The sequence below is a fragment of the Paenibacillus sp. MAH-35 genome, from assembly GCF_058135425.1.
The window spans coordinates 115,343-230,685 of record NZ_JBYUPU010000008.1; the positions used below are offsets into that span (position 1 = coordinate 115,343).

At 56.3% G+C, this 115,343-nt stretch carries 86 protein-coding genes (2 of these 86 running past the window's edge); 19 read left to right on the top strand and 67 right to left on the bottom strand.

The window, feature by feature from the left end; all coding sequences use genetic code 11:
- From AC3Y2E_RS11105 to AC3Y2E_RS11165, 13 genes are all read right to left on the bottom strand, one after another.
- Positions 1 to 1,037: the 5' portion of an ABC transporter ATP-binding protein gene (locus AC3Y2E_RS11105; protein WP_379210329.1), read on the bottom strand. It extends 742 nt beyond the left edge of the window; the window shows 1,037 of its 1,779 coding nt (coding positions 1-1,037); its start codon is at positions 1,035 to 1,037; its stop codon lies beyond the left edge, outside the window.
- Between the two features lie 89 nt (positions 1,038 to 1,126).
- Complete coding sequence (locus AC3Y2E_RS11110) at positions 1,127 to 2,899, bottom strand: ABC transporter ATP-binding protein (protein ID WP_379210114.1); 1,773 nt, start codon at positions 2,897 to 2,899, stop codon at positions 1,127 to 1,129.
- 901 nt (positions 2,900 to 3,800) lie between these two features.
- Positions 3,801 to 4,859 carry a hypothetical protein gene (locus AC3Y2E_RS11115; protein ID WP_379210116.1) on the bottom strand — a complete coding sequence of 353 codons (1,059 nt, stop codon included), beginning with the start codon at positions 4,857 to 4,859 and terminating at the stop codon, positions 3,801 to 3,803.
- A 280-nt stretch (positions 4,860 to 5,139) separates the two neighbouring features.
- On the bottom strand, positions 5,140 to 8,808 hold the full coding sequence (locus AC3Y2E_RS11120) for a dynamin family protein (RefSeq protein WP_379210118.1): 3,669 nt from the start codon (positions 8,806 to 8,808) through the stop codon (positions 5,140 to 5,142).
- Between the two features lie 89 nt (positions 8,809 to 8,897).
- On the bottom strand, positions 8,898 to 9,170 hold the full coding sequence (locus AC3Y2E_RS11125; RefSeq protein ID WP_190925005.1) for an NAD/NADP transhydrogenase alpha subunit: 273 nt from the start codon (positions 9,168 to 9,170) through the stop codon (positions 8,898 to 8,900).
- A gap of 39 nt (positions 9,171 to 9,209) precedes the next feature.
- Complete coding sequence (nth, locus tag AC3Y2E_RS11130) at positions 9,210 to 9,875, bottom strand: endonuclease III (RefSeq protein ID WP_379210120.1); 666 nt, start codon at positions 9,873 to 9,875, stop codon at positions 9,210 to 9,212.
- 117 nt (positions 9,876 to 9,992) lie between these two features.
- Positions 9,993 to 12,755: an S-layer homology domain-containing protein gene (locus AC3Y2E_RS11135; protein ID WP_379210122.1), complete on the bottom strand. Its 2,763-nt coding sequence runs from the start codon at positions 12,753 to 12,755 to the stop codon at positions 9,993 to 9,995.
- 52 nt (positions 12,756 to 12,807) lie between these two features.
- Positions 12,808 to 13,338: a GerMN domain-containing protein gene (locus tag AC3Y2E_RS11140; protein WP_379210124.1), complete on the bottom strand. Its 531-nt coding sequence runs from the start codon at positions 13,336 to 13,338 to the stop codon at positions 12,808 to 12,810.
- A gap of 193 nt (positions 13,339 to 13,531) precedes the next feature.
- Positions 13,532 to 15,397 carry an N-acetylmuramoyl-L-alanine amidase family protein gene (locus AC3Y2E_RS11145; RefSeq protein WP_379210126.1) on the bottom strand — a complete coding sequence of 622 codons (1,866 nt, stop codon included), beginning with the start codon at positions 15,395 to 15,397 and terminating at the stop codon, positions 13,532 to 13,534.
- Positions 15,398 to 15,837: 440 nt separating this feature from the next.
- Positions 15,838 to 16,431 (bottom strand): 3-isopropylmalate dehydratase small subunit, encoded by a 594-nt coding sequence (gene leuD, locus AC3Y2E_RS11150; RefSeq protein WP_379210129.1) that lies wholly within the window; start codon positions 16,429 to 16,431, stop codon positions 15,838 to 15,840.
- 34 nt (positions 16,432 to 16,465) lie between these two features.
- Positions 16,466 to 17,887: a 3-isopropylmalate dehydratase large subunit gene (gene leuC, locus AC3Y2E_RS11155; RefSeq protein ID WP_379210131.1), complete on the bottom strand. Its 1,422-nt coding sequence runs from the start codon at positions 17,885 to 17,887 to the stop codon at positions 16,466 to 16,468.
- 825 nt (positions 17,888 to 18,712) lie between these two features.
- The gene (locus AC3Y2E_RS11160; RefSeq protein ID WP_379210133.1) at positions 18,713 to 21,910 is read right to left on the bottom strand and encodes a DUF4838 domain-containing protein; all 3,198 of its coding nucleotides are present in this window, start codon (positions 21,908 to 21,910) and stop codon (positions 18,713 to 18,715) included.
- Between the two features lie 25 nt (positions 21,911 to 21,935).
- Positions 21,936 to 23,282, bottom strand: coding sequence for an ABC transporter substrate-binding protein (locus AC3Y2E_RS11165; RefSeq protein ID WP_379210135.1), 1,347 nt, complete (start codon positions 23,280 to 23,282; stop codon positions 21,936 to 21,938).
- 377 nt (positions 23,283 to 23,659) lie between these two features.
- Between AC3Y2E_RS11165 and AC3Y2E_RS11170 the strand changes: the two genes are divergently transcribed.
- Entirely contained in the window at positions 23,660 to 26,584 is a 2,925-nt protein-coding gene (locus AC3Y2E_RS11170) for a TIM-barrel domain-containing protein (protein WP_379210137.1), read from the top strand.
- A gap of 108 nt (positions 26,585 to 26,692) precedes the next feature.
- On the opposite strand, the gene AC3Y2E_RS11175 is transcribed toward AC3Y2E_RS11170, so the two are convergent.
- Complete coding sequence (locus AC3Y2E_RS11175; protein ID WP_379210140.1) at positions 26,693 to 30,502, bottom strand: heparinase II/III domain-containing protein; 3,810 nt, start codon at positions 30,500 to 30,502, stop codon at positions 26,693 to 26,695.
- A 92-nt stretch (positions 30,503 to 30,594) separates the two neighbouring features.
- On the bottom strand, positions 30,595 to 31,947 hold the full coding sequence (locus AC3Y2E_RS11180) for an ABC transporter substrate-binding protein (protein WP_332071004.1): 1,353 nt from the start codon (positions 31,945 to 31,947) through the stop codon (positions 30,595 to 30,597).
- A gap of 324 nt (positions 31,948 to 32,271) precedes the next feature.
- On the opposite strand from AC3Y2E_RS11180, the gene AC3Y2E_RS11185 reads away from it, so the two are divergent.
- Together AC3Y2E_RS11185 and AC3Y2E_RS11190 are read left to right on the top strand one after the other, a co-directional pair.
- Positions 32,272 to 33,867: an FAD-dependent oxidoreductase gene (locus AC3Y2E_RS11185; RefSeq protein ID WP_379210143.1), complete on the top strand. Its 1,596-nt coding sequence runs from the start codon at positions 32,272 to 32,274 to the stop codon at positions 33,865 to 33,867.
- A 155-nt stretch (positions 33,868 to 34,022) separates the two neighbouring features.
- Positions 34,023 to 36,935 (top strand): TIM-barrel domain-containing protein, encoded by a 2,913-nt coding sequence (locus tag AC3Y2E_RS11190; protein WP_379210145.1) that lies wholly within the window; start codon positions 34,023 to 34,025, stop codon positions 36,933 to 36,935.
- Here the strand turns inward: AC3Y2E_RS11190 and AC3Y2E_RS11195 are convergent.
- The 3 genes from AC3Y2E_RS11195 to AC3Y2E_RS11205 are packed head-to-tail and all read right to left on the bottom strand — an operon-like array spanning position 36,910 to position 42,723.
- Positions 36,910 to 40,683: a heparinase II/III domain-containing protein gene (locus AC3Y2E_RS11195; protein WP_379210147.1), complete on the bottom strand. Its 3,774-nt coding sequence runs from the start codon at positions 40,681 to 40,683 to the stop codon at positions 36,910 to 36,912. The genes AC3Y2E_RS11190 and AC3Y2E_RS11195 overlap by 26 nt on opposite strands.
- A gap of 19 nt (positions 40,684 to 40,702) precedes the next feature.
- Complete coding sequence (locus AC3Y2E_RS11200; protein ID WP_379210149.1) at positions 40,703 to 41,719, bottom strand: Gfo/Idh/MocA family protein; 1,017 nt, start codon at positions 41,717 to 41,719, stop codon at positions 40,703 to 40,705.
- Positions 41,716 to 42,723 (bottom strand): Gfo/Idh/MocA family protein, encoded by a 1,008-nt coding sequence (locus tag AC3Y2E_RS11205; protein ID WP_379210152.1) that lies wholly within the window; start codon positions 42,721 to 42,723, stop codon positions 41,716 to 41,718. Before AC3Y2E_RS11205 ends, AC3Y2E_RS11200 begins: the two co-directional genes overlap by 4 nt.
- Positions 42,724 to 42,993: 270 nt before the next feature.
- On the opposite strand from AC3Y2E_RS11205, the gene AC3Y2E_RS11210 reads away from it, so the two are divergent.
- Complete coding sequence (locus tag AC3Y2E_RS11210) at positions 42,994 to 43,962, top strand: LysR family transcriptional regulator (RefSeq protein ID WP_379210154.1); 969 nt, start codon at positions 42,994 to 42,996, stop codon at positions 43,960 to 43,962.
- Complete coding sequence (locus AC3Y2E_RS11215) at positions 43,959 to 44,738, top strand: MBL fold metallo-hydrolase (protein ID WP_379210157.1); 780 nt, start codon at positions 43,959 to 43,961, stop codon at positions 44,736 to 44,738. The genes AC3Y2E_RS11210 and AC3Y2E_RS11215 overlap by 4 nt, the downstream gene beginning before the upstream one ends.
- 62 nt (positions 44,739 to 44,800) lie before the next feature.
- On the opposite strand, the gene AC3Y2E_RS11220 is transcribed toward AC3Y2E_RS11215, so the two are convergent.
- The 5 genes from AC3Y2E_RS11220 to AC3Y2E_RS11240 form a co-directional block, all read right to left on the bottom strand.
- The gene (locus AC3Y2E_RS11220) at positions 44,801 to 45,232 is read right to left on the bottom strand and encodes a methylglyoxal synthase (protein WP_190925040.1); all 432 of its coding nucleotides are present in this window, start codon (positions 45,230 to 45,232) and stop codon (positions 44,801 to 44,803) included.
- A 701-nt stretch (positions 45,233 to 45,933) separates the two neighbouring features.
- A complete protein-coding gene (locus AC3Y2E_RS11225; RefSeq protein WP_379210160.1) occupies positions 45,934 to 46,692 on the bottom strand; it encodes an amidohydrolase family protein in 759 nt (252 codons plus the stop codon).
- 37 nt (positions 46,693 to 46,729) lie between these two features.
- Positions 46,730 to 47,479: an amidohydrolase family protein gene (locus tag AC3Y2E_RS11230; protein WP_379210162.1), complete on the bottom strand. Its 750-nt coding sequence runs from the start codon at positions 47,477 to 47,479 to the stop codon at positions 46,730 to 46,732.
- A 65-nt stretch (positions 47,480 to 47,544) separates the two neighbouring features.
- Complete coding sequence (locus tag AC3Y2E_RS11235) at positions 47,545 to 48,774, bottom strand: aspartate aminotransferase family protein (RefSeq protein ID WP_379210164.1); 1,230 nt, start codon at positions 48,772 to 48,774, stop codon at positions 47,545 to 47,547.
- Positions 48,775 to 49,010: 236 nt separating this feature from the next.
- Positions 49,011 to 49,808, bottom strand: a complete 798-nt coding sequence (locus tag AC3Y2E_RS11240) for a carbon-nitrogen family hydrolase (protein ID WP_379210166.1) — start codon at positions 49,806 to 49,808, stop codon at positions 49,011 to 49,013.
- Positions 49,809 to 49,978: 170 nt separating this feature from the next.
- On the opposite strand from AC3Y2E_RS11240, the gene AC3Y2E_RS11245 reads away from it, so the two are divergent.
- Positions 49,979 to 51,181 carry a pyridoxal phosphate-dependent aminotransferase gene (locus AC3Y2E_RS11245; RefSeq protein ID WP_379210168.1) on the top strand — a complete coding sequence of 401 codons (1,203 nt, stop codon included), beginning with the start codon at positions 49,979 to 49,981 and terminating at the stop codon, positions 51,179 to 51,181.
- Positions 51,182 to 51,274: 93 nt separating this feature from the next.
- Here the strand turns inward: AC3Y2E_RS11245 and AC3Y2E_RS11250 are convergent, their stop codons facing one another.
- Positions 51,275 to 53,161 carry a ligand-binding sensor domain-containing protein gene (locus AC3Y2E_RS11250; protein ID WP_379210171.1) on the bottom strand — a complete coding sequence of 629 codons (1,887 nt, stop codon included), beginning with the start codon at positions 53,159 to 53,161 and terminating at the stop codon, positions 51,275 to 51,277.
- Between the two features lie 577 nt (positions 53,162 to 53,738).
- Between AC3Y2E_RS11250 and proB the strand changes: the two genes are divergently transcribed.
- The 7 genes from proB to AC3Y2E_RS11285 all read left to right on the top strand — a co-directional run bounded on the left by proB (position 53,739) and on the right by AC3Y2E_RS11285 (position 61,472).
- Positions 53,739 to 54,845: a glutamate 5-kinase gene (gene proB, locus AC3Y2E_RS11255; protein ID WP_379210173.1), complete on the top strand. Its 1,107-nt coding sequence runs from the start codon at positions 53,739 to 53,741 to the stop codon at positions 54,843 to 54,845.
- Between the two features lie 8 nt (positions 54,846 to 54,853).
- On the top strand, positions 54,854 to 56,587 hold the full coding sequence (locus AC3Y2E_RS11260; RefSeq protein ID WP_379210175.1) for a proline--tRNA ligase: 1,734 nt from the start codon (positions 54,854 to 54,856) through the stop codon (positions 56,585 to 56,587).
- A gap of 84 nt (positions 56,588 to 56,671) precedes the next feature.
- The gene (locus tag AC3Y2E_RS11265; RefSeq protein ID WP_379210177.1) at positions 56,672 to 57,919 is read left to right on the top strand and encodes a glutamate-5-semialdehyde dehydrogenase; all 1,248 of its coding nucleotides are present in this window, start codon (positions 56,672 to 56,674) and stop codon (positions 57,917 to 57,919) included.
- A gap of 85 nt (positions 57,920 to 58,004) precedes the next feature.
- The gene (gene proC / locus AC3Y2E_RS11270; RefSeq protein ID WP_379210179.1) at positions 58,005 to 58,877 is read left to right on the top strand and encodes a pyrroline-5-carboxylate reductase; all 873 of its coding nucleotides are present in this window, start codon (positions 58,005 to 58,007) and stop codon (positions 58,875 to 58,877) included.
- A gap of 3 nt (positions 58,878 to 58,880) precedes the next feature.
- Positions 58,881 to 60,164, top strand: a complete 1,284-nt coding sequence (locus AC3Y2E_RS11275; protein ID WP_379210181.1) for a 2,3-diketo-5-methylthiopentyl-1-phosphate enolase — start codon at positions 58,881 to 58,883, stop codon at positions 60,162 to 60,164.
- Entirely contained in the window at positions 60,161 to 60,826 is a 666-nt protein-coding gene (locus AC3Y2E_RS11280; RefSeq protein ID WP_379210184.1) for a 2-hydroxy-3-keto-5-methylthiopentenyl-1-phosphate phosphatase, read from the top strand. The genes AC3Y2E_RS11275 and AC3Y2E_RS11280 overlap by 4 nt, the downstream gene beginning before the upstream one ends.
- 1 nt (position 60,827) lies before the next feature.
- Positions 60,828 to 61,472, top strand: a complete 645-nt coding sequence (locus AC3Y2E_RS11285; protein ID WP_379210186.1) for a methylthioribulose 1-phosphate dehydratase — start codon at positions 60,828 to 60,830, stop codon at positions 61,470 to 61,472.
- A gap of 89 nt (positions 61,473 to 61,561) precedes the next feature.
- Here AC3Y2E_RS11285 and AC3Y2E_RS11290 read toward each other — a convergent pair whose 3' ends face one another.
- From AC3Y2E_RS11290 to AC3Y2E_RS11315, 6 genes are all read right to left on the bottom strand, one after another.
- Positions 61,562 to 62,248 (bottom strand): DnaD domain-containing protein, encoded by a 687-nt coding sequence (locus AC3Y2E_RS11290; RefSeq protein ID WP_379210188.1) that lies wholly within the window; start codon positions 62,246 to 62,248, stop codon positions 61,562 to 61,564.
- A 19-nt stretch (positions 62,249 to 62,267) separates the two neighbouring features.
- A complete protein-coding gene (asnS, locus tag AC3Y2E_RS11295; protein ID WP_379210190.1) occupies positions 62,268 to 63,560 on the bottom strand; it encodes an asparagine--tRNA ligase in 1,293 nt (430 codons plus the stop codon).
- A 39-nt stretch (positions 63,561 to 63,599) separates the two neighbouring features.
- Complete coding sequence (locus AC3Y2E_RS11300) at positions 63,600 to 64,817, bottom strand: acetate/propionate family kinase (RefSeq protein WP_379210192.1); 1,218 nt, start codon at positions 64,815 to 64,817, stop codon at positions 63,600 to 63,602.
- Positions 64,814 to 65,686 (bottom strand): 3-hydroxyacyl-CoA dehydrogenase family protein, encoded by an 873-nt coding sequence (locus tag AC3Y2E_RS11305; protein ID WP_190925070.1) that lies wholly within the window; start codon positions 65,684 to 65,686, stop codon positions 64,814 to 64,816. Before AC3Y2E_RS11305 ends, AC3Y2E_RS11300 begins: the two co-directional genes overlap by 4 nt.
- Before the next feature lie 325 nt (positions 65,687 to 66,011).
- On the bottom strand, positions 66,012 to 67,520 hold the full coding sequence (locus AC3Y2E_RS11310; RefSeq protein ID WP_379210195.1) for an AAA family ATPase: 1,509 nt from the start codon (positions 67,518 to 67,520) through the stop codon (positions 66,012 to 66,014).
- On the bottom strand, positions 67,513 to 68,046 hold the full coding sequence (locus AC3Y2E_RS11315) for a hypothetical protein (protein WP_379210197.1): 534 nt from the start codon (positions 68,044 to 68,046) through the stop codon (positions 67,513 to 67,515). Before AC3Y2E_RS11315 ends, AC3Y2E_RS11310 begins: the two co-directional genes overlap by 8 nt.
- Positions 68,047 to 68,187: 141 nt before the next feature.
- On the opposite strand from AC3Y2E_RS11315, the gene AC3Y2E_RS11320 reads away from it, so the two are divergent.
- Complete coding sequence (locus AC3Y2E_RS11320) at positions 68,188 to 68,490, top strand: cytochrome-c oxidase (protein ID WP_379210199.1); 303 nt, start codon at positions 68,188 to 68,190, stop codon at positions 68,488 to 68,490.
- A 60-nt stretch (positions 68,491 to 68,550) separates the two neighbouring features.
- On the opposite strand, the gene AC3Y2E_RS11325 is transcribed toward AC3Y2E_RS11320, so the two are convergent.
- Positions 68,551 to 69,036, bottom strand: a complete 486-nt coding sequence (locus AC3Y2E_RS11325; protein ID WP_379210201.1) for a cell wall elongation regulator TseB-like domain-containing protein — start codon at positions 69,034 to 69,036, stop codon at positions 68,551 to 68,553.
- A gap of 39 nt (positions 69,037 to 69,075) precedes the next feature.
- A complete protein-coding gene (locus AC3Y2E_RS11330) occupies positions 69,076 to 70,374 on the bottom strand; it encodes an amidohydrolase (protein ID WP_379210331.1) in 1,299 nt (432 codons plus the stop codon).
- A 243-nt stretch (positions 70,375 to 70,617) separates the two neighbouring features.
- Between AC3Y2E_RS11330 and AC3Y2E_RS11335 the strand changes: the two genes are divergently transcribed.
- Both AC3Y2E_RS11335 and AC3Y2E_RS11340 read left to right on the top strand, forming a co-directional pair.
- The gene (locus tag AC3Y2E_RS11335) at positions 70,618 to 71,238 is read left to right on the top strand and encodes a DUF47 domain-containing protein (protein ID WP_379210203.1); all 621 of its coding nucleotides are present in this window, start codon (positions 70,618 to 70,620) and stop codon (positions 71,236 to 71,238) included.
- Positions 71,239 to 71,259: 21 nt separating this feature from the next.
- Positions 71,260 to 72,258, top strand: coding sequence for an inorganic phosphate transporter (locus AC3Y2E_RS11340; protein ID WP_379210205.1), 999 nt, complete (start codon positions 71,260 to 71,262; stop codon positions 72,256 to 72,258).
- 272 nt (positions 72,259 to 72,530) lie between these two features.
- On the opposite strand, the gene AC3Y2E_RS11345 is transcribed toward AC3Y2E_RS11340, so the two are convergent.
- From AC3Y2E_RS11345 to AC3Y2E_RS11420, 16 genes are all read right to left on the bottom strand, one after another.
- Complete coding sequence (locus AC3Y2E_RS11345) at positions 72,531 to 73,817, bottom strand: FtsW/RodA/SpoVE family cell cycle protein (protein ID WP_379210207.1); 1,287 nt, start codon at positions 73,815 to 73,817, stop codon at positions 72,531 to 72,533.
- 2 nt (positions 73,818 to 73,819) lie between these two features.
- Positions 73,820 to 74,182: a PadR family transcriptional regulator gene (locus AC3Y2E_RS11350; RefSeq protein WP_379210209.1), complete on the bottom strand. Its 363-nt coding sequence runs from the start codon at positions 74,180 to 74,182 to the stop codon at positions 73,820 to 73,822.
- A gap of 737 nt (positions 74,183 to 74,919) precedes the next feature.
- On the bottom strand, positions 74,920 to 75,540 hold the full coding sequence (locus tag AC3Y2E_RS11355; RefSeq protein WP_379210212.1) for a redox-sensing transcriptional repressor Rex: 621 nt from the start codon (positions 75,538 to 75,540) through the stop codon (positions 74,920 to 74,922).
- Positions 75,537 to 78,395: an ATP-dependent DNA helicase DinG gene (gene dinG, locus AC3Y2E_RS11360; protein WP_379210214.1), complete on the bottom strand. Its 2,859-nt coding sequence runs from the start codon at positions 78,393 to 78,395 to the stop codon at positions 75,537 to 75,539. The genes AC3Y2E_RS11355 and dinG overlap by 4 nt, the downstream gene beginning before the upstream one ends.
- A gap of 94 nt (positions 78,396 to 78,489) precedes the next feature.
- Positions 78,490 to 79,140, bottom strand: coding sequence for a tetratricopeptide repeat protein (locus AC3Y2E_RS11365; protein WP_379210216.1), 651 nt, complete (start codon positions 79,138 to 79,140; stop codon positions 78,490 to 78,492).
- A 153-nt stretch (positions 79,141 to 79,293) separates the two neighbouring features.
- The gene (gene panD, locus AC3Y2E_RS11370; RefSeq protein WP_379210218.1) at positions 79,294 to 79,677 is read right to left on the bottom strand and encodes an aspartate 1-decarboxylase; all 384 of its coding nucleotides are present in this window, start codon (positions 79,675 to 79,677) and stop codon (positions 79,294 to 79,296) included.
- A gap of 14 nt (positions 79,678 to 79,691) precedes the next feature.
- Positions 79,692 to 80,570 (bottom strand): pantoate--beta-alanine ligase, encoded by an 879-nt coding sequence (panC, locus tag AC3Y2E_RS11375; protein WP_379210220.1) that lies wholly within the window; start codon positions 80,568 to 80,570, stop codon positions 79,692 to 79,694.
- Between the two features lie 30 nt (positions 80,571 to 80,600).
- Entirely contained in the window at positions 80,601 to 81,464 is an 864-nt protein-coding gene (gene panB, locus AC3Y2E_RS11380) for a 3-methyl-2-oxobutanoate hydroxymethyltransferase (protein ID WP_379210222.1), read from the bottom strand.
- A gap of 267 nt (positions 81,465 to 81,731) precedes the next feature.
- The gene (locus AC3Y2E_RS11385) at positions 81,732 to 82,694 is read right to left on the bottom strand and encodes a biotin--[acetyl-CoA-carboxylase] ligase (protein ID WP_379210224.1); all 963 of its coding nucleotides are present in this window, start codon (positions 82,692 to 82,694) and stop codon (positions 81,732 to 81,734) included.
- On the bottom strand, positions 82,694 to 83,974 hold the full coding sequence (locus AC3Y2E_RS11390; protein WP_379210226.1) for a CCA tRNA nucleotidyltransferase: 1,281 nt from the start codon (positions 83,972 to 83,974) through the stop codon (positions 82,694 to 82,696). Before AC3Y2E_RS11390 ends, AC3Y2E_RS11385 begins: the two co-directional genes overlap by 1 nt.
- 30 nt (positions 83,975 to 84,004) lie before the next feature.
- On the bottom strand, positions 84,005 to 85,177 hold the full coding sequence (bshA, locus tag AC3Y2E_RS11395) for an N-acetyl-alpha-D-glucosaminyl L-malate synthase BshA (protein ID WP_379210228.1): 1,173 nt from the start codon (positions 85,175 to 85,177) through the stop codon (positions 84,005 to 84,007).
- 55 nt (positions 85,178 to 85,232) lie between these two features.
- Entirely contained in the window at positions 85,233 to 85,931 is a 699-nt protein-coding gene (gene bshB1 / locus AC3Y2E_RS11400; protein WP_379210230.1) for a bacillithiol biosynthesis deacetylase BshB1, read from the bottom strand.
- Positions 85,932 to 86,348, bottom strand: a complete 417-nt coding sequence (mgsA, locus tag AC3Y2E_RS11405) for a methylglyoxal synthase (protein WP_190925111.1) — start codon at positions 86,346 to 86,348, stop codon at positions 85,932 to 85,934.
- An 87-nt stretch (positions 86,349 to 86,435) separates the two neighbouring features.
- Positions 86,436 to 87,239: a 4-hydroxy-tetrahydrodipicolinate reductase gene (gene dapB / locus AC3Y2E_RS11410; protein ID WP_379210233.1), complete on the bottom strand. Its 804-nt coding sequence runs from the start codon at positions 87,237 to 87,239 to the stop codon at positions 86,436 to 86,438.
- Between the two features lie 2 nt (positions 87,240 to 87,241).
- A complete protein-coding gene (locus AC3Y2E_RS11415; protein ID WP_379210235.1) occupies positions 87,242 to 87,775 on the bottom strand; it encodes a tetratricopeptide repeat protein in 534 nt (177 codons plus the stop codon).
- Positions 87,776 to 87,918: 143 nt separating this feature from the next.
- Positions 87,919 to 88,257, bottom strand: a complete 339-nt coding sequence (locus AC3Y2E_RS11420; RefSeq protein ID WP_190925117.1) for a nucleotide pyrophosphohydrolase — start codon at positions 88,255 to 88,257, stop codon at positions 87,919 to 87,921.
- 278 nt (positions 88,258 to 88,535) lie between these two features.
- On the opposite strand from AC3Y2E_RS11420, the gene AC3Y2E_RS11425 reads away from it, so the two are divergent.
- Complete coding sequence (locus AC3Y2E_RS11425; protein ID WP_379210238.1) at positions 88,536 to 89,402, top strand: YitT family protein; 867 nt, start codon at positions 88,536 to 88,538, stop codon at positions 89,400 to 89,402.
- Positions 89,403 to 89,472: 70 nt separating this feature from the next.
- Here AC3Y2E_RS11425 and AC3Y2E_RS11430 read toward each other — a convergent pair whose 3' ends face one another.
- The 19 genes from AC3Y2E_RS11430 to AC3Y2E_RS11520 all read right to left on the bottom strand — a co-directional run bounded on the left by AC3Y2E_RS11430 (position 89,473) and on the right by AC3Y2E_RS11520 (position 112,250).
- Positions 89,473 to 90,306, bottom strand: a complete 834-nt coding sequence (locus AC3Y2E_RS11430) for a sporulation protein YpjB (protein ID WP_379210240.1) — start codon at positions 90,304 to 90,306, stop codon at positions 89,473 to 89,475.
- Between the two features lie 19 nt (positions 90,307 to 90,325).
- Positions 90,326 to 90,964, bottom strand: a complete 639-nt coding sequence (locus tag AC3Y2E_RS11435; RefSeq protein WP_379210242.1) for a DUF1405 domain-containing protein — start codon at positions 90,962 to 90,964, stop codon at positions 90,326 to 90,328.
- A 141-nt stretch (positions 90,965 to 91,105) separates the two neighbouring features.
- Positions 91,106 to 91,996: a c-type cytochrome gene (locus AC3Y2E_RS11440; RefSeq protein ID WP_190925125.1), complete on the bottom strand. Its 891-nt coding sequence runs from the start codon at positions 91,994 to 91,996 to the stop codon at positions 91,106 to 91,108.
- Between the two features lie 19 nt (positions 91,997 to 92,015).
- The gene (gene qcrB, locus AC3Y2E_RS11445) at positions 92,016 to 92,687 is read right to left on the bottom strand and encodes a menaquinol-cytochrome c reductase cytochrome b subunit (RefSeq protein ID WP_190925127.1); all 672 of its coding nucleotides are present in this window, start codon (positions 92,685 to 92,687) and stop codon (positions 92,016 to 92,018) included.
- A gap of 17 nt (positions 92,688 to 92,704) precedes the next feature.
- Positions 92,705 to 93,247: a Rieske (2Fe-2S) protein gene (locus AC3Y2E_RS11450; protein WP_190925129.1), complete on the bottom strand. Its 543-nt coding sequence runs from the start codon at positions 93,245 to 93,247 to the stop codon at positions 92,705 to 92,707.
- A 214-nt stretch (positions 93,248 to 93,461) separates the two neighbouring features.
- Entirely contained in the window at positions 93,462 to 93,950 is a 489-nt protein-coding gene (locus AC3Y2E_RS11455; protein ID WP_379210246.1) for a DUF2487 family protein, read from the bottom strand.
- A 325-nt stretch (positions 93,951 to 94,275) separates the two neighbouring features.
- On the bottom strand, positions 94,276 to 94,452 hold the full coding sequence (locus tag AC3Y2E_RS11460; RefSeq protein ID WP_379210333.1) for an IDEAL domain-containing protein: 177 nt from the start codon (positions 94,450 to 94,452) through the stop codon (positions 94,276 to 94,278).
- 75 nt (positions 94,453 to 94,527) lie between these two features.
- Positions 94,528 to 95,037: a gamma carbonic anhydrase family protein gene (locus AC3Y2E_RS11465; protein ID WP_379210335.1), complete on the bottom strand. Its 510-nt coding sequence runs from the start codon at positions 95,035 to 95,037 to the stop codon at positions 94,528 to 94,530.
- 47 nt (positions 95,038 to 95,084) lie between these two features.
- On the bottom strand, positions 95,085 to 96,215 hold the full coding sequence (locus AC3Y2E_RS11470) for a hypothetical protein (protein ID WP_379210248.1): 1,131 nt from the start codon (positions 96,213 to 96,215) through the stop codon (positions 95,085 to 95,087).
- A 288-nt stretch (positions 96,216 to 96,503) separates the two neighbouring features.
- Positions 96,504 to 97,079: a histidine phosphatase family protein gene (locus AC3Y2E_RS11475; protein WP_379210250.1), complete on the bottom strand. Its 576-nt coding sequence runs from the start codon at positions 97,077 to 97,079 to the stop codon at positions 96,504 to 96,506.
- Between the two features lie 66 nt (positions 97,080 to 97,145).
- Complete coding sequence (locus AC3Y2E_RS11480) at positions 97,146 to 97,751, bottom strand: anti-sigma factor family protein (RefSeq protein WP_190925138.1); 606 nt, start codon at positions 97,749 to 97,751, stop codon at positions 97,146 to 97,148.
- Positions 97,748 to 98,338: an RNA polymerase sigma factor gene (locus AC3Y2E_RS11485; protein WP_190925140.1), complete on the bottom strand. Its 591-nt coding sequence runs from the start codon at positions 98,336 to 98,338 to the stop codon at positions 97,748 to 97,750. Before AC3Y2E_RS11485 ends, AC3Y2E_RS11480 begins: the two co-directional genes overlap by 4 nt.
- A 509-nt stretch (positions 98,339 to 98,847) precedes the next feature.
- Positions 98,848 to 99,939 carry a prephenate dehydrogenase gene (locus AC3Y2E_RS11490; protein WP_379210253.1) on the bottom strand — a complete coding sequence of 364 codons (1,092 nt, stop codon included), beginning with the start codon at positions 99,937 to 99,939 and terminating at the stop codon, positions 98,848 to 98,850.
- A 25-nt stretch (positions 99,940 to 99,964) separates the two neighbouring features.
- The gene (gene hisC / locus AC3Y2E_RS11495) at positions 99,965 to 101,065 is read right to left on the bottom strand and encodes a histidinol-phosphate transaminase (RefSeq protein WP_379210255.1); all 1,101 of its coding nucleotides are present in this window, start codon (positions 101,063 to 101,065) and stop codon (positions 99,965 to 99,967) included.
- Positions 101,066 to 101,232: 167 nt separating this feature from the next.
- Entirely contained in the window at positions 101,233 to 102,621 is a 1,389-nt protein-coding gene (locus AC3Y2E_RS11500) for an extracellular solute-binding protein (protein ID WP_379210257.1), read from the bottom strand.
- Between the two features lie 105 nt (positions 102,622 to 102,726).
- Positions 102,727 to 104,913 carry a putative phage tail protein gene (locus AC3Y2E_RS11505; protein WP_379210259.1) on the bottom strand — a complete coding sequence of 729 codons (2,187 nt, stop codon included), beginning with the start codon at positions 104,911 to 104,913 and terminating at the stop codon, positions 102,727 to 102,729.
- A 200-nt stretch (positions 104,914 to 105,113) separates the two neighbouring features.
- Positions 105,114 to 107,471 (bottom strand): S-layer homology domain-containing protein, encoded by a 2,358-nt coding sequence (locus AC3Y2E_RS11510; RefSeq protein ID WP_379210261.1) that lies wholly within the window; start codon positions 107,469 to 107,471, stop codon positions 105,114 to 105,116.
- 19 nt (positions 107,472 to 107,490) lie between these two features.
- The gene (locus AC3Y2E_RS11515; protein ID WP_379210263.1) at positions 107,491 to 109,893 is read right to left on the bottom strand and encodes a putative phage tail protein; all 2,403 of its coding nucleotides are present in this window, start codon (positions 109,891 to 109,893) and stop codon (positions 107,491 to 107,493) included.
- A gap of 32 nt (positions 109,894 to 109,925) precedes the next feature.
- A complete protein-coding gene (locus AC3Y2E_RS11520; RefSeq protein WP_379210265.1) occupies positions 109,926 to 112,250 on the bottom strand; it encodes a putative phage tail protein in 2,325 nt (774 codons plus the stop codon).
- Between the two features lie 499 nt (positions 112,251 to 112,749).
- Between AC3Y2E_RS11520 and AC3Y2E_RS11525 the strand changes: the two genes are divergently transcribed.
- Together AC3Y2E_RS11525 and AC3Y2E_RS11530 are read left to right on the top strand one after the other, a co-directional pair.
- Positions 112,750 to 113,919, top strand: coding sequence for a trans-sulfuration enzyme family protein (locus tag AC3Y2E_RS11525; RefSeq protein WP_379210267.1), 1,170 nt, complete (start codon positions 112,750 to 112,752; stop codon positions 113,917 to 113,919).
- 133 nt (positions 113,920 to 114,052) lie between these two features.
- A protein-coding gene (locus tag AC3Y2E_RS11530) for a cache domain-containing sensor histidine kinase (RefSeq protein WP_379210269.1) crosses the window boundary here: on the top strand, positions 114,053 to 115,343 show its 5' portion. It continues 620 nt past the right edge of the window; only the first 1,291 of its 1,911 coding nucleotides appear in the window; its start codon is at positions 114,053 to 114,055; its stop codon lies off the right edge, out of view.

A 115,343-nucleotide genomic window follows, 5' to 3' on the forward strand; every position in this document is an offset into this window, starting at 1 on the left:
TTGATCGGCGGCAACGTCTTCGGCTCGGCTTTCTCCGCCACATTCGGCTTTTCGTCCAAAAACTCGAATATCCGTTCCGACGAAGCCATCGCCACCAGCATCTGGTTGTACATCTGCCCAAGACGGTTGATCGGCTCCCAGAAGTTGCCGATATAGCTGGCAAAGGCGACCAGCATCCCGATCGTAAGCTCCTTGGATTCGATCAAATAACTGCCGTACCAGAACAAGATACACGTACCGATGGCTGCGGTCAGCTCGATAATCGGTCCGAACGCCTGGTTGAGCATCGACGCCCGGTCCCACGATTTTTTGTTGATCGTATTCATGTCATCGAAATATTTAATGTTTTCCTTTTCTTGCGTAAAAGCTTGAGTGACGCGGATGCCCTGTATCGATTCGGCCAAATGCGAGTTAATCCGGGACTGCTTCATGCGGACGTCCTGCCAGGCTCTTCGAATCCGTTTACGAAGCGATGTCGATACGATGAACATCAGCGGTACCGTTATAATAATCGCGATTCCGAGCTTCGGACTAAGCGTCAGCAGGATGATGACGATACCGACGAGCTGCACGCAGTCGATCATCAGGTTGACGACGCCGTTCGTAAACAAGTCCTGCAGCGAGTTCACGTCATTCGTAATCCGGACCAGCACCGACCCGGCCGGACGTTTGTCAAAAAAGCGGAACGACAGCTGCTGAATGTGGCTGAATAATGCATACCGCAAATCGAACAGCACTTTCTGGCCGATCACGTTAATATACCGGATCCGATATACGTTGACGAGCCATTGCACCACATACAGGGCAAGCATCGTCGATGCATAGATGAGCAGCAGGTTGCCGTCACCGTTAAAGATCGCCTTGTCGATCGCAAGACTGATCAAGTAAGGGATGGCGAGCTTGGACAGCGTACCGAGTATCATCGTAACGAGTATAATCGGCAGCAATTCCCGGGAATACGGCTTCAAATATTCCCCCATCCGCTTCAGCTGACTCCAGTCGAACGCCTTCTCCATCTTGTCGTCGTCCTGGTAGATGAAACGCTCCTGCGAATTCGAATTTCGGCCCGCCGTTTTAGGCGTAGTATCGGATTTTGGGTTAGTATCGGAATATTCCTTGGACTGGCTCAATTGGCCACCCTCCGTTCTTCCTTGTGCGAGGTAAAATCCGGATGATCCGAATATTGGATTTTGTAAGTTTCAAAATACGCTCCGGCCTGCTTCAGAAGCGACTCGTGCGTTCCGCGCTGGACGATACGTCCTTCGTCGAGTACGAGTATTTCATCAGCATGCTTCAGAGAAGAGATCCGGTGCGCGATAATAAAAGTCGTACGGCCCTTCATCAGTTCCTGGAAACCGGCTTGGATTTCGTGTTCCGTCTCCATATCGACCGCGCTCGTCGCATCGTCCAGTATTAAAATTTTCGGGTCTTTGATTAACGCTCTGGCGATGGCGATCCGCTGTTTCTGACCGCCGGACAGCCCCATACCGCGTTCGCCGACCACCGTATCGTAACCGAGCGGCAGCTCCATTATGAAATCATGCGCTTTCGCCAGCTTCGCGGCGCGGACGATCTCTTCGTCAGATACATCCTTGCGGCCGTATGCGATATTGTTGCGAATCGTCGAGGAGAACAGGAACGTCTCCTGGAAGACAAGCGCGATCTGCTGACGCAGCGTCTCGATCTTAATGTCGCGAATGTCCTTGCCGTCGAGCAGGATACGGCCTTCTTTAATATTGTAAGCCCGCAGCATCAGCTGGATTACCGTCGACTTGCCCGATCCGGTTCCCCCGAGCAATCCGATTACGGAGCCTGCGGGCGCATCCAGATCGAACTTCGTAAGCGCCGGCTGCTTGTCGGGGTACGCGAAGGTCACCTCGTCGAAGCAGATCGAGCCGGATACTTGCTCCGGTCGGAGCGCGACTGCATTATCCTTGTCTTTTACATGTACATATTGATTCAATATTTCCAATACGCGTTCGCCGGAAGCCTTTGATTGCGTGTAGTTGTTAATATGGAAGCCGATATCTCTCATCGGTGCGATAATGTACCAGATAAAGCTGAAAAATGCGACCAGTTCGCCGATCGACATCGAACCGTTGATGACGAACATACCGCCCGTGACGAGTAGGATAGCGACGCATACAGAGGACAACAGTTCCATCATCGGGAAATAGTTCGCCCACGTTTGCGACAAATGAATGTTGCTTCCTTTATACTCCTCGTTGCGGACTGTGAATTTATCCACCTCGTAAGGCTCGCGCGCAAACGATTTGACCGTTCGCATGCCGTTGATATTCTCCTGTACCGCCGTCGTCAAGTTGCTGTTGGCAAGCCGGATCGCCCGGAACCCCGGATGAATTTTGCGCTCCAGACGAAGTGCGGTGAAGACGAGAAACGGCATCGTCACAAAGGTAACCAACGTCAGTTTCCAGTCCATCAGGAGCATCGTAATGGTGCCGAACGTAAACATGATGAACACGTTCAAAATTTGCGCAAATCCGAATCCGATAAACTGGCGGATCGCTTCCAAGTCGGCCGTCAGCCTAGACATCAGATCGCCCGTCTTGGCTCTGTCGTAATATTGAAACGACAAGTATTGCAGCTTCTCGTACAAGGCGTTGCGCATGTTAAAAGCGACGCGGTTGCCGAGTCTTCCTCCGGAGAAGCCGTGCAGGAAAGCGAAGGTCGCTTTGACCGCCACTACGGCGACAACGGTAAGCGCCAGATAGGGCACCCACTGATATTGCTCCTGCCTAATGACATCGTCAATCAGAAATCGGAGCAAATGAGGGTAAACGAGCCCGAGTGCAGTGGAACACATCAAACAGACAATCGATGCGAACAGCAAGTAACGATCTTTCCAGTAAAATTGCTTCAATTGCTTTAATACGTTCATGGTCGCCCTCCCAGCCGGCCGCTTTCCAATTTCTTAATGAATCTTATCACCATCCCTCCTATCGAGCAATCGGGCGAATCGGGTAAAACGATCAATATCACCCTAAAACCCACAAAAAGAGACGAAAACGGGAAGGAATCCATGCGATTCTTCCGAATCATCGCTTTATGAACCTATGGATGCGCTTTCTTGAAAGTTGTGAAGATTGGGTGAAAATGTCGGGGAATTCTGGCGAGAGATACCGGTCAAAGCTTCCGGAATATGGGATTTTGTCCATTGGAATAAGGCCCCGGCCGTTGCTCCGGGCTGTCTGATAAGCGGACAGGCTCCCCCCATTTCCGTGAAACAAGAGCGTTGAGCTTGGCAATCCATGTACGCTTGTGGTAGCTATTCTGAATAAGAGCGATTTGCAGCTTCTATTTTCGGCATATTACCGAATCCGAGGCGAATAGAAGCGGTTTACACCGCATATTTTAACCAATTGGCCCGGTAAGCCTACTTTTCGCGGATAATAGAAGCTTCCAACCGCTCTTATTTTCTTGCCCATGCGGTTTTCAGACTAAATAGAGGTTACAAACCGCTCTTAGTTGGTTCTTGTTCTTGGTCTTCCTGCCCGACTCCCGAAACGTCCCCGAAACGGCGGAATCCGGTCTTCGCGCCGGTTGCTGGCTGTCCAGATATACGGGGAGCCGCGAGCACAGGCAAGACCGAGCTTATACGAGGAGCGTCCGTCCTGCTCCAAAATAAACGTTTTGCTGCGTGCAGCTGCATCCGTTCAGCTTGGCCAACCCGAACTGACTCGAACCGCTCAAGCAAGAAAGGGAGGGATCGTAGCGGGTTCGTCAAGTTAAGCACAAGCATCCACTTTCGCGAATAAACAAAAAACCGGAACCAGGTCCGGTCAAATCATCTCATAATGGAACGTGCCGATTTTCCAGCGGCCATCCTCGTACTCCAGCTCGCAGATCAGTCTCGCATCGCTTACTCCGGTCACGATCCAGTCGGCTGTCAGCAAGTAGCTCCCGTCTTCTTGCTCCGCCAGCTTCATGCTGCCGACTTTTTGAATAATTACGGGTGGAATCAGTCCCGAAGAACCGCCTACGATTAAATAGCCGCCGTCGACGGCCGGTACGTGCGAATCCGCCAACTGCTCCGTCGCAGTGTCTGTAAACGCCTCCGCCAGCCAGCTTTTGACTCGTTCGCGCTGCGCCTCGCTGATCCGTTTGCCGTTATAAGCCAGCCCATAAAACGACCGGTGGACGCCCTCGATCCACTCGTATACCGGTTCGGGACTGCCGAGCGCCTTCTGCGGTGTTATCGTCAAGACCGGGAACGGCTTCATCTCTTTATCAAAGTCGGGGTTATTCTCTTCCGGGCTGCTCGGTGCAATCACATTCAGCGCTTTCACTTCGGTCAAGCTCGCCTTGTCCGAGGTTCCTTCGAGAATATCGGCATAAACGGCCAAGTAATCCGATATGACGATCGAACCGGTTCCCGTCGAGCCGGCCGAACCGAACTTCGCCTTGTCCGTTTCATTGGCAAATTTCAAAACGAAATGATTCGGCACCTCGTGAAACCGTATAGGCTTCGGCAGACTGGTCGCCGACTTGTTGTCCACATAAAAGATAACGTCTCCCGGGTTATATGGCTGTGTTTCCAGATCCATCACTTCAAACCGTCCGCTAATCTCCTTGGTGCCTTGAAACGTAACGGCGACCGACTGCAGTCCATACGTGCCGGACCGGATCTCCTGTGCGGTCATCCCCGCCACCCGGTCGCCTGGGCGAATCGAGGCCGGATCAAACATCTGAGAATCGCCGGATGGGGTCTGGATAGCGGGCTCCGACGAAGGGGCCGCCGAAGACTCCGGGTTACTCGAATCGTATAGCGACAATCCGGCCAGAAGCAATGCGGCTCCTGTCAGTACCATCGTATATCGGATGGAAGTGCGTCGTTTCATACCTAAGCTCCCCTTCCCTTCATACTCATATAGACGCCATATTCCGGCAATTGTTGCGGCTTCGCGGACGAATCCGACATGAATTCCATCATTTGGTTCTAACGGCCTACATCGCGCGAATTTACATCCGGTAGAAAATGGAACGGGGAGCCATCCTTCGTAAGAACCAGCTTTTCTTGGGGGCAGAATACGTTCTGTTTCGCTGAACACATAGCCGTTCCCGCCTCTACACAAAAGAGACGCTTCGCATATAGCGATAGCGTCCCTCAAATGGCAAATCTTATGCATTCATAAGCGACTGCAGCTTCTCCCGGGTCGATGCCAGACGAGCCAGATCGACCTTCATCTCGAGCGCAGCCACCATTCCTTCCGCATGCTCGTTCAGCAGCAGGTAGAGCCGCTCCTGAACCGCGCCGACCCGCTCCCTGTATGCTGCGGCGTACTCGGACTCGAAGAGCGCTCCGTGACGTTCCGCATAATCCGCGACCGGCTGGGTCAACGTTTTCTCGAGCGCCTCTTTCAGCTGGCTTTTGCCGGGCCCCTCGAAAAAGTGTTTGCCGTTTTTGTAAAAACCCGCAAGCCACTTGTCATCTGCAGAAGCTTCCATCGCTTCCTCTACGTTCGGCGTCCGGAAAGGCAGCGCCTCGTAGCTGCCTCCTTCGAATCCGTCCAGAAGCGAGCTGATCTGGCTTATCTTGTCGGCCTGTCTTTTCTGCGCCAGACGGTTCAGCTGGTTCTCGATCCGCAGCGTAGTCGCGTACAGCTCCTGAGACAAATCGTAAGAGATCAGCCGCAGCAAATCCATCCATGCCGCGCGCATCGAGCTGCGGATCGCCCCGGCATCCTCGCGCAGCGACGCCGGGTTGAACGCGTACTGGAACAGCTCGCCGTAACGGTACGTAAGACGCTGCTTGACGTAATACAGCAGCTCCTGAATCTCTTTGCCAATCTCGCGCTCCTCCGCAGCCGTATCCGAGTCTTGCAGAAGCACAGCCGCTTGCTTCCAGGATTCCCGGACGATCTCCAGCTTGCGCTTCCGCTGTTCCTCGCCCTCGCGTGCCCCGGCTATCCATTGTCCGAGCAGCGAAGCCGAACGCTCCAGCTCCTGTCCGGCCGACCGGACGGCGATGCCCGCCAGCTCGCCGACCGCGAACCGGACGAAGTCCCGCTCGAACCGGACGATTCCGCTATTCGCGGCAAGCGCCGCATCACGCTGCAACTTGCCGTCCAGCGCCATGAGACTGGACACCGGATAGATGCGCGGATTGCGAATCCCGTAACGAAGCAGATTGTCGGCCACGTGGCCGACGACGCCGTTCAGCTCTTGTTCGCTGGCTGCCAGGTCCGCCGCGTTAACGAGGAAAAACATTTTATCGAGCTCGAAGCTGTCCTTCACCCGGCCCAACTGCAGCAGAAACTCCCGGTCCGCCTGCGAGAAGGCATGGTTGTAATACGTTACGAATAAGACCGCATCGGCGTTTTTAATATAATTAAAAGCTACGCCCGTGTGCCTTGCATTGATCGAATCCGCTCCCGGCGTATCGACCAAAATCATCCCTTGATCGGTCAGCGGACAGCTGTAGTACAGCTCGATATATTCGACGAAGCAAGATTTGCTCTCCTCCGCCACGTACGCGCGGAACATCTCCAGATCGACCCGAAGCTGTGTCCCGATGATATCCTTGGCTTCGCTCCACCCTTTGCCGACCGCTTTGAGGAACGTGTAATGCGGCTTACCGCTAGGTCCTACACGATCCGGAGACAACCGGTCGATCTGCGACAAAGCCGAATCCATGTCGGCCGCCTGGACACCCAGGACGTTCAGGGAATACAAAACGTCTTCGCGGATCGCATCGGCTGACTTCATCTGCACCTTTACGGCACCGTGAGGCCAAGCATCCGTTGGCGGCATAATTTTGTTGATGGCGGCCGTCGTCGGATTCGGCGATACCGGCAATACCGATTCTCCCATCAGCGCGTTGGCAAAAGACGACTTGCCTGCGCTGAACGCACCGAACAGCGCAATCGTAAAGTTGCTCTGCGAGAGCCGTTCCGACTTTTCCTTCATCGACCGGACGATCGATTGCATCGAAGGAATCGGCTCGAGAAGCACGCACGCCTCATTCAGCTTCGAAGCCGTATGCGCCATCGTCGCCCGGAAACTGCCGTCGCCGCTCCCGTCAGCCTTATAACCTTGCTCCGTCTCCTTGCCAAGCGCTACGGACCACCGCTCGCCCGACGAAGACGCAGAGCCGTGTGCTCCTTCAGCCTGTGCCGTTCCCTGCCCCGTCCCATCCGTCGCATACGACTGCGGGTCCGGCAGCTTACCGGCAAGATCGGGCCCCCGCTCCGGAAAACGGGCCAGCAGCGATTCCGCGTGCAGCCGCTCTTCGGTTTCCAGCGCCTGCAGCTGGCGGTAAGCGGTCAGACGTTCTGCCAGCTGCTCTTTCTCCTGTGTCAGCTCGAATACTTCGCGATCGGCCCGGCTCGATAAAACCCGGACGATGTCATCGATCAGCTCGAAGCCGGCACGGCGGAATATCGTTTTGGCCTCGGCAGCGATCTGCCTCGAATAGTTCAGCGTATATTCGTTCGAAGCGATGGCGCCCGCCTGAACCTGCCCGCTCAGCCACTCTTCGCCTATGGAACGGACCGTGCGGCTTAATGCTTCATCGACGGCCTCGGGACCTATTCCATACGGCTCGCCGGCTTGAATAAGCAGCTGGCGTAAATGCCAGACGATATTCGCCTCTACCTTCTCCACGAAGTCCGAGCTGAACGCGCTCAACCGGCTCTCGATCTCTTTGGCGGTCGTAGACGCGCGTGCAAATAACCCGGCTTTGAATCCGGGCTTCCGGCTTTGCAAATAATGATGAGCCAAATCGCGTGTAGTCGCAGGCGTAATATTGGCGTTTTCGAGCAGATGAGCGGTTTCTTTCCTTAGCTCGTTCTGCAGCTTCTCCCCGGCGTTCTTCCGTTCCTCTATCCGAGCCGCCAACGATTCGTAACGCTCCGGGAGACCTTCGCCCCCCTCCCGCTCGACCTGCTCGCGAAGCGCCGTCTTCGCCGCCTCGTTGTGCTCCGACAACCATACTCCATGCTCGCCGATCAGATGGACGACCGACTTCGCCAGGCTGTTGTCCCGCAGCATATCGGCGATGCCGCTCAAGTCACCGATCAGCCGGGCCAGCTTCACCCATTCGTTGTTCGGATGATCCGGCTGCTTCACCGAAGTAAACAAGATGCCGTCCGGCTCGATATGCCAGCTCTCGAAAGCATGGGCCACACTGTCCCGGTATTCCGTGAAAGGAAGCTCGCGCTCGCGGTGCTTGTCGATCATATTTACGATCAGGTAAAGCGGCTTGCCCCATTCCTTCAGCCTTTTCGTAAAGGCGAAGTTAATCTCCGACTGGACGTGGTTATAGTCCATCACATAAAAGACGACGTCCGCCATATGCAGCGCCGATTCGGTCGCCATCATATGAGCGCTGTCCGTCGAATCGATGCCCGGCGTGTCCAGCAGGGCGGCCCGCTCTCCGAGGAACGGAATCGGGTAACGAATCTGAACCGATTCGATTTCCTCGCCGTTTTTGCAATATTCGTCCAACCGGTCCAGCTCGATCTCGGCAAATTCGCCGCTGTCCCCGCCTTTGACGGCATGTTTGACGATCGCTCCGGCGGGTCCGTTCTGAATCGTCACGACGTTGGCGCTGGTCGGGATCGGACTCGAAGGCAGGAGCTGATGCCCGCATAATTTATTAATCAAGCTTGACTTCCCTGCGGAAAAGTGACCGCAAAACGCGATATTCAGCGCCTGATCCGCCGCTTTGCCGGCAAGCTGCTCCAGTTTCTCCGCATGATTGCGATCCCCGGCCTCGGCCATCGCTCTGCCGATCGCCCGAATGGACTTCTCTGCGTTGGTCATCCCCCGGATGTCTACTGCACTCATAAACCTATCTCCCCACAGCTGCTATAAATGTCGGACCCGTCCGTCAAAAATAACGGTCCGAAAAAGAAAAAACCGAATTTCTCCGGTTTCTAGTGTACCACATTTTCGGTTTCGGGTATAAATATTTCAAACACTTCGCCATGCTGCAAAATCGTGATGTCCTTGTCTCTTACTTTCATGACGACGACATCGGGTTTGATCCGCATCCGGTCGATATAATGGTCGGGCACATCGCCGGACTCACTGATCATGACGCCTTCTACTTCTTTTTCCTCATTCTCGGCAAGAGGAGTGCTGATGACTTTCTCATAGATGTCGGAAAACACTTCAAAGTCGTTTGTATACACCGCTATGCATTTCATGCTGGTTCCCACCTTCGATTATTTAGCTGGTAAAATCATCTACTTTATAGATTTCCTCTTTACGACCGTTTTTAAACGTAATTTGCCTTCGCCGCACTTGTCAAGCAGCGGGCATACGCCGCACCCCGGGTTTTGGGCTTTGCAATGATACCTACCGAAAAAAATAAGCCGGTGATGCGTCTGCGTCCATTCTTCGCGAGGCACTTTCTTCATCAGCTTCTGCTCCACCTGAAGCACCGTATCGTCCAGTTCCGCCAACCCAAGCCGCTTCGAGACCCGTTCCACATGAGTATCGACTGCAATGGCCGGTACGTCGAACGCGTTCGACATCACCACATTGGCCGTCTTCCGTCCGACACCGGGCAACTCTACGAGCTGCTCGTGCTTGCGGGGTATCTCGCCGTCGTATTTTTCCAGCAGCAGCCTGCATAAGCTTTGAATGTTTTTGGCTTTGTTCCGGAATAGTCCGATCCGGCGAATATCCTGCTCCAGCTCCTCCAGCGGAACGGCTATGTAGTCTTCCGGCTTGTTGTATTTGCGAAATAAATCGGCCGTCACCTTGTTAACCGTCTCGTCCGTGCACTGGGCGGAAAGCAGAACTGCAATCGTTAATTCGAACGGATTGGAATGGTGCAGCTCGCAATGGGCGTCCGGATACATCCCGGCGATCGTGTCGAGAATATGCCGCACTCTTTTGCCCGTCATGATTGTCGCCACCTTGTCCGATAGTCGGTTTCGTCCATTTTACACGCAAAAACGCCGCCAGCGCAAGCTTTTGCCTGCTGCCGACGACGCTAACCGTATCCAATCGTGAACGCTTCGTTACGGCTTTGCGATTTCTACAACTTTGTCGTTCACGAAATAAACCGTTACCCGGTCTCCCGGATTAAGCGCAGTCGGTTGAATGATCTGCGTGCCCTGGGAGATATAAGCTTTTTCGTGAAGCAAATATTTGACCTTGTCGTTCAAATTGCGGCGTTCGAACGTCATCTCGCGGGTCGAGGCGTCATAGGAATAAATGCCTCTCTGCTCGCCAGTAATGATCCGGATCGTCGTGGCGCCCGCCGTATCCTTCACAATCTCCACCCGGTCATCCGCTTTGAGAGCGGCCAGCGTGTACGTATTGGCGCCGTGTTTGACGACAGCGCTCGTACCCGCCTCCACGACACGGGAGATGCCGGTGTAATCCGTGACGGTGACTTTACCGGAAGCGGCGTCGACGGCCGTTACTTTACCGCGGACCGTATCGAGAGCTTGAACGTTCTCCAGCGTCCTGCCGATAAACGTAACCTGCAGCGGCTCGTCCACCGCGATACCGGCCACGCCTACCGCCAGCCCGTTCCGATGGACCGGAATACCGAACATCGAATACGAGGAAGTATTGCCCGCGCTGTCCCGGATCGTAATCCGCGAGCCGTCGGCTTCCTTGGAGACGGTATGGACGATAAGGCTTTCCCGTACGGATAACCCTACTACAGTTTCCTGAGTCGCATCGAAAAACCCGCGGACAAAGTCGCCTTGTCTGAGATCCGACAGCTTCGCGTTCGGCAAGCTGTATTTATCCACACCGGCATAACTCATCGTTTTGTACGTTTGGATGGCTCCGCTGGCCGTCTTGACCGTAATATCCCCGCTAGTAGAGCTTACAGAGGTGATGGTGCCTTCCATTCTTGTTGCGACTTGAACGGACAAGAGCGTACCTTCGGAAGCGACGATATTGACTCGTTTGCCCTTGACGAAGTTTGACTGGAAGCTGGCGAGCGGAATCTCGTTATTATCGAACAAAAGTCGGGTTTTGTCCGTCAGCTTGTAGATCATCGGTTTGCCGAGCTCGTCGATAACGGTCAAAAACTTCGTGTCGGCATCATAGCCGTGTACCGTTGCCAGCGTAAAGTTTTGAATGCTCCGGCTTTGCACTGCAATTTTGTCGATTTTGTTTTGATTGATTTCCAGCTTCAGATCGTCGCCGGGCATCAGGTCGCGGACGGAACCGAACTGACTGCCTTCCATCAGTACGATGACGCGGTCGGATACTTTGTAGGAAGCGAGTTCGTCGCCCGTCTTTTGGATCGTCACAATCGTCTTGTCGTCGCTTACTGTGACGAGTCTGCCCTGATCGCGCTTCTCCACGAGCTGCTGAACGACCTCTACGGAAATGACCACACTGTTCTTGATCTGAACGCGTACGATGTCACCCTCGAACAAATTCGCCGGATCGAAATATTTGTCCCCTTGAACGAAAGCCGAGCGGTCGGAAATTTCGTAAGTCTCGATTAAACCCGTATCCTTGTCGGTAACCGTTACGGTCAGCGCAGCCGGATCGAAGGATTGGAACGAGCCGTTAAACGTTTTGTTGAGCGGAACCTGCTTTACGATAATTTGCGATATTTTGGCGTCCTCGATCAATGCGTGCTTTTTCAGCTCAAGGACGGAGTTCTCCAGAAGCGAGCCAAGGCTGATTCCGGCCCCGTTCAGATCGCGGATCGTCACATTGGAAGCGAGGTCGTATGTATAATATTTGCCGTCGACTTCAAGCGAGGCGGTCAAATCGTTAATATTCACGCTAACCAGCTTGCCGGTAATGCTGGACATCGGGATCTCGTCGTTCGTCACCTCGACGAAATAGGCGGTACCCTGATTTTGCAAAATGTACACTTCGTTGTACAGCTTCACGTCAGAGGAGGTCAGCTTGGCCGTATCGTCCTTGAACGTATAAAACGATGCGTTCGAATGAAGCTGAACGTCTCTTTTTTGCCCGTTTTTCTCCAGAATCGTCAACCGGTTGCCGGAGATGGACGTAATCGTGCCGACCATCACTTTATCGGACGGATTCACCAAATATTTCTCGGCTCTACTCAGGAAGGTCGCCATCTGCGCCCTCGTTACGCTGCCTTCGGGACGGAACGTATTGTCTTCGAACCCGTTGACGATGCCGAGTGAGATCGCTTCGTTTATGTAGCCGAGCGTCGACGAGGAGATGCTGGTATTGTCCGCGAATCCGGTAGGCAGGTTCGATTTGTTGAGCGCTTCCTGCTTTTTGCCGACAGCGCGGATAACAATTTTGGCTACCCATTCGCGGGAAGCGTCCTGATTGCCCCACTTCATCCCCCCGGCCACTTCTTCCTGAAGATCGATCAGCCCTTTATTGATTGCGTATGCGACATAAGGGCGCGCATCGGTACGGACATCCTCGAACGGCAGCGCGATCGTCGTTTTGTTGTCGAGCGCTTCCTTCTCGAAGCCCATCATCCGGATCGCCATAATGATCGCGTCCTGCTGATTGACCGAATTTTCCGGATTGAACTTGCCCTGGTCGTCCCCCTGAACGATGCCGATTAAGGCCAGCTTGGATACGTGCTTGATCGCCCAATGGCTGGACGGCACGTCCGGGAAGCCCAATCGTATGTTGGAGTTGGCATTCGAACCGGTATTCGAATTGGTATTCGAATTGCTGCTTGACTGCGATGTCCCGGTATTCGTCTTATTGTCGTTAATCTCCGCATAAGCGGGAGCAGCCAACACCATCGTAGATACGATGGAGTATACGACCGCCTGCTTCAAAGTTTTCTTCATCTTGCGCTTCATACCGCTTCTCCCTCCGCTAATTCCCATGCTTGTCCCGTGTGTTCCCTATGCGTTAGTTCCGTTTAATCGGATGCGGGAGGCTGACGTGACCCATCATACTTTCCGTCTTTTTCCCGTCCACCAATATTTCGATCGTTTTGACTTCCGTAAATTGAAACATGGAATTCCGGATCGATTCGACCAGCAAATCTTCCCCCGGAGCGCCGAGCCTTCCGTCGCTTGCGATGGACAGATCGATCGTCAGATTTCCGCTGTCCAGCTTGGCCGAACGGTAAGTAATTCCTTTGCTCAGCGGGAACAGCTTCGCATCCGGCGACGTCTTCAGCGCATCCAGAGCCGCCTTGTACTTATCGGAGTCAGCCGTATACGTGATGTTCGCTTCCCGCTCGAACAGCTTGTCGAGATTGTCGTCCGTGTAAAACGTTTTGACTTTTAATTGCTTGGCAGCCGGAGTCTCGACTGGGGTTCCGCCGCCCTGGGTTTCGTTTGTCGGATTGTTTGGCTTCGTGTTGGCGCAGCCGGTCACGGCAATCGATAGGGTTAAACCGAGAAGTATGTGCTTGTAACCGAATCTTCGCTTCATCGAATCACTCCCAAGAACTTTGCCGGAGGCAAAGTTTTCTTCGTAAGCATTACCGAACTTTGCTGCAAGCAAAGTTTTCTTCGTAAGCACTACCGTACTTTGCCGGAGGCAAAGTTTTCTTCGTAAGCATTACCGAACTTTGCTGCAAGCAAAGTTTTCTTCGTACGTATTACCGGCAATTCGCCGTGTCCGATTATTTGACGGATTGGGTCGCCTTCAAATCGGATTGGGCGGATTTGTCAGCTGTCTGCGTTTGCGCTTTGGACGTATCGGATTTGGTGGAATCGGACTTGGACGCATCGGACTTGGATGTATCCGATGTCGTTGTACTCTGCTTAGACGTATCCGCCTTCGCTCCGTCCGATTTGGCAGTATCCGCCTTGTCCGTACCCGGCGCCGCCGCCTTAACCGGATTCGACTTGTCCGTCTCGCCGGTCCCTGACGCCGTATTCGCGCTATTGGACTCGACCGCCTTCTTGACGCCCGTTACGCCGCCGATCTGGAGCTGCTCCTTGATTCCGGCCACGATCGCTTCGGCCACTTTATCTTGAAACTGCTGACTGTACATTTGGGCTTCGTCATTCTCATTGGATAAATACCCGATCTCGAGCAATACAGCCGGCATCGTCGTCTCGCGGATCACTTTGAAATCCGACTTGCGGACGCTGCGATCGGGAAGCCCTGCCGCTGCGATCACGTGACGGTGCATAATATTGGCAAACGCCAGACTGTCCGGACGGGAATAATACGTCTCCGTTCCACTGATCGAAGACTTGAAGGAATTGCCGTGAATCGAGACGAACAGATCGACTTTCTCGCTATTGGCCAAATCGACGCGCTCCTGAAGCGTCGGGTATGTATCGTCCTTACGCGTCATAATCGTCTTGATGGACGGCACTTTTTGCAGCAGCTTGTACACTTTATTCGCTACCGCTAGTGTAAAATCCTTTTCGCTTCGCGAATTTATCGAGCCGGCGCCCGGGTCTGACCCGCCGTGACCGGCGTCAATTACGACGCTGAACTGCTTGTCCGTAAAGGAAATCGACCATTGCTTGGTCGTTTTATTTTCCGTTAAATGGTAATCGGAATTTTGCTTCATATCGAATACGATACGTACCGTTGACGGATTGTCGGAAAATTGGGCATAGCGAACTTTGTCAATTTTCGGATGCTGAATCGGCACTTCCACCACTTGACCCGGGCCGGCCGGCTTCACAAATGAACCGAGTCCCGTATTCGGCAAATCGATCACGATCCGGAACGGATCTCTCAGTGTAAACGATGCCGGCTTCACGGCCGCGCTCGTTTGAATAACTATCTCGTCCTTTACCGCTTCCAGCTTCGTCAGAACGGCAAGGACGCTCTCTTCGGCAGAGCTGCCGCCTTCCGGCTTTTTGGTATCCGAAGGCTTTTCTGAGCCGCCGCTTCCTGACGTACCAGTCGACGGTTTACCGTCTCCGGAGCTTCCGGACGTACCGTTACCGTTGCCGCTGCCATTCCCGTTGCCAGACGGCTCCTGCGGCTTGCCGCCTTCTCCGGGTTTGCCGGACGTATCTCCGCCGCTATTCGGATCGTTGGAACCTTCGGGGGCTTGTCCGTCCTTACCGGTCTCGGTCGACTCCTGCGCCAGCTTAAACAACATAACCGACTGGGTCACCTGATCCCAGCCGACCATTAGGCCTAGCTGTTCGGCAATAAACCGGATCGGTACCAGTGTATTCCCATCTACGATCATCGGGGCTTCTTCGAGCTCTTCGCTCTTCCCGTTCACCTTGACGACCTTGTCGTCAATTTTCATTTCGATCACTTTCTCGCCTTGCTCTACCTTTACCTTGCGTTCCTGATCGTTCCAATCGACCTTGGCCCCAAGCTCCTGCGAGACGATTCTGACGGGAACCACCGTAACTCCGGCGCCAATGATCTTGGGCGGCACCTCCGGTTCCAGCTTCTTCGAGTTCAGGTACAATTGGATCGGGTTGTCCGCGGCGTTAGCCTGGACGGGAATCATAAACATTAGGGCGACCAACAAAACCGGCAGCAACACTTTTACGTACTTCATCGTTCACCTCTGCGTTCATTCGGTATCGTAGCCGTTCCGGCCCATCCGCGGCAGATCGCGTCCTTCCTCTATCAAACGGGAAATTCGGACAGCAATCTGCATAGATTTGCCATGTTAGACATACGTATAGACGCCGCAAAACTAGCAAAAGTTGCGATAAAAATACAAAAAAGATGATTCAGCGGACAAAAAAGTTGCGAAACAGCCAAAAAGAGAGGCAACGCTCCGATTTTTGCCGATCTTCGCCGAATTTCGCTTTCATTTCCAGCTGCGGAGGCTGTCTATTACACTAAGTTAATAAGTTGGAAGATTCACCAGTTTCATAGAAACAGTCTGTCAAAAACAAGAAGCCCGCCGGTTCCTGGTAAGGTCCGTACGGGCAGGCTGAATGCCGGATTCAGTTAGTTAGACTAGAAATTTGCTTAAAGCATGACGGCCGATTAGTTCGCGGCGCGCTTCGCCTCGTAAGCGGAGATCAGGTCTTCATGCTGCAAAGTCAGGCCGATATCGTCCAGACCGAGCAGAAGGAATTGACGACGGTGTTCGTCCAGATCGAACGCGATGCTGAGACCTTGTCCGTCCGTAATCGTCTTGTTCTCCAGATCGACGTTCAGCTTGTAGCCGACGTTGGCAGCCGTACGCTGGAACAGATCTTCCACCTGTTCTTCGCTCAGCTTGATCGGCAAAATGCCGTTTTTGAAGCAGTTGTTATAGAAAATATCGGCGAACGACGGAGCGATTACGACTTTGAAGCCGTAGTCCATGATCGCCCATGGAGCATGCTCCCGGGACGATCCGCAGCCGAAGTTGGCGCGGGAGATCAACACCGACGAACCGGCATAACGCTCCTTGTTCAGATCGAAGTTCGGATTCACATTGCCTTGCTCGTCGAAGCGCCATTCGAAGAACAGAAACTGGCCGAAGCCGGTCCGCTCGATCCGCTTCAAAAATTGTTTAGGAATAATTGCGTCCGTATCGACATTAACCCGGTCCACAGGACCTACGAGACCGGTATGCTGTTTAAATGCTTCCATCGGTTACCCTCTCCTTATCGGTTGTCGCCTTGGATCAAACGCCCGCTTCGACTTTGAATTTCCAGTCGCGGACGTCGACGAAACGTCCTTCAATCGCTGCTGCCGCGGCCATCGCCGGCGACACCAGGTGCGTACGTCCGCCGCGGCCTTGGCGGCCTTCGAAGTTCCGGTTGGACGTCGACGCGCAGCGCTCGCCCGGGCTCAGTACGTCCGGATTCATCGCCAGACACATGCTGCAGCCCGCATCGCGCCATTCGAAGCCTGCATCGGAGAAAATTTTGTCCAGACCTTCCTTCTCCGCTTGCAGCTTCACGCGTCCGGACCCCGGTACGACAATCGCATTAACGTGCGAAGCAACCTTGTAGCCTTTGGCGACTTCGGCAGCCGCGCGCAAATCCTCGATCCGGCCGTTCGTGCAGGAACCGATAAAGACGCGGTCCACTTTCAGCTCGGTCATCGGAGTGCCCGGAGTCAGCCCCATATATTCGATCGCTTTTTCAGCGGCTTTGCGATCATTTTCAGTCGTCATGTCTTTCGGGTCCGGGACAAGCGCCGTAACGTCCGTGCCCATACCCGGGCTCGTTCCCCAAGTAACTTGCGGGATCAGCGACTCGGCGTCGAACTCGACAACCGTATCGAACTCAGCGCCTTCATCCGTTACGAGCTTCTTCCACTCTTCCACGGCTGCATCGTACGCTTCGCCTTGCGGCACATAGTCGCGGCCGCGCAAGTAATCGAACGTCGTCTGGTCCGGAGCGATCATCCCTGCTCTCGCACCCGCCTCGATGGACATGTTGCAGACGGTCATCCGCTCTTCCATCGTCAAGCCGCGAATCGCTTCGCCCGTATACTCGATAACGTATCCCGTAGCGAAATCGGTGCCGTATTTGGCGATGATGCCGAGAATAAGGTCTTTCGCGGTAATGCCCGGCTTCAGCTTGCCGACAACGCGAACTTCCATCGTCTTAGGCTTCGACTGCTGCAAGCATTGGGTAGCGAGCACGTGCTCGACTTCGCTCGTTCCGATCCCGAACGCAAGCGCGCCGAAAGCGCCGTGCGTCGAAGTATGGCTGTCGCCGCAAACGATCGTTTTGCCCGGATGAGTCAGACCGACTTCAGGACCCATGACGTGGACGACGCCTTGGTCGACGTGATTCAGGTCGAACAGCATAACGCCGAAATCCGCGCAGTTTTTGGACAGCGTGTCGATCTGCTGCTTGGAGATCGGATCTTTGATATTGAACCGGTCTTTTGTAGGTACGTTATGGTCCATCGTGGCGAATGTCAGGTCCGGACGGCGTACTTTGCGGTTCGCCAGGCGAAGCCCTTCAAACGCTTGAGGCGACGTAACTTCGTGCACCAGGTGAAGGTCGATGTAGATGATACTCGGTTTTCCTTGTTCCTGATAAATAACGTGATTGTCCCAAATTTTCTCGAACAATGTTCTCTTTGCCATAGGATTCACCTCTCCGATCTTTGTTACGATCATACCACGTCGTCCTTCATTGCTCCAAGATATAATTTCTATAGACCCGATAGGCGAAGACTATAACGATGCAACGGCACTTGCGTTGGGACACGGTTTATAAAAAGACGTCCAGAACATGCATCCGGACGCTCGTTTGACGTGCAAGCTCATATGTTGTGCATAAGAGGAACGATTGTCTTGGCTCCAATCGCGCGTTGATGAAATGTATGGAGACCCTCTCGCCTCCAGATTGGGCCCGAAACATCTCTCTAGCGAGAAGGTTGTTGGGGTTGGGGTTGGGGTTGGGGTTGGGGTTGGGGTTGGGGTTGGGGTTGGGGTTGGGGTTGGGGTTGGGGGTTCACCTTCCCCCTCGCCTTTTCCAAAACGGATGCACGCGGGTTCTAAACCATTATAAGGGTCTTTGACACCCCCTATTTTGGGCTTTTTCCATAAAACGAAACGAACTAGGGCGGTCAGCACCCCTTATTTCAGTTAACTCGTGACGGATGCACCCTTTTTGCCGATTTTAGCAGCTTCAAACCGCTCTTATTTCCTCCATTCGTGCAGGTTCGCACAAAATAGAGGCTGCAAACCGCCCCTATCCGTTTCCTTCCCCGGCCTTAAAGCGGGCAGAACATCCAAACGACCGCCATGAAGAACGGCTCGCGACATTCGCTGACTCGGCAAGGAAGATGGCCCTTTCTCCGCTTTACCACAGTGGAGAACTTGAACTTTCCGGTGTGATCTTTCAAAAAAAAGCCCGCCTGCAGTCTCACATGGAAAACTGCGGGCGGGCACTCGCACCAATAAGAGCTATGGTTTGGCCATGCTGTAAAATTCGACGTCGTCGATGTACACTTCGACAGGCTCGATACTGGATACAAGGACGATCAATCGTGCTTGCCGGACCTGCTTACCGCTGAGGATCTGCGGAATTTCTCCGTCCAGACGCGCCTCCAGCCATTGAGATTCCGCATCCGCAAGAGAAGTGACCGGGGAGCGCACCGTGCTGAAGTTGATCCATTCTCCCTGGTCGTCAAGCAGATCGAAGCCCCATTGGATGCTACCGGCCGTGTTCCCGCCCTGCGGAATATGGTAACGGAAGCTCATGCTTGCCAGCCCGGGCTCTACGGCGATTACCTGGCTGGGGCCGCCCCATCCTTTCCCGTACACCTCCATGCTGACTGTACCGGTAAAGGCCGTCCCTTCCGCCCGCCGAACGGAACGGGTCGATGTGGAACGCGACAGCAGCTCCCATGGCGGAGCCGCCTCGTCGCCGTCCTCGAAGGATGGATTCTGCACCGCCGACGGAAGGGACAATGCCTGCAGCATCAGCGCGGCGTACTGTCTGCCCTCGGGCGAAGGATGCGTCGCGGCCAGCTCTGACGCCCGAAGCCGCACCGGCCCGCCGGTATTCTCCTGCTCCCTCATGTAATCGACCAGTGTCCAAAACTCCGGCGCATTCCAACCGGACCAGATGAGCTGATTGAACTTTCTCGCATCCATCTGCTGCAGAAGGGCCGGATTCGACTTGAAATCGTCCAGGAGCGCGAACCGCTTCCCGGCCATCTCGATCCGCTCCCCGAACAGCTCGACCGAATGCTCCAGGAGGGCAAGCGCCGAAGCCGTGTCTGCCGGCCGTTCGCCAATCCGCGGATAGCTCAGAGCGGACGCTTCATAATATTCGAAGGCACGAAGGAGCAGATGGGCCCTGGCCTTCTGCGGCGCCGTTTCCGCAGCGGCGACAACGGCTTCCAACCATTCGCGGCTGTCAGAGATGTCCTCCTCCGTGACCGCGTTCAAATAACCGGGGTCGGCGAAGTTTTGATAGATGGTGCCGGGCAAAAACCACGGCTCGAGGATGGCGCGCTGCGTCCAAAAGTTTTCCCAATGCTCGTAATATACCTTCAGATACGTCGCCGCCGTCACGCCGACCGCCCGCGAATACCATTCCTGCTGCAGCGCCTCGACGTCTTGTTCGGGATTCCAGAGCAGCTTGGACGCCACCCACGCCTTCGGCCCCTCGCCCCAATTCGGATACAGCTCGGCGTAATACGAGCCGATTCCTTGCTCGCGCGCATGCAGGAGCGTTTCCGCCATTTGGTGCGGGTACACGCGGGGAACGAGATACGGGCTGCCGTAAATGTAATCGTAGTAGCCGATCTGGCCGGCCGCCTGCAGCCAGCTTTCCTCTTCCGCGTAGCCGAGAGTTTTGGCGTCCGGATCGACCCAAGCCATCCGGTCCTTGGTTAGAAAAGGAATGACGCGCGGGTTCAGCGGAAACGACGGCGGACGGATGACCGACTGATAGGCGAGAAGACCGAACCATTTGTCGGGGTAGACGGCCAACACCCGCTCCACGACCTGATTGACCCAATTGTAGTAGACCGGGATCGGATCGCTTTCACAGTAACCGTTCCCGTCGTTGATCCCGAGCGAGTACGACTGCGCATCCGGGTTGTTCTGAAAATATGCCAAAATTTCCACGACGGCCGCGTCCACTGTATCCGGATTCGAGAAGCACGGCTGCCATCCGGAGATCGAATTCGCCGCAGGCGGCTGCCCGTTCGGATAAAACTCCGGATGCGTCGCCCCGAATTTGGACACCGCAAACAGGTTGTACATATTGTGATGGAAGCTGACGGGAGCGTTATAAAACCCTTGCAGCTTGTTTTGCTGCGCCCATAGGTGTTGCTGCTGGTACACATCCGCACCGTTGTCCGGCTTCCCGTGCAGCGGACTAAACACCCGGAATCCGAAGGCCGGTTGTTCCCGGACGATGGTCCGTTCCGCCGACAAGTCGCTTATTTGCGGCACATCCTCGCCGTTTGGCCCCGGCATCAGCCAACGAATATCGGCATATCGTTCCAGAAAACTATATACGCCGTTCATCGTCCCCCAGACGGTGGTACCGGCGATCGTAACCGTTTGGCCTTGCGGGTAGATAACGAACCCGTCGCCGTCCAAGTCGGCGAGCAGCGCATCAAGCGCCGGCGCGTTTCCGTAGACGCTATCCGTCGTGCCGATACGAATGACGACTTGGTCTGGCCCGCCGCCCCCGCCAGCCCCGGCACTGTATTCAGGCTCCGTCATGATCGGCAGAAGCGCGCCCGTCGATTTCCGCACGTAGTCGACCAACGTTTCGGCCGGACCCCTCCTGACCGGAGTTAGCGGTTCGAAGCCCGGATTGGCCAGCGGCACATCGTTCCCGATGACCGACCTCAGCCGGATATCGTCAAAATAAACGGTTGCCTGCGGGATACCGGTATAAAGTCCCGCAGCGGCATAAGCGGCCTGTGCGGGCGCTGTCCCCGTTACGGACGCCTCGGTCCAGAAGGCGCCGGTTCCGGTTACCCGGAGCCAGGGCTGGCTGCCGATACGCGCCTTGTTCTGGTCGTAATACCGGATAAAGATTTGCGGATCGTCGCCTGATTCGCGATACACCATCGCAGAGACGGTGTAGGTTTCGCCTCCGCTGATCTCGACAAGATCGCTTAACACCCCGTAGGCGGAGCCGTCGTCATCGTTGAAGTGCAGGCTGTAATTGCCCGTATGGCTGACGGCATCGGTCACGGCAATGTTGCCGGTCCCGTACGCTTGCGTCCACCCGCGAATACCGTTCGGTACCGGTCCGGGGGCCGTCTCGTCCGGATAAACCGTATCGTCGACGACCACAACCGCATTCGCCTGTCCGCCTAACACGATGTCCAGCGAGGATGCTCCTTGGTTCTCCGGCGGGAAGACTGCGGCTATCCGGTCAAGCGCCGGGGGATGCGGCTCTGCGCCGCCGCCATTCGTCCTCTGTTGCTCCCCCAAGTTCAAAGTCGTTCCGTCCCGATTCATTCGCACGCCCCCTTCTGCAGCGAAGGCGGACTCGCCTTCCGCCTGGCGGCTGCCTCCGTAAACCATACCGTTTGCCGGGTAACCGCCGATCGGCAGGCCCGCGGCCAATATTGCCAATATGAGAAGCTTTGCCCACATGCGCCGGGTATTCCGGTTGCCAACATTCACATGGCCTCCCCCTCTACTGTACGGGTTATTGGTTTTTCAGCTCCGCGATTTTTTTGTCCGCCCGCTCCTCGGCTTCCCGGAGCGCCGTATTCGTATCCTTCCGGCCGCCGACGACTTCGTTGAACGCTTGGATCAGCTCAGCCCTTGCCGCAATGTAGTACTTGTCCTTCACATTCATTTCACCGTAGTTGGGCGGAACGAGCGCCTTGGCGTGCTTTCCTTTCAGCTCCGGAATGCCGCTGCCGAGCAAGTCCATATAGTCGGCCTTTTGCAGCGGCGGCGTAAATCCGTTTTTCACCTGATCCCGCTGGATGTCGTCTGAGAGCAGCTGGGTAACCGCCGCAAACGCTTCTTCCCGGTGCTTGCTGCCGTTTGCGATCAAATAATAGCGCGTGCTGGGCTGCGGTCCTTCCTTCGGCGCGTTTTTGAAGGCGGGAAACGGCGAGATCTCCCAGTTCAGATCCCATTTCTCGCTGGCCGCCCGAACGCCGGCATCGTTGATGCCGAGCAAGATCGCCGCCCGCTTTTCCTTCAGGAATAAATCTCTCGACTTGCTTAGGCTCGTCAGCAAGGCGGGGTCCGGAATATCCGGAAGCATGGTGAACAGCGGCACGGTCCGGTCGAACTTTTGTTTCCAGTACTCGCTGTTCAACGTGGCCTTCAAGGTTTTCGCATCCACATATTGGGGTGCACGCTCGTTCATATCAAGCAGCGCGATAATATCTGCGGCGAAGCCGTAATATTGCATGCCGCCGTCGGACCGGGTAAGCTTTTTCGACGTTTCCAATATGTCTTCCCACGTCATCTTGTCGTTCAAATAAGGTACGCCGAACTTGTCGAACAAGTCCTTGTTGTAATACAGCGTATACGAGCTCACTCGGCCGGGGAGTCCGAGCACCTTGCCGCCGGCCAACTGTTTCATCATATCGATCGTGACCGGGATAAACCGGCTCAGATCGTAGTTGTGCTTCTTAATCAGATCGGAAATATCCGAATCGAGACCCACGTCGATGACTTGCTGCAGGTCGGGAGAAGAAATGATAATATCGATCGGCGTTTTTGCCACGACGATATCCCGCAGAGTGGTCCCCGTCCCCGGCAGCATATAGTTGAACTTGAAATTCGGATACTTCTTCTGAATGTACTGCCCCTCCGAGCTCATAAATCCTTCGTAATTGCCGCCAAGCAGCGAATATACGGTCAACTCTACCTCTTTGTTCGGATCGACCGCCTCCGCCGTTTTTCCGGTTTCGCCGGGCGGGACCGGCTCCCCGGCTGCGCCCCCGCCGCCTCCTTCTTTGCCGCAAGCGGCCAACAGCAACATTGCCGACATCGCCGCCGCGCCAAGCCACCTTTTATTCGTTCCTCTCATACTCGACATGCCCCTCTCAACTGCTTATTTGCGGAGCAGGTAGCTCGCAAAGAAATGACAACGTTTTCGCCTGCCCACAGCTTTGATTATAGCGGTCCGCTTTTTTCGCCAACAAGAAATCCTCATGACTTCATATCGGATTTTCGTTACTTATGGACGCAGCGTCTTCCCGCTCTGCCGAATCGTCCATTAAAGGACATCAAAATACCGTTTCGCACCAAAAGTCATGAGAATACCGTCCAAGGTCATGAAGTTCATATGATCCTGGTCCGGTATACGGCAGCAATCCCTGGAGGTCAAAAAAATGTGCTAGAATATAGTAAACTTTAGGCTGGATAGCTCCCGTTTTCTTACGGCGCATCAGAGGAGGCGTTTCTGTGAGCAGCACCCGCGCGGCTGTAGTCGTACAAACCCCGACCGGATTACACTTGCGCATCGAACCGATAGCGCCGCATACGTTTCATGTCCGGATGAATCGGACGGGCCGTTTCGAGGAGCCCGCTCCGCTGGCCCGTCTCGGAGTTGTCGCCCCTTCCCCTTCGCCGGTATGCTGGGAAACGAAAACGCGAGTCGAAGAAATAGACGTGAGCACGGACTCGGCCTCTATCCGGATCAACCGCCGTTCCGGAGAACTGTCGCTGTACGGCGCAGCTGGAACGCTGCTCACCCGGCATAACTGCCCGCCTCGCGTTGGCTGCGGGACGGCCGCCGGTACCGGCGGCGCTGCTGCCGGAACGTCCGAAGACGGCTTCGAAACGCAATTTGCGCTTGCTGCAGAAGAACGCATATACGGGTTGGGCGACCAGCACGATACGCCTCTAATGAAACGGGGCTGCAAAATTTCAATTTGCTTTCATGTCGGCAAGGAGGTGCACGCCCCGATCCCGCTGCTCCTGTCAAGCGAAGGGTGGGGGCTGCTGATGGATACCGACCGCCGGCATGAGTTCGACGTCGGCTGCTCCTCGCCGGATGTTGTGCGGATTCGCGGAAGTCGCGGGGAGCTGGCGTTGTACCTGTTCGCAAGCGACGGGCTTGCCGGATTGCTGCAGACGTACGCGGAGCTGACCGGCCCCGCGGCGCTGCTCCCCGTCTGGGCTTACGGGCTTGCTTACAACTGCAACCAACAGACGACGGCCCGCGATATGCTCGAGGATGCGCTGAAATTCCGGCGGGAAGGCATTCCGTGCGATATGATTGGCCTGGAGCCGACCTGGATGGACCGGCCGTTCGATTACGACGCACCCGTCGATTGGCACCCGGACCGTTTCTACAATCCGCAGTGGCTGCCGCAAGGCGCCCACACGTTTATGGGCGCTTTGCGCACAGCCGGATTCAAACTGACCCTCGGTCTATATTTGCAGGACGACGGCGAAGCGGGGCAGCAGCGCAATTTGCCCGAGGACTGGTACGATTTTTTGAAGCCGTTTGTCGCTCAAGGCGTGCTGGGCTTCAACCTGTGCACCAAAATACCGGTCCGGGAAATGGCGAACGTTCCTGTTGCTGCGGACGACAGTGCTCTCGACGCGGAAAACTTACCGCAGTCAACCTTGGTCGGCCGCTCGATCCGGGAAGGCTTCGCCGCTCAGACCGGACAACGGCCGATGATCTATACGCCTGTCGGTTATACCGGCATTCAGAAATATGCCGCCCTCTGGTCGGGCGGAAGGACGCGTGGCCACTTGTCCGTGCTCGGGCTCGGACTCTCCGGCATCCCGCACATGGCCGTCGATATGGAGCTGCACACCGCCGCGGGCATCCACTTCGGTTTTTTTCAGCCTTGGTCGAAGGTGAACAGCTGGGCGTATTGGCGGCACCCTCTTCTGCTCGACCCGGAGCTGCTGCGGCTGTTCAAGACGTACGCCAGGCTCCGCTACCGGCTGCTGCCGTACATTTATTCCGCGGCTCACGTCGCTTCGCGCACCGGACTGCCGATCGCCAGGGCGATGCCGATCGTCTTTCCCGACGATCCGCACGCCGTCAAGCAGCAAAACCAATACATGTTCGGGGATGCCTTCCTGGTCGCGGTATTTACCGACCGGGTATACTTGCCAGCCGGGGAATGGTACGACTATTGGACCGGGGAAAAGTTCACCGGCCCGGCCGAGATCCCGTACCGCCTCCCCAAGCATGCCGGCGGCCCGCTCTTCGTCCGCGCCGGGGCGATCGTGCCGATGTGGCCGGATATGGGGTATGCAGGGCAGCGGCCGGCCGACCGGCTGGAGCTGCACCTGTACCCGGGCGGCGCCGGCGAATGTACGCTGTATGAGGACGACGGGCTGACGTACGGCTACTTGCGCGGGGAAATGGCTGTGACGAGCATCTTCTGCCGGGACGACGGGCGCGTCTTCAGCGTCGAGATCGGGCTTCGCGCCGGCCGCTATCCCGATATGCCCGAGTGTCGGTCGTGGGACGTCGTCCTTCATACACTTGACAAACCATCGGCCGTCAAGGTCGACGGCCAGTCATGGCGCGAGACGAACGGCTCACACAAGGAACCGCCCTCGGCTTCCTGGTCGTACTACAGAAAAACCGGTACGCTTCGGCTGCACGTTCCCGGTGAAGCGGAACGTCCGGCTTCGCTCCGGCTCGAAATCGTCCGCTCCGACGGCCGCGAAGTTCAGCGGATGTCCGGACGGCAGTGCTCGTCACCCGGACCGAACAGCGACCGTCGAACGGCGGGCGAACTGGAGAAAGATATCGAGGTCGGGCTGGCGACGGGGAGTAAGGCCAAGGCGTTGTCCACGCTCGAACGCTGGTGGGCCGTACGGACGGCCGAATCAGACTCGGCTGAAGACGTGCGGGAGCACTGGCTCGCCATGAACGGCCTGTTCGTCAGAACGGCCGAACGGAAAGGAGGGACGCTTCACGAGATCGCCGGAGGCGACCCTCATCTCCGTACCCGGCTTCAACCGCCCGACAATGCGGAGGATGCCTACAGTTCGCTCGCCTTTATCGCGGCGCGCCTCATCGAATACGGCAAGCGCCGCGGCGATACACACGGCATCGTCCGTCAGGCGACGGACATCATCATGAGCGAGATCGACCAAGAGCTGTCGCTGCAAGCGGTCGCCGACCGGCTCCATCTCAGCTCCTCCTACTTAAGCCGCAAGTTCAAGCATGTTATCGGCCTCGCCTTCTCCGATTATGTGCTTGAAAAAAAGATGAAGCTCGCCAAGGAGCTTCTGCTGGCCGGCTCGACCGTCGCCGCCACCGCGGAGCGTACCGGCTTCAAGGACACCAGCTACTTCATCCGCGTCTTTCGTAAATATTGGGGTGTCACCCCGGGGGAAATGAGGTCTTGAAACATACAAAGCCGCCGGCTATAACCGGCGGCTTCCTGCTTTTTTACCAGTGGCTTGCTGCAGACAAGCCGGGCCCCTTTATCGGGGTGGCTTGCCCTTCCCGGCCCATTACGGCGCTAGACGGTTAACAGAGTCAATCCGTAACGTATGCGTCCCGTTCCATGTTGTCCCCGGGAAGTAATGCAAGCGCGAAGGCCGGTCGGCTGTCAAGGCTTCACTTGTATAATCGAAACCCGGGTCCATGTCGACCGCGATAACGGTTTCGCCCGCCGCTTCGTTGCGGGTAACCCCCGTAATCCGGTAGGCATGCGTCGTCTGATCCGGATGATCGACCACGATGTAATGTCCGGCAACCGATGGCGGTACGATGGCCGGGGTCACGAAACCGTTCGTCTCCCCCGGAAGCTGCGCGCTCAATACGTGATGGATGTCCCCCGAGAAAACGCCTTCGCCGTTTAGCGTCTCGCTTCCTTTTTGCAGCAGCGTGCCGCCTGCAAGGTACATCGCCTTGACGGCGCCGTTCTCCAGCCGGATGAAGCCCATCTTGCCGATCATCGTCAGATCGCCGGCCGTCAGCGGCTGGCCGTCGTTGTCCGGAGAGCTGAGAATAATGTCCGTGATGCTGCCGTACGAAACGGCGACGATCGCTTCTCTAGACTCCGCATCCGAGTGTAACACCTGGACATTCCCGATCTTCGGTACGGCTCCTCCGGCATAAGGCTCGATGACGTGAACGAATTGACTGCTCAGATCCGCGCCTTCTTTGCGCAGCACGAATTTGGGCATCGTATAGGCGACGGCCTGCGCATTCGTATCGGCGCTCAGGCCGGTTACGCGCGTCGCTCTCAGCGAAGGCGCTTCGCCGATAAACAACCGGTTGTCGCCCGCCCCGGCGAAGCCGAACACCTTCATGCCCGCAAGATCGGCATTGCCGCTGCTCGTCGTCATCGTCAGCTCATAGGAACCTCCCGGCACATCGGCGGTTTGGACATCGCGTACGTAAATGTAGCCGTAATACTGGTTGTCGCTCGTTCCGCCGGTGTCGGTCTCCTGGGCAGGGTGAATGATCGTCGGATTGCCTTCCACCAGATACGGACCATACGGCGTAAGCGGCACATCCGCCGTGATCGCGGCATCGCGGTTCGCGTCGCCGTTCAGCGTATACTCGTGCTTCGCGCCCCCGCTAACCCGGAACAGGTCAAGCACGTACCCTTCCCCGCCGACCGCCCCGTCAAACCCGACGAACCACGGCTCCCTGCTGTAATGGTCCAGCCCCGGATAGGCGTTCTCCTGGTTTGCCCGCATCGCCTGCACGTCACCCGAAGCCGACAGCCGGACGAAGGCGGACAACGTCCCTCCCCGCTTGCCGTCGTCCTTGATCGACGCATCCTTGCCGTCCACGACGACCGTATTGTGGCCCAAGGTGGATAACGTCCATTGCCGGTAAAACGTATGCGTGTATCCGATATCCGGAAGCAGCTCCTGGCCTTCCGCATACAAAGCCAGGTTGAGCGGATCTTTATGGTCGTGACCGTATTTCGGCGAGAACGTCATGTACAGCTGCGACTGGGCTGCTCCTTGTCCGCGGATCAGCTTGGCGATGCCCGCCCCCGGCATAAGCAGCGACGAAACGTTTTGCGGCGCCGTCGCCTTTTGGAACGCCCATGTGTCGTTGATCGGATAATAATAACCGTTCGGATAAGCGAGCAAATTCGGTACGTTCAGCAAGGCGCCGAGCTGCGGCACCGATACGGACGGATCGAAGTTGTCGAACCGCTGTCCGGTGATGGAGGATATATATCCGGGAGGGTCCGTCCATCCGGCGGCGTAACCGGTCGTACCGCGCAGGCCGTTGCTCGTCTGATTGTGATAGGACAACGTAATCTCTTTCCAGAATCCGTCCATATAAAATCCGCTCTCGGCAAAATCGGCCATCCGCTTCACCGCTTCATGAATGTATTGCGGCTCCTTCAGCGCTTTGCCAAGCTGGATCAGGCCGATCCAGTTCGAATATTCGATATTATGGTTCAAGGTCGGATACGAGAACACTTCCTTCAGAGACGGAAGCAGCATCCCGTCTACGATTTTGCTGCGGACATCGACTCCGGTTTCGTCGCTCAGCAGCTCGAACGCGTCCGTTTTATCGACCTCGGCGAAAGCGTCGGCGAGCGGCCGCAGAGCGACAAGCTCCTGCAGCGTCCATCGTTCCCAGATGCCGCCGAAATACGGGTAAGGCGGAGCGGCGCTGCCGTCCAGCGGATACTGAATCCAGACCGTATCGTTAATCCGCACCCAGCCGGGATATGCCTGACTGAACCGGTACAGCAGCCTCGCTGCGCCGAGCGGGTCCGCCGCCGCCAGTTCCTTGGTCCGCTTCACCGCATGCTGACGCTGATAATGCCACAAATGGGCGGACAAAAAGTACCGCTTACCCGAGCTGTCCGTATAATACGGATACTCCACCTGCTGGCCCAGCTTGTTCGTTACCGTAAGCGTATCCGTCTCCGGATACTGCTCGTTCGGATAATCGAGCTTCTGCGTATCTGCGGACGTAATCTTCCACGGGTTGGCAGAGCTCCACGTATAGTTCGCCGAGCGGAATCCAAGCTGCGTATTGTGAGGAATGCCGGCGGCGAAAAACCCGACCTTGTCCGGAATCAGCTGCAGCAACTGCTGCACTTCCGCAGACGGCGGCGCGTAGGTGACTGACGTGACGGGAGCGCCCGGCGCCGGAACGCGATACATTTGTTCGCCGGCCTGGATCAGACTGTTGCGGTCGAATGAAAAGTCTGCGAGCTTGACGGCTCCGCTTCCCGGTCGGAAGGCCGTCAACTGCAGCCGGTACTGTCCGTCCTCAAGCGGCGCAGGGTGTGAGAATTCAATCGTATAATCGGACTTGATCTTGCTCAGCGCCGTATCGTCCAGAACCGTTCGTTCACCGGACGGAGTCGTCCAGACGAGACGCAGCTCGGTATGCTTTAATTGAGGAAAGCTAGACTTCTTGAACATCAGCACTTTCTCGCCGAAGCTTTTGAACTTCAGGCGAGGCTGCTGCGTCTGCCACGGCTCCGCCAATCCGGCCGAATCGGGAATCGGTGGTCCGGCGAGATACAGGCTGCCCATTCGTCCTTCATTGGTAATCCCGGCATGGAGGATGAATCCCCGCTGCGCCAGCGGACGGTTGCGGTCGTCGTCGATCAGCGCCGATGTGCGGACCGGCGACCAGGCGCTAGCCGGGTGCGGGGAATCCGGCCCGTAGTAACGGACCGCATTCAGCCGCAATTCGGTTCCCGGCGCAAGCTGCGGGCTGCCCAGCGCACTCCACGGAATCGTCATTTCCGCCGTCCAGCTGCCGTCCGGCTGCTTCGCGACGACCGGCGCGACCTTTTGAGTTAACACGAGGTTGACGAACGTTTGCCGGCTGTCCTGCGGGTCCTGACCGGTCCAGTTGTTGAAGTTGATCGAGACGGGATGCGAGTCGGTCGTGATGTTGACGGGAATCATGTAGTACTTATACTCGTCATCCGGCGCGCCCAGCAGCACAAATACCCGTTCCGCCTGCGGCGCCGCATCATAGCCGAGCGGGCTTTGCAGCGCAATATACAAGTTTCCGGCATCATAAACGGCTTTCATGATCGTATCGCGCTCCACCGGCTGCACGTCGTAAAACGTGCGGAACTGGCCCATCCCGGGCGCTCCCGCCCATGCGGCTTCGTTCAGCAGCCCGTCGGCCGCAATCGCCCCGCCGCCGAGCGGCAAGGCAATCCCGAAGCGGTCATCCAGCAGCTCCACCTCCGGATAGGCGTCCGGATCGGGAACCTGATTGGCGGCATACAGGCCGGGCACAACGGCGGCTAGCAGCACGATCAGGAACAAGATCGACCAAATCGTCTTAGCGTCGCGAATAAGCTTCATCATCGTATCACTCCTTCAACTATGGATGATCCGGTCGGCTCCTGCTGTCACTTCCGCAGCGATGGCCGCTGCCGGCGTTTCGCTGCGGAAGAAGGCTACTTGTTCTTCAGTTCCTCGATCTTTTTGTTCGCGCGCTCCTCCGCTTCGCGAAGCGCCGTATTGACGTCCTTCTGGCCGGAGGCCGCCTGGTTGAACGAGGCGATCAGCTCCGCCCTTGCGGCGATATAATATTGATCCTTCACATTCATTTCCCCGTAGTTCGGCGGAACGAGCGCTTTTACATTTTTCCCCTTCAGCTCGGGAATGCCGCTGCCGAGCGAGTCGATGTAACCGATCTTTTGCAAGGGAGGCGTTGCCGCCGCCGCAACCAGTTCCTTCTGAATGTCGTCGGATACGAAATGAGTGATAGCCGCAAAAGCTTCTTCCCGGTGCTTGCTGCCCGAAGAGATCAAATAGTAGCGGGTGCTCGGCTGAGGCCCTTCTTTCGGCGATCCTTTAAAGGCGGGAAATGGCGCAATATCCCAGTTCATATCCCACTTCTCGGCGACCGCCCTGGTGCCGGCGTCGTTGACGCCGATCACGATCGCCACATTTTTGTCCTTGGTAAACATCGATCTCGATTGGGTCAGATTCGTCAGCTTGGGCACAAGCGTTTTGTCAGAGACGATGTCGTAGAGCGGAAGCGTCCGGTCGAAGATCCGCTTCCAATAATCGGTGTTGAGCGTCGCCTTGACCGTCTTCGGATCGACGTATTGCGGAGCGCGCTCATTCATGTCCAGAAGCGAGATAATATCTCCAGCGAAGCCGATGTACTGCACGCCCCCCTCAACCCGGGTGAGCCGTCTGGCCGTCTCCAGAATATCTTCCCACGTCATCTTGTCATTCAGATACGGCACGCCGAACTTATCGAACAGATCCTTGTTGTAATACAGCGTGTACGAGCTTACCCGGACGGGGAGACCGGGCACCTTGCCCCCGGCGATCTGCTTCATCATGTCGATCGTAACCGGGATGAAGCGGTTCAGGTCATAGTTGTATTTCCCGACCAGATCGGAAATGTCCGACAGGAGCCCGACGTCGATGATCGGCTGCAGGTCCGGGGTCGAGATAATAATATCGATCGGCGTCTTGGACGTAACGACATCGTTCAGCGAGGTGCCGGGCCCGGGTGCGATAAATTTGAATTTGAAATTCGGATATTTCCGCTGGATATACTTTCCTTCCGACTCCATAAATCCTTCGTAATTGCCGCTTAGCATCGAATAAACCGTCAATTCCGCCTCTTTGTTCGGATCGACCGGCTCCGCCTTGACACTGCCGGGAGCTTTCGTCCCTTCCGGCGTTTTCTCCGGCTGCGCGGCGTCTCCTCCGCTTTTGCCGCATGCGGCCAAAAGCAGAAAAGCCGCTGCCGCCGTCGTACCAATCCACGCTTTGTTCCTATTTCTCATTTCGGCTTCGCCCCTCTCAGGTTACTGTTGGTTGGAACGGGCGTGTTCCGCATATCCCGTCATATCGGGAAGTTTTGCCGCTTGGTAACGTTTTCACCCGTTCGTTGCTTCCGATTATACGGACTGCCCGTAAGCCCAACAAGAAAGCTTTATGACTTCGGATAGTAATTTGATTGCCTCTCGGCGCCTTCTGCACCCGAATTTGCCAAATCCGGACGACAAGGTCATGAGAATACCATTACATGTCATCAGACTTGCTTATCCCGGGCCGGGTTCCAAGCTACCATGAATAAGAATTCACTAACCATCCTGGAGGTATGTAAGATGATACATGAAATGAAAGCGGACATCGTCATTATCGGGGGGAGCCTGGGCGGCTGCGCCGCCGCGCTCGCCGCAGCAAGACTCGGCAAAACCGTCGTGATGACCGAAGAAACGGAATGGATCGGAGGACAACTGACCAGCCAGGCGGTTCCTCCCGACGAGCACCACTGGATTGAGACGTTCGGATGTACGGCCAGCTACCGGCGGTTCCGCAACGGAGTGCGCAATTATTACCGGCAGCACGTTCCGCTTAGTCTAGAGGCGGCGGCGCTCCCCCATTTCAATCCAGGCAACGCCAAAGTGAGCCGGATCAGCCACGATCCGCGCGTCGCCCTCGCCGTATTGCTGGAAATGCTAGCTCCGTACACGCTTTCCGGCCGGGTAGTCGTCCTGACCCGCTGCCGCCCCGAATCGGCCGAGACGGATGGGGACCGTGTTCGTTCGGTCACGGTGCGGCATAGCCTGACGGACAGCCGGACGGTGTTGTTCGCGCCTTATTTTCTGGACGCGACCGACTGCGGGGATCTGCTGCCGCTTACCGGTACGGAGTATGTCACCGGAGCGGAGTCCCAGTCGGAGACGAACGAAAGACATGCGCTGGTAGGACCGGCCAATCCGCAAGACATGCAGGCCATTACGCACTGCTTCGTCGTCGATTATCTCGAAGGCGAGACACATACGATCGACAAGCCGAACGATTACGCCTTCTGGCGTTCGTACCGTCCCGACTTTTGGCCCGATCAGTTTCTCAGCCTCTCGGGCGTCCGGCCGTCCACGCTCGAACCGGTCCGCTACGATCTGTTCCCGGGCAAGCAAGGGCTGACGTTCTGGGAAGGGTTCTCGCTCGTCTCTTACCGGCGTCTGGCAGACAAAACCCTTTTCGCTGACGGCACGTTTGCGGGCGATGTGACGGTCGTCAATTGGCCGCAGAACGATTACTTTCTCGGCTCGATCATCGATGTCGACGAAGCGGAAAAAGCCCGCAATCTGCAGCGGGCCAAGGAACTCAGCCTGTCCTTGCTTTACTGGCTGCAGTCGGAGGCTCCGCGTCCGGACGGCGGCTGCGGTTACCCCGGATTCCGGCTGCGCAGGGACGTATTCGGCACCGAGGACGGGATGGCCCTGTATCCGTATATTCGCGAGTCGCGCCGGATCAAGGCGGAATTTACGCTGCTGGAGCAACACGTCAACCCGCTGGACCGTCCGGACGGCCGCTCGGAGACGTTCGCCGATTCCGTCGGAATCGGACACTACGGGATCGACCTTCATCCTAGCACGGGCAACCGGCACTATATCCACCTGTCTGCCCTGCCGTTCCAAATTCCACTGGGCAGCCTGATTCCGGTCCGGATGAACAATTTGCTGCCTGCTTGCAAAAATATCGGGACGACGCATGTTACGAACGGCTGCTACCGGCTGCATCCGGTGGAATGGAATATCGGCGAAGCCGCCGGCGCTTTGGCCGCCTTCTGCCTCGACCGCGGCGAAAGCCCGCGTGCCGTGCGGAATAACGCAGCGCTCCTGGAAGAGTTCCAGCACGCCCTGCAATCGCAAGGAGTCGAGCTCGCCTGGCCGGAGCCTGCCGTCTCCCGCTGATCGCCCGGGGCCGGTGCTTCCGGCCGCCAAACAGACTGACCGGCAGCGATGCCGTGTAAGGCTCCCCTCCCTGCACGGCTCCGGATTATGCTAAAATGTAGAAAACTAGAAGCAGGGCCGATCCGTCTTGACCCGGCTCATCCGAGGGGGCATCCATGTTGAGCATCGCTGCAACTTCCGTAACCGTCCATACCCCGGACGGCTTGTATATCCGCATCGAACCGGTCGCTTCGCATACGTTTCATATCCGAGCTAGCCGAACGGGAACGTTCGGGGAGCCCGCTCCGCTGTCCCGGCTCGGCATCGTCGCGCCTCCCGCCTCGCCGGCTCTCCGGGAGACGGAGGAAGCCGGCGAGGAGCTGCGCGTCGTTACGGAGACGGCGGCTCTCCGAATCAACCGCCTTAGCGGAGAGATGTCGCTTTCCGGCATCGACGGAAAGCCGCTGGCCCGGTTCACCCGGCCTCCGCTCGTCGGCGGACAAGCCTCCGGTCCGGACGGCGTCCGGGACCGATTCGAGGTCCAGTTCGCGCTGGCCGAAGAGGAACGGCTGTACGGTCTGGGCGACCATTACGAGACGCCGCTTATGAAGAGAGGATATCGCGTCGACATCCGTCTGCTCGGGCGGGTGCACGCTCCCGTTCCGCTGCTTCTGTCAAGCGAAGGGTGGGCGCTCTTGATGGACACGGACCGGGAGCACAACTTCGATGTCGGCTGCTCCGAACCGGATCGTATGAGCGTGTGCGGCAGCGGCGCAGAGCTGGCGTTTTACTGGATCGCAGGTGGCAATCTGGCCGAACTGCTGGAGAAATACACCCTCTTAACCGGCCCCTCCGCGCTGCTGCCCATCTGGGCTTACGGTCTGACCTTCAACTGCAACCAGCAGGCGACGGCGCGCGATATGATCGAGGACGCCCTGAAGTTCCGGCGGGAAAGCATTCCGTGCGATATGATCGGACTGGAGCCGACCTGGATGGACCGCAGCTTCGACTATGACGCCCCCGTGAACTGGCACCCTGACCGGTTTTACATTCCGCAATGGATGCCGGAAGGCGCGCATACGTTCATGGGCGTTTTGCGCACGATGGGGTTCAAGCTTACGCTCGGCCTTTATTTGCGCGACCAGGACGGTCCCGCAGCGCATCGCAATGCCGATTTGCAGTGGTACGACTATTTGAAGCCGTTCGTCGCCCAAGGGGTGCAGGGCTTCAATCTGTGCACCCGGCGTCCGGTGCAGGAGCAAGTGGATGCGGCCGATTCCCCGGACGGTGCCGGCCCGGACCGGTCCATCCTGCCCCAATCGACCGTACTCGGACGCGTCATCCAGGAAGGCTTCACCGCCCAGACCGGGCGGCGGCCTTTGATCTGCACGCCTGTCGGGTATACCGGCATTCAGAAATATGCCGCAATCTGGTCGGGGGGACGGCCGAAGCCTCATTTATCCGTGCTCAGCCTCGGCTTGTCAGGCATTCCGCATATGGCCGCCGATATGAACCTGCACACCGCCGCTGGCATACACTGCGGCTTCTTCCAGCCTTGGTCGAAAGTGAACAGCTGGGCGTACTGGAGACATCCGCTCCTGCTCGATTCGGCCCTGCTGCGCCTGTTCAAAATGTACGCCAAGCTGCGCTACCGGCTGCTGCCTTACATTTATTCCGCCGCCCACGTCGCCGTACGCACAGGACTTCCGATCGCCAGGGCGATGCCGCTGGCATATCCCGACGACCCTCAGGCCGTCGTCCTGGACAATCAATACATGTTCGGGGACGACTTCCTGGTGGCGGTGTTTACCGAGCAGGTTTATTTGCCCGCAGGGGAATGGATCGATTACTGGAGCGGCAAAACGTATTCCGGCCCGGCCGAGATCGCATATCGCATTCCCGAACAGGCGGGCGGTCCTCTCTTCGTGCGGGCGGGAGCAATCGTGCCGATGTGGCCGGACGTGCAATACGCGGGACAGCAACCGGCCGAACGGCTGGAATTGCACCTGTATCCGGGGGGAAGCCGCGAATATGCGTTCAACGAGGATGACGGGACGACGTTCGGCTATAGGAGCGGAGAATGGGCGACGACCCGCATCGCCTGTCAAGAGGACAGACGAGGATTCAGCGTCGAGATCGCCGCTCCCGCCGGTTCTTATACCGGCATGCCGGAGAACCGGACATGGGACATCGTCATTCACTGCAACGATAAGCCGGCGGCTGTCAAAGTCGACGGCGAGGATTGGCGAGAGAGCGCAGGCTGGGCAGGCTCCCGCAAAGACCCGCCCCCGTCCTCCTGGTCGTATCACCGAAAAACCGGTACGATCCGGCTGATCGTGCAAGTGGACGCCGGGCGGTTGGCTCCGGCCCGGATCGAGGTGAACCGGTCCGGCAAAGCCGATGTACGGCAAGCCTCTGTCCGGTCGCAGCCGCCGCAACCGAACGGCACTAAGCGTACGGCGGGCGAGCTGGAAAAAGATATCGAGGTCGGGCTGGAGACGGGCAATGCAGCCAAGGCGTTGTCCGCCCTGGAGGATTGGTGGAACATCCGGATAGCCAGGTCGGACGCCGCGGAAGACGTGCGCGAGCATTGGCTGGCCATGAACGGCTTGTTCGTCAGGGCGGCGGAACGCAAAGGGCGGACTCTCCACGAGATCGCGGAGGAAGATCCGCACTTCGGCTCCAGCCGCCAACCGCCGGACAACGCGAAAGAAGCTTACGCTTCACTGGCGCAAGCGGTCTCGCTCATTATCGAATCCAACAGCCGGCAGCCCGGCAAAACGAATGAAATCGTCCGCCAGGCTACGGATATTATCCGAGGCGAGCTGGACCGCGAGCTTTCCTTGCACGCGGTCGCAGACCGCCTCCATCTCAATTCCTCGTACCTGAGCCGGAGATTCAAGCGGGAAATCGGGCTGTCCTTCTCCGACTACGTGCTGGAGAAAAAAATGGAGCTCGCAAAGGAGCTCCTCCTGGCCGGCTCGACGGTCAGTGCCGCCGCGGAACAGACCGGCTTCAAGGACACAAGCTACTTTATCCGCGTGTTCCGCAAATATTGGGGCGTCAGACCAGGGGAAATGAAGCCGTAACCGCGTTGTCGATATGGAACATATGCGGGCCGGTCCACGCCGTCTGAGGAAAACAGGTCATACGCGACGCCCTTCCCGCTTCGGAACTTTGACCGGAGGCGGCGTCCGTATAGGCAAATCCGGGGTCCCCGTCGAGTTCGATCCGGGTTTGTCCCGTTATCCCGCAGCGGCAGATCGAGGCAATCGGATATACCGAAGTGGCCGAATCGGGATGCGTGACCACGATGTACGGACCCGTAACGTCCGGCGGAATCGCCGTCCGGGTAATCAGCACATGTCTCCCGCCCTCCCAGTCGGGCTGAAGCACGTCCGCGATCGTGCCGGACACCGGTCCGGAACCGCTCAGCGTCCGGCCCGGCGCAGCAAGCCGCGTCCCCCCGATCAGAGCCATATGCCGGATGGTTCCGTTCACCATACGGATAATGCCTGCTTTGCCTTCCAGTTCCCATTCCCCCGTCCGCAAAGGCTCGCCGCTGTAGCGCGGCGCGCTCATCACAATATCGGTAACGTCCCCGTACGTTACGGCCACTACAGCCCGCTGCGAAGCCTCATCGGACAACAGCACGTCCACCTGTCCGATCCGGGGCGCGCTGCCGGCTGCGAACGGCTCCATCACATGGATGAACTGGCTGTTCAGCTCTTCTCCGCCTGCACGTTCCCTGCGCACGATCCATTTGGGCAGCTCGTGCCGGACTGCTTCGCTGTTGCGGTCCCCGGCCAGCCCGTTCAGCCGGGTCGATCGGAGCGAAGGCGCGCGTCCAAGAAACACCCGGTTGTTCCCCGGTCCGGCATAACCGTGCACCCGCATGCCGGACTGTTGTCCGTCAGCGCCGCTCGTCGTCATTTCCATCACATAAGCGCCGTCCGGCAGCTCCGCTGTCCGGACATCTTTTACATACGTATAAGCGTAATACTGATTGTCGCTCGTCCCCCCGGTATCGGTTTCCTGCTTCGGCAGGATGATATCCGGATGTCCCTCGATCAGATGAGGCCCATATTCCGCCAGCGCCAGGTTGGCGCTCATGACCGCATCCCGGTTCGCATCCCCGTTTAACGCGTATTCGTGACGCGTCCCGCCGCAGACGCGAAACAGATCGAGCACATACCCTTCGGCGCCCGCAGCGTCTTCGAATCCTACAAACCACAGCTCCCGCGCATACACGGACACTTCTTCATAAGCGTGCTCCTGCCTGGCGCGAACGGTCTGTACGTCCAGCGGCCCGGCCAGCCGGGAGAACAGCTCGAGATTGCCCCCGCCCCGGGCGCGGCCGCTGACCGACGCGTCCCGGCCGTTTACGGTTACCGTATTGTGGCCCAGCGTCGACAACGTCCACTGCCGGTAAAACGTGTGCGTATACCCGAGATCCGGCAAAAGCTCCTGCCCCTCCGCATACAGCGACAGCTGCAGCGGATCTTTGTGATCGTGCCCGTTGTACGGGGAAAAGGTCAAATACAGCTGGGCCTGGTCAAGACCGGCTCCCCGCGTCAGTTTGACGATTCCCGCAGCCGGCATAAATAGCGATTCCGTACACAACGGCTGCTCCGCTTTCTGGGACGCCCACGTATCGTTGACGGGCACACAGGTACCGTCCGGATACGCAAGCAAGCCGGGCACGCGGATCATTCGCCCGAACAGCGGCAGCACGGCTTCCGGGTCGAACGAATCGAAGCGCCGTCCGTCGCGCGGAGAGACGTATCCCGGTGGATCGCTCCAGCCCTGAAGATGCCGGATCGTTTGCCGGATGCCGTTAATCGTCTGCAGATGATAGGAAAGCGTAATTTCTTTCCAGAACCCGTCCGGCAAGAAGGAGCATTCCGCAAACTTCACCATCCGCTCGACCGCTTCATGCACATACTGCGGCTCGCCGAGCGCCTTGCCCAGCAGGATTAGGCCGATCCAGTTCGGATAATCGACGTTGTGCTGCAGCACCGGATACGTCAGCGCCGATTCCAGCGACGGGCGGAGCATGCCGTTGATGATCGCGCTGCGGACATCTTCCCCGGCTTCCCCGCTCAGCACCTCGAACGCATCCGTCCGCTCGACCTCCAGAAACGCTTCGAGCAGCGGCAGCAAGCCGTGCAGATCCATCAGACTCCAGCGGTCCCACATGCCGCCGAAATACGGGTACGGCGGACCTGCGCGCCCGTCGATCGGATGCTGCACCCAGACCGAGTCGTTCATGCGCACCCATCCTTCGTACCGGCGCGCGAACCGGTACAGCAGCCTCGCCGCGCCCAGCGGGTCCTCCGATGCGAGGCGGGCCGTCTCGCGAACGGCATGCTTGCGCTGAAAATGCCACAAGTGGGCGGACAAAAAATAGCGTCTTCCTTCGCCGTCCTCGTAATACGGATAATCGACGGATTCCCCGCGCTTGTTCCGCACGGTCAGCGCCTTCGACTCCGGATACCGGTCGCTCGGATACGCCATGCCGTCATCATCCACGGAACGGATCGACCAGGGCGACTCGGGACTCCACGTAAAATTGGTGGAACGGAAGCCGAGCAGCGGACGATGCGGCACCCCGGAGCCGAAAAATCCGATGCGTTCCGGAATCAGCTGCTCCAGAAACAGCACTTCGCCGGAAGGGGGCGCATACGGTACCGCCATCCGCCCGGCCCGGCCTTGTGCCAAAGGCCGGACGGCCCGTTCTCCCGCTGCGATCAGATCGCACCGGTCGAACATCAGCAAGGCGAATGGCGCAGCGCTCCCGTCGCTTTTTTCCGCCGGCAGCCGGATCTGGTACAGGCCGTCAGCCAGCGGTTCGGGATGGACGAAGTCGAGCTTGCATTCCGCACCTTGCCGGTGTACGGCTGTCGCCTCAACCGGCGTTTCCCTGCCGAGCGGGTCGACCCAGACGATGGTCGTCGTCCGTGCAGCGGGACTCTCCAGCGAACCGTTATCATGCAACACGAGCGTTTTGCGCGTAAAGCTCCGAACCTCCAAAGAGGCGGATAGGCCGGCGGACGGCTCTGCCGCCGCCTCCGCCGTTGACATCACAGCCCCGGTAGGAGGACGATCGACAAAAACGGAACCGAGCCGGCCTTCGTTCGCAACGAACACGTGCAGGCGGAATATCCGTTGTTTCAGAGGCCGATGAATATCGTCCATCAGGACCGTGCCGGTCCGAATCGGAATCCAGGAGCATAACGGCTCGGAAGCGTCCGGACCGCAGTAGCGGATGATGTTGAATCTCCATTCCGCGCCGGATTGTACGTCCTGCGATCCGAGCGCGTTCAGCGGAATGGAGATCTCCGCACTCCAGCTTCCGTCCGTCCGGTTCGATACCGCTTGCCTGACGCCGTGTCCGCTCCCAAGCTCGATGAATTGCTGCCGCCTGTCCGTGAGATCAGCTCCCGTCCAGTTGTTGTAGCCCATCACGAACGGATGCGAGCCTCGCCTCACAACGACAGGAACCGAGTAAAATACGTCGAGATCCGAAGGCGTGCCGAACACGAGGAATACGCTTTCCGCTTCGGGAACCGCCGCCGGGTATGGGGCGCTCTCAAGCGCTGCGTATAGATGGCGGTCATCGTACAGCAGCTTGGCACGCATGTCCCTTCCGGCAAGTTCGTTATGAAACATCGTCACAAATCCGCTCAACGCCGGTGCCTGCTCCCATTCCCGCTCCTCCAGCTCCCCGTCGATTTGCGGAGCCGAATCCGCTTTCGCCATAACCGCCCATCTATCCGTATATAACCGGACCGCCGGTTCCGCGGCGTTTTCGCTTGCCGTTCCCAATCGACCCACTCCGATCCCTCCCGCACCATTAGTCCCCGTTAGAGGGAATTGCGACGATTCTCCGCTCGGCTGCCGACAGATAAGCGGCTTCCATCAGCTGCGTCAGCGCCAGCCCGTGCCCGATCGGAATCGCCGTCGGCTTGTCATACAAAACGTATTCGACCCATTGGTCGAGCGGCGCCGGCATACCCGCAGGCAGCCTCTCCGGCTTGATCCAGCCCGGACAAGGACCGGCCGGCAGAAGCGAACTCCGAATCTCCGCTTCCTTGCCGATCAGGAGGCACCCCTCCGTGCCGTATATTTCCACCAGAGCGGGGGAATGCCGGCTCGCAAACCCTGCTTCCACAACCGCCATGCAGCCGTCCCGGTATTGCATCGTAACGACGGCGTTGTCCTCCACTTCCCTGCCGGTCACATAGCCGAACTGGGCGGATACCGATTCGGGCATCCCGAGAAAATGATAAACCAGCACCATCGGATGTGCGCCGAGATCGATCAGCGCCCCGCCTCCGCTGGATTCCCGGTCGACAAAATGCGGAGGCAGCCAGCCTTCCGGAGCACCTTCCCGCGGCAGCAGCCCGTCGTGGGCTAGACGCATCCGAACGTACGTAATCCGTCCGAGCAGCTCCTGCTCCAGCACCTGCTTGGCGTACAGCGTCTTCTCATCGCCAAGCTTCGGCAGCGAGACGGTCAGCTTTATGCCCCTCCGCTCCGCAGCGGCAATGATCCGGTCCGCTTCCTCGGTTCGCAGAGCCAGCACTTTCTCGGTGAAGATGTGTTTCCCGGCTTCGGCCGCAGCGATGATCACTTCCGGATGTTTAGTGGTCGAAGCGTTTACAATAACCGCATCCACTTCCTCGCTTGCAAGAACCTCATCCAAATCGCTGTAATAAGGCACGTTCAGCTGTTCGGCGAACCGGCTGCCGCGGGCGGCGTCCTCGTCCCAGACCGCGATGATGGAGCAATCGGTCCTCTCCGACAATTTTTTGGCGTAACCCGGCGCATGTACGTGCCAGAAGCTGAGTATGGCGATCCGAAGCTTCATGACGACACCTTCCTTTCCAGATCGGTTCGATCGGCCGGACCCGGCTGGTACCCCGCCGCCTCATAGATCGCTTCGGTAAACTTCACGACTTTCAGCGCGTACTCGCCGGATACCATCACTTCGCGCCGGCCGAGTATCGCATCGATAAAGCTGCTATCGGGATCGGTCTCGGCTTCGGGAAGCTGGGGCAGGACCGGATCTTCCCCGTACCGGTGCAGCGTAATGACGCCGTTGTCATAAAAGATGCCGCCCGACTCGCCGATAAAGGCATAGGTTTCCTTCAGCTTCTGCAGCGGCGCGTATCCGATAATAGTCATCGTTCCGATGACGCCCTGATCGTAGCGGATGCTGGTCAGCGTATCGACTTCCACCGGAGACCCGTAACACTCCAACTGAACCGTCACCGACTGCGGCGTCAAATTCGTCGTCCACAGCAGGACATCGATAATATGGCTGCCGGAATCCATCAGCATACCGCCCCCGGACAGCGCGGGATTTTGCCTCCATGTCCCTTCCTGGGACTTCTTCCAATTTTGGTACAACGCCGCCTGTACGCTCGTCAGCTTGCCGATCGTTCCGTCCTGAATGGCTGAACGGATATACAGAAACGGCGGCAGAAAATGACGCTGAAACGATACTTGTAATACTTTGCCGCACGATTCCGACAAAGCGATCAACCGTTCCGCTTCCGCCGAGCTGCAAGTCATCGGCTTCTCGACCAGCACGTGCTTGCCTGCCGATAGCGAGTCCCGGATATGCCCGTAATGCAACGTATGCGGCGAACAAATGACGACCGCATCCAGCTCCGTGTCGTTCAACATGTCCGTGTGGCTGTCGAACTCCTGCACTTGATCCAGCCCGAACTTTTCCTTGAGAAAAGCCCGGCTCCCCGCCCCCGGGTCGGCCAGCGCCACAATCCGCACCTCCTCCAACCGGGACATTCTCAGAACATGACTGTGAGCGATGTTGCCGCAGCCGATTATTCCAACTCGTATAGGACTCATGCCCAATCCCCCTCTTTGCCGATGATGATGTTGATTATACAGAGCGGGTTGGAGCGCGGACAATGCAATCTGATGCCCTCCGGCTGCACTTTCATTACCTCATGCGGCACGTTGCGCTGCGGAAGATATCAAATTACTACAAAGCGGGACGGACCGGGCGGCATGATCGGCAAAATGGACAGTACCCCCGTTTCCTGACGGAAGATTTGAACGGGGGCTCTTGTATGGTATACAGTATAAGTATGGAAATGTTGCGAAGGGGGAAGCCGCATGGAATTCAGGCAGTTGCAGTACGCCATTCAAATCGCCGCAGAGAAAAACTTTTCGCGGGCCGCCGAAAAGCTGCACATCGCCCAACCTTCGCTTAGCCAGCAGCTGTCCAAGCTGGAGAAGGAGCTCGGAGTGCTGCTGTTTCACCGGAACACCAACTCGGTCGAGCTGACGCATGCCGGAGCGGTATTCGTGGATAAAGCGCAGAAAATTGTCGATATGGTCGGGGAAATCCGGCAGGAAATGGATGACATCTCCCAGCTTCGCAAAGGGAAGCTGATTATCGGGAGCATGCCGATAACCGGCGCTCATATGCTGCCCCATATTCTCCCCGTGTTCCAGGAACGGTACCCGGATATCGAAATCGCCCTCGTCGAGGAAACGTCGGCGAACTTGACGCAGCTTACTTCGGAAGGCAAAACCGACTTCAGCCTGCTGGCGCTTCCTCTTCAGGAGCAGTCTCTGGAGTATGAGGTGCTGATCGACGAGGAGCTGCGGCTGGCGGTGCCGCGGAACCATCCCGCCCTCTCCGGCCCGTCCGCCGACGGGACGGTCGATTTGGCTTCCTTTGCCGGCGAGCCGTTTATTTTGCTGAAGAAAGGACAGGGCTTGTACCAGACGGCGATCGATTTATGTCTGGCTGCCGGTTTTACGCCCCGTATCGCCTTCGAGAGCAGCAACATTGAGACTGTGCAATCGCTTGTAGCTGCAGGCATGGGCGTCGCTTTCATCCCCGCGATGGTCGAGCGGGGCAAGTGGAGCGAGATGGCGCCCGCCTATTTGACCGTTAGCGGGAGGCCGGCCCGGACGCTCGTCATCGCGCGGCGCAAAGGCCGCTACATGTCCAAGGCGGCTCAGGCGTTCATCGGCACGATGCACGAGCTGGTCGGCCAATCCGCAAGCCGGCGCTCCGGCGCGCCAAGCGGCAAGCCGGGTGCGGACCCGCTGCAGGAAGGAACGGAAGCATGACGGAACATTTAACCTTTCTGGGGACGGGAGATTCGATGGGCGTGCCGCGTTCCTACTGCGATTGTGGAATCTGCTCGGAAGCGCGGTCGACGGGTCATAACCGGAGGTTCCGCTCTTCGGTGATGATCCATACGGACGAGGGAGATCTGCTGCTGGACTGCGGGCCGGACTGGCCGGCGCAGATGGAGCTGCTGGGCAAACGGCTGCTCGAACACGTCCTGATCACGCACCCGCATCACGACCATATCGCGGGCTTGCCCGAATGGCTGGACGCCTGCCGGTGGACCGGAAGCCGCGGAACCGTCTATGCGCCCGAGTCCGCATTCGGGACGATCCGAAGCCAGTACCCTTGGCTGGAGCGGCGGCTTACCTACGTTCCCAACGACCGGGGCATGCATTTCGGCGGGTGGTTCATTGTTCCGTGGGAAGTGTGTCACGGCCAGAACGGCACTTCGTACGCGTACCGCTTCGAAAAAACCGGCTACGCCTGGGCTTATTGCTCCGATGCGATCCGGCTGACCGAACAACAAAAAAAGCCGCTTCACGGCTTGAACATGCTTGTGCTCGGCACCAATTTCTACAAAGAGACGGCCGATCCGGCCACGCGCTCCGTTTACGATATGACCGAAGCGGTCGAACTGTTGCGGGAAGTGAAGCCGCAGGCCGTTTATTTTACGCATATGTCTCACGGGGTCGATATCGATGCCGCCTATCCGCTGCCTCCGAAAGTCACACTGGCCCGGCTCGGCATGAGGGTCGATCTGGGACATCGGTAGACGCCCGCCGCTCTCCTCGGGACTGCGGACATCCCGGGGAGTTGTCTGGACCGCTGCCGCCGTTACCCTTCCGTTCCGCTTCTGCGTTCAAGCCGGTACCGGTGTACGATATTTCTCCAGGCCAGGTCGTGCCTCTCGAGCGATTTCACTAACAGCTCGGCGGTTGCGATATTCGTCGCCACCGGCACGCATTGAACGTCGCACAGTCGCAAGAGCGCGGTGACATCAGGCTCGTGCGCCAATGCGACAAGCGGGTCGCGAAGGAAGATGACCGCGTCGATCTCATTTTGCGCGACCAACGCTCCGATCTGCTGATCGCCGCCAAGCGGCCCCGCCTTTAATTTGTACACGTGAAGCTTGGCTTCCTCGGCAATTTTCTGCCCGGTCGAACCGGTTGCGAACAACGAGTGCTGGGAGAAAATTTTCTCATACGCGATCACCAGGTTCACCAATTCTTCCTTCTTCACATCGTGCGCGATTAAAGCGATATTCATACAACCCTCTCCTCCCGATTCCTGAATTTGTAAGTTAATATGACGTATAAGGTGCTGATAGTTGAATCTTACATCAGTTTTTTTGTGAATTCAATACTTTATGTCATATAAGTTAACATTAATTTGGATTATTTTTAGTTAAAACGCTTTCATGTAACTTTAACTTACACATTGAGGGGCCGAACGTGCAAGAACGTCTGAACAATCGTTTGACGTGCAACTCTATACCTGTCACCAGAGGGAACGAACGTTAGCTATCGCTTTTCCCCTTTTATCGTTCTTAGGATGAGTTTTTCCAGCGCGGGAAAGCTTCAAATCCGGTTGCCTGCTGCAGCTTTTTATGGGAACAGGCCGGGTTTGGCTGCGCTGACACCGCCATGGGCTGCTCACGAGAGCTTTCCCGACCCCGCGGGCTCCGAGCGGCGCTGTTTCGCTCCATGAAGGCTGTCGGTCGGCCATAATAAGAGTTTCTGACACCCTCTATTTTCGGCCTTTTCGAAAAGCCGGGGCGAATAAAGGCGGTTCGCACCCCTTATTTCCACCAACTGGCAGGGGCCGCACCCTTTTCGCCGATTTTAGCAGCTGCAAACCACCCTTAATCCGCTTCCGCTCCCCCTACGCTGAATGTCAAACCTGCTTTCACGCAAAAAAAAGAACTGCCCTTGACAGGCAGTCCCCTTCTATCGCAACAAACCTATTTCTTATTTGCCCAACGCCTTCACATTGCCTGAAAAAATCGCCCGCTTCGTTTCCTCAGGAATTTCCACCATATCAACCACGCAATGAGAGCTTTTCAAGCAGTACAGCGGATGCTGGGAGCCGTACATGATTTTCCCGGCAGGGATCACCTTCAGCAGCTCTTCGAGCACGAACACTTTATCTTTCAGACCCGAAGTGTCGACGAACAGCCTCGGCAAGTCGTTGATTTCCTGCTTCATGGCCGAAATTTCGGCGAAACGGATATTCAAAATGACAATATCCAGATCCGGCTGGCCGGATACGAACGTTTGCAGGGCAGCGACTTCAAGCGGCTTCGGCTTCATCAAATAATCCAAACGCTCGTCTTCCATCCGTTTCGTTACGAATAGCGGAAGTCGGTGTTTCTTCAGCGCCTCGCACAGCTCGGCCACAGGCGCCGTATTCAGATCGTAATCGTGATAAGTCGGATAAATGCGGACTCCTTGTATGCCAAACCTGGCGATTCCGTCCTCGATATCGCGCTGCCAGCCGGGCAATGTCGGATTCACGGTCAGCACATGTTTGTACTCCGTACCGCCGATCAGCTCGTGCAGCTCCTCGTCCCCTTCGAACGGATCGTTATAAAAGATGCTGTTCAAGGAAGCGACATAACCGCCCGTTATCTGATTGTCTTGATGAACGTTCCTCAGATCGGCGAGCGTATTTTTGCGAATTTTACGAAACGGCCAATGGCCGAGTAATGCGTTAACGTCCGTGTTCAACCGTGTTCCCCTCCTGGCGTGTGTAACCGGTGCGGCGTTATCCGACCTTCAAGCTGCGGTCGAACAGCTCCAGCGCGTTTTTGTAGTAAATCCGGTCTTTGTCTTCCTGCGACAGATCCGCTTCTTCCACTTGGCCGTAATTCACCAGATAGGTGATCGGCATATCGGAACCGAATACGATCCGGTCCGCTCCGACCCGCTCCACTGCATAATCGACGTCGTCCCGGCGGAACGGAGTTCCCGAGAAATCGTGCCATACGTTGCGCAAGCCCCGTACCGCTCTGATCCCATGATAGCAGTTGCCGCCAAAATGTGCCATAAGCAGCTTCGCTTCCGGATAACGCCGCGCCAGATTGGCCACATGAACGCCCGTCGTCTCGTAGGTCAGCTGATCGACCGCCTTGTGAAACGAATGGATCAGGATCGGGATATTAAAATCGATGCATCGCTCAACAAGCGGAAATACGCGCGGATCGTCGCAAAACGTCGCCACCCACAGCTTCATTCCGTTCATGCCGTACTGCTCGATTCCCCGGTTCAACACATCCAGCGCGTTCGCATGCGCCGGACTTACGTAACAGTACCCTTCCACCATTCCAGGCTGTTCCTTCATAAATCGATATACATCCGCATTTAATTGTCCGACTTCCGCTTCATCCGGATAATGCGACTTCAGTCCGGACACGTGAATCTTCGATATTCCGAACAGATCGCACGCCCTCAGAAGCTCCCGTGTGCTGTTCTCGTAGTCCCCGCCCCATATGTGCGTGTGTGCGTCTATGATCATCGGTGTCACCGCTTTCCTGTATGCAGCATGCTTCATCATTGGGATTCAACTCGGCAAGCCGTTCCTTATTCGCCTTCCAGCTCCGAGCAAGCCCGGTCCAAACGTTCCAGCGTTTCCTCGATATCGCCGTCCTTGTGGCTGAAATTGACATAGGAAACGTTGTACAGCGATACGCCGTTCCGGTACGCGGCACGGAAAAAGCGCTCTTTCACCGCAGGAGCGGCGCCGGCGGACAGCGTAAACGTCGGACAAGGCCACAAGCCTTTCAATTCGATCGGGATTTGGCGTGAAGCGAAGATTGCGTTTAACCCGCCCCACAGCTTCTCCCCTTGCTTCCACAGATGACCGACGACGTCCTGCTCCTTGTATACGCCGATCGTCGCTTTCGAAGCGGACAGTGACAACGTCTCCCCGCCGAACGTGCTGGAGATGACCGCGCCTCCCCGGTCGCATGCCGACATCACATCTTTGGAGCCGACGTAAGCGGACAGCGGCATGCCGTTCGCCATTCCTTTGCTGAATACCGCCAGATCCGGCTTCACGCCGAAATATTGCTGAACGCCGCCGATCGCGATCCGGAAGCCGGTAACGATCTCGTCATAGATCAGCAGCGCGCCGTGTTTGCTCGTCAACTCGCGAACCGCCTTGTAATACGATTCACCCTTCTCCATCTCCGCATAATCCGCGGCGATGATGACGGCCGCAATATCGCTGCCGATATGGTCGAACCATTGTTCCAAGGCGGCGATATCGTTCCAATCGGCCGCATGGTGAAGATCGCCGAGCGCTGCCGGTACGCCCGGGATGCCGCGTCCCGACGACGGCTGTCCAGGCAGCGCCTGTCCTCCGCCGGCGAGCGCATTCAGCCAGCCGTTGTAGCCGACCTGCACAATATGCTCGCGCCCCGTATAGGTACGCGCAATCCGTATGGCCGCGGCCAACGCTTCTCCGCCCGTCTTCAGAAACCTCGCCTGCTCCGCGCAAGGAATCACTTCACGCAAAAGCTCGGCAACCTCCGCTTCCAAAGGATGCGGGTGACCGAAAATAATCCCGCTCTCCAACTGCCGGCGGATCGCCTCGTCCACGTCCGGATGCTGATAACCGAGCGTAATCGGGCCGAGACCGTTGCGATAATCGATAAACTCCTTCCCGTCCGCATCCCATACGCGGCAGCCTTTGCCTTTCACTATGACGGCAGGCTCTTCCGGAAGCATGGAGGGCGCCTTCGAGCACGTACTCGAGCCCCAAGGGATCGACTGGCCCAGCCGTTCATGCCACTGCATCGAAGTTGTCATCGTTTTTCTCTCCCCATGGTCATAATTCATCTTCACGATACATCGGAATGAAATGTCCAATTATACCTGTTTCCAACCTGTATACTATTGAAACACATTCGAGAGCGGCTGACAACTGTCGTATCCTTCCTTAATCGGCTCATCTTCCGCGCCAAGGCGCCTCAGGCGCAGCGATAGCACCGTTTTCTCACAACAGGAGGGCATCCGCCGCATTTCTCGGATACCCTCCATCTGAGTCAGTACAATTCGGGACGGCGGTCCGCAAACACCGGAATCGTCGCCCTCACTTTATCCACAACGGTCAGGTCGAGCTCAGCGGTCAAAATCTGTTCCGACTCGTCCCCTTCCGTCAAAATTTCCCCCCAAGGATCGATCACCATCGAATGCCCGAAAAACGAAGTCGTCCCGCTCGTTCCGACGCGGTTGCACGCAACGACGTACATCTGGTTCTCGATCGCTCTCGCGGTCAGCAGCGTCCGCCAATGATGAAGTCTCGGATGCGGCCACTCCGCCGGCACGAACAGCACTTTCACCCCGTCCAGCGCGAGGCGTCTGCTCAGCTCCGGGAAGCGGATATCGTAGCAGATCATCATCCCCGCGGGCACACCGTCCAGCTCCAGCTTGCCGAGCGTATCGCCGGCGGTCAAATATTTCTCCTCGTCCATCAGACGGAACAGATGGATTTTCGAATATTCCCCCGCCTCCCGGCCTTCCCGGTCGAAGGCGTAGATCGTGTTGCGCACTTGATCGCCGTCCAGCTCGGCCACCGAACCCGCTACGATATTTACGCCGTGCTTCCGGCAAAAGGCGGAGATGAACGCTTTCGTCCGGTCGCCGTTCCGGTCGCCGATCTCGCGAATCCGATCCAGCGCGTAGCCGGTGTTCCACATCTCCGGAAATACGATCACATCCGGCTTGCTCTCCGCATGTACGCACGACTCCAGCAGCTCGGACAGCTTGGCGAAATTGTTTTCAGGCTCCCCGATGGCGATATCCATTTGCAAAATGGCGACTTTTAATTGTTGTTCCGACATGTTGGACTTCCCTCCGTTTCCATATAAGCTCTATCATAGTCGATCCGGTAGCCGGGGAGCAACGCCCTCCTGGATGACCCGCGCGAAATACCGGTTGGAAAAAATGTTCGGTCCGGGTATAATCAAACATATCGCCTTGTTAAAAAGTCTACAATCCGGAGTGAAATACAATGAATTTACCCGTCCATTCGCCGGCCGCCTTCCCGATTCGGGCCGCAGATCGGCTCAACCGACTCCCTACGCAGTTTTTCGCTTCCCTCGTCAGCAAAGTGAACCGGCAAATTGCGCTTGGCCATGACGTCATTAATCTGGGACAGGGCAATCCCGATCAGCCGACTCCCGGTCATATCGTAACCGCCCTTCAGGATGCGGCTCCCGATCCGTTGTACCATAAATATCCGCCGTTCAGCGGCTTTTCGTTTCTGAAGGAAGCAATAGCGAAACGATATTTGGACGATTACGGCGTCAAGCTCGATCCCGAGACCGAGGTCGCCATCCTGTTCGGCGGCAAGACGGGACTTGTCGAGATCAGCCAGTGTCTGCTTAACCCGGGCGATGTGTGCCTTGTGCCCGATCCCGGCTATCCGGACTATTGGTCCGGGGTGGAGCTGTCCGGCGCCCGGATGGCGTTTATGCCCTTGCTGGAGAGCAACGGCTTCCTGCCCGACTACTCGGCCTTGTCGCCAAACGACGTGAAGCTCGCCAAGCTGATGTTTATCAACTACCCGAACAATCCGACGGCGGCGGTCGCGTCCGCCGGGTTTTATGACGATACGATCCGCTTCGCGGCGGAGAACGGAATCGTCGTCGCCAGCGACTTCGCTTACGGCGCGATCGGTTTCGACGGCCAGCGTCCGATCAGCTTCCTGGAACGGCCGGGAGCGAAGGAAGTCGGAGTGGAATTTTACACGTTGTCCAAAACGTACAATATGGCCGGATGGCGCGTAGGCTTCGCGCTCGGCAACGCGGAAATCGTCCGGCTGATCAATCTGATCCAGGACCACTATTACGTCAGCTTGTTTGGAGGCATCCAGGCCGCCGCGGCCGCCGCACTAACCGCGCCGCAAGATTGCGTCGCCGCCTTGAACGCCACCTACGAGAGCCGCCGCAACGCCTTGTTCGGCGCTTTGTCGCGGATCGGCTGGGAGGCGACGCCGTCGGCCGGATCGTTTTTTGCCTGGCTGCCGGTTCCTAAGCCTTACACGTCTGCAGAGTTCGCGGATCTGCTGCTGAACGAAGCCCATGTCATGGTCGCTCCCGGAATCGGGTTCGGCACGCACGGCGAAGGGTACGTGCGCGTAGGGCTGCTTTCGTCCGAGGCGCGGCTGGAGGAAGCGGTAAGCCGCATCGGGAAATTGAATTTGTTCCGTTAGGAGAAAGGCAGCTTTACGAATTCATGATGGTGCAGTAGAAAAAGGCGCCGAGCCCGAGAGCTTGGCGCCTTTCGTATGTACGGAATCCCCGGCTCAGTTATCCAGCCGATACTCGTAAAGCTCGGTCCCGCGCGTAAAATAAATCGTCCCTTCGGCATTTTGGGCGAAATAGGCGGCTTTGTCGGCCAAAATCTCGAAGGAACGTTCGCCGGGATTGTAGCGGAACAATTGGCCAAGCGCCGTCCCGTACAAACTGCCGTCCTTGTGAAACCGGATCGTGCCGCCGATCCAGCCGCTTTCGGGAAAGTCCGGGTTAAAGCCTTCGAGCGGGACGATCTCAACCGTCTTGCGCTGCATCGGGTCGAACCGGAATAAGGCGCGATACGTCAGCCCCCACAACATCCCGTCCTCCGCTAACGCAATCGAATAGATGACCTTGGCTTCCGGTACCGGAACGCAGGTCCATTCCTTTTCGCGCTGATCCGCGTCAAATCGAAACAGGCTGGCCGCCGTTGTCTCCGGCTCCGTACCGAGACCGCCGTGTATGGACGTGCCGCCGTATAAAAGGCCTTCCCGGTAGGCCAGGCAAACGACGCTTTGATTGCCGGCGATATGCCGGAAGACATCGATTTTTCCCGTATCCGGATCGTACAAGGTCAGCGCGCCGCCATGTTGGCCGTAATAAGGAACGGTGCCGATGGCAAGCACGTCTCCCGCGGCCACCATCGCGAACGGCCGATCCTGATACCGGTCATTCAGAGCGAACAGCTTGACCGGATTTACGCCTATATGGTATTCCACCTTCGGGTCGTACCGGTAGATGCGCGCTCCCGGATAAACGCCCGCGTAGATGCTCCCCTTAAACTCCACCATGCCTTCCTGCTGGCCGAAGGTTCGGTATTCGGTCAACTGCCCGGATACCGGATCGTATTTGGCGAATCCGCCGCTGAAGAAACCTCCGACCCATAACGTGCCGTCCGATGACAACGTCAACGTTTGCGCTTTGTTCGGCTGGCCGGGTACGTTCACTTCGACGTGTCTGCAATGGCCGGATTGCGGATTGTACACCCAGAAGTCCCCGTTCGTCTTGGCACTGACGAGACTCATGCCGAGATAATCGCCTTCTTCGAGCCGGACCCAGCCGAAGTCTTTGGCCCCTTGCACGGAAATATCGGTTGCGGCCAGCTCCTTCGTCCCCGGATCGTAACTGTGAAGCATATTGCCGCGCACCAGATACAGCTTGCCGCTGTCCGGAGACGGGCGGGATACATCGAGACCGGATGCGTCCGATATGGCGTCGGTCCACCTCTTCGCCTGCAAATCGTACACATGCAAAGTGTTGGACGGCACCGTTCTCGCAAATAACCGCTCGCCGACTTTCGTTACGTCGTACACAGTCTGATCCTGTTCATACCCTTCGGGGAACGGTATTTCCCGCTTGATCCCGGATTCCGCGTCTACTTCATACAGCCGGGCCCGCTGCGTGCCCACTCCGACGTAGATGAAGCCGCCGCCTGCGGCGATGCTTCGCGCATACTTCTCGTTGTCGCTCATCCGGCCGTAGTCGCGGAAACTTCCCTCAGCCGGATCGTACCGGAACACTTTACCTCCGTCGTAAGTCCCGCCGTATATGCGGCCCTGCTCGTCGCAAGCCAGCCTCCAGACGAAGCTTTCTCCCGGTATCGGCCTGCCGAGGTTTTCGGCCTTGTCCGCACCCGGCCGCCAGCGGTGCAAATACCCTTGGGAGCTGCTCATATAGACGGCTCCGTCTGGAGCGACCGCTACTCCCCACGTATGGGTCGTTCCTTCCAGTTCCGCGCTTTGCAGAATACGTCCCGTTTGGACGTCGATCACATACAGGGTCGCGGTTTTGCCGCTCGACACCGCGTACACTTTCGGTCGCTCGGCTCCTTCCTGATCGTAGCCCGCAGCTGCGACCGCCACCGTATGGACCGGTGTTCCGAGATGCTTTTCAGCCATCGGCCTCGCCTTCTTTCCCCTCATCAGTCGGATGCCGTCCAGAAGCAATTCCGCAGTTTCCCGATAGCACGGCTAACATCCGATCAGGAGTTCTTTTTCCGCCGATTTCCCGGCCGCTCTATTACCTATACTTGTCAATTACTTGTATAACCCCTATTATATTGCATGCTCCCGGTTCGGTTTGTCAATACCGGAAAGGGCGCGGATTCGCGGCTCGTTTGCCTTTACAAACCGGACTCCCCGTGTTATTCTATGTAGTAACTATTTCGATATGTTAGATAACGTGATGACGGGACCAGTAGGATAGAACCGACGCGCCCAGAGAGTAAATTCCGCCGGCTGAGAGAATTTACCGCGAACGTCTTGCCGAACCCACCCCCGAACGGTCAGCGACGAGCTGAACAGCCCCTGCTGTTATCAGGGATCAAGAGGGATGACGGCCGCAGTCTGTCATCCGAATTAAGGTGGTACCGCGGAAGCCGGACTTTCGTCCTTACATGGACGAGAGTCTTTTTGTTTTTTCCGGAACATGCGGCCACCACCCGCCATTACACCATAGCAAGGATGGGATTTTCTCATGCAACAACGAATCGTGGTCAAAATCGGAAGCAGCTCGCTGACGTCGGACGAAGGCGGGCTGAACCGCGACAAAATCGAATATTTCGCAGCAGAGCTGTCCCTCCTGCACAATGAAGGATACGAAGTCGTGCTCGTCACGTCGGGAGCGGTAGCGGCCGGGTTCCGCCAAATCGGATACGCCAGGCGGCCGAAGGCGCTGCATGAGAAACAGGCTTCCGCAGCCGTCGGCCAAGCGCTGCTCATGCAAAGCTACAATGAAGCGTTCGCCGCTCACGGGTTATCCGTCGCGCAAATTTTGCTCACCCGCTCCGACTTTTCCAACCGGAAACGAATCCATAACGCGCTTATGACGATGCAGGAACTGCTCGCTCACCGGGTCATCCCGATCATCAACGAAAACGACACCGTATCCGTCGATGAACTGAAGTTCGGCGACAACGACTCGCTTTCCGCGCTGGTCGCCAACCTGCTGAAGGCGCAGCGGCTGGTCATCATCACCGACACGGACGGCCTGTACACCGAAGATCCCCGCAAAAACAGCAATGCACAGCGGATCGACCGCGTCGTTGAAATCAGCGAGGACATCTTCCGCATCGCCGGCGGCTCCGGTTCTTCCGTCGGTACGGGCGGCATGCGATCCAAAATCGAAGCGGCCCGGATCGCCACAAGCGGCGGCGTCCCCGTCTTCATCGGCCGGGCGGTCGAGCCCCGGGACTTGCTGGACGCGGTCGGCGACTGCGGCAGAGGCACTTATTTCGATACGAGCTCCCATACGCTCTCCACGAAGAAACAGTGGATCGGCTTCCATTCGAACCCGCAAGGCAAAGTCCAGGTCGACGCCGGAGCGGAACGCGCCCTGATCGACGGAGGAAGAAGCTTGCTCCCGGCCGGCGTAACCGAGATTACGGGGGAATTCCACCCGGGAGACGTCGTCGAGGTGACCGATATGCAAGGCCGGACACTGGGCCGGGGAGTCGTCAATTACGCTTCCTGGCAGCTCAAGGCGGTAGCCGGTCTGTCCACCGAGGAAGTACGCAAGCGGGTTGAAGTCAGCCGGATTGAAGTCGTTCATCGCGACGAATGGATCGAAATTGCCGGGAGGTGAATCTTGCCATGAGACAAACACATCTGCTTATACCGACGCTTCGCGACGATCCGTCCGACGCGGAAACGAACAGCCACCGCTTTATGGTAAGAGCCGGGCTGATCCGTCAACTGGCCGCGGGCGTATACTCGTACCTCCCTCTCGGCTACCGCGTCCTTCGCAACGTGGAGCGGATCATCCGCGAGGAGATGGATTCGGCGGGAGCTACCGAGCTGCTGCTTCCCGCCCTTCATCCGTCTGAGCTATGGAAGGAAAGCGGCAGATGGGACCAGTACGGTGACGAGCTGATGCGGCTTAGCGACAGGCAAGGCCGGGCATTCGCACTTGGAGCGACGCACGAGGAAGCGATCACCTCGCTTGTGCGCGACGAAGTGAAATCGTACAAAAAGCTGCCGATGACGCTGTACCAGCTGCAGACAAAATTCCGCGATGAACGGCGTCCCCGTTACGGGCTGCTGCGCGGACGGGAATTCCTGATGAAGGACGCCTACTCGTTCGACGCAACCGACGAAGGGCTGGACCGAAGCTACCGGAGCATGTACGACGCTTACTCCGCCATTTTCAACCGCTGCGGTATTCGCTACTTGGCAGTAGAGGCCGATTCCGGTTCGATCGGGGGGACCGACACTCACGAATTTGTCGCCCTCTCCGGCATCGGAGAAGATACGATCGCCCATTGCGGCGAATGCGGCTATGCGGCCAATGTCGAGCTGGCCCAGTCGGTCCCTCCCGATGCGGAACCGGCAACGGCAGCCGGCGCCGATTCGGGACAGACGGAAGATCCGGCTGCGGGACCGCAGTTGACCGATACGCCAGACATCCGTACGATCGCCCAATTGACCGCCTATCTCTCGATCCGACCCGCCCAGATTATCAAATCGGTAGCGCTGCTGGTCGACGGCAAGCCGGTCGTAGCGCTTGTCCGGGGAGACCGCGAGCTGAACGAGACGAAAGTGAAGCGGCTGTTCGGAGCTTCAAGCGTTACGATGATGGGCGAAGCGGACATCGCTGCCAAACTTGGCTCGCACCCCGGCTATATCGGACCGGTCGGACTGGGGCCGGACGTCACGATCGCGGCGGACGAACAGATCCGCAGCATGACGGCTGTCGTCGTCGGAGCGAATGAGCCGGATCGTCATCTGACGGGAGTTGTGCCGGGACGCGATTTCCGGATCGATGCTTCCGGAGATCTGTGCACCGCCGTACCGGGCGACCTATGCCCGAACTGCCGCAATCCGATTGAGCTGGACAAAGGAATCGAGGTCGGCCATGTGTTCAAGCTCGGCACCAAGTACAGCGAGCCGATGCGCGCTACCTTCCTGGACGATACGGGCAAGCCCCTTCCTTTCCAGATGGGCTGCTACGGCATAGGCGTCTCCCGTTTACTTGCGGCGATCGCCGAGCAGCATCACGACGAAGCGGGCATCGTATGGCCGTCCTCTGTCGCTCCTTTTCACGTTCACATCATCGTGGCCAGCTACCGCGACGAGACACAGACCGCCTTGGCCGAGAAGCTGTACGGCGAGCTGCGGCGGGCCGGCTTCGACGTTCTTCTGGACGACCGGGACGAGCGCGCCGGAGTCAAATTCGCCGACAGCGATCTGCTGGGCATCCCGATTCGGGTGACAGTCGGCAAGCGGGCGGCCGAAGGCGTAGTGGAATGCAAGCGGAGACGGGATTCCGAAGCCGTCCAGGTGGAAAGCGAAAGCTTGACGGAATATATCCGGACATTGGACGTATAGCTTTTGCTTCGCCAACGAATTGACACATACTATTGGAACGGGATTCGTACACGAATTGCGTTCATTACGGGGAGGAACCGACTGATGAGTGAAGTACGCGAAAAAGCGGCGCTGGCCAAACAGGCGGCGCAAACGATGAATCGACTGACGACAGAGCAGAAAAACGAAGCGCTGCTGATGATGGCGGACGCGCTTGTAACCGAAAGCGCCTCGATTATCGAGGCGAACGCGCGGGATCTGGAACGCGGCCGGGCGGGCGGAACCCCCGCTTCGATGCTGGACCGCCTTGCGCTGAACGATCAGCGGATCGAAGCGATCGCCCAAGGGCTGCGCGAGATCGTGGAACTGCCGGACCCTACGGGCCGGATTATCGAGGAAGCGACGCGGCCGAACGGTCTCGTCATCCGCAAGCTTAGCGTTCCGATCGGCGTGATCGGCATCGTGTACGAGGCTCGCCCGAACGTCACCGTCGATGCGGCCGGATTATGCCTGAAGACGGGCAACTCTGTCGTCCTGCGCGGAGGCTCCGCGGCGCTTGAATCGAACCGCCGGATTATCGAGGTCATGCATGAGGCGCTCTCCCGCTCCGCCTTGCCTCCCGAAGCGCTGCAGCTGATCGAGAGCTCGGACCGTTCCTCCGTCGATGAGATGCTGAAGCTGAACGGTTTGCTGGACGTCATCATTCCGCGGGGCGGCCGCTCGCTTATCCAGAATGTGGTCCAGAACGCCACGGTTCCGGTTATCGAAACGGGCGAAGGCGTCTGTCACACGTATGTCGACGACGAGGCCGATCCCGCAATGGCCGAAGAGATCGCGATTAATGCAAAAGTGCAGCGCCCTTCCGTCTGCAACTCGATGGAGACACTGCTCGTCCATGAGCGATTCGCCGGCGCCCATCTGGCCGGACTGGCCGCCAGGCTGCAGGAACTCGGCGTCGAACTGCGGGGCTGTGCCAAAAGCCGGACGCTGGTGCCGGGCATGAGCGAAGCGGCGGAGACCGACTGGGGCACCGAGTACAACGACCTGATCTTGTCGGTGAAAATCGTAAGCGGCCTGGACGAAGCGCTAGATCATATCCGGCTGTACGGCACCTCCCATTCGGAGTGTATCGTAACCGAGAATACGGAGCGTGCGGAGCGATTCCTCGCGGAGATCGACGCCGCAGCCGTCTATCATAACGCTTCGACCCGTTTTACCGACGGTTTCGAGTTCGGATACGGCGCGGAGATCGGCATCAGCACGCAGAAGCTGCACGCCCGCGGACCGATGGGACTGCCTGCCCTGACTTCGACCAAATTTATCATACACGGTAACGGACAAATCCGCGGGTAATTCCAGCGGCCGTTTGCAAAACGGCCTTCGTTCAGTCATCATAAAAAGCGGACAGAACTAAAACCGCTGCGGAGGGATTACGGATATGAGCCATACGCCTTTACAAGTAAACATCGGCTTTATCGGCGCCGGATCGATGGCCGAAGCGATATTGCGCGGCCTGGTCGCTCCCGGCATCGCCGATCCGGACCGGGTATTCGCCTTGAACCGTCAAAACGACGAGCGGCTGGCGGAGCTCCGGAACAAATACGGCATCCGGACGACCCGGATGCCGGAGGAACGCGACCGGCTGATCTCCGAGGCGGACATTCTCGTGCTTGGCATGAAGCCAAAGGACGCCGCTGCGGGAATCGCCGACATCCGGCACCTGCTTCACCCCGGTCAGTTGATCGTCTCGCTCGTTGCCGGCTTTTCGATCGGCGCTATGGAACGCATCGTCGGCGGCGCTCAGCCGATCGTCCGCACGATGCCGAATACGTCGAGCACGATCGGACTCGGCGCGACCGGAATCAGCTTCTCCAGCGCCGTTACGGCCGAGCAGAAAGAGACGTGTCTCACCTTGTTCCGGGCAATCGGCGAAGTGACCGTCATCGGGGAAGAAAGCTTCGATATCTTGACCGGCGTATCGGGGAGCGGGCCTGCTTACCTGTACTATGTGATGGAAGCGATGATCAACGCCGGCGTCGAAGGCGGCTTAAGCGAGGAAGCAGCCCGTCTGCTGACGGCGCAAACCGTCCTGGGCGCCGCCCAAATGGTGAAAAGTACAAACGAATGGCCGGGCGAGCTGCGCCGCAAAGTAACGTCTCCGAACGGAACGACCCAAGCCGCGATCGAAGTGCTCGAGTCGGGCCATGTGGGCGATACCGTTGCCCGGGCTGTCAAACGGGCGGCCGAACGGTCGCGGGAGATTAGCGATTCGCTCGCCGAACAGGCCGAGCAGTATGGAAAGCAGGTGTAACGATTGAACTCCTATTGTGTCGCGACTTACCGCTGTTACGACGCTCAAGCGGATTTTCATAAAAAAGCCCAGTCGATCGCCGTCGGCCTCACCGTAGGAAGCTGGACGGAGCTCCCTGCGGCCAAGCAAAAAGAGATGGAACAACATCTCGGTCTGGTGTTATCCGTCGATGTGTACGAGCCGGGAGCGGCCGGCGAACAAGCTGACGAGGGGCGGTACGCCGATATACGCATCGCTTATCCGGACATCAACTTCAGCGCCGATATCCCGGCTCTGCTCGTGACGGTGTTCGGCAAGCTGTCGATGGACGGCAAAATCAAATTGACCGACCTGCACTTCTCCCCTTCGTTCCTCAGCCGGTTCTCCGGTCCGAAGTTCGGCATCTCCGGCGTCCGCGACTTGCTGGGCGTTCACGACCGGCCGCTGCTGATGAGCATCTTCAAGTCGGTCATAGGCCATGACCTGGCCGAGCTCGGGGAGCAGTTTTACGGCCAGGCCGCAGGCGGAGTCGATCTGATCAAGGACGACGAGATTTTGTTCGAAAACCCGCTAACTCCGATCGAGAAACGGGTTCAAGTGTGCATGGAGGCCGCCCGCAAGGCGCAGGTGACGACCGGGCAAAAGCTGCTGTACGCCGTCAACATCACCGGTCCGGCATCCAGGCTGGCCGATCAGGCCAAAAAAGCGATCGACGCCGGCGCCAACGCGCTGCTGTTCAACGTACTCGCCTACGGCTTCGATACGCTGCGCGAACTTAGCGCCGACCCGGACATCAACGTCCCGATCGCCGCACATCCGGCGCTGGCAGGCGCTCTGTATCCGTCGCCGCATTACGGCATCTCGGCGTCGGTGCTGCTCGGCAAGCTGATGAGGCTGGCCGGAGCCGATCTCGTCCTGTTCCCGTCGCCTTACGGTTCCGTCGTTATGCCGAAGGAAGAGAATTTGGCGATTCAGCATGCGCTCGCGACCGAACGTCTCGCCGAAGACTACTTATACGTTCCGGCAGGCGGTTCGGACGGACCGTCCGTTTCCTTGCGCACCAGCTTCCCCGTTCCGTCGGCCGGCATTCATCCCGGGCTCGTTCCATGGATTATCCGCGACTTCGGCTCCGAGGTCGTCGTCAACGCCGGGGGCGGCATTCACGGGCACCCGATGGGAACCGCCGCGGGCGGACAAGCGTTCCGCCAGGCGATCGACGCAGTGAGACAAGGCGTCCCGCTGGCCCAATATGCAGGCAGCCATCCGGAGCTGAAAGCGGCCATCAACCGCTGGGGTGCGAAGGAATGAAAAAAACGATCATCTTTTGCGACTTCGACGGAACGATCACCGAGAGCGACAATATCGTAGCCATCATGAAGCATTTTAATCCGCCGGGGTGGGAACCGCTCGTCGAGCAGGTCGTGAACCGGACGATGAGCATCCGGGAAGGGGTCGGGCGGATGTTCGACCTGCTCCCTTCCTCCGCGAAAGCCGAAGTGGCCCAGTACGTCTTCGACACCGCTAAAATTCGCGCCGGATTCCCGGATCTGCTCGACTACTGCGATCGTGCGGACATCGAGTTTCTCGTCACCAGCGGGGGGATCGATTTCTTCCTGCTGCCGCTGCTGGAGCCGTTCCCGATCGCCAAGGACCATATTTATTGCAACGCCAGCGATTTCACCGGCGAGCGAATCCGCATCGTATGGCCGCATCCGTGCGACGATGAATGTCATACCGACTGCGGCATGTGCAAAACGACCGTCATCCGCCGTTATCCGAAGGAAAACTACTTCCGGATTCTAATCGGAGACAGCGTCACCGATTTTGAAGGCGCGAAGCTGGCCGATCTCGTCTTCGCCCGCTCGCACCTGATTACGAAATGCGAGGAGCTCGGCTTGCCGTACGTTCCTTTCGAGACGTTCCATGACGTCGTCCGTCATCTCAATACGATTCAACAAGGAGAAGGTTAGATTGAACGAGCCTCTGTATACGCTGGAGCAGCGCCAGCAAGCGTTCACGAAGCTGCGGGAAGTCAAGACGGAATTCGCCTCGCGCGGCTGGTTCCCCGCCACAAGCGGCAACTTGTCGGTCCGCGTCGGGGAGTATTCCCCCGAACAATTTACATTCGCCATCACGGCCAGCGGAAAGGACAAATCCCAGCATACGCCGGAAGATTTCCTGATGGTCGATCATCGCGGACAACCGATCGAGCCTACGCGGCTGAAGCCTTCGGCCGAAACGTTAATCCACTGCGAGATTTACCGCTTGACGGGCTGCGGCGCCGTATTCCACGTGCATACGGTATTCAATAACATCGTCTCCGAGCTGTACGCGGAGCGGGGCAGCGTCCCGATCGAGCGGGTGGAGCTGATCAAAGCATTTAACATCTGGCAGGAGGATGCGCAGATCGAAGTTCCCGTCCTCCCCAACTACGCGGATATTCCGAAAATCGCCGAGCTGGTGGAAGGCCGGATCGACCGCGCCATCCCGGGCATCGTCCTGAGAAATCACGGGATCTACGCATGGGGCGCGAACGTATTCGAGGCGAAGCGTCATCTGGAGGCGTTCGAGTTTTTGTTCGAATATGTGTACCGCTGGAAAGCGTTACATTTGTAGGTTTTTCGTTAAAAAGCCCTCCGGCCCGTTGATCGGGACACGGAGGGCTTTTGCTTGAGCGAAGTCATCTCGCAGTAAAAGTTGCCCCGCTACCTGGCGCCTCTGAACTTCTGCGTATATTCTCTCGCCTGCTCGGGCGTCTGCACGCGGTTGCGGCTCCACTCCAGCAAGATCCGGTCGATATAGCGGAAATGAATAACACCGGCGAACACCGCCTCCTTGAGCGCGAACAAAATCAGCTCTTCCGGATACCGGTCGCGGTCGATCCATTGCGAGACGGTCTCGCATTCCATCGGCGTAAGCGGACGGGCGAACTCCTTCTCGAATACGGTGAAAATATCGGACTTTTCCGCCGGCGCCGCAGCGGCTTTCGCTGCTTGCTGCGAAGACGCACCGGACTGCTTCGCGTCTTCGATCCAGGCTGCTGCAAGCTTCCGGTACAGCGGCGACAGATTGTAGCGTTCGCTCAGCACCCCGCTGACCGGATCGGTCTCCCCGTCAATCTGCAGCATCTCTTCCTTAAGCAGCCGCTGGAGCGCCCTCAGCACCGACTCGTACGTTGCCGACATCCGGCCTTGCAGCTCCTCCGGAGTCGGAAAATCGTTGCTTTCCTTCTCCTTGAACTGAAACAGATGGATGAGCAGCATCGCTTCCATATCCGACAGCTTCATCGCTCTGTACAGCTTCAGCAGCAGCGAAGGAACCGATACGCTGCCTTCGCGCATTGCCGCAGCCATCCCCCGCTCGATCTGCTTCCAGTCTACCCCTTTTGCCATTCAGCCAGCCTCCTTGCCGTTACGGGTACAGACGGTTCAACAAACGCGGAAACGGGATCGTTTCCCTTACATGTTCGAGCCCGCAGATCCAGGCGACCGTACGCTCCAGTCCGAGCCCGAATCCCGAATGCGGCACAGTGCCGTATTTGCGCAGGTCGAGGTACCAGCGGTACGCGTCCTCTCCCAGCTCATGCTCCTTGAAGCGCTGCTCCATCAGTACCGGGTCATCGATCCGCTGGCTTCCTCCGATGATCTCCCCGTAACCTTCGGGCGCGATCAGATCGGCGCACAGGACCACTTCCGGACGATCCGGTTTAGGCTTCATATAGAATGCTTTGAAGGAAGCCGGATAATGGGTAATAAACACCGGCTTATCGAACTGCTGCGCGATCTCGGTCTCGTGCGGCGCACCGAAGTCTTCGCCCCATGTAAAGGCGTGGCCTCGCTCCTGAAGCAGCTTGACGGCATCGTCATAGGTTATTCGGGGGAACGGGGCGCGCACGCTCTCCAGCTTCGATACGTCGCGTCCGAGCGTCTCCAGTTCTTTACGGCAGTTGGCAACGACCGATTGCACCACATGGGATACGAACTGCTCCTGAATAACAAGGCTTTGTTCATGATCCACGAACGCCATCTCCGGCTCGATCATCCAAAATTCAATCAGATGGCGCCGCGTCTTCGATTTCTCCGCCCGGAACGTCGGGCCAAACGAGTATACTTTGCCGAGCGCCATCGCCGCCGCTTCCATGTACAGCTGACCGCTCTGCGTCAAATAAGCGTCTTCGTCGAAATATTTCGTATGGAACAAATTCGTCGTCCCTTCGCAGGACGAAGGCGTCAGAATCGGCGGATCGACGAGGGTGAAGCCGTGTTCGTCGAAGTATCCTTGTATCGCCCGGATAATCTGCGCACGGATGACCATAATCGCCCGCTGTCTCGGGGAACGGAGCCACAAGTGGCGATGGTCCATCAAATAATCGACTCCGTGCTCCTTGGGCGTAATCGGATAATCCTCGGAGATTTGGATCGTCTCGATTCCGCTTACCGTCAACTCGTACCCGCTCTGGCTGCGTGCGTCCTCTCTCACTTCTCCGATTACGTACAGCGAGCTTTCCTGAGTAAGCTTGGCAGCCGCCTCCCAGACCGATTCGGACACTTCGCTTTTGACGACTACCGCCTGAATGAAGCCTGTGCCGTCGCGAAGCTGCAAAAACTGGATTTTGCCGCTGGACCGTTTGTTGTACAGCCAGCAGCCGATCCGGACCGTATGCCCGGCATGTCGGTTCACTTCACGAATGGTACATTGCTCCATCGCTTACGTCACTCCTCCAACAAATATGAGATTTGAGATTTACGCTTGCGGGGTCAGCGCCTTGGAAGCTTCGCGGAACGTGTCTCTTGCGATCATCAGCTCTTCGTTCGTCGGAATCACCCATACTGCAACTCTCGAATCGGGAGAAGAGATCCGGCGGTCGTCGCGGCTGCGCGCCTCATTGGCGTTGTCATCCAGCTGTATGCCAAGGAACGTCAGCTTGTCGCACACCGCTTTGCGAAGATAAGCGCTGTTCTCGCCCACTCCGGCCGTGAATACGAGCGTATCGATTCCGTTCATCGCCGCCGCATAAGCGCCGATATATTTTCTCAGCCGGTACTCGTACATGTCGAACGCCAGCTTCGCGTTGCGGTCTCCCTCTTCTGCCGCCTCGATAATCTCCCTCATGTCTCCCATCCCGCCGGAGACGGCGAACAAGCCGCTATGTTTGTTCAGCATCGAATTGACTTCGTTCAGCGACAGGTCTTCCTTATCCATGGCAAAAGGAACGATGGCCGGGTCGATGTCGCCGCTGCGGGTTCCCATCATCAGTCCTTCGAGCGGGGTCATACCCATGCTCGTGTCGAACGATTTGCCGTCCAGGATCGCGGTTACGCTGCCTCCGTTCCCGATATGACAAGTAATCATCTTCATCTGTTCGAGCGGCTTCCCGATCAGCTCCGCCGCCCGGTCGCTGACGTATTGATGGGACGTGCCGTGAAAACCGTATCTGCGAACGCCATGTTTGCGGTAAAACACGTTCGGGATCGGATAGCGGAACGCAACCGGCGGCATCGTCTGGTGAAAGGCCGTATCGAAAACGACGACCTGCGGAATGTCCGGCAAGTTCGCTTCCACCGCCAAAATCCCCGTTAATGCGCCCGGATTATGGAGCGGGGCGAGGTCAAACAGACGTTTGATCTCCTCCTTCACCTTATCGTCGACCTTCACCGAGCCCGAGAACGCCTCCCCGCCGTGAACGACGCGGTGGCCGGCGGCATGTACTTCCTCGATCGAACGCAAAACCCCTTCCTTCGGATCGATCAGGATTCGCAGCACCCGGCGGATTGCCGACGTATGATCGAGAATCTCGCTTACCTCGCGCAGCTCCGGTCGGCTTGTAGGTTCGTGGGTGAGCATCGCCGTCTCCATGCCGATCCGTTCGACCTTGCCTCTGGCAAGCACCGATTCGTTCGTCATATCGAACACCTGGTACTTCAGCGAGGAACTTCCGGCGTTAATCACGAGTATGTTCATATCCGGTCACCATCCTTATCATAGCGGAAAAACCCTTCTCCCGTCTTGACGCCCAGATGGCCCGCACGAACCATCTGTTTCAGGATAAACGACGGACGGTATTTCAAATCGCCGTATTCACGGAACATCCGTTCCATCGCCGCGAGAATCGCGTCGAGACCGAACCGGTCGGCCATCTCCAGCGGACCGAAACGGAAATCGTAGCCGATCCGCATCGCCGAGTCGATATCTTCCGCGGAAGCGACCCCTTCGGACAGCGTATGCATCGCTTCGTTGATCAGCGTACAGATCAGGCGGGTCGTGACGAAACCGGGGGATTCGTATACCATGATCCCCTTTTTCTGAATCGTTAACTCCACGAAGCGGCGTACCGTCTCATACGTTTCTGTAGACGTTTTCAAACCGCGGACAATTTCAACCAGATGTATTTTATGAACCGGATACAAGAAATGAAGTCCGATAACGCGCTCCGGCCGTCTCGTTTCTCCGGCCAATTCGGTTAAGCTCAGGGTGGACGTGTTGCTTGCGAAAATCGTTTCTTCGCTGCATACCGCATCCAGCTTGCGGAATACGTCCTTTTTCGTCTCCAGATCCTCGGATACCGTCTCGATGACCATCTCGCAGCCGGTCAGCTGTTCTACAGCGTGGGCTTTATGTATTCTGCCCAATGCCGACTTTTTCTCGGCTTCCGTAATCGCCCATTTTTCCAGCCGTTTCTCGAGACTAAGCTCGATCATCTCCCACGCATGCTCCAACTGATCGGGCGTCTTCTCCAGCAGATAAACGTCGATCCCCTTCGTTGCAAGCATTTCCGCTATGCCCTGCCCCATCGTTCCGGCTCCGACTACGCCGATTTTTGTGAGTTGCATATCTATGCTCCTTCCAGGTCTAAACGATGATGTCTGTTCGCTCATTCATAACGATTTTACAACGAATAAGCTTTTTTTTCATCACCCGACACAATATAGTAGGTTTTATCCAGCCAAATCTAACGGATTTGTTAAAGTAAGCCCTTTCTGCCGGGGAAAACGAACATGCAAAAGAAAGCCTCCCTTAGAGGCTACCACATTTATCACAGCGATTGAATCGGAACCTGCCTTCCGTCAATCTCCGCCGTTCAGCGTTCAGCAGAAGGCGCCCTAGCCCGTCTTGCAGCTAAAGCGCCCGCCATCCGCCATCGTAAACGTTTTGAGATCAAGCCGGTGTTTGTCCGGCAGGCGACGGTATCCCGAGCAGGTCGCGGAATTGGTCGCCGGTCAGCACTTCCTCGCGAATGAGAATGTCCAGCGACTGCTCGAAGACGTTCCGGTAACGCTCCAGCATCTCTCTTGTACCGCGATGAAGCTCGTCGAGAATGACGGCATTTTCCTTCATCAGCTCTTCCTTCGTCACCATATCCCGGTCGATGATGCCAAGGCCGGTCAGACCCGAGTCCATCATCGTGCGGACGAGCCGGAGCGCCTGTTCAAAATCGTTGCGCGAACCGGTGCTTCGTCCGCCGTAAAACATCTCCTCCGCCACCGCTCCGCCGAGTGCAATCATGATTTGCTGCTCCAGCTCGGTCCGTGTGTACAGGTACTGATCCTGCTGCGGGTTGTGACGCACATAGCCGAGCGCCTGGCCGCGCGGACTGAGCGATACCATCGATACGGAGCCCGGCTTCACCTGCTCGGCCGTAATCGCGTGTCCGAGCTCATGCAGCGCGACGCGCTTGCGCTCTTCCATCGTCGCCTCACGGTCGGTTTTCTCGCCCATCATCACCTTGTCGATCGCCCGGGAGAAGTGGTGCTGCTCGATGACAGGCAGATCGTCGCGCATCGCATAGATGGCCGCTTCGTTCATTACGCTCTCCAACTGAGCGCCCGAGAATCCGAACGTCTCGCCCGCTACGCGCTCCATGCTCGCCCCTTCGGCGATCGGTTTGTTTTTGGAATGAATGTTCAGGATATGCATCCGGCCCTTCTTGTCCGGAAGATCGACCTGAATGTGACGGTCGAACCGTCCCGGCCGCAACAGCGCGCTGTCGAGCATCTCTTTGCGGTTCGTTGCCGCAATCATCAAAATGCGGGGCGTCTCGTTCGAATGCAGCCCGTCCATCTCGGTCAGCAATTGGTTCAGCGTCTGATCGTATTCCCGGTGCTGTCCGCCATCCCGCTTGCCGCCGATTACATCGATCTCGTCGATGAAAATAATCGCACTTTCTTTGTTTTCCTTGGCCGCACGGGTTTTCGCTTCTTTGAACAAATCGCGCACCCGGCTGGCCCCGACTCCCACATACATTTCCACAAACTCACTGCCCGAAGCGGATACGAAAACGGAGTTCGTATAGTGGGCAGCCGCCTTGGCCATCAGCGTTTTCCCGGTTCCCGGTGGCCCGGTAAGCAGGATGCCTTTCAGCGGCCGAATACCGAATTTGCGGATTTCTTCGTGCCGGATCAGGAAATCGAGCGCTTCTTTCAGCTCGTTTTTGGCCCGGTCCTGTCCCCCGATATCGTCAAACGTCAAGTAGGACGGGGTACGGCTTTTGCCTTTGCGCTCGGACGAAGCCGACCCCATTCTATCCCTCATCCGGGTTACATAAAATAAGGAGAACAAAATAACGCCCGCAAGCACGATCGGAATAACATTAATGCCCATAAAGATTAAAAAAACGAGCAATACCGGCACGAAGCCGATCAGCATTTCTTTACCGAGCTTACTCATTCGGCCACACCCCTACCTTCTGCGGCTTGCGGGGAAGCAGCATATATTTATAATGCGTCCCGTCCGTCATGCGGACATACACATAACGTTCGTCCATCTCGGTAGTTACTACGAGACCGGGGAGCGCGCCTTTCTTCGCTTCCAACGCGGCCGGAATCGCCGCATACCGCTTGCTCTCCATCGCTTCCGCAACGTCGAACAAAGCGCCCGACCACCAGCTGTCCAGCTCCGGCGTAGTCGTATCCTTTACGACCAGCTCGACCGTCCGGTCGCCTAGAATCGACCGGCCCTGCTCCGTAATCGACTTGTATATTTCACGAAGATTCGCCTCCGGCTTCGGCGTAATCTCAATCGTCACCGTGTTATTTCCCACGTTTACTTTCGATTGCTCCAGTCCCGGCTGCTCTTGTACGATCCGGGTTAACGGATTTTCCATCGCCAGACTGTCATATAGAAACCATCCTCCGAACAATACGGCCGAAGAGAGGACAACGCTCGTTAATACAGGCCATAGACGCAACTTCACGCAACGTCCCCCTTTCTGTGCAGACGATGAATTTGATAGATCAATTGATATATCCATAGTATATCACATGATATACACCCATTTCGATGCAAATGTTTGGAATGAAAAGTGATCGGCGTATTACTCGGAATGGGGATGGGAATGGCGGAGAAATTCATCTATACCTCTGCGCATGCCCATATCAATCTGCTCGGCTGGGCGACGCTGGGGCTGATCGGAGTGGTGTATACCGTATACCCGGAGGCGGGGAGCACCAAGCTGGCCAGCGTCCAGTTTTGGCTGCACAACATCGGCTTGCCGCTGCTTGTGATCAGCATGTTCCTGTTCGCTCACGGCAACACGGGCCTCGGTATCCCTTTTTCCGCTGTCGGGGGGCTGCTGGTCATCGCATCCGTTCTCTTGCTCGTCGTTAACGTCTTCCGCCACATCAAGCCCGGACGGTAATCCTGCATCGAAAAAGGACCGTACCCGGAGCTTGGGATCAGCTCAGGTACGGTCCTCGTATCAGTGTCGGCTCATTCGCCACGTATCGATTTCCTCGCCGTTGTCGAAGCGGTAATAGCTGTAATAATACCGGCTGCCCTCTTCGTCCTTGCGTTTGTAGAACACTTCCCACAAATACGTATCATTCAAGGCGCCGGGCAACACGCGAAGCACTTCATTATCCGGGTTGCTCTCTTCGACTTTGCGCCGGGCTTCTTCGGCTGTGATGCCGGTGCTCGCGTATCTCATCTGCGCCTTGCCGTCGTTCACCCATGCGATCGCTTCTCGGCCTTCCTCGTCCTGTCCAAATACGACCATGTACGGCTTCTCGCCGACGAACCTTTCGACCCGGTCCACCGTACGCATGTAGGTGCTGGCGATTACAGTCGATTTGGCCTCGAGCCGCTCCGCCCATTCTTCCTCATGAATCGACCTGTAGAAGAAGACGAGAACAATCGTCACGACGGCTAGCACAGCGGCACTCCACAGCGCTATTTTCCTCGCCATTCCCGTTCCCCCTCCTTCTTATAGTAGGTCCGCCAACCTTTATCCGTTCGTCAACAGCTCGAAACGGCGCTGCGCTTCGAACTTGATTTTTTCCTCGTCGATCGTCAGGCACTCGCCTCCGCGGACAAGCTGTTTGCCGTCAACATACACATCGGTTACATCTTTTGCGGACGCCGAGTACACAATATGAGAGACGTAATCCGATTTCGGCAAAAAGTGTGCTTGATCCGTATCGAGGGCGATAAAGTCCGCTTTGCTGCCGACGGACAATGTGCCGACGTTATCGAGCCAGATCGACTTCGCACCGTTGACCGTTCCGAGCTTCAGCGCTTCCTTGGCCGGCACCGCTACCGGATCGCCGGATACGCCTTTATGGATCAGAGCAGCCAGACGCATCTCTTCGAACATGTCGAGATTGTTGTTGCTCGCCGAACTGTCCGTCCCGAGCGATACGAGAATGCCCGCCTTGAGCATGTCCGGCACGCGCGCGACTCCGCTCGCCAGCTTCAGGTTGCTACCCGGGTTATGGGAGACGTGGACGTTGTGCTCTTTCAGCGTAGCGATCTCCGCATCCGTCAGATGCACAGCATGCGCGACGATCGAAGGACGCGAGAACAAGCCGAGCTTGGCCAGATGATCGACCGGACGCAGTCCGTACTGCTTCTCGTTCTCCAGCACTTCGTACAGCGTCTCGGACATATGCGTATGCATCGGCAAGTTCAGATCGTGAGCCGCTTCCACGAATTTGACGATAAACTCGGGCGGGCACGTGTAAGGCGCGTGAGGCGACATCATGGTCGTAATCCGGCCGCCGGCCTTTCCGTGCCAGTCTTTGGCGAATTGGACGGCTTCCCGGCGCTTATGCTCCTGGACGTCCGGCGGACAATGTCCGATCGCGCCACGCGTCAGGCAGCCTCTCATTCCGGATTCTTCAACGGCTTTGGCCACTTCGTCCATATGATCGTACATATCAACGAAACTGGTCGTCCCGCCTTTGATCATCTCGAGGATCGATAGCAGCGTACCCCACCGGACGTCTTCACCGGTAAATTTGGCTTCATTCGGCCACATTTTCTGCTCCAGCCATACTTGGAGCGCCAGATCGTCCCCGTACCCGCGCAGCAGCGACATCGCGGCATGGCAATGGGTATTGACGAGTCCGGGCATGTACAATTTGCGGCTTCCGTCCACAATTTCGTCGAATTGCTCCGCCGGGTCGCGCTCCTGTTCGCCCAAATATACGATTTTGTCGTCCTCTATAATCATGCAGCCGCGGACAACCGGTGCTTCTTCGGTTACGGTGACGAACGTGCCGTTCCGGATCAACGTTTTTGCCATCATCAATCAGCCTTTCGGTTCGGATTAGAATTTCCATTTAAAAGTTCGTGGTCACGAATAACATACCGTTACAAATGTACCTCTTCGGACAGTCAAAATCAAGCAACCCAGCTCTGTTTTGAATGTCCCGCGCAATTAGTTCGTTCAATCGATTGCAATTGACCGTCCGGATATGATAATTTTAATTTTGTGTTAAGGAACGACAACTTTTTTCAACATCCGACATTGGGGGTCATAAGCTTGATGATTTTCAATAAAAAGGGCGAGATCGATTTTCTGAATCTGCTCATTCAAGGCGCGGAAAATACGCTGAATGGCGCACACATGTTCCGCAGCGCCATGATGGGGAATCAGCCGCCAGCCACTTACTTCGGTAAACTGAAAGAGATCGAAGAAAAGGGCGATTCGTTAACGCATGAAATTTTCAAAGGCTTGAACAAAGTATTTATCACGCCGCTTGACAGGGAAGACATTATGGAGCTTGCGGTTCGGCTGGACGATGTCATGGACGGGATCGAAGCCTCGATGGCGAGATTCGATTATCTGAACATTACGTTCACGAATCAATATATGAAGGATTTCTCGGAAGTCCTCGTCTCCTCGTGCGAGCATCTGCTCGAAGCGTTTAAGCTGTTGTCCAAGAAGAAGTACATGCAGATCCAGGAGCATACGGTACATATCAACAGCCTGGAAAATGAAGGCGACCGGCTGATGCGCGAAGGGATTCGCGAGATTTTCACCAGCCCGACCGACCCTTACCACGACTTTAAGCTCAAGGAGCTTTACGAACGGCTCGAACAAACGACGGACGCTTGCGAGGACGTTGCGGATATATTGGGAAGTGTCGTACTGCGCTACGCTTAATCCACCTGTTAGGAGAAAATCATGCTGACCCTGATTATCTTTATTGTCCTGTTGGCGCTCATATTCGATTTCATCAACGGCTTTCACGACACGGCCAACGCGATCGCCACTTCGATCTCGACACGGGCGATGTCACCGCGGTTTGCGGTGCTGTACGCAGCCTTTCTTAACTTTGTCGGCGCCATGCTGTCTTCGGAAGTAGCCAAAACAGTCGGCGGAAGCATCGCCAATCCGGCGGAAATCGAAAATGGCGTTCAGGTCGTCATAGCGGCCCTTATAGCGGCTATCTTCTGGAACCTGCTCACCTGGTATTACGGCATTCCTTCGTCGTCCTCCCATACTTTGATCGGCGCGCTCGCAGGAGCGGTTATTGCCGGAGCCGGATTCCAATCCCTTCATATGGAAGGTTTCCTGAAAATTGTTTATATATTGATTTTGTCGCCTGTCATCGCTTTTGCCGTAGGTTTCATCATCATGTTTCTGCTTAAATACATCATCCTTTTCAGCGGCAACAAATCGCGGTCGAAGCTGAACCGGGTGTTCCGCTCGTTCCAGGTCGTATCGGCCGGACTGCTGTCGTTCAGCCATGGGGGCAACGATGCCCAGAAAGCGATGGGCATTATCGTCTTCGGTCTCGTCGCCGGCGGCTTTCAGACGACGCTGGATGTCCCAATCTGGGTCAAAATATCCGCCGCGGCGGCAATGGGTCTCGGAACTTCCATCGGCGGCTGGCGGATTATCAAAACGGTCAGTAAAAAGATTATGAAGATCGAGCCGGTTAACGGCTTCGCTGCGGATCTGAGCTCCTCGATTATTATCCAGACGTCGACCTTTATCGGACAACCTTTGTCGACGACACACGTCATTACGTCGTCCATCATCGGTACGGGCAGCGTCATCCGGTTTAAGGACGTCAAGTGGGGCACGGTCGGACGGATGATCATGACATGGGTCATCACGATCCCGATCAGTATGGTGCTCGCTTTTCTTGTGTACAAGGTGTTGTTCTGGCTGTTTTAGAGTCATGATGCGGGCTGTTCCCTTCCCTGGGAGCAGCTTCTTTTGTTTGTTGAGGGAAGCCGGGGTTATTGGATCAACACTCACTCTTCGCTTTTTTCTTTTTCCCTATGCGATAACAGATTTCCAAACCCAAATATAAAAAGAAAGACTCCTCCGCTTGAAGCGGATGGAGTCTAAGAAAACGGTAAAGATGGAACAGATCAGCGCATGCGGTTAAGCAAGCACCGTATGGTGACGCCAAGCACTGCGCACAGGGAGCTGCGCGTCTATGCTCACACGGCCAGCGTCAGATGCCGCCTTCGATAGATCGCCAGCGCAATTCCTAAGACAGCGAATTCGGCAACCGTATGTGTAAATCCATAGCTGACGAGCGGAAGCGGCATCCCTATCAGAGGAACGAATCCGATCGACATCAGAACATTGTAACCCAGCTGAAAACCGAGGATCGTAGAAATACCGGCAAGAAGCGTCCGGCCGAACGGATCGGATACGCTGCAGGTCGAACGGATCAGCGCACCTATAAATCCGGCGCATCCCAAAGCAATGACAATTCCCGCAAGCCATCCGAATTGATGGACCAGAAATACGTATACCATGTCGTTATGCGCTTCCGGCAGACGTAAGGACGTATGTGCGCCGTTTCCGAACCAGCCTGCCGACTGCAAAGCCTTTTGAATCTGAACATTCATATATCCGGCGCCAAGCGGGTCCCGGTTCGGATCGAGATACATGCTCCATTTATCCACTAGGTACGGTCTGGATTGCACGGCGACGACAAGAAAAGTGCCGAGCGGCAGCAGCGTTTGTGCGATCACCCGTTTCCATTTTCCTGTAACCGAGCCAGCCATGACCAGCAGGGCAGTTAAGTACAGAACAAGACCCGGAATTTTTCCCAGACTTCCGTAGAGCAGCAGCGGCACCAGCACCAGAATCGCTGCCGTAGTCAGCCAAAAGTACGGCTTTTTCGCACGTTCGATCAATATCCCCGGAGCCGCTGCAATCCATAAATAGGTGCTTAACCAGGCCCAATCGAGGCTGATCCAGCCTAGATTGATGTACGTCGGCGAGCCGTTTACGGCGGCTCCAAACCAATGACAGCCGACCATCCCGCCAGTTGCGGCGGCATAAAGCGCCCAGCTGTATCTTTGTATCGCACGTGGTTGAATGAAGTACAGGAGGCCCATAATCAATAAACCGCAAGCGACGGAAACCAGCTTTTTTTCTCCTAAAGGAAACCGAACCGTCATACTGTTATCGATATGATACATCGCGAATACACCTAATACCGCAAATAACAGTCCCCCGATCATGAGCGGCCAATTCATTCTAGGTTTATGTACCGCATGCAGATCTTTACCGACCTTGACCGGATCTCCCATTCGCCCGATCGCATACCGTACGGCTTCCTCCCGGTGATGACCCGCTTCCTCCCGTTCCATCACCAGTTCCTCCAGATGGCTCTCGAGTTCTTTGCGAATATGCGGGTGGACTTCCTTCGCTTTAATCTGTGCGCATACGGAGCGGAGATAACTCCGAATCAATTCGTGATCCCGAATCATGGTTAAGCTCTCCCCTCCTTTAATACGAGATCGACAGCGCTGCGGAATACGTTCCATTCCGACTTTTTATGCTCCAGCTGTTTCTGGCCCGGCGGTGTGATCCGGTAATATTTCCGCTTGCGGCCGTTCACCTCGTTCCAGTAGGCGTCCACCCAGCCTTCCGCTTCCATCGCGTGTAGAATCGGATACAAGGTACCCTCCTTCAAAGCAAATACGCCTTCCGACCTGCGTTCCAGCTCCTTCAACAGCTCGTAGCCGTACAGATCGTGGCGGTTCAGCAGCGCCAGTATCATCGTGCCCGTGCTGCCCTTGAGCAGTTCTTTGTTCAATCTGTCGCCTCCTCTGTACCTAGGTATTCTATACATAGATTTACTATGCATATGTTTACTAGGTATAAGTGTACAATAGGTGTTCCTATTTGTCCAATGGACGCTTCCTTCCACATACAAAACACGCTAACGCGCAATTTCATACACCTCCTTCCGGCGGTATCCCTAAAGATAAGTACGATTATTTCGTCCGAACAGTCAATTTGCGATTTTTTGAGCCTACATAGAAAAAAGACCTCAGCCTCCACTATACTGTGGAATTTGAGGTCCTTTTGTTTGGAAATCGGGACGTTCCCGTGTCATGTGAACACTTTGGGACAGCCCTTCTTACTCCGAAATCTCATCCTTTCCCTATCAGAAGTCCCTATAATGGAGTGCGGCTGATCCGGACGGTCCTTTGACGTGCAAACCCATTACGTTGGTGCGTGGAAGATAACGGGAGCCTTCGCTCCAGCCGGTCGTTGATGAGGTTATGCGGGAATAGCTCGACTCCAAGTGCAACCAATCCCGTAAACTAGTTTCTTGCGAACCGAGCGCGTTTGGGCTTCGCTGTGACGACATGCGGATGGGCTACCTAACCATACGATAAGCAACGATAAGCAACGATAAGCAGCTAGCGACACATTAGCCGCCCCGACAAGCAAGGGGTGCCCTTACCCGCTTTAGTTATGGGGAAGAGCCTCAACCTTCCGATCTTTTTAAAAATGCCTGCGTCTCCGCAGGCATCCGCAACTCCACACTCCGTCTGTGACCATCAGCAGCCTCGCCTTGCCTCAATCCAAATAATAAGCCAAGCTCTGCAGCTCGGTCGTAAAATCCGCATGATGAACGCGAATCTCGTTCGGCACCTTAATAATGACCGGCGCGAAGTTAAGAATCGCTTCCACCCCGGCGTCAACGAACTGGTTGGCGACCAGTTGCGCTTCGAACGCCGGGACGGTAATGATGCCGATCCGCACCTTGTGCTCCCGGACCGTCTCGTTAAGCACCGTCATGGGCTGGACAGTCAAATTGTTAATATGCTCGCCGAGCTTGTCCGGAGAGCTGTCGAAGACGGCTACGATCTTCATATTGTCTTTCAGGTAGGCGTTGTAATTGCACAAAGCCCGGCCCAGGTTTCCGGCTCCGACCAGAATGACCGGAATAATCTGGTCCAGCTTTAAAATTTGGCGGATTTTCTCGATCAAATAGACGACGTCATAGCCGATCCCTTTTTTGCCGAATTCCCCGAAGTAAGCCAAATCTTTGCGGATCTGCGCCGGATTCAAATCGAGCTTTTGGCCCAGATCCTGCGACGAGACCATCTGCACGTTGCGCCGGCTAAGCTCATTCAAAAAACGAAGATAAACCGGGAGACGGCGGACGACCGCCTCCGAAATTTTCGGTGTCTTCATCCGTTTTCCTCCCCCATCCAATCTGATATTCGCGGTACCAACTGCTGTGTGCTCAAATGTTCGATTTTCGGACCGGGCAGCGAATACAAAAAGTTGCGGCCATAGGAGGTTTCCAGTACACGCGTATCGTAAATCACGACGACACCGCGGTCTTTAGCCGTCCGAACGAGACGTCCGAAGCCTTGCTTGAAGCGGATGACCGCCTGCGGCACCGACAGCGCCGTAAACGGGTTCAGGTTGTTCTTTTTCAGCTGCTCGCTTTTGGCTTCGACCAGCGGGTGATTCGGAGGCTGGAACGGAAGTCTGACGATCGCCAGACAAGTCAGCGCCTCCCCCGGAATGTCGACGCCTTCCCAGAAGCTGCTCGTGCCCAGCAGAACACTGGACGACTGCGAGCGGAACATCCGGATCAGCTTGCTGCGGTTGCCGCTGTCGACGCCTTGGCCGAGCACCTGAATGCCGCTCGGCTTCAGCCGCTCCTTCAACTCCGGATGAATTTGCTTCAGCATCCGGTGCGAAGTGAACAGGACGAGCATCCGGCCCTTCGTCTCCTTCGCCACATCGGCCAAAGACCCGACAAGCGCCCCGAGGAACACTTCGTCCGCCGTCGCCCCTTTGACGCTAGGGAAATCCCGCGGAATCAGCACAAGCGCTTGCTTGCGGTACTGAAACGGCGATGCAAGCTGCACCGTCTTCACCTTCTCGGTATCCGACAACGGCTGCAAGCCCAGCTGCGAGGCGCTGTATTGAAACGTTTTGTTAACCGTTAAAGTCGCCGACGTTAATACGACACTGTCCTTCGCCTCGAAGAAGTGCTGCTTGAGCAGATGACTGACGTCGAGTGGCACGGCAAACACCTGGAGCGACTTGCTCTTGAAGTACGGAGCGGCCTCAAGCCAGTACACGTAATGCGGATCGGGCATCTGCATAAAGAACCGGAGCACGTCCCGGTGCCGCAGCAACGCTTTCACCGACCCCGACAAGTCTGTCAGCACGCTGCTCGTCGCAAACTCGTCGGTTTCCTCCTTCAGCTCGGTAACAAGCCGTTCCAGCTTTTTGCCGATCTCGGTCGCTTCGAGGTAAATGTTCTCTTCGATCACAAGCAGCGAGCTCCACGCCTTCGGCAGCGCTTCCGGCTTGAGACGGAGCACGAGTTGTCCGCTCTCGGTCCCTCCGCCGTCGTTGCGCTCGGAGACGAACATATACAGCAGCTCGGTCAGCTTGTCCCACTCTTCCTTAATGCGCACCATGCGCGGATAAACCGACTCGATCGTCTGGTTCCAGTCAGCGGCCTTTTGCTCCGAGCCGCGCTGCAGCCTGAACTGAAGCGAGGGCAGCTGGCCGTTCTTCGCATCCTTATACAGCCACAGCAGCGTGTTTACCAGGGAGGCATAATGCAGATCCATCCCCAGATGTTTGCTCGCCACTTCCTCGAAATGATGCGCTTCATCAATGACGAGCTGCTTGTAGGCCGGCAGAAGCCGGTTTTCCGCCTGAATATCGGTAAACAGCAGCGAATGATTAGTAATGACCACGTCCGCAATATTCGCTTCATTACGGGCGCGGTGGTAAAAACATTTTTTGAACCAGGGGCACATCCGGTTCAGGCACGAATCGGTGTCGCTGCCGACCGTCTGCCAAAATTCGGCCCCGCGCCCGGCGAAATACAGTTCCTCGTCGTCTCCGTGGTTCGTCTCCGAAAGCCATACGACCATCTGGGCCGCGGTGATCCGGTCTTCCTTCTCGCTGGCAAAGTCGCGGTTGTACAGCTTCTGCTCGAATTTGCGCAGGCATAAATAATGGCTCCGCCCCTTAAGCACGGCCGCCCGGAACGGTACCGGAAATATATCCTGAAGCAGCGGGATGTCCCGCTGACGGAGCTGCTCCTGCAAGTTGATCGTGTGGGTGCTGACGATCACTTTCTTGTCTTCCTTGATGCCGTGGTACAGGGAAGGAATCAAGTATCCGAGCGACTTTCCCGTGCCGGTTCCCGCTTCCACCATCAGATGGCGGTCGGACGAAAACGAGCTCTCCACCTCGCGGATCATATGCTCCTGCGCTTCGCGTTCTTCGTAGTGCTCGAACTTGCTGCGCAAATTCGTCTTGATTTTATCGTAAAACTCGTCGAACGACTCGTTTTTGCCGATTTGAGGCGAACCTTCTTCCTCACGGGCCGGCTTCTCCTCATCCCAGTCCCCGACATTCAGCACGTATTGACGAAAATACCGGTTCGTCTCGGGGTCGATACTGACTGCCGATTCTTTGCGCACCCGCATCTCCTGCATAAACCAGCCCATGTCCGAAGGATCGGACTCGAACAGCTGAGCCAGCTTCTGAACGGTCAGCAGCGGCAGCGTATCGAACCGCTCCAAACATTTGAGCCAGATAAGCGCCGTCACTTCAGCGTCGCTGTCCGCCTGGTGCGGACGATCGTGACCAAGCCCGAAAGCGGTGCTCACCATCGACAGTTGAAGGCTCGTCAGCGAAGGGAACAGGATGCGCAGGAAGGGAATCGTATCGATAACCCGCCCGTCAAAAGGAAGATATCCGCTTCGTTCGCAAGCGTATCGCAAAAACATATGGTCAAAACCCGCATTGTGGGCCACAAGCGCGCTGTCGGCAAGCAAAGGAAGCATGTCGGACAACACGTCTTCGAGAACGGGAGCGTCCGCCACCATCTCATCGGTGATGCCTGTCAGCTGTACGATAAATTCAGGTATGGATTTATTAGGCCGGACGAAGGATGAATACCGCCGGCTGATGACACCATCTTCTATAACAACAAGACCAACCTGTATGATATCATCCGAAGGTTGGTCTCCCGTTGTTTCAAAATCGATTACCGCATATCTCATCCGGTACTCTTCAATCCCTTCTTCGCGATTCCCTTCTTAGCATACCAAATTATTGCCTAGCCGAAAAGGGAAGCCGAAGCGAGGCTATGATCATTTAATGGATAAATCCTTCTCCGGCGCTTTGGCTTCCGTGATGCGACATGCATATTCCCATGTTGATCATCGGCTCCACGCTGCTCGGATCGGCCATATAGGCCAGTTTGAAGAAATGCTGGGCTTGCTCGATATTGGCGTTTTTGGCATGAATGCATCCCATCGCGTTATACGAGACGGCCTTCATCTGGTCGTGCTCCGTCAGCGAGGTAATAAACCGGAAATGCCGGTACGCTTCGGCGTCGTTTCCTTTGCGCATATGGCCCATAGCCAAGTACAGCCGGCCCAGAATAAACTCGGGGTGTCCTTGGACAACCGACTCGAATTCGCGAACCGCGTTGTCGTACATAAGCAGTTGAAAATAACCCTGGCCTCGCTTGAACGCTTCGGAGGCATCGCTGCCTTCCGGCAAGGCTGGAGAAGCGCCGCTGCTCCCCGCAACGGCCCAACCGGACGATTTCGGCAATGTTTCCAGAAAACGAGCCATCTTCTCCTCGAATTGCAGCCATTCCTCGATAAAGGAATCACTCATCGCTTTTAATACGTCCAGCTTGTTGTGAAGATCCTGCTTTCCCTTGGCGTCGGCAGTCGGGAAATGTTTTATCACGTCGTCTAACGCGTCGTGCATCGAGGCAAACAACTGTTTCAACATGATCTGATCCCACCTTGGCTGAGAAATCGTGCTGCCCGTGCTTAAAGAGGTTGTTCAAAAAGTCCACTTTTGATCACGAAGCAAATCAGGAAGCCTGCTCGACATCGAATATGGAATTCAGCCGGAACTTCCGGTGCTCACGTAAGCTTGCACTTAAAGGATTGTGGAATGTGTTTCGACATTCAGTGTATCGACGACCTTGTTGTCTTCTCCCATAATGGCAATTTTCGGCTTATGAGCTTTCGCTTGTTCGCCCGTCATCAGCGCGTAAGAAATAATAATGACTGTATCGCCCGGATGAACGAGACGAGCCGCTGCACCGTTCAAACAGATGACTCCGGAACCCCGGGGGCCGGGGATGACATACGTTTCAAGGCGGGCTCCGTTGTTATTATCTACAACCTGCACTTTTTCATTAGGTAAAAGTTCGACCAAATCCATCAGATCTTCGTCAATCGTAATGCTGCCAATATAGTTTAAATTTGCTTCCGTAATCGTCGCGCGGTGAATTTTCGATTTCATCATCGTTAAGAACATGCCGGTTCCCCTCCTCAAGAGAAAAAAATGCGATTGTCGATCAGGCGGGTTTTACCGAATTTGACGGCGAGCGCCACCAGAATCGGGTGTTCTCCGTTAAATGGCTGTGCGCCGGTTACCGGCTCAAGTCCCGGATAGGTTAAAATCGTAACGTAGTCGATAACGGCCAAAGGCGCGGACTCGATCATACGTCGAATGTTCAGCTCCAGCTTTCCTACCGTCATGTCCGGCTCCGCCATCCACGACTCGGCTTGGCTAAGCGACTTGGACAAGACGAGCGCCTGCTTGCGCTCTTCTTCGTTTAAGTACACGTTGCGGGAACTCATCGCCAGTCCGTCAGGCTCCCTTAACGTCTCGCAGCGGACGATCTGCACCGGAATGTTCAGATCGCGGGTAAATTGCTCGATCACGGCGACCTGCTGGGCATCCTTCATGCCGAAATAAGCGCGGTCCGGCTGCACGATGTTGAACAGCTTGGTTACCACCGTCGCCACGCCGTCAAAATGGCCCGGGCGCGACGCGCCGCACAGCGTATCCGTCAATTCCTTGACGACTACCGTCGTCTTCGTCGGAGCCGGGTACATTTCCGTTACGCTGGGCAAAAACACATAATCCGCTCCCGCTTCCTCCGCAAGCGACAGGTCCCGTTCGTTGTCGCGCGGGTACTTGTCGAAATCTTCGGTTGGCCCGAACTGAAGCGGGTTCACGAAAATGCTGACGACGACGATGTCGCACTCCCGGCGAGCCTGACGAATCAAGCTCATATGGCCTTCGTGCATATAGCCGAGGGTCGGCATAAAGCCGACCCGTACTTCGCCCTCCGCATTTGCTTTATTGCGTCTGGCTGCCTTCAGCTTCGAACGCAGCTCTTCGATCCGGACAATGGCTTCCATGTATGATGATTGCTCCTCTCCCGGCTGCCCTCAGTCGTTGTCGGACGATTTGCCGCCGTACAGATGTCCCGCAAGCTCCAGATCCGCGTGAAACGAATGCTCCTGGGCCGGAAAGCTGCGGCTTTTGACCTCTTGGACATACTGGGCGATCCCGTTACGAATAGCGTCTCCAATATTCGCGTACGCTTTAACGAATTTTTTAGGAAATACCGGCGACGCATATTGCAGCAGATCGTGGAACACGAGCACCTGCCCGTCGCAATGAACGCCCGCTCCGATGCCGATCGTCGGGATCGACACCGCCTTCGTAATCTCCTCCGCGATCTCGTCCGTGACCAGCTCGACGACGATGGCGAACGCTCCGGCCTGCTCGAGCGCCTTGGCGTCGTCCATCAGTTTGCGGGCCGAAACGCCGGTTTTCCCTTGAATCTTATAACCGCCGATCTGATACACCGACTGCGGAGTGAGGCCGATATGGCCCATAACGGGTACCCCTGCCTTCACTACCGCGTCGACGGTATGGGCGATCTCCGTTCCGCCCTCCATCTTGACCGCCTTGCATAATCCTTCTCGCATCAGCCGCCCGACGTTGTGAAACGACTGATCGATCGACCCGTGATATGTCATAAACGGCATATCGCTTACGACAAACGGAGCCGAGACCGCGCGAGTCACCATCTTCGTATGATAAATCATCTCGTCCAGCGTAACCGGCAGCGTCGATTCCTGGCCTTGCACGACATTGCCGAGCGAATCACCCACCAGTATGACGTCCACGCCCGCTTCCTCGGCCAGTTTGGCCGACGTGTAGTCATAGGCGGTGACCATCGAGATCGGCACGCCGTCCGTCTTCATCTTTCTCATTCGGGTCGTACTCATTTTTTTCGGTTCCATCCGAACACCCGCTTTCGATTTGGTTAGCTCGTGAACCGGTCCGGAACGCACAAAAGCCTTTTAGCCGCTCGGCTAAAAGGCTTAGAAAACAACAGGAAACGAATCGTCAGATTTGTTTTCTGTCTCGGTCCCTTTTAGGCTCAGAGCAGAATTCCGCGACTTGCATGTCAAACTTGTTTTACTTGCGTGCAGGAGTGCAGTTCCACGTAGGATACCGCCTCTACGCAATATTATACCAGATCGTTCACGAAATCTACATGTTTTTAGCTAAATATCCGCGGAATACAGCTTGGTCACACTTCCGTCCGGATGCCGGACAATCAAGGCGCCCATCTCGTCGATCGATTCGGCGACACCCTCCACAACGCCTCTGGGGGTCCTCGCCGCGATCGGACGGCCGAGCGAATAGGCAGACGCTTCCCACGCAGTCCGGATCGGCTCGAAGCCTTCCGTGTCGCACAGATTGTACAACGCTTCGAACTGCTCCAGGAACGCGCATATCAGTTCGGAACGGCTCCATTCCCGGCCGCTGAGCATACGGAGCGACGTAGCAATGCCTCGGAGCTCTTCCGGGTAATCGTCCTCCTGCAGATTGACACTGATGCCCACTCCGGCGATCACGTGCCGCAGCCGCTCGTCCTCCGCATTCGACTCGAGCAGGATGCCGCTGATCTTCCTTCCGTCCACAAGCAAATCGTTCGGCCACTTGATCGCAACCGGCAAGGACGGCTCCAGCTTGCGAATCGTCCGGTTCAAAGCGACGGCGACCAGCAGCGTCAGTTGAGGGGTAAAATGAACCGGGATGTTCGGCCGCAGGACCAGACTCATCCAGACGCCTTTCCCTTTCGGCGAATGCCAGTTTTTCCCCATTCGGCCGCGCCCGGCCGTCTGAACTTCCGCGATCACAAGCGTTCCCTCCGGAGCGCCTTCTTCGGCCAGCCGGTGGGCAATCGTCTGCGTAGAGTCGACAGAATCGTACAGTTTGACCGATCGGCCCATAACCGCCGTCGACAGCTCGGCCAGAATGGCCGCTGCGCTCAGCTTGTCCGGCTTGCCCGTAAGCTTATAGCCTTTTCGCGAGACCGCGTCGAACGTATACCCTTGATCGCGCAGGCTGCGGATGTGTTTCCAGACGGCGGTTCGGGTGCAGCCGAGCAGTTCACTCAGCTGTTCGCCCGATACGTATTCGTTCGGGCGCTGCTCCAGATACGCCAATATTTTATGCTCCATTACATCGTTTCCCGCTTTACTCGATTTTTGGCTTCTTGAATTAAAATATCCCGTTCATTCCGTATTCGCAGCTTGGCCGTTTCCACCAGCAGTTCCTGAAGCAGCGCGCCCAGCCACGGACCGGCAGGTTTGTCCAGCTCGGCAGCCAGCTCCGTCCCGTTCACCGCAAGTTCCGTTACCCGATCGGCCGGTATCCGTTCGATCCACCCGGGACCGAGCTCGAGCAGCTGCCGCCAGTTCCGGCCGTCCAACGATTCCGTCTGCCAGGAAGCAAGCTCCAGCCACAGTGCGGCAACCGGCTTCCCGAACATTACGCAAGCGCCGGCCCACGTCTCGAAGCCCGCTTGCTCGTCTTCCATACGGAACTTGTCCAGATGCTGCCGCATCCATTCATCCATCTGCAGCAGCCGGACGATCGCAGCCGATTTTTTGCCGGAAAACTTGAGCCGTTTCATCGCTTCCCGAGCTTGTCCGGAGCTCATCTCCAGCAGCACGAATAAGGCCGTCCACCGAAGCTCGGCCCCTGTTACGCCTGTCAGCTTCACCGCTGCAGCCGGTTCCGGTACTTCGTCCCATTCGGCCAGCGGCCACTCTACAGGCTGCTTGAAATGACGGGTTAACCCGCTCTCGGCAAGCAGCTTCACCGCACGATCGGGCGACTGCCCTTCGATCATCTTGTCGAGCTCGGCGCCTACGCGCTCCATCGCCACATGGGCCAGCAGCGGCGCATGTCGGAGTAGCGCCTCCCATGTCGCCTCCTCCAGCGAGAACCCGTATTCGCAAGCGAAACGGATCGCCCGGAGCATGCGCAGCGCGTCCTCGTGAAACCGCTCCATCGGGTTGCCGACACATCTTATGACTCCCGCTTCCAGATCCGCAGAGCCCCTGAACGGATCGTACCGGGTGCCATGCGCATCCAGAGCCATCGCATTAATCGTAAAGTCCCGGCGGCGCAAATCTTCGTTCAGATCGGAGATAAACTCCACTTCCTTGGGCCGCCGGAACTGCTCGTATTCGGATTCTTTGCGGAACGTCGTCACTTCGAACGTGTGATGCTCCCGGATAACCGTAACGGTACCATGGGCAAGACCGGTCGGAGCGTGACGGGGAAACAGCCTCATCACCTCGTCCGGCAAAGCGGAGGTCGCGATATCGATATCTTTGAGCGGTCGTCCGAGCGCCTTGTCGCGTACGCAGCCGCCTACGAAATACGCCTCGTAACCCGCTTCGCCGAGCGTGCGGAGCACTTCTTTTCCTTCCGTCTCCATCCGTTCCGACATATCCGTAATGCCTCCGCATCCTTCAGCCGGTCAAGCCCGGCATATTTCGCTCAAATCGATGCTCGGCACTTCGCGCCCCAGCACCCGGTAATAAATCTGCTCGTATTGCGCCGTGATCAAATCGTTGCAGAACGTAAAATGCGCCCGATCGAGACAGGCTTTCGACATCGCCTCATAAAGCTGAGGGTCCGACAGGAGCCGGATCACGTGTTCGGCCATCTGAGCCGTATCGCCGATCGGCGCCAGGTACCCGGTCTCCCCGTGCGTGATCAGCTCCGGGATGCCGCCTGCGTTCGAACCGACCGTCGGAACACCGCAAGCCATCGCCTCCAGCGCCACGAGCCCGAAGCTTTCCTTCTCCGAAGGAAGCAGCATCACGTCGGCCAGCGAGATCACCTGCGCGACATCGTCCTGCTTCCCGGCGAATATGACGCGGTCGGTCAGGCCGAGCTCTTTCACCTTGCAGATCGTCTTCGACAGCTCGGGTCCTTCTCCGACGAACAGCAGTCTCGACGGGACCCTTTCGTTCACTTTGGCGAACACGTCCACCACATCGCCGATCCGCTTGACGGGACGGAAGTTCGATATGTGCAGCAGCAGCTTCTCGTCCGGTTTGGCGAAGTCGCGGCGCAGCGTAGCGACATCTCTTGGGTAATATACCCTTTTATCCACAAAATTGTAGGCAAGGTCAATCGGCTTCTCGATATGCAGCAGATCGCGGGTCTCGCGGATCAAATCTTTCGAGACCGCCGTAACCGCGTCGCTCCGCTCGATCGCCAGCCTAATCAGGTCGCTGAGCGATTCGTCCTGGCCAAGCACGGTGATATCGGTACCATGCAGCGTTGTGATGATTTTCAGATCCGAGCCGACCATCTCTTTGGCCAAAAAGGCACAGACCGCATGGGGAACCGCGTAATGGACGTGCAAAATATCCAGCTGCTCCATCTTGGCTACCTGGGCCATCTTGCTTGCCAGCGATAAATCGTATGGCGGGTATTTGAACACGTAGTAGTCGTTAACTTCGACTTCGTGATAAAAAATATTTTTATGAAACTTGCCCAGGCGGAAAGGGATGCTGTGCGTAATGAAATGAACCTCGTGGCCCTTTTCCGCGAGCAGCTTTCCAAGCTCTGTCGCCACGACGCCGGAACCTCCGAGCGACGGATAACACGTAATGCCGATCTTCAGTCGATCGTTTTCCATAGACATCCCCCTCCCCGCGAATCATACGTATACAGGTATTATATTCGATCATCCGTTAAAATAAGTCAACAAGTACCGGAAGCTTGGATACGAACCCTTCGGCATAAGGGATCATCCTTTGTTGGCCGAGCAGCCGGTCTCTCGCTTCGACCCGCTCCAGATACCCCTGGTTCAGCGGAGTCGGCACATAGTGATTGCCGGCCGCCGCCGGATCGAACTGGCTCGCATAAGCGCTCAACGCAGCTTTTTTGGCTTCGTATACGCCGCTTACGTCGACCACGATATCGGCTTCGTGCACGTCATTAATGAAATAAAAGTACGTCTGCTGCACCGACACAGCCTCCGAGTCGGGCATATACCGGCGGAGCTTCGCGTTAAATACCGCTTCCTGAACGAGATGGCTGCAGGCGATATGATCGGGATGCCTGTCCTGCCAATAAGGAGCGAACACGATCCGCGGCCGGAACTTGCGGATTTCCTGCGTAATGGCATCGACATAATCCTTCGTCATATACAAGCCGCGGTCAGGCAGCCCCAGATTCGTACGCCCCGCCAGCTTCAGGATCGCTCCCGCCTGCTCGGCTTCCCGGCGCCTTAACTCCACCGTTCCGTTCGAGGACATCTCCGCCGCCGTCAAGTCGCATATAACGACTTTATGGCCGGCCGCCGTATGTTTGGCGATCGTACCCGCCATGCCGATCTCGGCGTCGTCGGGATGCGCTCCGAATATGAGAATATCGGTTTCATATGACATTTACATCAACCCCGGTTTATATTTATCCACCAGATCCCGCCAGCCGAACTCCCCGCGGTCAAGCGAACGGACAAGCAGCTCCGCCGTAGCGATATTCGTCGCCACCGGTATGCCCTGTACGTCGCACAAGCGAAGCAGCGCGATGATGTCCGGCTCGTGCGGCTGCGCCATAAGCGGGTCGCGCAGGAAGATGACGAGATCCATCTCGTCTTGCGCTACTTTAGCGCCGATCTGCTGATCGCCGCCTAGCGGCCCAGACATGTAGCGGTGTACTTGCAGGTCCGTATTCTCCATAATGCGGGTGCCGGTCGTGCCGGTCGCATACAACGTATGATGCTTGAACACTTCCTCATAGGCGATAACGAAATTGACCATTTCTTCTTTTTTGCGGTCGTGGGCGATTAGTGCGATCTCCATCGGGTTTCCCTCCACTATAGCTGTTGCGTACTGGGACCTCAGCCGGCTTGCCGGCATCAGCCTCCATTTCCGCTAACCAATTTCTGTTCAGTCGATAAAATGCTCGAACCCGTATACGATTCCGGACAGCTCCATCGCTTTTTTAACGGCGATGTTCACACCCGGCATATATCCTTCCCGATCGTACGAATCGTGACGGATTTTGAGCGTTTGCCCATAGCCGCCGAAGATAACTTCCTGCTGCGCGAATACGCCCGGGAGACGAACGCTATGTATGCGGAATCCGTTGTACAAGCCTCCCCGCGCGCCGTCGATCGTTTCTTCCTCGTTCGGATTGCCTTGGCGGAATTCCTGGCGATTCAACGCGATCATCTCCGCCGTCTTGATTGACGTGCCGGAAGGCGCGTCCAGCTTCTGGTCGCCATGATACTCGATAATCTCGACATGCGGCATATATTTGGCGGCTTGAGCGGCGAACTTCATCATCAGAATCGCGCCGATCGAGAAATTCGGAGCGATGATCCCGCCGATTCCGTTATTTTTGCACAGCTTGTCCAATTCCTCGATATCCGCCGGCTTCAATCCGGTAGTTCCGATTACCGGACGCACGCCTTGCCGGATCGCGATGCGGCTGTTGGCCATAACGGAGTGAGGGGTTGTGAAATCAACCATCACATGTGCGTCCGCACCGGACAGGGCTGCCTCCAGATCCGTTCTGACCAACACGCCGCAAGCTTCCTTCCCGACGAGCAGACCGGCGTCGACTCCTTCGTTGGAACGGCTTATAGCCGCCACCAGCTTAAGGTTCGGATCGGTGAGCACCATCTTTACTACTTCTTTACCCATTCTTCCGTTTGCACCGGCTACTGCTACATGAATGATTGAACTCATCGTCAAATCTCCCTTATCGTTTGCTGCGTCTGCAAATACATTTTCAGTTGCTGCCGGTATTCCTCGGCAAGCCGCTTGGCGTCCGGATGCTCGGGGTCCAATCGTAACGTCTCGTTCGCCATCTGAACGGCCTTGCCGTATTCCTGCAAAGCCGCATAAGCGGCGGAAAGCATCATATGCGCTTCGACGGACAGCGGATCTAGCTCAATGGCGCGCGTCAAGAGAGGTACGGCCAAATAAGTCCGGTCAGTCCCGTCCAATACCTTCTGTGCATCCTGCATGAGCAGTTTAGCCTGCAGCGTATCCAGATGATAGCTGTATACGTCGCTCCCCGGCTCCAACTGCTTGGCCCGCAACGCATGCTCGATCGCTTTGCCGAGCCGGTTGCTCCTCGCAAATGTAACCGACAGCTTATAATGATAATCCGCATTGTCCGGTTCTTCGCGGATTGCCTGCTCAAACCATTCGATCGCCCGCTCGAAATCGGCTTCCAATATCGAAGCGTATGCCTTCTTAATCGGATTGTCGCCGTCCATCGCGTTCCTCCTGATCCATATACGACCGCGCTTGTGCGCCCCGTATGTATGGTTCCGGGGGAGTGCCGCATCCGCCCCTAACCGATAGGTGTGCGAACAGCGGGGAGTTCCTCCGCCCGACTCGATGGTACAGCATATGACGGCTACTCTTGTTCGGTGTTCTTTTTGGTCCAGCGGTCCGCATCGCGCGTACGGAATTTGTTCAACACTTCGTCGTGGGCCTTCGTCAGATCGATCCCCAGCGAATTGGCGAAGCAAATCGTTATAAATAAAATATCGCCAAGCTCCAGCTCGATCGAATTGTCAGCTTCGTCCGGTTTTTTCGGCTTAGGGCCGAATTGATGATTGACCTCTCTGGCCAGCTCCCCGACTTCTTCGGACATCCGGGCCAGCATAGCGAGCGGACTGAAGTAACCTTCCTTGAATTGGGATATGTATGCGTCCACTTCCCGTTGTATCTCTTTTAGCGATTTCTCCGACATAGAGCCCTCCTTCTCACAAATCCGCCAGTCGCAGCGACCGGAACGATTACCGATCCGATCTTGCGTTCTATTTTACATGTTAACGCAAAAGGCAGGCCGAAAACAAATCCTTTTTTTCTTCACCCGTCTTCGGAGAATGCTGCCCGCGGCTCCCAACTTGGGGTATACTATTCATTATCTTTACACGTACATCTTATAGTGCGAGTTCAAAAAGTCCGGTTTTCAGCACCGAGAAGATGGGATAAAGCATAGAAGGGAAAAACGTCGGGAGGGATTCCATGAACAAGTATGGCAAAGAGCTTCTGCGGTCCTGGCTGCCGATAACACTCGGAACGGCTATTTACGCATTCGGACTCCATTATTTTATTATCCCGAACGAGCTGATGGAAGGCGGATTGACGGGTATTGCCCTGCTGTTCAACTATTCGCTCGACTTCCCGGTATCCGTCACTACGCTCGTTCTGAATGCCCCGTTATTTTTTCTCGGCTGGAAAACGATCGGCAAAACCGCGATGATCCATACTGTTTTCGGCACGCTGATGCTTGCCTTTTTCCTCCGCTTGATGGAGATTGCGATCCATCGCAACTGGGTCGTCCCGTTTCAGGCAGATAACGACTTTTTTCTCGCCACACTGTACGCCGGCGTTACGCTCGGGAGCGGGCTCGGCATCGTCTTCCGCTTTGGAGGCACCACAGGAGGAACCGACATCGTAGCCCGGCTGCTCAATAAAACGAAAGGTTGGAGCATGGGGCAAATCATTCTCGTAATCGATGTGCTCGTCATCGGCAGCTCGCTCTTGTACATACCGAAGGAAAAAGTGCTTTATACGCTGGTAGCCGTCTTCGTCGCCTCCAAAACGATCGATTTCATTACCGAAGGCTCGTATGCGGCCATCGCCTTCACCATCATGTCCGACAAAGGAGAGGAGCTGGCCCAGGTGATCACCCGCGAGATGGACCGCGGTGTCACGCTGTTTCTGGCCAAGGGCGCGTATTCGCAAGCGGACAAAAAAGTCGTGTACAGCGTTGTTTCCCGTCAGGAAACGCGAAAGCTGAGAATGATCGTCAAAGAGGTCGATCCGCACGCCTTCATCATCATGTCCGACGTTCACGATGTGCTTGGCGAAGGCTTTCGCGGAAATTGACGGCCCTGTCATCGGCAAAAAGACACGAAGGGAAGGCTTGTCCCTGCGTGTCTTTCCGCTTCTATTCGTCTTAATAGCGGTTCTCGAACTTAAATATTCGCCAAGCTGCAAACGCCAGCACCGCGATGATAACCGAGCCGATCGCCATCACCGACGGGAGCAGTACCGGACTGTCGTCTACAGGAATAAACGCCGCCTTTTCCTGCCGGCCGAACAAAGCGTCAAGCGTCAGATGAAACTGGTCGATGCCGCCGCCTGCCAGCTTCGTATCCAGCTCCGGCTTCGACAGCTGACTGCGCAGAAAGGCGAACAGCGAATCCACCTTCTCGACCTCAAACGGCTGCCGGCTGATCAGCAGCGACGGACGGATGATTTCGTACCGTTCGTGCAGCTGATCGAGCTTGGCGGACGCCTCCTGCTTGTCCTTTTTCTGAACGGCCGCTTCCAGCTGACGAGCCGTTTCCTTCATCGATTTATAATATTGAAGCCACATTGGCTGATTGGCATGGGTGAGCGCGTCGGTCGCAAGCCGGATCTTCGCAGCGGCTCCCTTCACTTCTTCCTCAGAGACGTTTACCGCCTGGAAAGACCGCTTGGCTTGTACGATCGCATTCGATAATGCTCCGACCCCTTCCACCGACGTAATCCCGTCGAACCGGATTTGCGTCAACTTATTCCCGACCTCATCCAGCTTGTCCCGCGCTTTATCGATGTTGCCGTCCATGACGAACCGGTACATTTCGTCCGCCGTATCATTTAGCCGCTCCACCTGCCGCAATTGTTCCGCCGTGGCCGTCTGGCCCGGACCGGCCGATTTCTCTTTCCCGCAGCCCGTGAGCAATGCGATCCCCAGGAGCGGGATGAGAATAACGGCCCCTATTCGTTTCTTTCCGAAAACGAACATCGGACATCCCCCCTCGACATCATCTTATGGGGGAATGTCCTCTTTTAGACCAATAGATTACGAGCGACACGATCAAGAAACTGGCTGCGGTCAGCATCCACGTGAACAGTTCAATCGCCCCCAGGTCATCGAGCAAAATATCGCGCAACCACGGGTAAATGAGCTCGTTATAGTCAAGAAAATCGTTAAAGAACAGCAAACCTAACGAAATAACAAGATGAGCCGGACGGACACGGAAACGTCCGATAAATAACAACGCTTCGACCGCCATGCCCAGGTGGGAAGCGATCAGCATCCATTCTTCCCATACGAGCGGCTCGCCCTGATAAGCGACGGCCGCGTTCATCGCAACCGCCCATACGCCGTATTTCACGGAAGAGATCGCGCCAAGCGTGGCAATCAGCCCTGCAATATAAGAAGAGGCGGATTTGGGCGCGAACAATAAAATACCAAGCGACACCGTAAACCATAAGCTTGCCGTCGGACTGTCCGGAACGAACAAGACGAGCCACGGGGGCATAGTCGTAACCGTCTCGACGATCTGATCCCAGTACCAGATGTACCCATATATCGTTCCGAGCACGTTAACTAGAAACACAATCAGCAGAAACGGCCGATAATTCAGCAAAATCCGGTAAAACCAATGCCAAGCGGACAAGGTGCTCCTCCTTTCCCCAGCGGCTGGGGATGAAGCTTAGACGTTCGAGTCGGATGCCGGCTCTCGTATAGTAGCCGTATTTTTTAGCAAAAAGCCTGACCGGCACGATGACGGTCAGGCTTTTCGCGGCTGTAACGTTTGTTACTGTTTTTTCTGTTGGGCAAGCCAGTTAGCCAGCGTATCGATATCGGCTGCGGACAAGCCCGCTTTGATGTTGGCATCGTATACAGGAGGCATGCCTGGTGACTTCCCGTTTTTGATAATATCCAAAATCTGATTCTTATCATATTTGTCGCCGATACCGCGAAGAGCAGGCATTCCGCTCTTCCCTTTCAGGTCGGCTGCGTGACAATTCAGGCAAGTCGCTTTTTGGTAGATCGCATAACCCGGATCGTCCTGAGCGACGATCTGCGCGCCTGCGGCCGGTTTTTTCGCTCCGCCGGTTTCGCCGCCGCCCCCGGCTTTTTTTGCCTCTTCCATTTCCTGGTGGCGTTTAATATGCTCGGGGATGATGTTTTTGTCCGTCAATTCTTTTTGATAGTGCGTCCAGGAGACGACTGTCAAGTGAACGACTGCAAGCAGCGACAGGATCATCAGGCTGGCAGCGATCGGACGTCTGTAAAATCTTCTTTCCTTGCCTGTGTCGAGAAACGGCGCAAGCATCAAGCCGCCGAATGCAAGACCCGGAATCGCCAGCGATCCAAGGAAAATTTTGAAATCGTTACCCGAAACGTACGGATATTTCAGCAATTGGTACATAAAGAGGAAGTACCAGTCCGGCATCGGAATAAAGCTCGTATTCAGCGGGTCCGCCGGATACCCGAGCGGTGCAGGTTCCTGCATAACGAGAACGAGAACGCCTACGAGTACGACCGCGCCTACCATCCATTCCTTCAACAGAAAGTTAGGGATGAACGCTTCCGACTTTCCAGGATAGGCCGAATAATCGCGGGGAAGCATCGGATCTCTTTTGCGTACGCGGGAATCCCCGACGTAGACCACTTTTTCGTTTGAATCATGACCGTGTGCCACGCATATGTCCTCCCTTCGATTATAGCGGTCCGGAAATGCCCTGCTTGCGGATCATGAAGAAGTGTCCGGCCAGCAGTGCGAGCAGCGCTCCCGGCAAGAAGAATACATGCAGCGCAAAGAAACGGGTCAAAGTCTGGGCGCCGACAATTTCTCCGCCGTTCACCAGGCGTTGGATGTAATCGCCGATTACAGGCACGGAACCCGCAATGTTAAGCGTAACCTTCGTTGCATAGTAAGCTTTGTTATCCCAAGGAAGCAGATAGCCGGTAAGGCCGAGCCCCAGCATAACGAAGAAAATAAGCATTCCGACAACCCAGTTCATCTCGCGGGGAGCTTTGTACGACCCCGTAAAAAATACGCGAAGGGTATGTAAGAACATCATCACGATTACCAAGCTGGCACCCCAATGGTGCATGCCCCGTACGATTACGCCGAATGCTACTTTGTGCTGCAAGTAATCGACGCTCAGGTAAGCGTTATTGATATCCGGAACGTAATACATCGTCAGGAACATCCCCGACAAAATCTGAATGACTACGAGGAAGAACGTCAGTCCGCCGAAGCAATACACGAAAGCAGAAAAGTGATGCGCCGGGTTAACGTGCTCCGGAACCTCGTGATCCGCAACGTCTCTCCATAAAGGGGTAATATCGAGACGTTCGTCAATCCAGTTATACATACTCTTAAACATGTGATCGAAGCGCCTCCTTATTTCGTAACTTGCTGGTTCGGCAGCACTTTGCCGAGATACACAAAACCGTTCTCGATTTTAATGTCGTACTCGTCGAGCGGAGCCGGTGCTACCGCCAGATGTTTGCCGCTCTTGGTGTAATGCGCTTCGTGGCACGGACAGAAAAACTCGTTCGGGAACCGCGGATCGGAGTTCCAGTTAACCGTACACCCCAAATGTTTACAAACCGGCGACAAAGCGTAAACTTGCCCTTTGTCATTTTTCATGATCCAAGCTTCAAGCTCGATTTCGCTTTCCACCCAGCCGTCCACTTGATGAACCTGGAACTTGAACGACTTTGGTTCAGCAGTAATTTTGCTTTCTTCCACAACCTTAACAAAGGTTCCTTCTCCGCTCGATTGCAGAACCGGGTCGACGGCAAAACGGATCATCGGAATCGTCATGCCAGCTGCCATGAAAGCGCCTGTTCCACCGAGGGTATACGATAGAAACTGACGGCGGGACATTTCGCGCCGTGTGACCGGTTTGCCGGAAGAGTGCTTGTTGTGAGCGTCATGCATTCGTCTTCTACCCCCTTTTTACGCCATTTATCGCACGTCGTATTACGACATTCATTGCACAACACACTAGGACATACTAATAATAGCCTAGGTCCCTTAGGGCGTCAAGAACGGACAAAGTGCAAAACGGAACCGTTTCGAAACGTTAAAGGCAACATTTAACGAAATTGTCACATCTTCGCCTTACCTATATCGTTCGCAATTTATGATCCAATCATACGTTCCCGGCACCCGATTCTTCACTTGCCTCCTGTTCCGATTCGGTATTTTTCGTCCCGCTCTGCCACATCGCCTGGACTTCGCGGTTGACCCGGTCGCGGAATTCGGGGCTGCTCTGCACTTGGCCGTCCTGTGATTCCGGGCACAGCAGCAGATCCGCATGCCGGATGGCGGCCGCTCCCACAGAAGGATGACCCGATATGACGATCACGTAGCGGAAGCCGGCTCCCTTCAGTTTGGCGACTACTTCGCTCACCGCTTCGGCAGCGGCTGGCCCGCCGAAATAATGAAAGGCCGGGTAAGTGACGACCCGCCCCTTATACGGCACCTCTACGCAGTCCATCACATCACGCAAATATTCGAGCTCCTGCGTCGCCTCCCAAGGCTGCTCCAGACCGGTCAGCCCGGTTACGGGCAGCAGGCACGTGTCCAGATACGGCTTTAAACCGGCCCAGGACGACTTTTCGATATCGCTGAACTTCAAAGCTTGTCCACTCCCTTGATCTTTCTTCTGTCCGGACGCATCAAGCGCCTTCTCTAATTTAGCACAATCGGAGCGGCAGCGCGATAACAGATCCCTTTATTCGTCTATATAAATTGAAATAAAAAAAGCTTCTCAACGAAGCCTTTGCCACGATGAATGACCCTGTGTAAGAGGCAGCTATTATTGATATAGAAACAGAATTTCTTTTTTAAAGCAACGCTTTGAAGCTTTATTACTTTAGCAAACTAAAATTTTCTGGCGATAAAAAAAGACGGTTGAACATAAGTCCACCGTCTGTCTGGCCGGGTCATTCTGCCGGGTTCCGTCACGAACGAAGCTCCTTCAACTGCTGGGTGAGCGTAATAAACGTTTTCTCGTCCCCCCTCGCGAGCGCGTCGTCGATATCCCGGTATAGCCTTTGTTTTTTTTGTTTGACGATTGCTTCATCGAGCACCATTTCGGCGAAAAGCCCAAGCATTGCTGCATAACCGGAAACGTCCATTTTCTCCAAAGGGCAACCCTCCCTAAAGGAAAGCGGGCATTGCAGGAAACGGAAGTTTCAGTCCGGCTGCAAGAATCAGGTGCCGCTCTTAAACTCCATCCCTTTTTGCACGTAGCTTTCCATCGTTCGTTTCATGCGCTGCAAATCTTCTTCCGTCAACTCCCGCACCACTTTGGCAGGCGAACCTAGCGATAGTGTATAAGAGGGGATTTTCTTGTTCTCCGTAACGAGCGACCCCGCCCCTATTAAAGCATATTCACCGATCTCCGCTCCGTTTAGTACGATAGCCCCCATTCCGATTAATGTGCCGCTGCCTATCGTGCATCCGTGAATGATTGCTCCGTGGCCTACCGACACTTCATCGCCTACCAGAAGCGGCTGGCCGGTATTCACATGCCCGATGCAACCGTCCTGAATGTTCGTTCTCCGGCCGATCCGGATCGGGGCCAGATCACCTCTCAATACGGCGTTGTACCAGATGGAAGCTTGCTCTCCGATCGCAACGTCTCCGATCAGCTGCACGCCCGGGGCCAGAAATACGGTCGGGTCCGCTTGCGGATATCGTTCCTTATAAGGGTGCATCATGTTCATCGCTCCGTTCCTGTCGTCTATATGGAAATGGAGCGATTGTATCAATGCAGCGTCATGTTGTCAAATTCGACAGGGATCGTCTCCTCATCCGAAACGTATGTTCCCGATATCAGGCTTTGTCCAAGTCTCGTGACGGCGATCGTTTTGCCTTCCTGCTCGTCCTCGCCGATCCGGATTACTCCCAGATGCATCAGCATCTGCAGGATGCGCTGGTCGTAGATCGCCTCCGGCGAATCGTAGTAAAACGGCCGGATCAGTTTGCACAAGACGGAGCCGAGCGAAGAGGCGCTGACCCAATCATCCGCCAGCTTGCCGATCCAGTAGACGAGCGACTGCAGGTTCGGAATCGGCCCCTTGTACAGCTTGAGCCAAAACCGGTATACCTCGGACAAATCCTCGCGCCGCCCTTCCAGAACGGACAGTTTGGCTTTATCGGTCAATTCCAGCCTTCCGGGCTGCTCCGACAAGAGATCCTGATAGTAGCAGTAATCGTAGATCAGTGAAAACCGGCTGGGCAAATCGCGGAATTTTCGGCCATAGCCGAATCTCCATCCCCCTCTCGTCACTGGCTCCTCCTTCACGGCCATCCGGTCCAGCAGCTGATGCAGATTGCGCTTGTAGATGGAACCGTCTCCGGTAAGGACGACTTCCTCGTGATACGTATAATGAAGAAAGTGTGCGATATCGTCTACGATCAGCTTATGTTCGTCCCGATAAACGGAAGGCTCGTCGGCATAGTTCAGATTTTGGCCGAACGACAGCGCCATCGTATCCGTGAATCGCCTTTTCAGATCAACCGGCAGTTGAAACAAATATTTCGTAGATTGCGAGTAGCCGTTAAACAGCCAGCCTCTGTGCTTGAATTGGGCTATCATCTCCCGCGGATTGCGGCCATCGCCGGGGCTGTCGTAATTCGACTGCTGGGCGCGGGCCATCAGCTCCTCCAGACTGAACAGCTCTCTCTTCTCGAATACGAGAGAATTGAGGAACCGGATATCTTCCGTCGACAAAGTGCTTACTTGCCGCTCAAACACGTCTCTCCGGCTCACTCTCGACAAGATCGACTGAATCAGATCGTTTTTGGAGTGACCGTTGCATTCGCATTCGTACGTGCTGGCGATGTTGCTGAGCTGCTGGATATCGGCATAGCAAAGCATGTCGGCCAAATTCATAGCGTACCTCCGTAAATCGGGAAAACGCAGACGGCTTCGAGCTCCGGCCGCGCGACTCCGGTTTACTAACCAGTATCGCTGTTTTTACGAAAAATAAACGTTTTCAGGCAATTTTCGCCAATACAAGCTTCGGATGGGGAAGCAGGAACTCTTTCGATGCCGCCAGGGCTCATAAGAAAAGTCAAAGAGAGAAGAAAAGGAGGAAACGCGGGTAACATCCGGCCGTTCAACTGCATCTTGCAATTGAGAGGCCTTTCGTTTGGAGGTATAAGCAGAATAGACGAGGGTTCATTCCGGCAAATGTGAGGTGCAGTTAAACAAAGGGCAAGTCCAGCCGGATTCGGCTTTCTCGAGGACACTGATCGATGTATTCCGCAACGAGCCTTCCGGCATATGCGTCAGCAGCCCTTCTATGAGCACGGCAATAAATGCGCCGTGAGAGACGATCAGAATCCGTTTGCCGGCATATTCGGACTCCAGCTCCGCCAGGCAGGCGCTGCCTCTGGCGAATAAAGCCTCGTTCGATTCCACCCCGTGCTCCAGCTGCTTCCAGCCCTCCCCCCAGCAGGCGATCCGCTCTTCCAGGGTAGTGCCGTCCAGCCGGCCGTGAGTCCGTTCGCGGAGACGGGCTTCCAGCCGTACCGGACCCGCTCCCGTCATGGCCGCTATAATGCCGGCCGTCTCCGAAGCGCGCAGAAGATCGCTGCTGACGATCAGATCCCATCGTTCGTCGCGAAGCCTCTCTCCCAGAAGGCGCGCTTGAAGCCTTCCCGCTTCGTTTAGCGGAATGTTGTTCTGTCCTTGGAGCCGGCCTTCCAAGTTCCAGTCCGTCGTACCGTGTCTGATGAATCCGAACGTAGTCAATGCGGTAACCTCCGATGTTCGCAAGCAAATCGAAAGACCTCCGTGAAGAGGTCCGGATTTGGCTGTTTATGCTTTTGTCCGGGAGAGCCAATTCATGATGAGAATAGTCCCGGTAAGTCCTAGAAACGAGATGACGATCATGTAGTCCGGTACCGAGCGGATGGGGCCGACCGATATCATATACGGATCTTTAAGACTGGCCGTCATCGTGGATACGGGCATCGTCGATTTCACTTTGCCGCCAACCGTCTGTACGTCAGTCGTCACGCTCGCTACCGGCTTGAGGCCGTACTTGGGAGTCGTGTCCTCCTCGGTCGTCAGGGCAAACAGAAATCCGAACACGAACAGGGTCATGCAGAACGCTACGACAAACGATAAATTACGTCTCATCTTATAGGAAAACGAGTACATCCGCTGGGGAACGGGAATTCTCCACGACTCGTCGGAATAGATTCGTTTCATGACCTGGTTCGAAATCGGCTCGTACATGAGCGGCTTCTCCGGACTTTCCGCCGTATCGCGGATCAGTTCGGCGCTTTCCGCCCATATAGCAAACTCCTCCCGGCAAGACTCGCAACCGGCGATATGTTCGTCGACGGCCCGGCGCCGTTCGTCACCTTCCGGCATATCCCAGTAGCCGCCCAGCCATTGTTGTACATCTTGGCATTTCATCGCTGATTCATCCCTTCGTACTCTTTAAAGATCGGCTCCATATAAGGCTCGAGCTGTATCTTGACGCTCGCTCTCGCCCGGAACAGAAGCGACTTCACCGAGCTGACGGTTTGGCCTAATATATTGGCGATTTCCTGATAATCCATCTGGTCGTATTCCCGGAGAATCAGCGCAGACCGCTGCTTCTCGGGCAAATTGTTGATCGCTTCCCTAACCATCGACACTTTCTCGTTGCGCAAAACGGTTTGCTCCGGCGTATGCTCCGTCGACGTAAACGTCATGGCGGAGTTCCCTTCCAGAGAAACGCTGATGCCTTTATTTTTGCGCATCTCGCTTAGGACAGTATTGCGCGCGATCGTATAAAGCCATGTTTTGAACGAGGCTTCCACCTCGCGGAACGAATGCAGGCTGCGGTACGCTTTATAAAACGTCTCGGAACACAAGTCTTCGGCGATCGCTTCCATTTTGGCGCTTTTCAGCAGATGGAAGATGAACGACAAAATTTTGCGCTCGTAACGCCGCATCAATTCCTCATAGTATTGCACGTTCCCGTCCTTGATTTCCCGAATCAGCTGGGAATCGGTCATTACAAGCGCCCCTCCTTGCTTTCCGAGCGACGCTTCCATTCGATAGTCTACTTAGTTTTACTATGACGGAAGCGAAAAGTTGCGCATCGGTTCGTAAAAAATTTATTCCATTATCGGAAATGAAAAATAAAACCTAAGAAGATTATACCATAGGTGGCAGACCTGCTGCTCCCGAATCGCTGTTTGCATCCCTCAGCAATCGTTGGATAATAACATTTCTTCTAATACTAGGAAAATTCCTTCTTGATTCGACAAGAATTTATCCATTTACACAAAAAAAAAGACCACCGAAACTCGGTGGTTGCACATAGTGCGATATTTTCGGATAGGAGTGGAGAGAAACCATACTGTACTTTTATTATATGTATACGTTTTCATTTTGTCAACGGTTTTTTTGAAAACGGTTTCTCTTTATTTAGTTTTCAAGACGAAGCAATTCTTACCATTAGACGAAAAAAACGACGAAACGGTTTCATCGTTTCGTCGTTTTTTATAAAAAATTTATTCGTCTACAGCTGTACGGCGTACGAATGCTGTTTCAACAGTTTGATGGCCGCGTCCATATCCACCTCATTGCGGAACGACAGCCGGAGAACGCCCGGGACGTCCGCCCTGCTTTCGCTAATATGGAGGTTGCTCAAATTAATCCGGTGGTTGCCGAGCAGCGTGGCGATTTGTCCGATGATGCCGGGGTGGTCCGGAATATCGACGTAGACGTCGTAGACAGACGTCAGGACGCCCTTTTTCCTCTCGGGCAGCTGGTTGCGGAAGGCGCCCGCCCGCTCGAACTCGCGCACGATCCCGTCTCCGTCGCCGTTCTCCACGAGAGCGGTCAGCTTGGCGATCTCCGCGTTCCAATCGCGCATCAGCTTGAGCATCACGCTGCGGTTGTTCAGCAGGATGTCCCGCCACATATCGGGATGACTGGAAGCGATCCGCGTAATGTCGCGGAAGCCTCCGGCCGCCAGGCTCTGATACAGCCCGTCCTTCTCGTTGTAGCCGGCGATCTGGTTAACCAGCGCCACCGCGATCATATGCGGCAGATGGCTGATCGCTCCGACGATCTCGTCGTGCTGCTCCGCATCTACGCGAACGATCTGAGCCCGCGTATACTGCAGCAAATCCGTCAGCTTGTTGTAAGCCTCCTCAGGCGTCGACTCGTCGGGGGTTAATACGTAGAAGGCGTTCTCGTACAAGTTGTAGTCCGCCACTTCCACCCCGGATCTTTCCGAACCTGTCATCGGGTGGCCCCCGATGAAGTGAATGCCGGGTACGGCTCTCTCCCTCGCATGTTTAACGATCGTCGCCTTCGTGCTGCCGACATCGGTTATGATGCATCCCGGCTTCAGACGCATTTGCAGCAGCTCGTCCAGGTAGGGTTCCAGCAGGCTGACGGGGACGCAAAGGAAAATAAAATCCGCGTCCTCGGCTACTTCCTGCATCGAGGTGCTGGCCTCATCGACAACTCCGAGACTCACATACTTCTCAACCTGGGACGGCCGATTGGAGTGTCCGGCCACCCGGATGCCCGGTTTGTCCTTCAAGCATAACGCCAGCGACCCTCCCATTAAACCGACGCCAAATATAGCTACCTTTATCATTTCGAATCACTCTTCATTGTCAAATTTAAGCTTGAACCGCTACCTCGTCCAGCACCTGGGTCAAAGCCGCGATAAACTTGGCGTTTTGCTCCTGGCTGCCGACCGTTACGCGGATTTTGGTCGGAAAGTCGAGCGCATGGCCGCCGCGGATAATAAATCCTTTACGGAGCAAGGCGTCGAACACTTCTTTGGCGGGACGCTGAACGTCTACCATAATGAAATTTCCGTAAGCGGGATAATACGACAAGCCAAGCTTGCGGAATTCTCCGGTCATATATTCGATCCCGGCCGCATTCATCTTGCGGCAGTAGGCGATAAACTCCTGGTCCTTGACGGCTGCTTTGGCGGCCGCTTGAGCGAATCGGCTCGTGTTAAACGGCTCGCGCACTTGGTTGATCGAATGAATGACGTCCGGATGTCCGACGCCATAGCCGATCCGCAAGGAGGCCAGGCCGTATATTTTGGAAAAGGTGCGAAGCGTAATCACGTTTTTATATTGCGGAAGAAGCTCGATTCCGTCCGGGAATTCCACGGAATCCGTATATTCGATATAGGCCTCGTCCAGGACGACCAGCACATGCTGAGGCACCTGCTTCAGGAAATCGTTCAGCTCCGCGCGGGTAACCATCGTACCGGTCGGGTTATTCGGATTGCATACCCAGACGATTTTGGTACGTTCGTTGATTTTGGCCAGCATGCCCGGCAAATCGTGCTTGCCGTCTTTTAGGGGAACTTCAATCGATACGGCCCCTTCGATCTCGCAATTGTGCTTGTACTGCGGGAACGTATGAGTCGCCATGACCGTCTCGTCGCCCTTCACCAGATAAGCGCGGGCAATCATCAGGATGACTTCGTCGGAACCGGCTCCGAACAAAATCTGGTTCGGCTGAACGCCCAGATGGGCGGCCAATGCGGCAGTCAGCTCCACGGCTCCGCCGTCGGGATACAAGCTGACCGAATCGATTTCGGCTTGGATCGCTTCTTTTGCTTTCGGTGAACTTCCGAACGGATTTTCGTTGGAGGCCAGTTTGATAACTTCGCTTAAGCCCAGTTCGCGTTTTACTTCTTCGATCGGTTTCCCTGGCTGGTAAACCGGCAGATGGACGATAGTTGATTTCGGCTGCACGGATTTCACCTCTATGAAAGATTGGATGCTGCTATTTTTCGATATAACTAGTATTGTAACGTATTTGAAAGCGGCTTGCTAGTAGAAACGTCAGAGTCGATCCGCCGGTAGCCGTGCAGGCGGCAAAGGAATGAAAAGACCTTCTCCCTGCACGGGGGAGAAGGCGGTTAGAGGAGAGGCGCGCGGCTGTCCCGGCTCCAGCTCTCGATTTCTTCGCAGAGCGACTGATCGGTGTGCAGACCGCCCCAGTACATTTTAAGCTCTCTGTTCATCCGTGCCAGCTCACCCGCTCCGATGCCCAGCTCGGTAAAAAAGCGGAACCCCGGTATCGTCTCCCGGAACAACGAGAACCGGGACGGCCGGTACATCGTCTCTTCCCCGACCCATTCGGCGGCAGGCCTTAAGGCGGGCAGACTGTACGTTTGCTTGCGGATGAACGTCTGAGCCTGCTGTGAGGTCAAATAGTGGAGCAGCGCAGCGGCCGAATCTTTCACTTTGGAGCTCCGGTTGACTCCCAGCCCTATGGCCAGAAGCAGCGACCGGGGCGTGCGGAAATGAGGCACCGGGGCGACATCGAACGGGACCCGCTTGTGCTGCAAATAGTTCAAATAGAAAAAGCTGGTGACAATCATCGACGCTTTGCCTTTGGCGAGCAGCATCTCCGATTCGCCCGTCGCTACGCCGTCGGTCAGATGCGCCATATCCCGCTTGATATCCCGGCATGTCCGGAGAACCTCCATCATCCGGGTGCCGGATAAACGTATGGAGCCGTCAGGATTTCGTTCGAACCGGGCATCCGATTGTAGGAGCAGCAGCGGCCAGCGGTTAACCGAATAGAAATCGTAATGGAAGCCGACTCTCTCGTTCGGAACGGCCAGCTGCTCCGCCGCGCGAATCAGATCTTGCCACGTCCAGCTGCTGTCCGGCTCGGACAATCCCTTCTCGGTAAAATGCGACCGGTTATAGGCAAGCAGCAGAGGGGAAAAAATAAACGGCTGGACAAGCAATTGCCCTTCCGACGTAAAAGCGTCGGACAAGAACGGGTACATATCCAGGTTGCGGGGCAGCGGCTCGAGCAGCTCCCTCCCCCCGTTTTCGATGCAATCCCGGAAGTCGGTATAGTTCATCATAGCGGCATCCAGAATGCCGCCTTCAAAATAGTTACCTATATAATGGGAGCTTGTGCTGGTAAGCGGAACGGCTTGCACCCGGACAAACGGATTGTCGGCCTGAAAAAGGCTGATCAGTTTCAACAGGCTCGCTTCCCCGATCACCGACGAGTGAAAGCCGAATTTGACCGTCGTTACGGATTCGTCGGGCGGGGCTATCACTTTGTTGCCGACTCTCGGTATTTTCTCGAGAAGCCCTTCGCCGACAAGCTGCTCCAGCCCTTTGCGGACAGACTGGTTGCTCAGCCCGAACAGCTCGGTCAAAGCTTTCTCGGAAGGCAAATATTCGCCGGACGGCCTCTTGCCGGTAATGATATCGTCACGCAGCCGGTTAACCATATCGCTTAACCGCTCGCGCGGGCTTTTCCGGACTTCCTTATTTTCCATGGGCTACCCTCTTTTGTCGTCGTTACGATTAAGACTATTATAGCAAGCGTCCTGCAACGCCTGTCAACTTCTGGATCGGGACACTCCGGCCAGCCGGAGAGCGTATTAAGGAAGGATCAGATTGCCCTCCGTATGGCGCACCGCTGCGGATTGCTCCGGCAATCCGGACCGGTCGACGCCTTGCTCGACACACGCGGCGTGGAGCATAGAAGAGCCGCCGCCGAATGCAGCCGGGTCCGTCTCGTAGCGCCCGCCCGTGAACTTGGAGCCGACCGCTTTGTATTGATGGCAGCCGCCCCGTATGACGAAATGCGCCATATCCGGCGCCCCTGCTATACTCGTAAGATGGCCCAGGTTCCATGTCACGGTTTGCGCCGGGTCCGTATGCAGCAGAAACGCTCTGGCGCCGTTTACTCCGCGGAACACAGCTCCGCCGTCGACGGAGACGGTTTGAGTTCGGCCCGCTCCGGAAGCGGCCTCCTCCTCGTTGCCGGACCATGCCCCTGTCAGCTCCAGCCCGCAGTTGACCATACCGCCGCCTTGGATGACCAGCTCGCGGCAGGCGGCTTCCACCTTCCCCGACTCCGTCGACGCCCCGATCAGCCAGCTGTTCTGCAGCGTCAGCTTATGAATGCTGCCTATCGTGATCTGTTCGATATTGCGAATTTCACTATGGACGATTAGCAGATCGGCGTCGACGGGCAGCATTCCGACAGCGGCCCCTTCGGCAGGTTTGCGCGCAAGCTCGGCGTGCGGGGTCATCGTAAATCCGCAGCCGTCGATTACATTCGGCCGTTCCGAGCGGGAGGAGCTCCTGGATAACGTAACCGATCCTTCGGCTGTGCAGCCTCTCATCTGAAGCCCGTCGGCATTGGCCCATATGGAACCGGAATCGGGCAACCCTTCCTTAACATAAGCGCGGCAATCTTCCAATGTCAGATCGGTTATTTTCTTATGAGCGATAATTCGCGAAGCGATATGTTTTCGGACCGTAATCCGTTTAGCGCTGTCCCCCCATGTCGATCCGCTGTTGGCGAACGACAACAAACCCGAATTGCCGGTATAGACGAGGTCGTGCTCAAACTGGCCGTGCGTAACGAAGGGGCCATAATCGTCGCCGTCGCCGTGACAGTTCTCCACCATACAATAGGCGGCGCATGTAAAATCGTTCAGATGACGGGAATTGCTCGTGTTGCAGTCGCGCACATGACCGTACAGGACGTTGATCTGCTGCGTAAGATAGCCTGTTCCTCCCCAGTCCCGTTCTACCGGATTCATCAATTCGCACCGCTCGGTTACGTAAAACGTGTTGTATCTCCTCATAATAACCGGCCAAAACACACCTTCTGCGCGAATGTCCGAGACGTCGCATTCAACTGCGAATTCAAAGGCCAGCGGACTCGAGCCGATCTGGTCCCATGTATCGAACGGTCTTACGGTCGTCGAGACGCTGGGCGGTACGGGGACGCCGGTAAACTTCATGTTCCGCACACGGCTGCCGGTGACGGGATTCATTTTTTTGAAACTGATCGTTCTTCCGGCCTCGAGAGCCCACCCGAGCTTGTAATTCATCCGAATATGGGTCGCATCGATCCGCTCCGTCACCTTCACCATATAGTCCAGCTCGCGCTGGGCGCCTCCGCCCGGTCTGCTGCTTACCCGCGCCACCCACCAGTCCCCGACTGCAAAGGCGGCGCTGTCGGCCACCTCCACGACGTCGGTCATTTCGGCCAAATCAGCGCTCAGCGTCACCTGCTGGCTCTCCCCCGACTCAAGACCGCGGAAGCAGATAACGGTTCCCAGCGGATTATCCTTCGAGTTCAGCTCGATTCCTTCGGTCGTAACGGTGTATCCCCCAAAATCGAGTTCGATCCGGCTGCGGTGAAACACGTGTCTTTTTCTAAAATTCAAGTTTGAATGCGCTTCGATGCGTTGAATGGCCGGATCGTTAACCATCGCGTCCAGCGCGTCGTCCGCGGACGATTGTTCGCCGAAAATACCGAACCAGCGATAATCGCCGGTCCCGTCATGAATCGTATGCCAGCGGCCTCGCTTTTCCGGATCGGAATGCGGATTATGCACGGTGCCCCCGTTATCCTTGCTCGCGCTTGTTTCGTTATAGCGAACCCATTTGCCCCCGCCGTCGCCTTCGGTATAATAACCGGCCAAACAAACGACCGCCCCGTGCACCCGCTGGTCAGGAGCGAGTTGGAACAGGGCCGAGACGTTCGGAATATGGATCACCGGATAAACTTCGCCTGCACATACGGTTTGCCGCCCATCTGTATTCATTGCTCTGCCGCAACTCCTTGCTCCCGTTTCATCCGGATCAATGCGATGATGGATTTGTGATTTGAATCTGGTTTGTTTTTGATTATAAGCGCGCCCGCAAGCAGTGTCAACGAAGTTGTAACCCTTTTCCATCTTACCGCCACCTCTTGAAAAAAAGGTCCGTCCGGCCGAAGCCGTCGGGACCTTGAACCATTGCCGGATTATCGAATGATGATCGAAGCCGAGCTTCCGCCCCAGGCGATAACGACATACTCGCCGGGAGCAAGCTTATCGGTCGGCAGGAACGCCTCTTGCCCTGCAATCGTTTCTACTTTTTTCGCTGTTCCCGATCCGATCGCACGTTCCAGGTCGCTTTTCGTTGCGCTGCCCCCCCGCTTGACCAGGTACACGATCGCCGCTTTATCCGTAATGACGGCTATAGGCGAGCCCGCCTGAACCGCACCCGGATTCACGACCGTCAAAGAAGGCCCGAACTCGAAGCTGACCGTAACGTCGCTAGCCAGCGGAACTCCTCTATCATCCGTCAACGTTCCGGCCGGCAGGGTTAGCGTGATCGGGTCCGGCTGACCGGCCGCAAAAGTGAAACGGATTACGGAGTCCATAATCTCGATCGTGTCGCCCGCCTCGTACGTATAACTTGTTACCGTGCCCGTAGGTTTATAGGTGGAATACGTTACGCTTTTGCCCAAATCCTCCATCGTGCCTCGCGCATTTCGAATCGGCTTATTAAATCCGATATCGACGAACCGGCTGTTGCTGTACACTTGCACCGAGTTTTGGGCAAGCGGCGTTTCCGGCGAAGCGAGAAGGCGAATTTCCTGATCCGGGCTGTAATCGCTCATTAAATAATAACTGTTAAGCGCTACGATGACATAGTCTCCTGCAGGGAGCCCCGCCGTATGAAAGGAAACTTTCTGATTGGCTTCCCCGAACGCACGCTGCCCCTGCTTGGCAGCGACCATATAGTCGAGCATCGAAATATATCGGTCCGTCCCTCCAGGCACCAGGTACAAAAAGCCGCGCTGATCGGCTATCCCGTATACGGTGTCGCCTACCGTGGCGATGCGCAACTGATTGACATACACGCTTTCGGTTACCGAGCCTTCCAGCGGAATCAGGCTTCGAGGGGAAAATGTACCGGGAGGCGGAACGATTTCGTCGTCGTCGTCGGAGCCGCTGCCCGCAGACGGGCCGGGAACCGGGAGCAGCGGCTTCACCACATCTCCGAGCGTTAATTCTTTGTCCCCGATCTTAATCGGCGTCTGAGCCGTGGCGTCACTGCCGATCTCGATCCGCTGCGGCTGCTTCTCAAACTGTGCGCCTGGCGCATTGACTACCGCGAGCTGGACGTTTCCTTCGCCGAATACCGACACGGCCGCATGGATGATCAGCGATAAGAGATTGGCTTCTTTCCCGATGACAAGCTTCGTTTGTCCGGACAAGCGGTCTATCGTCAGCTTGGAAACCGAACCTTTCGGAATTTCGAGCAAGATGCGCTGCGCCAATACGTGAACGGCTTCGAAGCTGCCGACCAGCGTAATTTGCGCCTCCGCCGGCAATTGGCCGGTTAACGTCACCTTGCCGACGGCGTTATCTGCGGCTTCATCAGCTACGATAATGGCCGCCGTATGCAAGCTTACCTCTTGAATGGAGGCCGTTCCTTTCAACACGATGCGAACCGTGCTGATTGTATTGTTGACAGATACGATTCCAAGCACAGTATCGACAAGATGCACGCTGTTGACTCCGCCGCCCAAAATACGGGTTGTGCCGGTCACGGTTACGTTTTTCAGCGTAACGTCGCCCTTGCCGATCCCTGCGGCCAGAATCAGATCGCCTTCGATCTTCATGTTCTGGAGCGTCACTCCGCTTGCCGTTACTTGAATATTTCCTTTTATCGTTTCCGTTCCGCTTGCAGGTCCGTATACTCCAGGTTTGTGGTAAATCGGAGAGCTGGAGGCACGATCCAGCATAACGACCGCTTCCGCGCGGGTTACGAGTCCTGCCGGGCGAAAGACGCCGTCTTCATAACCGTCGACGATCGCATGTTCGGCGAGAATCCCGATCGGAGCGCGGCTCCAGTCCGGAATCGAGGCGGCGTCGGCGAATTTCGCAGCGCTGCCGTTCTCTTCTCCATTCATACGGAGCAGCCGGGTGACGATGACCGCCAGCTCCTGCCGGCTCACACTGGCTTCGACGCGGATGCTGTTGTCCTCATACCCTTCGATATAGCCGGCTTTCACCGCTTTGGCCGCTTCCGCGTATGCCCAGTGATCGTTTGTCAAATCCGCAAATGAGATCGCCGCCGGTTCTTTCCAGCCGTATACCCGGTTGATGAGCGCGAACAGTTCTCCGCGTTTGATCGAATCATCCGGACGCAAACTTCCATCTTCATAACCTTGAATGTACCCTTGATCCAGCCAGGCGGACAGCCGGGCTTGCGCCCAGTGCCGTTGACTGTCTTTCGGCGCGTCAGCCGCATAAGCCGATGACCAGCCGGACGAAAGCATACTTGCAACAAGCAGTGTGGCCGATAGCCGCTTTAATCGTTGAAACACGCGTTTAGCCCCCCGTTCTTTACGCTAACGTCAGATTCCCCGCACTATGCCGGATTCCGGCCGACTCGGCCGGCAAGGACGACCGGTCGACATTTTCTTCGATGACGGAATTGACAAATAAGTAGTTGCCGCCTCCGAACCCCCCGCCCGATACGGCATATTTCCCGCCCACGAACCGCGATCCGAACGCTTTCAGCTTATGAGTGCCGCCTTCAATATGAAAATGCGCCGTATTCGCATCGGCCGCCGTGCTCGTGCAATCGCCGAAGCTCCACGTAATGACGTTGCCCGGGTCCACGCTTTTCAGAAACGCCTTCTCGCCGTTTGTGCCGCTGAACACTGCGCCTCCGTCGATCGTAATCGACTGGTCCGGCGTATTTTTCGCATTGTTCACATCGCCGACCTTGTCCCATGCTCCGGTGAACAGGAAGCCGCAGTTGATCAGCCCGCCGCCCTGCATGATGATTTCCCGCGTCCCGACCTTCACTTTGCCGCTTACCGGCAAGCCCTTGAACCATGTATTAATCAGCGTCAGCTTGTTGATGCTGCCGAGATTGATTTCTTCCACGTTTGTAAACTCGGTATTGAGGATCGTCAGCTCGCCGTTGCTCGGCGTAAAGCCGACTTGCGTCGTACCGGCACGGATCGGACGGGCCAGCTCGTACCCGTTCATCATTCCGAACGAGCAGCTGTCAATAATGTTTTTCCGTTTGCCGCGCGACGAGCCCTTGCTGATCGTAATCATTTCCTGCGCCGTACAGCCTCTCATCTGCAAGCCGTCCATGTTCACCCAGATCGATCCGGAGTTGGACATTTTCGTCCCCGGCTTCGTGTACGTAACCACCGCATGGCAATCCTCCAAGGTCAGATCGGTCAGCCGCTTGTTCGCCACAATCCGCGAGGCGATATGCTTCTTCACCGTGACGCGCTTCGCGCTGTCGCCCCAGAACGTGCCGCTGTTCGCAAACGACAGCAGCCCCGAGTTGCCGATATACGTCAAGTCGTGCTCGTATTGGCCGTGCGTGACGAACGGTCCGTACTCGTCGCCGTCCCCGTGGCAGTTCTCGACCATGCAGTAGGCCGCGCACGTAAAGTCGTTCAGATGGCGCGCATTGCTCGTGTTGCAGTCTTTCACATGCCCGTACAGCACGTTGATCTGCTGCGTCAAATAACCGGTGCCGCCCCAGTCGCGTTCCTCCGGGTTGATCAGCGTACAGCGCTCGGTCAGGAAGTGCGTGTTGTACCGCCGCATGACGACAGGCCAGAACACTTTCGTCGCGTTAATCCCAGTTGCGTCGCACTCTACCGCATACTCGTAAGCGACCGGGTTCGAGCCGATCTGATCCCACTCCGGCGTAGGTCTGACGCTCGTTCCGTTAACCGGCACCGGAATGCCGATGAAGTTCATGTTGCGCACATGGCAGCGCACTGCCGGCCGGATTTCCTTATACGTAATCTGACGTCCTGCCGCGAGCTGCCAGCCGGACTTGTAATTGAACCGGACATGATTGGTCGCCGGGAACACTTCGGTTACCATAATCATATAGTCGAGCTCTTTTTGCGCTTTGCCGCCCGCGTTCGCCGAGATGCCTGCATGCCACCAGCTGCCGATCCGGAACGCCGAAGCGTCCGCCACCTGGAACATGTCGGAGTATTCCAGTATGTCCTCAGTCAAAGTAACGGTCTGGGTCGCCCCCGTTGCCGTCCCTTGGAAAAACATCACCGCGCCGAACGGATTGTCCAGCGTGTTCAGCTCCATCCCTTCGGTCGTCACCGTATGGTTGTGGAAGTCTACCTCCAGATTGCTCCGGTGGTACACGTGCCGCTTCGTAAAGTTGAGGTCCGAATGGGCTTCGATCCGGTGGATCGTCAGATCGCCCGCCATCGCGTCCAGCGCCGCATCCGCATTTTGGGTGCTATCGAATATGCCGAACCAGCGGAAATCCGCCACTCCGTTATGTACGACCTCGAAGCGGCCTTTATGTCCGCTGTCAACATAACGCATTTCACGGCTGTTATCGCTTTTCACCCATTTGCCCCCGACAAGGGCGTGAACCGTTCCGCCGTTATCCGCCTTCGTGCTGCTGGCATCCCAGCGTACGACTTTACCGCCGCCGTCGCCGTTCCGCTCGTAACCGCCTACAACGATACGCTGTCCGTTTCTCAGCGAATCGGGCGACAGGGCGAGCAGTTCCTTCACGTTCGCTACCTGCAAAACGGCGCGGCCGGCATCTGTGCCGCCCGGCCGTTCGTTATCCGCATAAGCGAACCGCCCGCCCAGCGCCGCGGAGCCGGCCAGAACGGCGCCTCCGATGCCAAGCGTTCTTAACAAACCTCTCCGGCTGAACGGTTTTGCAGCCGGCTGTTTATCCGGCCCCGTTCCGTTCGCCGCACCCTGTTTTCCTTGATCCTTATCGTCCATTCGTCATCGGCTCCTTTCCTAACAAGATGGCCTTAAATCGTCAGGTTCCCTGCGCTGTGTTTGATCTCCGCAGTCTCCGCCGGCAGCGACGAGCGGTTAACCCCTTCTTCGATAACCGACGTAATGAACATATAATTGCTTCCGCCGAACCCCCCGCCCGATACGGCATATTTCCCGCCCACGAACCGCGATCCGAACGCTTTCAGCTTATGACTGCCGCCCTCGATATGAAAATGCGCCGTATTCGCGTCGGCCGCCGTACTCGTGCAATCGCCGAAGCTCCACGTAATGACGTTGCCCGGGTCCACGCTTTTCAGAAACGCCTTCTCGCCGTTTGTGCCGCTGAACACTGCGCCTCCGTCGATCGTAATCGACTGGTCCGGCGTATTTTTCGCATTGTTCACATCGCCGACCTTGTCCCATGCTCCGGTGAACAGGAAGCCGCAGTTGATCAGCCCGCCGCCCTGCATGATGATTTCCCGCGTCCCGACCTTCACTTTGCCGCTTACCGGCAAGCCCTTGAACCATGTATTAATCAGCGTCAGCTTGTTGATGCTGCCGAGATTGATTTCTTCCACGTTCGTAAACTCGGTATTGAGGATCGTCAGCTCGCCGTTGCTCGGCGTAAAGCCGACTTGCGTCGTACCGGCACGGATCGGACGGGCCAGCTCGTACCCGTTCATCATTCCGAACGAGCAGCTGTCAATAATGTTTTTCCGTTTGCCGCGCGACGAGCCCTTGCTGATCGTAATCATTTCCTGCGCCGTACAGCCTCTCATCTGCAAGCCGTCCATGTTCACCCAGATCGATCCGGAGTTGGACATTTTCGTCCCCGGCTTCGTGTACGTAACCACCGCATGGCAATCCTCCAAGGTCAGATCGGTCAGCCGCTTGTTCGCCACAATCCGCGAGGCGATATGCTTCTTCACCGTGACGCGCTTCGCGCTGTCGCCCCAGAACGTGCCGCTGTTCGCAAACGACAGCAGCCCCGAGTTGCCGATATACGTCAAGTCGTGCTCGTATTGGCCGTGCGTGACGAACGGTCCGTACTCGTCGCCGTCCCCGTGGCAGTTCTCGACCATGCAGTAGGCCGCGCACGTAAAGTCGTTCAGATGGCGCGCATTGCTCGTGTTGCAGTCTTTCACATGCCCGTACAGCACGTTGATCTGCTGCGTCAAATAACCGGTGCCGCCCCAGTCGCGTTCCTCCGGGTTGATCAGCGTACAGCGCTCGGTCAGGAAGTGCGTGTTGTACCGCCGCATGACGACAGGCCAGAACACTTTCGTCGCGTTAATCCCAGTTGCGTCGCACTCTACCGCATACTCGTAAGCGACCGGGTTCGAGCCGATCTGATCCCACTCCGGCGTAGGTCTGACGCTCGTTCCGTTAACCGGCACCGGAATGCCGATGAAGTTCATGTTGCGCACATGGCAGCGCACTGCCGGCCGGATTTCCTTATACGTAATCTGACGTCCTGCCGCGAGCTGCCAGCCGGACTTGTAATTGAACCGGACATGATTGGTCGCCGGGAACACTTCGGTTACCATAATCATATAGTCGAGCTCTTTTTGCGCTTTGCCGCCCGCGTTCGCCGAGATGCCTGCATGCCACCAGCTGCCGATCCGGAACGCCGAAGCGTCCGCCACCTGGAACATGTCGGAGTATTCCAGTATGTCCTCAGTCAAAGTAAGGGTCTGGGTCGCCCCCGTTGCCGTCCCTTGGAAAAACATCACCGCGCCGAACGGATTGTCCAGCGTGTTCAGCTCCATCCCTTCGGTCGTCACCGTATGGTTGTGGAAGTCTACCTCCAGATTGCTCCGGTGGTACACGTGCCGCTTCGTAAAGTTGAGGTCCGAATGGGCTTCGATCCGGTGGATCGTCAGATCGCCCGCCATCGCGTCCAGCGCCGCATCCGCATTTTGGGTGCTGCCGAATACGCCGAACCAGCGGAAATCCGCCACTCCGTTATGTACGACTTCGAAGCGGCCGCTCATGCCGTTCACACTATGCACCGTGCCGCCGTTATCCGCCTTCGTGCTGGCGGCGTTCCACCGAACGAGCTTGCCGCCGCCGTCGCCGCTATTATTGTAACCGTTTACAACAACATGCTGGCCATCTTTCAGCAATCCCGGCGGCATGGAGGTCAGCTCGGCTACGCTCGCAACCTGCAAGACGCGCCCTGCCTTCTCGGCATTGGATGGGGGAGCGTCCGCCATCGCCAGCTTGGAGGCGAAAGCGCTGCCTGCCAGCATGGCGCCTCCGATGCCAAGCGTGCGAAGTACATGTCTTCTGCTGATCGCCTTGTCCTGGCCGGCTGCCGCCGCATCCGTCGTTCCCTTGTGTTGCTCCTGATTCATCGCTAACAGCTCCTTTTCATAAAGGGATGGGAATGAAGCAAATCACATCCGTTGTCTTCGTTTCGCTCTACCAATTGACTCGTTTGTGATTTGTTTATAAACCAAAGCTCATCCTTAATATTTAAAAAAACACTCGAAAGGTTTAACTCTGGTTTGTTTATTCATTATATCTCCCTCTTGTAAGCGCCGTCAACGATACTTTCTTCGTAATCCCCGTTAGTTTGCGCGCGTCATTCGAGGAAATGGCATCATTTTCTAATTTGATACTGATTCGTTTTTCGTAAATCAAAACTGCTTGTATCTCCACTTCCGGCTGTACGGGAGCGGCCCCCTGCCTTGCAACCGCCTTCAAAAAACTATCGGTTTCCGCGTTGCGGCGCCTTTCTTTTCTTTTGGAATCCCGGGGTATTCATGCTACACTTTTGTAATGGACAACGGCAAACCAACCGTGTCTTTTCTTGATCCTTTCATAAAAATTGCAATTGAGGAGAAGATCATCATGAACGACTCGAACCAAACCAGGCCCGAACACTTGACTTGGACGAAGGAAGATATTTGCGCCCATCTCGGCGATGATTACGACTCTTTCATGGGGGCGATCGTGCCGCCCATTTTCCAGAATTCGTTGTTTACCCGCAAAACGAAAGACCACGGTTATGTTTACACCCGGATCGGAAACCCGACCACCGATATTGCGGAACGCAAAATCGCCGCGCTGGAAGAAGGCGAAGCGGCCAAATGTTTCTCCTCGGGGATGGGTGCGATCTCCTCGGCCATCATGTACTGGATGAGTCAGGGAGCGCATGTCGTCTGTGTCCGCAGCGCCTACGGGCCGACACGCGAATTTCTCGGCACTTATCTGAAACGGTTCGGTGTGGAGACCACCTTCGTGACCGGAGACAGCATCGCCGAGTTCGAAGAAGCGATCCGGCCGAACACGAAACTGATTTTCCTGGAAAGCCCGTCCTCTCATCTGTTCTATATGCAGGATCTGGAGGCGGTCGCGAAGCTGGCGAAAGCGCACGGAATCGGAACGGTCATCGACAGCACCTGGGCGACTCCCCTGTACCAGAATCCGCTGCGCTACGGGATCGATATGGTCGTTCATTCCGCATCGAAATATTTGGGAGGCCACAGCGATATTATCGGCGGCGTCCTCATCGGCAGCCGGGAGAAGATGGAGCAGATGACGCATGGCGAGCGCGCCTTGTTCGGCTCGAATATGGACCCCCACCAGGCTTGGCTGCTGCTGCGCGGACTCCGTACTCTCCCTATTCGAATGAAGCAGCATCAAGAATCGGGTATGCAGGTAGCGGAGTTCCTCGAAAATCATCCGAAGGTGGAGACCGTCTACTACCCGGGGCTCGCCAGCCATCCGCAGTACGAGCTGGGGCGCAACTATTTGTCCGGTTATACCGGTCTGCTCAGCTTCGTTCCGAAAGGAAGCGAACAGGCGATCTCCGAGATGATCCGGCGGCTGCGATACTTCGAGCTGGGTCCGAGCTGGGGCGGCTTCGAAAGCCTGATCAACACCCCGGGTCTCGGAATCTCGGAGGAAGCCTCCCAAGCTACCGGAATCCCTCACGGACTCGTCCGTATCTCCATCGGACTGGAGCGGGCGGAGTCGCTGATCGAAGATCTCGATCAGGCGCTTAACAGCTTGACATAACCGCATTTTCGATTCGAAAAGTTACACGAACGACAGCAAACCTGAAGATCCGTTTCCTTTCAAGGCGGGAGGGAAGCGGATCTGTTCCATTCACAGACGATCGCCGAGTGACGCCCGGGAGATGACGCAGCGCATGAGGATACAGACCTTGTACAGACGGCTGAGCGGCTTGTCCATCCAAACGAAAATGAACGTCCTGATTATCGGGCTGTTGGGTTTGCCGTTTTTTATATTCGGCCTGCTCTGGTTTCAGAAATCGACCGAAACGATCGAAACGAACGCAAGGCAATATAATCAGGAGCTGATCCGGCAAACGGGAGGCCATCTGGATTCGTACTTTCGCGACCTGGAGCGTTCTACGTTTCCGCTGGTCTCCCATCCGCTGATCCAGCAATTCATGAGCTTGTCCCCGACCGACACATTTGAGCTGGTGAAGATCAAAAGCGCCATCGAGCAAGAGCTGCTGCCGAATTTTTTCTTCGGCCGGACAGACATCTACGGCTTCTCGATCGTATCCCGCAACGGAATCTCGACCAACTACGGCAACGCCGGACGAATATTCGCCGCCGAGCTGCTGGACGAGCTGAAGGACGACGAAACGTATAAAGTGATGGGATTAAGACTCGACGGCTCGACTCCGGTCGTTACGGTCATTCGCAAGTTCTGGGATACGCAGGCGTATCAGACCGCCGGTTTCATTATTATCGACTTGAACATGACCCCTTTCTCCAGAATCGTCTCCAACATCAAGCTCGGACAAACCGGACATCTGTCGATCATCGACAGCGAGGGCAAAATCGTGGAGCACACCGATCCCGCCCTCTGGGGCAAGGCGATACCGGAGGAGGAGCTGGCTACGCACCGCAGCCAAACCGAAGGGTACTACGAGAAAAAAACGGAGCAGGACACGATGCTTGTGATGTTTCACCGTTCCGCGTTGAACGACTGGATTATCGTATCCGAGGTGCCGCTTCGGGAGCTTGCCGGCAAGCTGATCGCGATGCGCAACATTTCGCTGTGGGTCGGCTCTTGTCTGATCGTGTTCGTCCTGCTCGTGCTCGGCGCCTTCTCGCTGCATCTGACCCGGTCGCTCCAACTGCTGCAGCGTCTGATGTACCGGGCCGAAAACGGCGAGCTGAACGTGCTCGCACCGGAGAAGCGCTATGACGAAATCGGCAGGCTGAATCGCAGCTTCAACAAAATGGTCGGGGAAATCCGCCGGCTGATCGAGGTCGTACACGCCTCCGAGCTGAAAGAAAAAGAACTGGAGCTGAGGCAGAAAGAAGCGATGCTGCTCGCCATGCAGTCTCAAATCAACCCTCACTTCTTATATAACACGCTGGAAGCGATCAATTCGTACGCGGTCGTGGAAGGAGTGCTTCCGATCAGCAATATGACTACGGCGCTTGCCGATCTGTTCCGGT

Coding starts and splice junctions, on each gene's coding strand:
- AC3Y2E_RS11110 (WP_379210114.1), bottom strand. CDS start 2,899: ATGAACGTATTAAAGCAATTGAAGCAATTTTACTGGAAAGATCGTTAC.
- AC3Y2E_RS11115 (WP_379210116.1), bottom strand. CDS start 4,859: ATGAAACGACGCACTTCCATCCGATATACGATGGTACTGACAGGAGCC.
- AC3Y2E_RS11120 (WP_379210118.1), bottom strand. CDS start 8,808: ATGAGTGCAGTAGACATCCGGGGGATGACCAACGCAGAGAAGTCCATT.
- AC3Y2E_RS11125 (WP_190925005.1), bottom strand. CDS start 9,170: ATGAAATGCATAGCGGTGTATACAAACGACTTTGAAGTGTTTTCCGAC.
- nth (WP_379210120.1), bottom strand. CDS start 9,875: ATGACGGGCAAAAGAGTGCGGCATATTCTCGACACGATCGCCGGGATG.
- AC3Y2E_RS11135 (WP_379210122.1), bottom strand. CDS start 12,755: ATGAAGCGCAAGATGAAGAAAACTTTGAAGCAGGCGGTCGTATACTCC.
- AC3Y2E_RS11140 (WP_379210124.1), bottom strand. CDS start 13,338: ATGAAGCGAAGATTCGGTTACAAGCACATACTTCTCGGTTTAACCCTA.
- AC3Y2E_RS11145 (WP_379210126.1), bottom strand. CDS start 15,397: ATGAAGTACGTAAAAGTGTTGCTGCCGGTTTTGTTGGTCGCCCTAATG.
- leuD (WP_379210129.1), bottom strand. CDS start 16,431: ATGGAAGCATTTAAACAGCATACCGGTCTCGTAGGTCCTGTGGACCGG.
- leuC (WP_379210131.1), bottom strand. CDS start 17,887: ATGGCAAAGAGAACATTGTTCGAGAAAATTTGGGACAATCACGTTATT.
- AC3Y2E_RS11165 (WP_379210135.1), bottom strand. CDS start 23,282: ATGAGAGGAACGAATAAAAGGTGGCTTGGCGCGGCGGCGATGTCGGCA.
- AC3Y2E_RS11175 (WP_379210140.1), bottom strand. CDS start 30,502: ATGATGAAGCTTATTCGCGACGCTAAGACGATTTGGTCGATCTTGTTC.
- AC3Y2E_RS11180 (WP_332071004.1), bottom strand. CDS start 31,947: ATGAGAAATAGGAACAAAGCGTGGATTGGTACGACGGCGGCAGCGGCT.
- AC3Y2E_RS11185 (WP_379210143.1), top strand. CDS start 32,272: ATGATACATGAAATGAAAGCGGACATCGTCATTATCGGGGGGAGCCTG.
- AC3Y2E_RS11190 (WP_379210145.1), top strand. CDS start 34,023: ATGTTGAGCATCGCTGCAACTTCCGTAACCGTCCATACCCCGGACGGC.
- AC3Y2E_RS11200 (WP_379210149.1), bottom strand. CDS start 41,719: ATGAAGCTTCGGATCGCCATACTCAGCTTCTGGCACGTACATGCGCCG.
- AC3Y2E_RS11205 (WP_379210152.1), bottom strand. CDS start 42,723: ATGAGTCCTATACGAGTTGGAATAATCGGCTGCGGCAACATCGCTCAC.
- AC3Y2E_RS11210 (WP_379210154.1), top strand. CDS start 42,994: ATGGAATTCAGGCAGTTGCAGTACGCCATTCAAATCGCCGCAGAGAAA.
- AC3Y2E_RS11215 (WP_379210157.1), top strand. CDS start 43,959: ATGACGGAACATTTAACCTTTCTGGGGACGGGAGATTCGATGGGCGTG.
- AC3Y2E_RS11220 (WP_190925040.1), bottom strand. CDS start 45,232: ATGAATATCGCTTTAATCGCGCACGATGTGAAGAAGGAAGAATTGGTG.
- AC3Y2E_RS11230 (WP_379210162.1), bottom strand. CDS start 47,479: ATGATCATAGACGCACACACGCACATATGGGGCGGGGACTACGAGAAC.
- AC3Y2E_RS11235 (WP_379210164.1), bottom strand. CDS start 48,774: ATGACAACTTCGATGCAGTGGCATGAACGGCTGGGCCAGTCGATCCCT.
- AC3Y2E_RS11240 (WP_379210166.1), bottom strand. CDS start 49,808: ATGTCGGAACAACAATTAAAAGTCGCCATTTTGCAAATGGATATCGCC.
- AC3Y2E_RS11245 (WP_379210168.1), top strand. CDS start 49,979: ATGAATTTACCCGTCCATTCGCCGGCCGCCTTCCCGATTCGGGCCGCA.
- AC3Y2E_RS11250 (WP_379210171.1), bottom strand. CDS start 53,161: ATGGCTGAAAAGCATCTCGGAACACCGGTCCATACGGTGGCGGTCGCA.
- proB (WP_379210173.1), top strand. CDS start 53,739: ATGCAACAACGAATCGTGGTCAAAATCGGAAGCAGCTCGCTGACGTCG.
- AC3Y2E_RS11260 (WP_379210175.1), top strand. CDS start 54,854: ATGAGACAAACACATCTGCTTATACCGACGCTTCGCGACGATCCGTCC.
- AC3Y2E_RS11265 (WP_379210177.1), top strand. CDS start 56,672: ATGAGTGAAGTACGCGAAAAAGCGGCGCTGGCCAAACAGGCGGCGCAA.
- proC (WP_379210179.1), top strand. CDS start 58,005: ATGAGCCATACGCCTTTACAAGTAAACATCGGCTTTATCGGCGCCGGA.
- AC3Y2E_RS11280 (WP_379210184.1), top strand. CDS start 60,161: ATGAAAAAAACGATCATCTTTTGCGACTTCGACGGAACGATCACCGAG.
- AC3Y2E_RS11290 (WP_379210188.1), bottom strand. CDS start 62,248: ATGGCAAAAGGGGTAGACTGGAAGCAGATCGAGCGGGGGATGGCTGCG.
- asnS (WP_379210190.1), bottom strand. CDS start 63,560: ATGGAGCAATGTACCATTCGTGAAGTGAACCGACATGCCGGGCATACG.
- AC3Y2E_RS11300 (WP_379210192.1), bottom strand. CDS start 64,817: ATGAACATACTCGTGATTAACGCCGGAAGTTCCTCGCTGAAGTACCAG.
- AC3Y2E_RS11305 (WP_190925070.1), bottom strand. CDS start 65,686: ATGCAACTCACAAAAATCGGCGTAGTCGGAGCCGGAACGATGGGGCAG.
- AC3Y2E_RS11310 (WP_379210195.1), bottom strand. CDS start 67,520: ATGAGTAAGCTCGGTAAAGAAATGCTGATCGGCTTCGTGCCGGTATTG.
- AC3Y2E_RS11320 (WP_379210199.1), top strand. CDS start 68,188: ATGGCGGAGAAATTCATCTATACCTCTGCGCATGCCCATATCAATCTG.
- AC3Y2E_RS11325 (WP_379210201.1), bottom strand. CDS start 69,036: ATGGCGAGGAAAATAGCGCTGTGGAGTGCCGCTGTGCTAGCCGTCGTG.
- AC3Y2E_RS11330 (WP_379210331.1), bottom strand. CDS start 70,374: ATGGCAAAAACGTTGATCCGGAACGGCACGTTCGTCACCGTAACCGAA.
- AC3Y2E_RS11335 (WP_379210203.1), top strand. CDS start 70,618: ATGATTTTCAATAAAAAGGGCGAGATCGATTTTCTGAATCTGCTCATT.
- AC3Y2E_RS11340 (WP_379210205.1), top strand. CDS start 71,260: ATGCTGACCCTGATTATCTTTATTGTCCTGTTGGCGCTCATATTCGAT.
- AC3Y2E_RS11345 (WP_379210207.1), bottom strand. CDS start 73,817: ATGATTCGGGATCACGAATTGATTCGGAGTTATCTCCGCTCCGTATGC.
- AC3Y2E_RS11350 (WP_379210209.1), bottom strand. CDS start 74,182: ATGTATAGAATACCTAGGTACAGAGGAGGCGACAGATTGAACAAAGAA.
- AC3Y2E_RS11355 (WP_379210212.1), bottom strand. CDS start 75,540: ATGAAGACACCGAAAATTTCGGAGGCGGTCGTCCGCCGTCTCCCGGTT.
- dinG (WP_379210214.1), bottom strand. CDS start 78,395: ATGAGATATGCGGTAATCGATTTTGAAACAACGGGAGACCAACCTTCG.
- AC3Y2E_RS11365 (WP_379210216.1), bottom strand. CDS start 79,140: ATGTTGAAACAGTTGTTTGCCTCGATGCACGACGCGTTAGACGACGTG.
- panD (WP_379210218.1), bottom strand. CDS start 79,677: ATGTTCTTAACGATGATGAAATCGAAAATTCACCGCGCGACGATTACG.
- panC (WP_379210220.1), bottom strand. CDS start 80,570: ATGGAAGCCATTGTCCGGATCGAAGAGCTGCGTTCGAAGCTGAAGGCA.
- panB (WP_379210222.1), bottom strand. CDS start 81,464: ATGGAACCGAAAAAAATGAGTACGACCCGAATGAGAAAGATGAAGACG.
- AC3Y2E_RS11385 (WP_379210224.1), bottom strand. CDS start 82,694: ATGGAGCATAAAATATTGGCGTATCTGGAGCAGCGCCCGAACGAATAC.
- AC3Y2E_RS11390 (WP_379210226.1), bottom strand. CDS start 83,974: ATGTCGGAACGGATGGAGACGGAAGGAAAAGAAGTGCTCCGCACGCTC.
- bshA (WP_379210228.1), bottom strand. CDS start 85,177: ATGGAAAACGATCGACTGAAGATCGGCATTACGTGTTATCCGTCGCTC.
- bshB1 (WP_379210230.1), bottom strand. CDS start 85,931: ATGTCATATGAAACCGATATTCTCATATTCGGAGCGCATCCCGACGAC.
- mgsA (WP_190925111.1), bottom strand. CDS start 86,348: ATGGAGATCGCACTAATCGCCCACGACCGCAAAAAAGAAGAAATGGTC.
- dapB (WP_379210233.1), bottom strand. CDS start 87,239: ATGAGTTCAATCATTCATGTAGCAGTAGCCGGTGCAAACGGAAGAATG.
- AC3Y2E_RS11415 (WP_379210235.1), bottom strand. CDS start 87,775: ATGGACGGCGACAATCCGATTAAGAAGGCATACGCTTCGATATTGGAA.
- AC3Y2E_RS11420 (WP_190925117.1), bottom strand. CDS start 88,257: ATGTCGGAGAAATCGCTAAAAGAGATACAACGGGAAGTGGACGCATAC.
- AC3Y2E_RS11425 (WP_379210238.1), top strand. CDS start 88,536: ATGAACAAGTATGGCAAAGAGCTTCTGCGGTCCTGGCTGCCGATAACA.
- AC3Y2E_RS11430 (WP_379210240.1), bottom strand. CDS start 90,306: ATGTTCGTTTTCGGAAAGAAACGAATAGGGGCCGTTATTCTCATCCCG.
- qcrB (WP_190925127.1), bottom strand. CDS start 92,687: ATGTTTAAGAGTATGTATAACTGGATTGACGAACGTCTCGATATTACC.
- AC3Y2E_RS11450 (WP_190925129.1), bottom strand. CDS start 93,247: ATGCATGACGCTCACAACAAGCACTCTTCCGGCAAACCGGTCACACGG.
- AC3Y2E_RS11460 (WP_379210333.1), bottom strand. CDS start 94,452: ATGGACGTTTCCGGTTATGCAGCAATGCTTGGGCTTTTCGCCGAAATG.
- AC3Y2E_RS11465 (WP_379210335.1), bottom strand. CDS start 95,037: ATGATGCACCCTTATAAGGAACGATATCCGCAAGCGGACCCGACCGTA.
- AC3Y2E_RS11470 (WP_379210248.1), bottom strand. CDS start 96,215: ATGAATTTGGCCGACATGCTTTGCTATGCCGATATCCAGCAGCTCAGC.
- AC3Y2E_RS11480 (WP_190925138.1), bottom strand. CDS start 97,751: ATGAAATGCCAAGATGTACAACAATGGCTGGGCGGCTACTGGGATATG.
- AC3Y2E_RS11485 (WP_190925140.1), bottom strand. CDS start 98,338: ATGACCGATTCCCAGCTGATTCGGGAAATCAAGGACGGGAACGTGCAA.
- AC3Y2E_RS11490 (WP_379210253.1), bottom strand. CDS start 99,939: ATGATAAAGGTAGCTATATTTGGCGTCGGTTTAATGGGAGGGTCGCTG.
- AC3Y2E_RS11500 (WP_379210257.1), bottom strand. CDS start 102,621: ATGGAAAATAAGGAAGTCCGGAAAAGCCCGCGCGAGCGGTTAAGCGAT.
- AC3Y2E_RS11505 (WP_379210259.1), bottom strand. CDS start 104,913: ATGAATACAGATGGGCGGCAAACCGTATGTGCAGGCGAAGTTTATCCG.
- AC3Y2E_RS11515 (WP_379210263.1), bottom strand. CDS start 109,893: ATGGACGATAAGGATCAAGGAAAACAGGGTGCGGCGAACGGAACGGGG.
- AC3Y2E_RS11520 (WP_379210265.1), bottom strand. CDS start 112,250: ATGAATCAGGAGCAACACAAGGGAACGACGGATGCGGCGGCAGCCGGC.
- AC3Y2E_RS11525 (WP_379210267.1), top strand. CDS start 112,750: ATGAACGACTCGAACCAAACCAGGCCCGAACACTTGACTTGGACGAAG.